This is a genomic window from Salinimicrobium sp. 3283s (assembly GCF_039602225.1).
GTDB lineage: Bacteria > Bacteroidota > Bacteroidia > Flavobacteriales > Flavobacteriaceae > Salinimicrobium > Salinimicrobium profundisediminis.
Genome location: NZ_CP143631.1, coordinates 807401 through 922743, shown reverse-complemented (window position 1 = coordinate 922743; position 115343 = coordinate 807401). Strand labels below are relative to the sequence as shown.

General features: G+C 42.3%; 99 protein-coding genes and 1 tRNA gene (2 of these 100 running past the window's edge). 75 read left to right on the top strand and 25 right to left on the bottom strand.

From position 1 onward, the window contains the following. Together VS868_RS03975 and VS868_RS03970 are read left to right on the top strand one after the other, a co-directional pair. Positions 1-893, top strand: the 3' portion of a protein-coding gene (locus VS868_RS03975; RefSeq protein WP_345599281.1) for an SDR family oxidoreductase. It extends 4 nt beyond the left edge of the window; 893 of the gene's 897 nt are visible here — the last part of the coding sequence; its start codon lies off the left edge, out of view; its stop codon occupies positions 891-893. A gap of 36 nt (positions 894-929) precedes the next feature. Next, a complete protein-coding gene (locus VS868_RS03970; RefSeq protein WP_266070513.1) occupies positions 930-1529 on the top strand; it encodes a phosphatase PAP2 family protein in 600 nt (199 codons plus the stop codon). A 144-nt stretch (positions 1530-1673) separates the two neighbouring features. On the opposite strand, the gene metK is transcribed toward VS868_RS03970, so the two are convergent. Continuing rightward, entirely contained in the window at positions 1674-2933 is a 1260-nt protein-coding gene (gene metK, locus VS868_RS03965; RefSeq protein WP_266069306.1) for a methionine adenosyltransferase, read from the bottom strand. Between the two features lie 1306 nt (positions 2934-4239). On the opposite strand from metK, the gene VS868_RS03960 reads away from it, so the two are divergent. The 14 genes from VS868_RS03960 (at position 4240) to VS868_RS03895 (ending at position 17300) form a co-directional block, all read left to right on the top strand. Further along, positions 4240-5544: an O-acetylhomoserine aminocarboxypropyltransferase/cysteine synthase family protein gene (locus VS868_RS03960; RefSeq protein WP_266069305.1), complete on the top strand. Its 1305-nt coding sequence runs from the start codon at positions 4240-4242 to the stop codon at positions 5542-5544. Between the two features lie 54 nt (positions 5545-5598). After that, positions 5599-6612, top strand: coding sequence for an alpha/beta fold hydrolase (locus VS868_RS03955; RefSeq protein WP_266069303.1), 1014 nt, complete (start codon positions 5599-5601; stop codon positions 6610-6612). Beyond that, positions 6575-7645 carry an aspartate kinase gene (locus VS868_RS03950; RefSeq protein ID WP_266069302.1) on the top strand — a complete coding sequence of 357 codons (1071 nt, stop codon included), beginning with the start codon at positions 6575-6577 and terminating at the stop codon, positions 7643-7645. Before VS868_RS03955 ends, VS868_RS03950 begins: the two co-directional genes overlap by 38 nt. Before the next feature lie 8 nt (positions 7646-7653). Beyond that, the gene (locus tag VS868_RS03945) at positions 7654-8823 is read left to right on the top strand and encodes an aminotransferase class I/II-fold pyridoxal phosphate-dependent enzyme (protein ID WP_266069301.1); all 1170 of its coding nucleotides are present in this window, start codon (positions 7654-7656) and stop codon (positions 8821-8823) included. 80 nt (positions 8824-8903) lie between these two features. Continuing rightward, positions 8904-9317: an Rrf2 family transcriptional regulator gene (locus tag VS868_RS03940; protein WP_266069310.1), complete on the top strand. Its 414-nt coding sequence runs from the start codon at positions 8904-8906 to the stop codon at positions 9315-9317. A 121-nt stretch (positions 9318-9438) separates the two neighbouring features. Next, positions 9439-9690 carry a DUF2061 domain-containing protein gene (locus VS868_RS03935; protein ID WP_266069300.1) on the top strand — a complete coding sequence of 84 codons (252 nt, stop codon included), beginning with the start codon at positions 9439-9441 and terminating at the stop codon, positions 9688-9690. Positions 9691-9692: 2 nt separating this feature from the next. Beyond that, complete coding sequence (locus VS868_RS03930; RefSeq protein WP_345599280.1) at positions 9693-10322, top strand: phosphoadenosine phosphosulfate reductase family protein; 630 nt, start codon at positions 9693-9695, stop codon at positions 10320-10322. A 30-nt stretch (positions 10323-10352) separates the two neighbouring features. Continuing rightward, positions 10353-12446: a HEPN domain-containing protein gene (locus tag VS868_RS03925; RefSeq protein WP_345599279.1), complete on the top strand. Its 2094-nt coding sequence runs from the start codon at positions 10353-10355 to the stop codon at positions 12444-12446. Then, positions 12439-13224, top strand: coding sequence for a uroporphyrinogen-III C-methyltransferase (gene cobA / locus VS868_RS03920; RefSeq protein ID WP_266069297.1), 786 nt, complete (start codon positions 12439-12441; stop codon positions 13222-13224). Before VS868_RS03925 ends, cobA begins: the two co-directional genes overlap by 8 nt. Positions 13225-13235: 11 nt before the next feature. Then, complete coding sequence (locus VS868_RS03915) at positions 13236-13829, top strand: bifunctional precorrin-2 dehydrogenase/sirohydrochlorin ferrochelatase (RefSeq protein ID WP_266069296.1); 594 nt, start codon at positions 13236-13238, stop codon at positions 13827-13829. Continuing rightward, positions 13822-14883, top strand: a complete 1062-nt coding sequence (locus VS868_RS03910; RefSeq protein WP_345599278.1) for an NAD(P)/FAD-dependent oxidoreductase — start codon at positions 13822-13824, stop codon at positions 14881-14883. Before VS868_RS03915 ends, VS868_RS03910 begins: the two co-directional genes overlap by 8 nt. A gap of 117 nt (positions 14884-15000) precedes the next feature. Next, positions 15001-15426 carry an OsmC family protein gene (locus VS868_RS03905; RefSeq protein WP_266069294.1) on the top strand — a complete coding sequence of 142 codons (426 nt, stop codon included), beginning with the start codon at positions 15001-15003 and terminating at the stop codon, positions 15424-15426. A gap of 18 nt (positions 15427-15444) precedes the next feature. Further along, positions 15445-16533: an acyloxyacyl hydrolase gene (locus VS868_RS03900; RefSeq protein ID WP_345599277.1), complete on the top strand. Its 1089-nt coding sequence runs from the start codon at positions 15445-15447 to the stop codon at positions 16531-16533. Next, the gene (locus VS868_RS03895) at positions 16530-17300 is read left to right on the top strand and encodes a head GIN domain-containing protein (RefSeq protein ID WP_266069292.1); all 771 of its coding nucleotides are present in this window, start codon (positions 16530-16532) and stop codon (positions 17298-17300) included. The genes VS868_RS03900 and VS868_RS03895 overlap by 4 nt, the downstream gene beginning before the upstream one ends. Before the next feature lie 224 nt (positions 17301-17524). Here VS868_RS03895 and gldA read toward each other — a convergent pair whose 3' ends face one another. Continuing rightward, a complete protein-coding gene (gene gldA / locus VS868_RS03890; RefSeq protein WP_345599276.1) occupies positions 17525-18424 on the bottom strand; it encodes a gliding motility-associated ABC transporter ATP-binding subunit GldA in 900 nt (299 codons plus the stop codon). Positions 18425-18728: 304 nt separating this feature from the next. Between gldA and VS868_RS03885 the strand changes: the two genes are divergently transcribed. The 21 genes from VS868_RS03885 (at position 18729) to bglX (ending at position 46833) form a co-directional block, all read left to right on the top strand. After that, complete coding sequence (locus VS868_RS03885; RefSeq protein WP_345599275.1) at positions 18729-19556, top strand: prephenate dehydratase; 828 nt, start codon at positions 18729-18731, stop codon at positions 19554-19556. Further along, positions 19553-20701: an aminotransferase class I/II-fold pyridoxal phosphate-dependent enzyme gene (locus VS868_RS03880; RefSeq protein WP_345599274.1), complete on the top strand. Its 1149-nt coding sequence runs from the start codon at positions 19553-19555 to the stop codon at positions 20699-20701. The genes VS868_RS03885 and VS868_RS03880 overlap by 4 nt, the downstream gene beginning before the upstream one ends. Then, positions 20698-21546: a prephenate dehydrogenase gene (locus tag VS868_RS03875; RefSeq protein WP_345599273.1), complete on the top strand. Its 849-nt coding sequence runs from the start codon at positions 20698-20700 to the stop codon at positions 21544-21546. The genes VS868_RS03880 and VS868_RS03875 overlap by 4 nt, the downstream gene beginning before the upstream one ends. A gap of 7 nt (positions 21547-21553) precedes the next feature. Next, on the top strand, positions 21554-22636 hold the full coding sequence (locus VS868_RS03870) for a bifunctional 3-deoxy-7-phosphoheptulonate synthase/chorismate mutase type II (protein ID WP_345599272.1): 1083 nt from the start codon (positions 21554-21556) through the stop codon (positions 22634-22636). 160 nt (positions 22637-22796) lie between these two features. Continuing rightward, on the top strand, positions 22797-23753 hold the full coding sequence (gene rsgA, locus VS868_RS03865; protein ID WP_345599271.1) for a ribosome small subunit-dependent GTPase A: 957 nt from the start codon (positions 22797-22799) through the stop codon (positions 23751-23753). Then, the gene (dtd, locus tag VS868_RS03860; protein ID WP_345599270.1) at positions 23750-24202 is read left to right on the top strand and encodes a D-aminoacyl-tRNA deacylase; all 453 of its coding nucleotides are present in this window, start codon (positions 23750-23752) and stop codon (positions 24200-24202) included. The genes rsgA and dtd overlap by 4 nt, the downstream gene beginning before the upstream one ends. 9 nt (positions 24203-24211) lie before the next feature. After that, on the top strand, positions 24212-24538 hold the full coding sequence (locus tag VS868_RS03855; RefSeq protein WP_345599269.1) for a nucleotide pyrophosphohydrolase: 327 nt from the start codon (positions 24212-24214) through the stop codon (positions 24536-24538). Next, positions 24539-24799, top strand: coding sequence for a hypothetical protein (locus tag VS868_RS03850; RefSeq protein ID WP_266069281.1), 261 nt, complete (start codon positions 24539-24541; stop codon positions 24797-24799). Between the two features lie 3 nt (positions 24800-24802). Then, positions 24803-26035 carry a 3-phosphoshikimate 1-carboxyvinyltransferase gene (locus VS868_RS03845; RefSeq protein ID WP_345599268.1) on the top strand — a complete coding sequence of 411 codons (1233 nt, stop codon included), beginning with the start codon at positions 24803-24805 and terminating at the stop codon, positions 26033-26035. Positions 26036-26165: 130 nt separating this feature from the next. Continuing rightward, positions 26166-27215 (top strand): tRNA preQ1(34) S-adenosylmethionine ribosyltransferase-isomerase QueA, encoded by a 1050-nt coding sequence (queA, locus tag VS868_RS03840; protein ID WP_345599818.1) that lies wholly within the window; start codon positions 26166-26168, stop codon positions 27213-27215. A gap of 273 nt (positions 27216-27488) precedes the next feature. Then, a complete protein-coding gene (rlmN, locus tag VS868_RS03835) occupies positions 27489-28544 on the top strand; it encodes a 23S rRNA (adenine(2503)-C(2))-methyltransferase RlmN (RefSeq protein ID WP_266069278.1) in 1056 nt (351 codons plus the stop codon). Positions 28545-28610: 66 nt separating this feature from the next. Beyond that, on the top strand, positions 28611-29588 hold the full coding sequence (locus VS868_RS03830; protein WP_266069276.1) for a polyprenyl synthetase family protein: 978 nt from the start codon (positions 28611-28613) through the stop codon (positions 29586-29588). A gap of 177 nt (positions 29589-29765) precedes the next feature. Further along, positions 29766-32510, top strand: a complete 2745-nt coding sequence (locus VS868_RS03825) for a LuxR C-terminal-related transcriptional regulator (protein WP_345599266.1) — start codon at positions 29766-29768, stop codon at positions 32508-32510. A gap of 219 nt (positions 32511-32729) precedes the next feature. Then, positions 32730-35735: a TonB-dependent receptor gene (locus VS868_RS03820; protein ID WP_345599265.1), complete on the top strand. Its 3006-nt coding sequence runs from the start codon at positions 32730-32732 to the stop codon at positions 35733-35735. Between the two features lie 12 nt (positions 35736-35747). Continuing rightward, positions 35748-37325 carry a RagB/SusD family nutrient uptake outer membrane protein gene (locus tag VS868_RS03815; RefSeq protein ID WP_345599264.1) on the top strand — a complete coding sequence of 526 codons (1578 nt, stop codon included), beginning with the start codon at positions 35748-35750 and terminating at the stop codon, positions 37323-37325. 2 nt (positions 37326-37327) lie between these two features. Next, entirely contained in the window at positions 37328-39040 is a 1713-nt protein-coding gene (locus VS868_RS03810; RefSeq protein ID WP_345599263.1) for a LamG-like jellyroll fold domain-containing protein, read from the top strand. A 74-nt stretch (positions 39041-39114) separates the two neighbouring features. Beyond that, positions 39115-40458 (top strand): glucoamylase family protein, encoded by a 1344-nt coding sequence (locus VS868_RS03805; RefSeq protein ID WP_345599262.1) that lies wholly within the window; start codon positions 39115-39117, stop codon positions 40456-40458. A 27-nt stretch (positions 40459-40485) separates the two neighbouring features. Next, entirely contained in the window at positions 40486-41862 is a 1377-nt protein-coding gene (locus VS868_RS03800) for a glucoamylase family protein (protein WP_345599261.1), read from the top strand. Positions 41863-41913: 51 nt separating this feature from the next. After that, complete coding sequence (locus VS868_RS03795; RefSeq protein WP_266069269.1) at positions 41914-42720, top strand: prolyl oligopeptidase family serine peptidase; 807 nt, start codon at positions 41914-41916, stop codon at positions 42718-42720. Further along, on the top strand, positions 42721-44526 hold the full coding sequence (locus VS868_RS03790) for a family 43 glycosylhydrolase (protein WP_266069268.1): 1806 nt from the start codon (positions 42721-42723) through the stop codon (positions 44524-44526). Positions 44527-44562: 36 nt separating this feature from the next. After that, a complete protein-coding gene (gene bglX, locus VS868_RS03785) occupies positions 44563-46833 on the top strand; it encodes a beta-glucosidase BglX (protein ID WP_345599260.1) in 2271 nt (756 codons plus the stop codon). Positions 46834-47038: 205 nt separating this feature from the next. Here bglX and VS868_RS03780 read toward each other — a convergent pair whose 3' ends face one another. Both VS868_RS03780 and VS868_RS03775 read right to left on the bottom strand, forming a co-directional pair. Then, entirely contained in the window at positions 47039-49633 is a 2595-nt protein-coding gene (locus VS868_RS03780) for a glycoside hydrolase family 2 TIM barrel-domain containing protein (RefSeq protein ID WP_345599259.1), read from the bottom strand. An 18-nt stretch (positions 49634-49651) separates the two neighbouring features. After that, positions 49652-50551, bottom strand: a complete 900-nt coding sequence (locus VS868_RS03775; protein ID WP_345599258.1) for an alpha/beta hydrolase — start codon at positions 50549-50551, stop codon at positions 49652-49654. Positions 50552-50748: 197 nt separating this feature from the next. On the opposite strand from VS868_RS03775, the gene VS868_RS03770 reads away from it, so the two are divergent. From VS868_RS03770 to dnaG, 5 genes are all read left to right on the top strand, one after another. Continuing rightward, positions 50749-51318: an RNA polymerase sigma factor gene (locus tag VS868_RS03770; protein ID WP_345599257.1), complete on the top strand. Its 570-nt coding sequence runs from the start codon at positions 50749-50751 to the stop codon at positions 51316-51318. After that, complete coding sequence (locus tag VS868_RS03765; protein ID WP_345599256.1) at positions 51281-52012, top strand: hypothetical protein; 732 nt, start codon at positions 51281-51283, stop codon at positions 52010-52012. The genes VS868_RS03770 and VS868_RS03765 overlap by 38 nt, the downstream gene beginning before the upstream one ends. 64 nt (positions 52013-52076) lie before the next feature. Further along, positions 52077-53105, top strand: a complete 1029-nt coding sequence (locus VS868_RS03760; RefSeq protein WP_266069262.1) for a hypothetical protein — start codon at positions 52077-52079, stop codon at positions 53103-53105. Positions 53106-53271: 166 nt separating this feature from the next. Then, positions 53272-53511, top strand: a complete 240-nt coding sequence (locus tag VS868_RS03755; protein WP_345599255.1) for a hypothetical protein — start codon at positions 53272-53274, stop codon at positions 53509-53511. Positions 53512-53909: 398 nt separating this feature from the next. After that, complete coding sequence (dnaG, locus tag VS868_RS03750) at positions 53910-55862, top strand: DNA primase (RefSeq protein ID WP_345599254.1); 1953 nt, start codon at positions 53910-53912, stop codon at positions 55860-55862. Here the strand turns inward: dnaG and VS868_RS03745 are convergent. Together VS868_RS03745 and nadE are read right to left on the bottom strand one after the other, a co-directional pair. Next, entirely contained in the window at positions 55855-56493 is a 639-nt protein-coding gene (locus tag VS868_RS03745) for a response regulator transcription factor (protein ID WP_266069259.1), read from the bottom strand. The two genes, dnaG and VS868_RS03745, sit on opposite strands and share 8 nt — an antisense overlap. A gap of 139 nt (positions 56494-56632) precedes the next feature. Then, a complete protein-coding gene (nadE, locus tag VS868_RS03740; protein ID WP_345599253.1) occupies positions 56633-57421 on the bottom strand; it encodes an NAD(+) synthase in 789 nt (262 codons plus the stop codon). Between the two features lie 103 nt (positions 57422-57524). Here nadE and gldB point away from each other — a divergent pair, with 103 nt between their 5' ends. The 3 genes from gldB to VS868_RS03725 all read left to right on the top strand — a co-directional run bounded on the left by gldB (position 57525) and on the right by VS868_RS03725 (position 59438). Continuing rightward, on the top strand, positions 57525-58484 hold the full coding sequence (gene gldB, locus VS868_RS03735) for a gliding motility lipoprotein GldB (RefSeq protein WP_345599252.1): 960 nt from the start codon (positions 57525-57527) through the stop codon (positions 58482-58484). Then, on the top strand, positions 58484-58819 hold the full coding sequence (gldC, locus tag VS868_RS03730) for a gliding motility protein GldC (protein WP_345599251.1): 336 nt from the start codon (positions 58484-58486) through the stop codon (positions 58817-58819). The genes gldB and gldC overlap by 1 nt, the downstream gene beginning before the upstream one ends. Before the next feature lie 271 nt (positions 58820-59090). Next, positions 59091-59438, top strand: coding sequence for a hypothetical protein (locus VS868_RS03725; RefSeq protein WP_345599250.1), 348 nt, complete (start codon positions 59091-59093; stop codon positions 59436-59438). A 195-nt stretch (positions 59439-59633) separates the two neighbouring features. Here the strand turns inward: VS868_RS03725 and VS868_RS03720 are convergent, their stop codons facing one another. The 4 genes from VS868_RS03720 to VS868_RS03705 all read right to left on the bottom strand — a co-directional run bounded on the left by VS868_RS03720 (position 59634) and on the right by VS868_RS03705 (position 61932). Then, positions 59634-59777 (bottom strand): hypothetical protein, encoded by a 144-nt coding sequence (locus VS868_RS03720; protein WP_345599249.1) that lies wholly within the window; start codon positions 59775-59777, stop codon positions 59634-59636. 28 nt (positions 59778-59805) lie between these two features. Continuing rightward, positions 59806-60144, bottom strand: coding sequence for a hypothetical protein (locus tag VS868_RS03715; protein ID WP_345599248.1), 339 nt, complete (start codon positions 60142-60144; stop codon positions 59806-59808). 411 nt (positions 60145-60555) lie between these two features. Beyond that, complete coding sequence (gene yihA / locus VS868_RS03710) at positions 60556-61158, bottom strand: ribosome biogenesis GTP-binding protein YihA/YsxC (protein WP_345599247.1); 603 nt, start codon at positions 61156-61158, stop codon at positions 60556-60558. Positions 61159-61167: 9 nt separating this feature from the next. After that, positions 61168-61932, bottom strand: coding sequence for an alpha/beta hydrolase (locus VS868_RS03705; protein ID WP_266069252.1), 765 nt, complete (start codon positions 61930-61932; stop codon positions 61168-61170). A gap of 286 nt (positions 61933-62218) precedes the next feature. Here VS868_RS03705 and mraZ point away from each other — a divergent pair, with 286 nt between their 5' ends. The 21 genes from mraZ (at position 62219) to VS868_RS03600 (ending at position 85645) form a co-directional block, all read left to right on the top strand. Beyond that, complete coding sequence (gene mraZ / locus VS868_RS03700) at positions 62219-62692, top strand: division/cell wall cluster transcriptional repressor MraZ (RefSeq protein ID WP_266069251.1); 474 nt, start codon at positions 62219-62221, stop codon at positions 62690-62692. Next, on the top strand, positions 62679-63581 hold the full coding sequence (rsmH, locus tag VS868_RS03695) for a 16S rRNA (cytosine(1402)-N(4))-methyltransferase RsmH (protein ID WP_266069250.1): 903 nt from the start codon (positions 62679-62681) through the stop codon (positions 63579-63581). Before mraZ ends, rsmH begins: the two co-directional genes overlap by 14 nt. After that, positions 63578-63895, top strand: a complete 318-nt coding sequence (locus VS868_RS03690; protein WP_266069249.1) for an FtsL-like putative cell division protein — start codon at positions 63578-63580, stop codon at positions 63893-63895. Before rsmH ends, VS868_RS03690 begins: the two co-directional genes overlap by 4 nt. Next, positions 63895-65901 carry a penicillin-binding protein gene (locus VS868_RS03685; RefSeq protein ID WP_345599246.1) on the top strand — a complete coding sequence of 669 codons (2007 nt, stop codon included), beginning with the start codon at positions 63895-63897 and terminating at the stop codon, positions 65899-65901. The genes VS868_RS03690 and VS868_RS03685 overlap by 1 nt, the downstream gene beginning before the upstream one ends. Continuing rightward, a complete protein-coding gene (locus tag VS868_RS03680; protein ID WP_345599245.1) occupies positions 65898-67361 on the top strand; it encodes a UDP-N-acetylmuramoyl-L-alanyl-D-glutamate--2,6-diaminopimelate ligase in 1464 nt (487 codons plus the stop codon). The genes VS868_RS03685 and VS868_RS03680 overlap by 4 nt, the downstream gene beginning before the upstream one ends. A gap of 27 nt (positions 67362-67388) precedes the next feature. Further along, entirely contained in the window at positions 67389-68630 is a 1242-nt protein-coding gene (gene mraY / locus VS868_RS03675) for a phospho-N-acetylmuramoyl-pentapeptide-transferase (RefSeq protein ID WP_266069246.1), read from the top strand. Next, positions 68630-69991, top strand: coding sequence for a UDP-N-acetylmuramoyl-L-alanine--D-glutamate ligase (murD, locus tag VS868_RS03670; protein WP_345599244.1), 1362 nt, complete (start codon positions 68630-68632; stop codon positions 69989-69991). Before mraY ends, murD begins: the two co-directional genes overlap by 1 nt. 25 nt (positions 69992-70016) lie before the next feature. Continuing rightward, positions 70017-71225 carry an FtsW/RodA/SpoVE family cell cycle protein gene (locus tag VS868_RS03665; RefSeq protein WP_345599243.1) on the top strand — a complete coding sequence of 403 codons (1209 nt, stop codon included), beginning with the start codon at positions 70017-70019 and terminating at the stop codon, positions 71223-71225. Continuing rightward, positions 71222-72325, top strand: coding sequence for an undecaprenyldiphospho-muramoylpentapeptide beta-N-acetylglucosaminyltransferase (murG, locus tag VS868_RS03660; protein WP_345599242.1), 1104 nt, complete (start codon positions 71222-71224; stop codon positions 72323-72325). The genes VS868_RS03665 and murG overlap by 4 nt, the downstream gene beginning before the upstream one ends. Beyond that, entirely contained in the window at positions 72326-73681 is a 1356-nt protein-coding gene (gene murC / locus VS868_RS03655; protein WP_345599241.1) for a UDP-N-acetylmuramate--L-alanine ligase, read from the top strand. Continuing rightward, positions 73668-74387 carry a cell division protein FtsQ/DivIB gene (locus tag VS868_RS03650; protein WP_266069241.1) on the top strand — a complete coding sequence of 240 codons (720 nt, stop codon included), beginning with the start codon at positions 73668-73670 and terminating at the stop codon, positions 74385-74387. Before murC ends, VS868_RS03650 begins: the two co-directional genes overlap by 14 nt. A gap of 3 nt (positions 74388-74390) precedes the next feature. Next, positions 74391-75734: a cell division protein FtsA gene (gene ftsA / locus VS868_RS03645; protein ID WP_345599240.1), complete on the top strand. Its 1344-nt coding sequence runs from the start codon at positions 74391-74393 to the stop codon at positions 75732-75734. Positions 75735-75796: 62 nt separating this feature from the next. Continuing rightward, positions 75797-77788 carry a cell division protein FtsZ gene (gene ftsZ / locus VS868_RS03640; protein ID WP_345599239.1) on the top strand — a complete coding sequence of 664 codons (1992 nt, stop codon included), beginning with the start codon at positions 75797-75799 and terminating at the stop codon, positions 77786-77788. Between the two features lie 416 nt (positions 77789-78204). Continuing rightward, a complete protein-coding gene (locus tag VS868_RS03635; RefSeq protein WP_266069238.1) occupies positions 78205-78657 on the top strand; it encodes a GatB/YqeY domain-containing protein in 453 nt (150 codons plus the stop codon). Positions 78658-78803: 146 nt separating this feature from the next. After that, positions 78804-78877 (top strand) — tRNA-Arg (locus VS868_RS03630). Between the two features lie 694 nt (positions 78878-79571). Next, entirely contained in the window at positions 79572-80936 is a 1365-nt protein-coding gene (locus tag VS868_RS03625) for a hypothetical protein (RefSeq protein WP_345599238.1), read from the top strand. Positions 80937-81016: 80 nt separating this feature from the next. Then, on the top strand, positions 81017-81535 hold the full coding sequence (locus tag VS868_RS03620; protein ID WP_345599236.1) for a hypothetical protein: 519 nt from the start codon (positions 81017-81019) through the stop codon (positions 81533-81535). A gap of 1 nt (position 81536) precedes the next feature. Next, entirely contained in the window at positions 81537-82322 is a 786-nt protein-coding gene (locus tag VS868_RS03615) for a CsgE family curli-type amyloid fiber assembly protein (RefSeq protein WP_345599234.1), read from the top strand. A gap of 5 nt (positions 82323-82327) precedes the next feature. Next, entirely contained in the window at positions 82328-82735 is a 408-nt protein-coding gene (locus tag VS868_RS03610) for a curli assembly protein CsgF (protein WP_345599232.1), read from the top strand. A gap of 5 nt (positions 82736-82740) precedes the next feature. Then, complete coding sequence (locus VS868_RS03605; protein ID WP_345599231.1) at positions 82741-84120, top strand: CsgG/HfaB family protein; 1380 nt, start codon at positions 82741-82743, stop codon at positions 84118-84120. A 22-nt stretch (positions 84121-84142) separates the two neighbouring features. Beyond that, positions 84143-85645, top strand: coding sequence for a carboxypeptidase regulatory-like domain-containing protein (locus tag VS868_RS03600; protein ID WP_266069232.1), 1503 nt, complete (start codon positions 84143-84145; stop codon positions 85643-85645). 66 nt (positions 85646-85711) lie between these two features. Here VS868_RS03600 and VS868_RS03595 read toward each other — a convergent pair whose 3' ends face one another. The 13 genes from VS868_RS03595 to VS868_RS03535 all read right to left on the bottom strand — a co-directional run bounded on the left by VS868_RS03595 (position 85712) and on the right by VS868_RS03535 (position 100078). Continuing rightward, a complete protein-coding gene (locus VS868_RS03595) occupies positions 85712-86407 on the bottom strand; it encodes a TrkA family potassium uptake protein (RefSeq protein ID WP_266069231.1) in 696 nt (231 codons plus the stop codon). Between the two features lie 4 nt (positions 86408-86411). Next, positions 86412-88100: a potassium transporter TrkG gene (locus VS868_RS03590; protein WP_345599230.1), complete on the bottom strand. Its 1689-nt coding sequence runs from the start codon at positions 88098-88100 to the stop codon at positions 86412-86414. Positions 88101-88431: 331 nt separating this feature from the next. Continuing rightward, positions 88432-89112: a response regulator gene (locus tag VS868_RS03585; protein ID WP_306419755.1), complete on the bottom strand. Its 681-nt coding sequence runs from the start codon at positions 89110-89112 to the stop codon at positions 88432-88434. Then, entirely contained in the window at positions 89102-90196 is a 1095-nt protein-coding gene (locus VS868_RS03580) for an ATP-binding protein (RefSeq protein WP_345599229.1), read from the bottom strand. The genes VS868_RS03585 and VS868_RS03580 overlap by 11 nt, the downstream gene beginning before the upstream one ends. A gap of 303 nt (positions 90197-90499) precedes the next feature. Next, positions 90500-92488, bottom strand: coding sequence for a S9 family peptidase (locus tag VS868_RS03575; protein ID WP_345599228.1), 1989 nt, complete (start codon positions 92486-92488; stop codon positions 90500-90502). A gap of 173 nt (positions 92489-92661) precedes the next feature. Continuing rightward, a complete protein-coding gene (locus VS868_RS03570) occupies positions 92662-93870 on the bottom strand; it encodes a DUF4126 domain-containing protein (protein WP_345599227.1) in 1209 nt (402 codons plus the stop codon). 172 nt (positions 93871-94042) lie between these two features. After that, entirely contained in the window at positions 94043-95107 is a 1065-nt protein-coding gene (locus tag VS868_RS03565) for a mechanosensitive ion channel domain-containing protein (RefSeq protein WP_345599226.1), read from the bottom strand. Positions 95108-95302: 195 nt separating this feature from the next. Beyond that, positions 95303-95983 carry a DUF2490 domain-containing protein gene (locus tag VS868_RS03560; RefSeq protein WP_345599225.1) on the bottom strand — a complete coding sequence of 227 codons (681 nt, stop codon included), beginning with the start codon at positions 95981-95983 and terminating at the stop codon, positions 95303-95305. 3 nt (positions 95984-95986) lie between these two features. Continuing rightward, complete coding sequence (locus VS868_RS03555) at positions 95987-96712, bottom strand: TVP38/TMEM64 family protein (RefSeq protein WP_345599224.1); 726 nt, start codon at positions 96710-96712, stop codon at positions 95987-95989. A gap of 70 nt (positions 96713-96782) precedes the next feature. Beyond that, the gene (locus VS868_RS03550) at positions 96783-97637 is read right to left on the bottom strand and encodes a hypothetical protein (protein WP_345599222.1); all 855 of its coding nucleotides are present in this window, start codon (positions 97635-97637) and stop codon (positions 96783-96785) included. An 8-nt stretch (positions 97638-97645) separates the two neighbouring features. After that, entirely contained in the window at positions 97646-98092 is a 447-nt protein-coding gene (locus tag VS868_RS03545) for a hypothetical protein (protein WP_345599221.1), read from the bottom strand. 52 nt (positions 98093-98144) lie between these two features. Next, positions 98145-99404 carry a HAMP domain-containing sensor histidine kinase gene (locus tag VS868_RS03540; protein WP_345599220.1) on the bottom strand — a complete coding sequence of 420 codons (1260 nt, stop codon included), beginning with the start codon at positions 99402-99404 and terminating at the stop codon, positions 98145-98147. Then, positions 99401-100078, bottom strand: coding sequence for a response regulator transcription factor (locus VS868_RS03535; protein ID WP_266069220.1), 678 nt, complete (start codon positions 100076-100078; stop codon positions 99401-99403). The genes VS868_RS03540 and VS868_RS03535 overlap by 4 nt, the downstream gene beginning before the upstream one ends. 112 nt (positions 100079-100190) lie before the next feature. Here VS868_RS03535 and VS868_RS03530 point away from each other — a divergent pair, with 112 nt between their 5' ends. The 7 genes from VS868_RS03530 (at position 100191) to VS868_RS03500 (ending at position 107235) form a co-directional block, all read left to right on the top strand. Continuing rightward, entirely contained in the window at positions 100191-100622 is a 432-nt protein-coding gene (locus tag VS868_RS03530; protein WP_345599219.1) for a PepSY-like domain-containing protein, read from the top strand. 295 nt (positions 100623-100917) lie between these two features. Next, positions 100918-101571: a fructose-6-phosphate aldolase gene (gene fsa / locus VS868_RS03525; protein WP_345599218.1), complete on the top strand. Its 654-nt coding sequence runs from the start codon at positions 100918-100920 to the stop codon at positions 101569-101571. A gap of 6 nt (positions 101572-101577) precedes the next feature. After that, positions 101578-102420: a transketolase gene (locus tag VS868_RS03520; protein ID WP_345599217.1), complete on the top strand. Its 843-nt coding sequence runs from the start codon at positions 101578-101580 to the stop codon at positions 102418-102420. A 111-nt stretch (positions 102421-102531) separates the two neighbouring features. Then, entirely contained in the window at positions 102532-103485 is a 954-nt protein-coding gene (locus VS868_RS03515; protein ID WP_345599216.1) for a transketolase family protein, read from the top strand. Between the two features lie 19 nt (positions 103486-103504). Then, positions 103505-105205 carry a glycoside hydrolase family 43 protein gene (locus VS868_RS03510; protein WP_345599215.1) on the top strand — a complete coding sequence of 567 codons (1701 nt, stop codon included), beginning with the start codon at positions 103505-103507 and terminating at the stop codon, positions 105203-105205. A 2-nt stretch (positions 105206-105207) separates the two neighbouring features. After that, the gene (locus tag VS868_RS03505; protein ID WP_345599214.1) at positions 105208-106260 is read left to right on the top strand and encodes an aldose epimerase family protein; all 1053 of its coding nucleotides are present in this window, start codon (positions 105208-105210) and stop codon (positions 106258-106260) included. Between the two features lie 126 nt (positions 106261-106386). Then, positions 106387-107235, top strand: a complete 849-nt coding sequence (locus VS868_RS03500) for an aldo/keto reductase (protein WP_345599213.1) — start codon at positions 106387-106389, stop codon at positions 107233-107235. Positions 107236-107384: 149 nt separating this feature from the next. Here VS868_RS03500 and VS868_RS03495 read toward each other — a convergent pair whose 3' ends face one another. Together VS868_RS03495 and VS868_RS03490 are read right to left on the bottom strand one after the other, a co-directional pair. After that, positions 107385-109385: a sialate O-acetylesterase gene (locus VS868_RS03495; RefSeq protein WP_345599212.1), complete on the bottom strand. Its 2001-nt coding sequence runs from the start codon at positions 109383-109385 to the stop codon at positions 107385-107387. Further along, positions 109336-110457 carry a glycoside hydrolase family 43 protein gene (locus VS868_RS03490; RefSeq protein ID WP_266069211.1) on the bottom strand — a complete coding sequence of 374 codons (1122 nt, stop codon included), beginning with the start codon at positions 110455-110457 and terminating at the stop codon, positions 109336-109338. Before VS868_RS03490 ends, VS868_RS03495 begins: the two co-directional genes overlap by 50 nt. A gap of 285 nt (positions 110458-110742) precedes the next feature. Between VS868_RS03490 and VS868_RS03485 the strand changes: the two genes are divergently transcribed. After that, positions 110743-113814 (top strand): TonB-dependent receptor, encoded by a 3072-nt coding sequence (locus VS868_RS03485; RefSeq protein ID WP_345599211.1) that lies wholly within the window; start codon positions 110743-110745, stop codon positions 113812-113814. 10 nt (positions 113815-113824) lie between these two features. Then, positions 113825-115343 carry the 5' portion of a RagB/SusD family nutrient uptake outer membrane protein gene (locus tag VS868_RS03480; protein WP_266069209.1) on the top strand. 422 nt of this gene lie beyond the right edge of the window, so only the first 1519 of its 1941 coding nucleotides appear in the window; its start codon is at positions 113825-113827; its stop codon lies beyond the right edge, outside the window.

Genomic DNA, 115343 nt, shown 5'->3' with positions numbered 1-115343 from the left:
AAGATGACAATAAAGAAATGAAGCATCCACAAACGAAAGAAGCACAACCTCCTTTTAAAGATCAGGAGCGACAGAAAGACACGCCGGGGAAAGAGGATAAAATGCAGCCCAAAGTAGACCACGGCGAGGATTCTTATGTTGGATCGGGCAAGCTGGAGGGTAAAAATGCTATTATTACCGGCGGCGACTCGGGGATTGGAAGAGCGGTAGCAATTGCTTTTGCAAGAGAAGGAGCTAATGTTCTAATTTCTTACCTCGAAGAAGACGATGATGCAAAAGAAACTGCCAGATGGGTGATAAAGGCCGGGAAAAAGGCAATTTTGGTGCCGGGAGATGTAAGTGAAGAAGAACATTGCAGCAAGATCGTCCAAAAAGCTGTAGATGAGTTTGGACAGGTAGATATACTGGTGAACAATGCAGCCTTTCAAATGGCGAGAGAAAAGATACAGGATATTCCCAGTGAGGAATGGGACAAGACTTTCAAGACCAATATCTATTCAATGTTCTACCTGGTAAAAGCTGCCGAACCTCACATGAAACCAGGCAGTACAATTATTAATACCACTTCTATCAACGCTTATAAACCGCACCCACAACTGCTGGCCTATGCTGCCACTAAAGGGGCTATTCAAAATTTCACAGCCAATCTCGGGCAAATTATGGCGCCAAAAGGAATCAGGGCCAATTGTGTAGCACCGGGGCCGGTGTGGACGCCATTGATCCCGTCTACCATGCCAATGGATGAGGTAGAAACCTTTGGGCAGGATACTCCGCTGGGAAGGCCGGGACAACCGTCTGAATTTGCGGCACCTTTTGTCTTACTGGCATCGGAAGGTTCCAGTTACATGACCGGTTCTACCGTGCAGGTTACGGGAGGAAGGCCCACTATTTAATATACCTTATTTTAGAGTTCATCAATGCAGAGTTTTTTGAAATCAGGATTTAAAGATCAGCACAAGTTTTTCACACAGGTAAAGAAGATCATCTTTCTTTTCCTGTTTGGCCTTGTATTGAGCATACCTTCCAATTTACAGGCACAGCTCATTGAGCCCAACAGCGAGGCAGTAGAAACCAGTGGTGATGTTATTTTGCTGGCTTTGCCGGCAACAGCAGCGCTCACTACCGTGGTGATGAAAGACAGGAAGGGATTTTGGCAATTCACCAAAGGTTTTGCTACCAACCTGGCTGTTACAGCAGGTCTTAAATATGCCATTAATAAGAGGCGCCCGTTTAACAGTGGGGGGCAGGCCTTTCCCTCGGGGCATACGTCAATTACCTTTCAGGCAGCTTCCTTTATTCACAAGAGGTATGGCTTTAAATACAGTATTCCCGGGTATGTGCTGGCCGGTTGGACGGCTTACAGCCGCATCAATGCTACAAGGCATGACGGCTATGATATACTTGCCGGGGCGGTGGTAGGCATTGGGAGCAGTTTTATTTTCACCAGCCCTTACCAACGGGAAAATATGCAGCTCACCTTCTCCAGTGGCAACGATCAATACCTGCTGGGATTTGTGTACAGGTTTTGAAAAAGTGCAAATTCATAAACCTATTTGTAAGATCACATATTACTAAATCCAGATCTTTAGAACTAATAAAAAACCCGGAGCCTTAGCCCCGGGTTTTTTATATTAGGATTTGGATTTTTTGTTATGATGTCTCAAATCTCAAATCTACTCCAATCCAAATGCTTCTTTTACTTTGTCCACATAGTCAAGTGCTTCCCAGGTAAACAGGTCTACTTCTATAGTCTTTTCTCCGTTGTAGGGGCTCTTGAATACTTTTCTTTCTTTTCGCGGCTCTTTTCCGAAGTGACCATAAGCTGAGGTTTCCCTATAAATTGGGTTTCTAAGTCCGAGTCTTTCTTCAATGGCAGCGGGTCTCATATCAAAGATCTGCAGTACTTTTTCTGCAATCTCCCCGTGGCTTATATCCACTTTTTTGGTGCCGTAGGTTTCCACGAATAGAGAAGTGGGTTCTACCACCCCAATGGCATAAGAAACCTGGATCAAAACTTCATCGGCTACTCCTGCAGCCACAAGATTTTTAGCGATATGCCTTGCCGCGTAAGCTGCGGACCGGTCTACTTTACTGGGGTCTTTCCCAGAAAATGCACCTCCGCCGTGAGCTCCTTTTCCGCCGTAAGTATCTACGATGATTTTTCTTCCCGTAAGACCTGTATCTCCGTGAGGTCCGCCAATAACGAACTTTCCGGTAGGGTTTATATGGTATTTGATCTTGTCGTTGAATAGTTTTTGCACATATTCCGGAAGTTGTTTGATCACCCTCGGAATAAGGACCTCAACAATATCTTTCTTTATTTTTTCCAGCATTCGCTGGTCATCATCATCAAATTCGTCGTGTTGGGTAGAGACCACGATAGCCACAATGCGCTGCGGAATGTTGTCATCGCTGTACTCAATAGTAACCTGGCTCTTAGAGTCGGGCCGCAGGTAAGTGAGCTCGTCATTTTCGCGGCGCAATTTTGCCAGCTCGATAAGTATCTTATGTGAAATATCGAGGGCCAGCGGCATGTAGTTGGAAGTTTCTTTAGTGGCGTAACCAAACATCATTCCCTGGTCACCGGCACCCTGTTCGTCTTTGTTTCCGCGGTCAACCCCCTGGCTAATATCCTGGGATTGTTCATGTATCAGGGAGATCACCCCGCAGGAGTCCCCGCTAAATTTATAAGCTCCCTTGGTGTAACCAATATCATTGATCACATCGCGGGCAATAGACTGCACATCAAGGTAAGTGTCACTCTTTACTTCGCCCGCAAGCACCACCTGTCCTGTAGTCACCAGGGTTTCACAGGCAACTTTAGATTCGGGGTCAAAGGCAAGGAAATTATCAAGAAGAGTATCGCTAATCTGGTCAGCAACTTTATCGGGGTGGCCTTCAGAAACACTTTCTGAAGTAAATAAATATGGCATGCTTCTTTATTTTAAGATTTTAATTCAGAAAAAATTTGACAAGAAGCGCTAGAGTAGTTGTCACTGCTTTAGCATTTTAGAGGGTTGCAATCAGTCAAATTTTTCCCTGTGATTTATCATCAGCAAATGTATAAAAATTGTTTTAAATCGGGGCGGCTTTATCTTCGTTATTAAGAATAATTTGGGCGCTCCGGTTCTCCCTGCCGGTCGCACCGTCAGGCTTTCGCGGGTCACTTCCCACAGCCTCCCGGCTTTGGGAGAGCTCCAACAACCGCTCAATCCTTAGCGCGAGGTTACAATTAGCAATGAACAATGATCAATTAACATGAATAGTAAAGATAGATATCTGCGATATACTTTGCGGCCTTAGCGAGAAACCTTAAAATAGTATTTTAATTATTCCTGAATTCGTGGGTGTAACCCTGGTTTGGCAAGAGCTCCAACAGCTGCTCAATCCTTAGCGCGGGTTACAAGTAGCAATGAGCAATGATCAATTAACAGGAATAGTAAAGATAGATATCTGCGATCTCGGCGATATACTTTGCGGCCTTAGCGAGAAACCTGAGACAGCATTAAAATCACTCGTGAATTAGATATCTACGACCTGCAAACCCTTGTCAATCCTCAAAAAATAAAATTAATCACAATTTTATTTGTTCCTTAAAGTTTTCTGTCGTTAACTTTGTGACAGAACAAAACAAGAAATGAACCAGGTAATTTGTAATATGATGTGCATGATGTGGAAAACTTCCGCAGCGCGCTCTATTGCATGATCCTGAAAAGATAAAAATTGCAAAAAGCCGCTGCCACCGCAGCGGCTTTTTTATTTTAGTCGACATTAAAAAAATAAGAGGTCTCAAAAATGGCATTTTTGGAACCCCATTAAAAAACAAGCTGGAAAAGCTAAAACAGAAAAAATGAAAATTTACCCGGCAATAGCAAAAATGATGTGTTGTATGATGATGTGCATGATGTGCGCACCACCAGCTATTGCCAAAAAATGAGGATCTAAGTTAGTTATATATGAGTACTAAAAATCCCTTTGGCAAGCCAGCCAAAGGGATTTTTTCTTTTTAAACAATTAGCAATTAACAATTAGCAATGATCAGTAAAGAAGCACCAAGCACCAAGTACCACAAGTATCAAGTACCAAATTCTAACTTGGGAAAAGTGAAAAGATCTAGAAACATTCGTGAATTCGTGGCTTTTTTAAGCACCAACAGAGAACCGAGAACCGACAACAAACAACAAACCGATTAACAAATAACCAATTACCACTATTCCTTAAACCTTAAACATTTAAAAAATGAGTACACCACAAAAATTTTCGACCAACGCCCTGCATGCAGGACATGACGTAACAGCCAACGGAGGAACCAGGGCAGTGCCTATTTATCAAACCACTTCTTATGTTTTTAAAGATTCAGACCACGCCGCCAACCTTTTCTCTTTGGCAGAACCGGGTTTTATCTACACCCGGTTAAACAACCCGACCAATGATGTTTTGGAGCAAAGACTGGCAGCCCTTGAAGGCGGGATTGCTGCAGTAGTGACAGCTTCGGGAACTGCAGCCATTAGTACCACCCTGCTTACCCTGCTCAAAGCCGGAGATCATATTGTTGCTTCAAGCAGTCTCTACGGCGGAACTTACAACCTGTTAAGTGTAACCCTGCCAAGATTAGGGATCACCACCACTTTTGTAGATCCACAGGATGCAAATAATTTTCAAAAAGCTGTAAAAGAGAATACCCGTGCAGTTTTCGTGGAATCTCTGGGGAACCCGAAACTGGATGTGCTTGATCTTGAGGCGATTTCTAAAGTAGCAAAAGAGCATAAAGTGCCTTTTATTGTTGATAATACGGTAGCGACTTCTGCACTCGTAAAGCCAATTGAACACGGAGCCGACCTGGTGATCCATTCCCTTACAAAATACATTGGCGGCAACGGGACTTCTCTTGGCGGAGTAATTATTGACGCAGGAAAGTTCGACTGGGCCAACGGAAAATTCCCTGAATTCACTGAACCTTCCCCGGGTTATCACGGACTGGTTTATCACGAGGCTCTAAAAGAAGCGGCCTTTATTGCAAAAGTGAGAATTGAAGGTTTACGGGATCTTGGTGCTGCACTGAGTCCGTTTAATGCTTTTCAAATTATTCAGGGGCTGGAAACGCTGGAGATCAGAATCAAAAAGCACAGCGAAAATGCTTTGGCTCTTGCAAAATGGCTTCAGCAAAAAGAAGAAGTTAGTTGGGTGAATTACCCGGGGCTGGAGAGCAGCGAATATTACGAACTGGCGCAAAAATACCTTCCAAAAGGGCAAAGTGGCCTCATTACTTTTGGGGTGAAAGGTGGCTATGAAGCTGCGAAGGTACTGGTTGATGAAACAAAGCTTTTCTCCCTGCTGGCTAATATTGGCGATACAAAATCATTAATTATTCACCCTTCAAGCACCACCCACCAACAGCTCAACGATGAACAGCAGGAATCTACAGGGGTAACAAAGGACCTGGTAAGGCTTTCTGTAGGGCTTGAAGATCTCGAAGATCTTAAAGCTGATCTAGAACAGGCGCTGGCACAAATATCTAAAAAGAAGGAAACTAAAACGGCATAAACACTCTGTGGGCAGCCGGGAAATCTTTCCTCTGTTCCAGATAAACGAGAATCTATGTTACAGGAAATAACATTTCCCCATTTTAAAAATTCCGCAGGAAGCTTTCAGGAGATCCATGTGTTTTATCGCTTTTTTGGAAGGGAACCGGGAACAGCCCCCGTGGTGCTGGTGAATCATGCGCTAACCGGTAACGTAAATGTGACGGGAGAGAATGGCTGGTGGAATGAGCTTATAGGGCCGGGCAAGTGCATTGACACCCAAAAATTCACCATCCTCTCCATCAATGTTCCCGGCAATGGAGCCAGCGAAAACAGGGAGCATTTGCTGCACAATTACACCGAATTTACTTTGGATGATGTTGCACGCATATTTGCTGAGGTTCTGGATAAACTAAACATCAACGAGCTGTTTGCGGCCATTGGCGGCTCTATAGGTGGGGCTTTGGCCTGGCACCTGGCGGTGTTAAGGCCAAATCTTATAAAGAACCTAATTCCTATCGCTACCGATCTTAAGGCTACAGACTGGGTGCTGGGGCAGTGCAAGGTGCAGGACCAGATTCTCAACAATTCGGCAGATCCCATTCACGATGCCCGGATGCATGCCATGACTTTTTATAGAACGCCGGCATCTTTTTCGGCAAAATTCCGAAGAAAAAGGAATGAGCTTAATGCGCAGTTTGAAGTCGCTAACTGGCTGAGCCATCACGGCAGGAAGCTGGAACAAAGATATGAGCTGGCAGCGTACAAGCTCATGAATCACCTGCTTACCACTATCGATATTTCGGGAGGGAACGATAAACCTTCAGCGGCAGCAAAAAACATCAGCGGGAATATTTACCTGATAGGAATTGATTCCGACTTGTTTTTTCTTCCGGAGGAAATAAGGGAAACATACGAGGAGCTTTCCGAAGAGAAAAAGAATGTACACTATAGCGAGATTAAATCAATTCACGGGCACGATGCGTTTCTTATTGAATACGAGCAGCTGTCACAAATTCTAAAACCTATTTTTAAACAAAATGTCACTCATAATGAAGAAAATAAATATAGTCCTGTTTGGAACCGGTAACGTAGGGAGTAAACTGGTAGATCAATTGCTTGAAGCCCGCGAATCACTGCGCCAAAAAGAGGGGGTGGAGCTCAACCTGCCGGTTATAGCAAACTCTACCAGGGCATATTTTCAAAAGGAGAACCAGCAGCCCTCCTGGGAAGCCGATCTTAATACATTAGGTGTTTCGTACAAACTTGAGGACATTCTTGAATATGTAAAAAAGCAGGGTTATGAAAACCTTATTGCTGTAGATGCAACGGCGAGTGAGGAGTTTGTAGATAAGTATTTTCATCTTATTGAGGCCGGTTTTCATATAGTGGCAGCCAATAAAGTAGCGAATACCCGCTCGTCTAAATTCTACGGAAGCTTAAGGCAAAAGTTGCAGGAGCACAACAGGTTTTTCTTTTATGAGACCAATGTGGGCGCCGGTTTGCCAATTGTGGAAACGCTTCGCAACTTTCACAGGTCTAACGAGCGGGTGACAAGGGTGAGAGGTGTATTTTCGGGTTCTCTTAGTTACATTTTCAACACCTATTGTGAGGAAGACAAAGCTTTTTCTGAAATTCTTGCTGAAGCCGGCGAAAAAGGATTCACAGAGCCCGATCCGCGGGTAGACCTTTCGGGTAAAGATGTGGCCAGAAAGTTACTCATCCTTGGAAGAGAGCTGGGGCTGGAAAAGGAGTTTGAAGAAATAACCATTCAGGATCTGGTGCCGGCACATCTCAATGGGGAATCCAGCTTGAAGAATTTTCAGGAAAAGAAGGAAGAGTTGAATCCGTTTTTTCTCAACCTGAAGCAGAACCTCGAACAGGATGAGGTGATAAGGCATGTAGGAGAGCTGGATGTCACCCGGGGCACCCTTGAGGTGAAGCTGGTAAAAGAGAAGAAAGCTTCTGCCTTTGGGGCGCTTAAACACGCCGATTCTTCTTTTGAGATCTACGCCGAATCTTACGGGGAACGGCCACTGGTAATACAGGGAGCCGGTGCCGGGGCAGCAGTAACGGCACGCGGAGTGGTTTCGGATATTCTTCAATTAGCAGAAAAATTATAGAACAGGCTATGTCACATTTTGAAACAACAGCAATACGAACTCAACTGGACCGGACTCCGTATCAGGAGCATTCTTCGCCACTTTTTCTCACTTCGAGTTATATTTTTGAAGATGCCGAAGAAATGAGGGCTGCTTTTGCTGAAGAAAAAGAACGCAATATTTACAGTAGGTTTAGCAACCCGAATACTTCAGAATTTGCTGAAAAAGTGGCACTTTTGGAAGGTGCAGAGGCAGGTTTTGCTTTTGCCACGGGCATGTCGGCTGTATATTCGACACTTGCAACGCTACTAAACAGTGGCGACCATATAGTTTCGGCAAGGTCAATCTTCGGGTCTACTCACAGCCTGTTCACTAAATATTTTCCGAAGTGGAACATATCGCACAGCTATTTTAATGTCAATGAAGAAGATAAGATTGAAAGTCTTATAAAACCGGAAACAAAGATCCTATTTGCCGAATCCCCCACAAACCCCGGAGTGGATATTCTGGATCTTGAAAACCTGGGAAGAATAGCCAAAAAGCACAACCTGCTGCTCATTATAGACAACTGTTTTGCCACGCCTTACCTTCAAAACCCGATTAAGTTTGGAGCTGATTTGGTGATACATTCGGCCACCAAATTAATCGACGGGCAGGGCAGGGTACTTGGCGGTGTGACTGTTGGGCGGGAAGATTTGATTCGGGAAATTTACCTGTTCTCCCGCAATACAGGTCCGGCTTTGTCCCCGTTTAATGCGTGGATTTTGTCTAAAAGTCTGGAGACCCTGCCGGTAAGACTGGACAGGCATTGTGATAATGCCCTCAAAATAGCTGAACTTTTAGAAAAAGAGGCCAATGCAGAAAATGTGAAATATCCATTTTTGAGATCTCATCCTAAACATGAGGTGGCGAAGAGGCAAATGAAGCAAGGGGGAAATATCATTTCTTTTGAAATAAAGGGCGGACTTGAAGCAGGGAGGAAGTTCATTGATAACTTACAACTCTGCTCCAGGTCGGCCAATCTGGGAGACACCCGGACCATTGTCACCCATCCTGCATCAACAACGCACGGAAGACTCACAGAAGAAGAAAGACTGGAAGCGGGAATTACTCCGGGGCTGGTAAGGATATCGGTAGGGCTGGAGCATGTAGAGGATATTTTTGAGGATATCCAAAGAGCATTAAATTTTGAAGCATAGAGATAATGAATGTAATTCAGCATCAACCGGAAATCGCGATTTGGCAGCATAGAAAGAAGATAAATAATTATCTTCGCCCTATGCTTTCAAAAAAGACGAAATACGGGATAAAGGCGCTGACTTACATTGCAAGGCAGCCCTCGAAAAAGCCTGTACAAACTGCAGAGATTGCCGAAAGTGAGAATATTTCCCATAAATTTTTGGAAAGTATTTTAGTGCAACTGCGCAAAGCTGGATTTTTGGGGGCTAAAAAAGGGAAGGGAGGAGGATATTACCTCATTAAGGATCCTGCTGAAATCCCCATGACCACGATAATAAGAATCCTTGAAGGACCTATTGCAATGGTGCCCTGCGTGAGTCTCAACTACTATGAGAAATGCGATGATTGCAAAGACGAGGTGACCTGCTCTGTGCACCAGCTTATGATACAGGTGCGGGACAGTACCTTGAAGGTGCTGGGCAATAATACCCTTGCAGATATTACAAAACAATAACAGGTACGGGTTAATTAAAATGTAAATAATTGGCAGCAACAGCCGAATTAGAAAAATATTTTATTTTCTTTGTCTATTAACCTACTATTCCGATAGGGTAATAGGATTAAAAATAATGATTATGATATTAGATCAGGTGTTCTCCAGGAGAAGTGAAAAGAAAGCCAAGACTTCAGAAAAGCCGGTACGGAGCATAGCTAAAGCAATAAGCTGGAGGATAATAGGAACCCTTGATACCATACTTGTATCCTGGTTATTAACCGGGGAGATTAAGACTGCACTGGCAATAGGAACAGTAGAAGTGATCACTAAGATGCTGCTCTACTTTGGACATGAAAGAATATGGAACAAGATCAACTTTGGAAAGGAATAGATATGAAAAAATTTACACAAGACGAGCTTGATACTTTTAACAGGCACCTGCAGGGAATTCCTCCCGCAGAGGTCATACAATGGGTAATTGATAATTGTCACCGGCCCGTGGTCACCACTAATTTCAGACCATATGAAGCTGCGATCCTGCACGCCTGTACAAATATTCTGCCTGCCATAAAAGTGATTTGGTGTGATACAGGATATAACACCCCCCAAACCTACAGGCATGCCAAAGAAGTGATTGATAAGTTAGATCTTAATGTGAAGCTGTATATGCCTTTGCAAACAGCAGCCTACCGGGATGCCATTTTTGAAGGGATACCCCAGGTAGACGATCCCAATCATGTCGAGTTTACCCGGCAGGTAAAACTTGAGCCTTTCCAACGTGCCATGCAGGAGCATGAGCCAGATGTTTGGTTTACAAACCTGCGGAAAGGACAAACTGCTTTTCGTGACAGCATTGGCATTTTGAGTTACAGCAAAGATGGAATCTTAAAAGTGAGTCCGTTTTACCACTGGAGTGATGAAAAGCTGGACAAATATCTTGTTGAAAATAACCTGCCCAACGAATTCAGGTATTTTGATCCTACCAAAGTGCTAACCAACAGGGAATGTGGACTTCACGCTTAACCGCCTGATATAATTTTTAAAAAACAGAAGATGCAAAGTTTTAGAACCGAAATAGAAAATCCCATTGTACAACAGGACATTATTGATCTTGAAAAAAAGATCAGGTTGTTCAGGGAAGGAAAGGCAGATGAAGAGAAGTTCAGGAGTCTCAGGTTAGCGCGTGGGGTTTACGGGCAACGCCAGGCAGGGGTGCAAATGGTGCGTATAAAATTGCCTTTTGGGAAGGTGACTTCTCAGCAGTTGCAACGTATCGCCGATGTTTCTGATGAATATTCAACCGGAAGATTGCATATTACCACCCGGCAGGATATCCAGATACATCATGTAAGTCTTGACCGCACTCCCGAGTTATGGGCGCAGCTGGAAAAAGATGACATTACCCTTCGCGAAGCCTGTGGGAATACGGTGCGTAACATCACGGCCTCTCCCACCGCAGGAATTGATGTAAAGGAACCATTTGATGTTTCTCCCTATGCACATGCTGCATTTCAGTTTTTTCTACGGAATCCCATCTGCCAGGAAATGGGAAGAAAGTTCAAGATCTCTTTTTCGGCTTCAGAAGAAGATACAGCCCTGAGCTATATCCACGACCTTGGATTTATAGCTAAAATCAAAGATGGACAACGCGGATTCAAGGTGATGCTCGGCGGCGGACTCGGTTCGCAGCCGCGACATGCCGATGAACTTTTCGACTTTCTGGAAGCAGAAAAGATCATTCCGCTTATTGAAGGAGTATTGAGAGTGTTTGATCGTCACGGCGAGCGAGCGAAAAGGATGAAAGCCAGAATGAAATATCTTATAAAAGATATAGGAAAAGAAGCCTTTATGGAACTTGTGGAAGAACAGCAGACGGCTCTTTCCAAAGAAGCTGTGAGCTTTGATCTCGAAGCTTTTAAAACTGAACCGGGCCTTCCAAAAGTTGAAATCCCTGAAGTAAATATTCAGGATCGAAAAGCATACGAAGAGTGGAAGAATACTAACGTGTCCGCTCAAAAACAGCAGGGATTATATGCTGTTGGAGTGAGAGTGCCGCTCGGAGATTTTTACACTGGTGCTGCAAGAAAGCTGGCCGATCTTATTAGAGATTACGCAGGTAATGAATTGAGGTTCACGCTAAGACAGGATATTTTAATTCGTCATGTAAGGGAGGAACTGCTGCCTTTCTTTTACACTGCTCTAAAAGAATTGGGTCTCGCTGAAGCAGGATATAATAAAACCGTTGATATCACCGCCTGCCCCGGAACAGATACTTGTAATTTGGGAATTGCCAGCAGCACAGGCATTGCAGATGTATTGGAAGATGTTTTGAAAGAAGAATATCCGCAGTTCGTGAATGGCCGCGATATCACCATCAAGATAAGCGGATGTATGAATTCCTGCGGGCAGCACAATATGGCCGAGATAGGTTTCCAGGGAATGTCTATTAAAGTGGGGAAAGCAGTGGCCCCGGCCTTGCAGGTGTTGCTCGGAGGCGGCACGCTTGGTAACGGGGAAGGCAGGTTTGCAGATAAAGTAATTAAGGTGCCCAGTAAACGTGGGCCACAGGCTCTGAGATTGCTGCTGAATGATTTTGAAACAAATGCAACTGCCGATGAGAAGTTTGTGAATTATTATGACAGGCAGGGTAAGACCTATTTCTATGACCTGCTCAAAGACCTTTCTGATACCAGTACCATAAGTGAGGAAGATTTTGTGGACTGGGGGCATACGCAGCCATACATTCAGGCAGTTGGCGTAGGGGAATGCGCGGGAGTGGTCATCGATCTAATTGCCACCCTGCTTTTTGAAAGTGAGGAAAAAATTGACAATGCCAGGAGTGCTTTTGAAAGAAAAAACTGGGCAGACAGTATTTACCATTCCTATTCTTCTTTGGTCAATTCAGCGAAAGCTTTGTTGTTGTCAGAGAACCTTGCAGCTAACACCCAGGCGGGAATTATAGCACAATTTGATGAGTTTTTTGTGGAAACCGGGAAAATTGAACTTTCAACTTCTTTCAGGGAATTTGTGTATCAAATGAATGAGCACGAACCTACAGAAGAATTCGCCAAAAAATATTTAGAAGATGCGCAGCTATTCCTTAAGCGGGTAGATGCTTATAGAACAAAGGAGGTGCAAAATGTATAATGAACCAAAATTAAGCGTAGTAGGTGCTGGTCCGGGAGACCCCGAATTGATTACCGTTAAAGCTGTGAATACTTTGAAAGCAGCCAATGTGGTATTATACGATGCCCTTATCAACAGAGAATTACTGGATTATGCACCCCAGGCTGAACATATTTTTGTGGGGAAGCGAAACGGTAGTCACCACTATTCTCAGGATGAAATTAATGATCTGATAGTCAAATATGCCCGGGAACGAGGCCATGTTGTCCGGCTTAAAGGTGGTGATCCTTTCATCTTTGGACGCGGATCTGAAGAAATTGATTACGCCCGAAGTAAAGGTCTTGATACAGCAGTCGTTTCAGGGGTTACCTCGTCTATTGCTGTACCTGCCAATTTGGGAATTCCGCTGACTAAAAGAGGAATTTCAGAAAGCTTTTGGGTGATCACAGGAACAACCACTCAGCGTAAACTTTCAGAAGATGTCCGGCTGGCGGCTCAATCTACCGCAACCGTAGTCATTCTTATGGGGATGGGGAAACTCAATGAGATTGTTGACATTTTTACTCACTTCGGAAAAGAAAATACTCCGGTGGGGATCATTCAGAATGGTACTACCGTGAATGAAAGATCAGGTTTCGGCAACATCAAAAATATTGAAAAGGTGGTTTCTGATAAAAAGCTTTCTTCCCCGGCAATTATTGTCATAGGAGAGGTAGTAAACGAAAGAACATCTTTGAAAGCCGTTCTTAAAAATGTTATTGAAGAGAAGCAATATATAAATTCCCCCTTTGTGGGCTAGGGGGCTGGATTATGGAAGAAAGAAACGAGTTGTACCCGGTATTTTTAAAGGTTAATAAGCTGAATATCCTCATTGTTGGTGGCGGAAATGTGGGGCATGAAAAACTGCATTTTTTACTGAAGTCCAGTCCCAATGCTAATGTTGAGGTGGTGGCAAAAGAGTTCCTTCCGGAAACTGAATCCCTCGCCAAAAAACATGGTTTAAAGATCACCAAAAGCAGGTACAAAAAGAAACAGCTTAAAAAGCGGCACGTGGTAATAGCTGCAACAAACGATGAGAAACTAAACAAAAGAATTTACACCCACGCCAAGAAGAGGTTTTTGCTGGCCAATATTGCAGATACTCCTCATTTGTGTGATTTCTACATGGGCGGGATCGTCAATAAAGGCCACGTGAAAATTGCTATTTCAACCAACGGAAAATCCCCCACCACAGCAAAGCGCCTGCGGCAGTTTTTTGAAGAGGTGATCCCCGAAAATATCAATCAGATGGTTGAGAATTTAAATGAGTACCGCTCGACCATCAAGGGAGATTTTGATGAGAAAGTAAACCAGATGAACAAAATAACCGAATCCTTAAAAGCAAAAAAAGTAAGTAATGATTAAGACAGATATCCTCATCATAGGAGCCGGACCCACCGGATTGTTCACCGTATTCGAAGCGGGACTTTTAAAGCTAAAAACTCATTTAATAGATGCTTTGCCGCAGCCTGGAGGGCAGTGCTCAGAAATTTATCCAAAGAAGCCTATTTACGATATTCCGGCTTTTCCTGAGATATTTGCAGGGGACCTGGTGAATAACCTCATGGAACAGATCAGGCCTTTTAGTCCGGGCTTCACCCTAGGCGAACGTGCCGAAACTATCGAAAAGCTGGAGGATGACACTTTTGTGGTGACCACAAATAAAGGTACTCAGCATAATGCTCCGGTAGTCGCTATTGCCGGTGGTCTGGGTTCTTTTGAGCCCCGTAAGCCGCCAATTCCAAATATTACAGATTTTGAGGATAGAGGGGTGGCTTACTTTATAAAAGATCCTGAAGTGTACCGCGACAAAAGAGTGGTTATCGCCGGGGGAGGGGATTCCGCTTTAGACTGGGCAATTTACCTGGCCGATGTCGCTGCTGAAGTTGCTCTTGTTCACAGGAGAAATGAATTCAGAGGCGCACTTGATTCGGTAGAACGTCTTTCTGAACTTGCCAAACTGGGAAAAGTTGAATTAATTACCAATGCTGAAGTCGTAGGACTTAGAGGCGAAGGAGATTTGGAACAGGTGGTGATTAGACATAACGATACTGCCCGTGGGGAGGAGCTGAAGCCTGTAGATAATTTCATCCCGTTATTCGGACTTTCCCCAAAGTTGGGCCCTATGGCGAACTGGGGACTGGAAATAGAGAAAAATGCCATAAAGGTGGATAATTCCTATGATTACCAGACCAACATTCCGGGGATCTATGCCATTGGAGACGTCAACACCTACAAAGGAAAGCTGAAGCTGATCCTTTCCGGATTCCACGAGGCTGCCATTATGTGTCAGAGTGCCTACCAGCGCATCAGCCCTAATAAAAAGTATGTATTAAAGTATACCACAGTTGGCGGGGTGCAGGGATTCGACGGCACCAAAAAAGAAGCCAAGCGGGAAGTGGTACAGAGTATTGGATAAATCTATTTTAATTTACTTCCATTGTTGTATTTCATTTTACTCCCTTCCCCTTGGGAAGGGTTGGCGGTGGAATTAAAGAAAAGTTTTTTCCTAACTTTGTGCAAATCCCACTGATAAATGAAAATCCATCTTAAGAGACTCAACGAGAATTACCATTTTGAAACTAAAAATGAACGTGGAGATGTAGTACATCTCGACAATAAGAGCGAACCGAATCCGCAGGGCGCGAGTCCTATGGAATTACTGCTTATGGGCATTGCCGGTTGCAGCAGTATCGACATTGTAATGATCCTTAAAAAGCAGCAACTGGAGATGACCAATCTCGAGATGGATGTAGAAGGATTCAGAGTCGATGGGGCTATACCAAACGTGTTCACGAGAATTCATTTAAAGATTATTATTGACGGAGATATTCCCGAAAATAAAGCAAAAAGAGCAGTAGATCTTTCTTTGGAAAAATATTGCTCGGTGGCCAAAATGCTCGAAAAAACAGCCGAGATCACTACAGAAGTTATTCTGAACGGTTCGCCGGTCAATAAATAATAGTCGCACCGGCCGCTCATGCGAAAATTATTGCTTCTCGTTTTCCTGTTTGCTGCGAATGCTTTTTCCCAGGAGAAACATTATTCGGTAGAGGCAAATTATTTCTACGGAAGCATTTGGGAACACAATCCCAATATTTCTCATTTGATTACTGGGCATCCTTATGGGGTGCTCCTGCATTTTAACCGCAAGACCTATGGAGAAGAGGCCTGGGAAAGTCGCTATAACTACCCTAATGTTGGTTTTTCCCTCTCCTATCAGGATCTCAAAAATGAGCATTTAGGAGAGAATTTCGGAGCTTATGCGCACCTTGGATTTTATTTTCTTAATCGCCACCTTTTACTAAAAGTCGGGCAGGGTCTGGCCGTAACTACAAATCCTTATCATCCCGATAAAAATTACCGCAACAACGCCTATGGCTCCAGGCTTCTTAGCTCCACTATTTTTACCGGGAACCTGCAGTTCGAAAATATCATCGGCGGCCTGGGATTCCAAACCGGCCTCTCTCTCATTCACTATTCCAATGCCGATTTTAAATCGCCAAACAGTTCAACCAATACGCTGGCTCTAAGCATGGGTCTCAATTACGATTTGAACCATGATCTGGAAAGAACATACATTCCTAAGGATCCAAAAATGCCATTTTCGGCGCCCTTTCGGTACAACTTTGTTTTACGCAGCGGGGTGAATACTACAGGTGTAATAGGCTCAGAATCCTACCCTTTTTTAACGCTTTCGGCTTATGCAGATAAGGCTTTGAACCATAAGAGTACCCTGCAGGCAGGAGCAGAAATATTCCTTTCCCGGGCCATGGAGGAGTATATTTACTATTATTCGGTCGCTTTTCCACTGGTTGGCACCACGGGTGATGAAGATGCAAAGCGCGTGGGGATCTTTGCGGGGCATCAACTCACTTTTCGAAAACTTTCCCTCATCACCCATCTTGGGTACTACGTTTACTATCCTTATGATAAGTATGTAGACAGGGTGTACAACAGGATAGGTTTGCAAAGGGAGATCTGGAAAGACATTTTTGGATCTGTAACAGTGCGCTCTCACGGGGCAAATGCCGAAGCGGTCGAATTCTCAATAGGTTATCGCTTATGAAACAGCTGCTGAAAAAATCTCTTCCGATTTTGCCATTTTTGAGCCTGATGCTTTTTATGGCTTGCAATACTGAAGATGCTCCCGATTGTTTTCAAACCGCCGGAAGTATGATCGAAAAAGAATTTCAGGTTGAGCCTTTTGAAGAGCTTATAGTGTATGAGGATATTGAGCTTTTTATCGAGCAGGGAGAAGAACATAAAGTTGTAGTGCAAACAGGGGAAAACCTGATGAACGAAATTTCTGCTGAAGTAATCGATGGCCGACTTATTCTTCGGAATGGCAACGGCTGTAATTTTGTGCGGGATTATAATCTTACTTCCATTTATGTGACGGTGCCCAACCTCACATGGCTTCAAAATGCCGGGAACAGGATGATAAGAAGTGTGGGGGAATTGCATTTTCCAGACATTTGGCTGCGCAGCCTTAACCAGGAAGATGCAAAAGGAGTGTACACAGTGGGGGATTTTGACCTGCATCTGGTTTCAGATTATGTGCGGGTAACGGGAGATGATTTTTCCAATTTTTTCCTTCGCGGCGAAACCAATTATCTCAACCTGTATATCGCCAACGGCGATGGCAGGGTAGAGGCACAGGAACTAACTGCCGGAACTATAGAGATTCAGCACCGGGGAACAAATAAGTTGTTTGTTAATCCGCAGCAGGTGTTGAAAGGGGAAATAAGAAGTACCGGTGATGTTATTTCAGTAAACCGCCCGCCAGTGGTGGAGATAGAAAGTTTTTATACCGGAAAGTTGATTTTCAAATAATATTTGGGGCGGTGACAAACCTCACAGGTTTCTAAAACCTTTGAGGTTTAGTTCCTTCAATCAGCACGGAACACAGATCTGCGCTATCTGTTTCGCTGGCACAGATTTGCAATCTGTGCCGGGTTATCATCAAACCTGCAAGGTCTTTTTTGACCTTGTAGGTTTATATCGCAAAAAAAAGACTTACAAGGTTTTGAAAACCTTGCAGGTCGGGTAGAAAAACTCTACTTCTTCAGCGTTAATTCCGAAAATAAATTCTCCAGGTTCTTGTTCTTCCGGTTAAGTTGTAAGGTCTTCAATCCGTTGTCATGTGCAAAATCGAAGACGGTGGGTCGCATGTCTTTTTCGGTGTCGAAATAAAGTTCGTAAACGAATCCGCCGGTGTTCCTGAGGTTCATAAGGTGAGGGAGGCGGTTTAGGGCAACTTCTTCGATGCGGTAATCGAATTCCACCTCAATGATCTGTACCTGTTCGTCGCGCAGCTCCTCCAATCTTTTATCGGCTACAATTTTTCCGTGGTTGATAATGATCACGCGCTCACATAAAGCTTCTACTTCGCGCATGATGTGGGTGGAGAGAAAGATGGTTTTTTCCTTTCCAATTGTCTTGATCAATTCCCGAATCTCTACCAGTTGATTGGGATCGAGGCCGGTGGTGGGTTCGTCGAGGATAAGTACATTGGGGTTGTGCAGAAGTGCCGTTGCGAGACCCACCCGCTGCCGGTAACCTTTTGAGAGCTGCTCGATCTTTTTATTAGCTTCGGGGAGAAGTCCGGTTTGTAAAATCACCTTTTCAATGCGGCTTTTTGGCACCTTATATATAAGAGCATTAAATTCCAGATACTCCCGCACATACATATCGGTATAAAGGGAGTTGTGTTCGGGTAAATATCCTGTGCTTTTTTGTGCCTGCAGCAAATCTTCTTCAAGGGCAAAGCCGTTTACAGTGGCTTCTCCCGAAGAAGGTTGTAAATAACCGGTAAGGATCTTCATAAGTGTAGACTTTCCTGCACCATTGGGGCCTAAGAACCCCACAATTTCCCCTTTTTGGATGGAAAAGGAAATTTCATCGAGGGCTTTTTGTTCTCCGTAGTACTTAGAGACCTTGTTTACCAGTATTGACATAACAGCTTTTTTTCAAAAGTAAATCATCTTTTTTATAAGGCAGAAAATTATTCAGAAGAATTCAAATGAGGTTAAAATTAGCGAAATCGTTCTCGTGATTTTTTTAGGAAAAAACATTGTTTTTTGAAAATATATGCTACATTAGCTTTTCACAACAAGGAAAATGAACAATTTATTTATCTGGAACGCCTGGTATTACTTTTATTTCTATTTCAGAGATAAGATCGGGAGTGCCGTATAATTAACCAATATTATAACTGAAATCCCGATGTAAACATCGGGATTTTTTTTTGCCAAAAAGTATATGCAGGAAAAAATAGCCATACAGGGAATAAAAGGATCTTTTCACCACCAGGTAGCCAGAGAGTATTTTGGAAAGGAAGTGCCGGTAGACGAATGCCAGTCATTTAGAGAAGTTGTAGATAGTTTATTGACAAACCGCTCTGTTAGCGCAGTAATGGCGATAGAGAATTCTACAGCGGGTACCATTCTCCCTAATTACGCCCTTATTGATGATAACAATCTACAAATTAAGGGCGAGCATTACATTCCAATCTTTATGAACCTTATGGTGCTGCCGGGGCAAAAGATCACCGATATTAAAAAGGTGTGTTCTCACCCAATGGCCCTCCTGCAATGTCAAAGCTTTTTTAAAGATCATCCGCACATAGAACTTATTGAAGATACCGATACAGCCGAGGTTGCCAAAAGAATAAGAGAGCAAAAGCTTACCGGTGTTGCAGCTGTGGCCAGTAAAGCCGCTGCAAATATCTATGATCTTGAAATTTTGCAGGAAGGCATACAAACCATGAAGAGCAATTCTACCAGGTTCCTTGTGCTTTCCTCTAAGAATGCAGCTCCTGTGGTTACAGGCGCAAATAAAGCTTCATTAAAATTTGTCCTGGAAAACAAAAGAGGAAGCCTGGTAAGCGTGCTCAATATTCTGCGGGATTTTGATCTTGATATGACCAAGATACAAAGCATACCGGTGATAGATGTACCATGGAAATATGCATTCTTTATTGATGTGCTTTTCCAGGACGAAGAGGAACTGGAGAAAGTTTTAAAGATACTTTCAGAATTGACTGAAGAATTAAAGGTGTTAGGAATTTATAAAAACGGCTTATTATGATCGCACAGGCTAACAGACTAGACCATGTAGAAGAATACTACTTCTCAACAAAGCTAAAGGAAGTAAGGGCGCTACAGGATTCGGGACAACCCATCATAAATCTCGGCGTAGGAAGCCCAGATCTACAGCCGCCACCGCAGGTGATGACGGCCCTGCACCAGGCGCTGCTCAATCCGTCGGCGCACCAGTACCAGCCGTACCGGGGAACCAATGATTTCAGGAAAGCCATAGCAGAGTTCTACCAGAATTTCTATAGTGTGGCCCTTGACCATGAAACTGAGATCCTTCCTTTAATGGGGAGCAAAGAGGGTATTACCCATATTTCCATGGCGTTTTTAAATGAAGGGGATGAGGTGCTGGTGCCAAACCCGGGCTATCCTACCTATGCTTCTGTTAGCCGGCTTGTTGGAGCGAATACAATTCTGTATAACCTCAATGAAGAAACCGGCTGGTTGCCCGATTTTGAAGAGCTTGAAAAAAGGGATTTGAGCAAGGTAAAACTGATGTGGGTAAATTATCCTAACATGCCCACCGGGGCAGTGGCAAAAAAAGAGCTTTTTGAGCAACTTTACAGGTTTGGAAAAAAGCACAGCATCCTTATTGTGAACGATAACCCCTACAGCTTTATCCTCAATGAAGAACCTCAAAGTATCCTTAAGTACTGTGAAGATATGGAAGGCATACTCGAGTTAAATTCCCTAAGCAAGAGCTTCAATATGTCGGGCTGGCGCATCGGGATGTTGTGCGGAAGTGAAAAACACATCAACACTGTACTCAAAGTAAAAACGAATATGGACAGTGGCATGTTCTTTCCCCTGCAGGCGGGAGCGGCAATGGCACTGAGGCTTTCCCCGGAATGGTTCAGCGAGCAGAATAAGATTTACCAGCGGAGAAAGGAAGAAATCGAAAAACTCGCTACAGCTTTAAAATGCAGTTTTTCTGAAGATCAGGCCGGGATGTTCCTGTGGTGCAAAGTCCCGCAGGGAAACACTTCAGAAGGATTTGTAGAACATCTGCTGAAGAAATACCACATCTTCGCAGCCCCCGGATTCATTTTTGGAAGTCAGGGAGAAGGCTACATCCGGTTTTCTTTATGCGCTTCCGAAGAAAATATTATTAAAGCCTGTAATAGATTGACGGCATGAAGGTTCACATTATAGGTCTGGGTTTAATTGGCGGCTCTTTTGCACTGGGGCTTAAAAAGGCTTTCCCTGAAGTGGAGATCTCGGGCAGTGATGCCAGTGAGGCACACCTGCTAAAGGCCCAGGAGCTTAAACTTATTGACTGCGCGGCAACTTTAGAAGAAGCGAAAGATGCAGATGTAGTGATTATTGCAGTGCCGGTTGACGTGGCCAAAAAGGTAGCTCTTGAGGTTTTAGATGGCGTGGGAAGTAACACGCTCATTTTTGATGCTGGTTCAACCAAGGCAGGCTTATGTGAAGCAATAGCAGCACACCCAAATAGAAGGAATTTCCTTGCAGCCCACCCCATTGCCGGAACAGAATTCTCTGGCCCCGAAGCGGCTTTAGAAACCCTTTTTCTTCAAAAGACCAACATTATTTGTGAGGTGGAAAAAACGGCTTTTAAGCTTCAGGAGAGAGCCCTGGAGATCTTTCAGAAGTTGGGTATGCGTATAAGATATATGGACCCTGCCTCGCATGACAGGCATATCGCCTATGTTTCTCACCTTTCTCACATCAGTTCTTTTATGTTGGGAAAAACCGTACTTCAGAAGGAACAGAACGAAAAAGACATTTTTGACCTGGCAGGCAGCGGATTTGCTTCTACGGTGCGGCTGGCAAAAAGTTCACCCGCCATGTGGACACCCATATTTCAGCAGAACAAGAACAATATTCTCGAGACACTCGAAGAGTATATCAATAATCTCTCAGACTTCAGAGAACTTCTCAAAAATGACAATTTTCAGGAGGTTTTTAGAGAGATGGAAAGAACCAACCATATTAAAACAATTTTGAACGGAATAAACTGATTAACTAATGGAAAACAAGAAAGAACTCAGAACCTGGTTAGACAAATTTGGATTAGATCATCCGCTGGTAATTGCAGGGCCATGCAGCGCTGAAACCGAAGAACAGGTGCTTAAGATTGCGCACCAGCTAAAGGATACAGATGCGACAGTATTAAGAGCCGGAATTTGGAAACCACGTACCCGCCCCGGAAATTTTGAAGGAGTAGGTGCTCTTGGCCTCAAATGGCTGCAAAAAGCAAAGCAGGAAACCGGTATGCTTACTACTACCGAAGTTGCGAGCCCACATCATGTAGATCTTGCGCTTGAGCATGATATCGATATTCTGTGGATTGGTGCAAGGACTACCGTTTCCCCTTTTATTGTTCAGGATATTGCCGATGCGCTCAAAGGAACCGATAAGGTGGTGCTCGTGAAAAACCCCGTAAACCCCGATTTGTCGTTATGGTTGGGAGCGGTTGAAAGATTCTACTCCTGCGATATTAAAAACCTGGGGGTGATTCACCGCGGATTCTCTGCCTATGAAAAAACCAAATACAGGAATAACCCCGAGTGGCAGATTGCCATTGAACTTCAGAATAAATTCCCCGATTTGCCGTTAATCCTCGATCCGTCGCACATCGCCGGTAGAAGGGATATCATTTTCGATCTCTCCCAAACCGCGCTTGACCTTAATTATGACGGACTAATCGTGGAGACGCATTTTGACCCCGATAATGCATGGAGTGACGCAAAACAGCAAATCACGCCTGCCACTTTGGTACAGATCATGAAAGATCTTAAAATTCGGAAAGAAGTTTCTGAAAGTGAAGAGTTTCAGAAGAAACTGCACAACTTGAGAGCCCAGATCGATGTGACCGATAACCAATTGATTGAATTGCTTTCCAAAAGAATGAAAATTTCCGATGAAATTGGAAGGGTGAAGAAATCTCAGAACGTTTCTGTGCTTCAAACTAAAAGGTGGAACGAGATCCTTGGGAAAATGGTTCTTGAAGGGGAACAGCACGGGCTAAGCGAAGAATTTATTTTGCGTTTGTTCAAAGCGGTGCACCAGGAATCTATTAACCACCAGGAAAAGATCATGAAACAATAGGTTAGAGCTGGTAATAATGAGTAGTTAGTTTCCGGTTTGAAATTCTAATCTAATTTTTTCTTGTTAATTTGTTGTGGTAAAAAATCTCCTTCAAAAATGCCATTTTTGGACCATCATTCAGAAGAAAATTTTTGGAGGAGCTATTTTTGAAAAGCACTAAATGAAAGGAACTGTTTATAAATCTACCGGAAGCTGGTACCATGTAAAAGCCGATGACGGCCGATTTTTCGATTGTAGGATCAAAGGAAAATTCAGGATCAAAGGCATAAAAAGCACCAACCCTGTTGCGGTGGGAGACCGGGTGGAGTTTAAGTTGGAAAATAATGGCGAAGAGGAGCAAAACGGGGTAATTACAGATATTGCAGTGCGCGAGAATTACATCATCCGTAAATCGGTTAACCTTTCAAAGCAAACCCACATTATAGCTTCAAACATTGACCAGGCTTTTTTGCTGGTCACGCTGAACAATCCGCCCACTTTTACCACTTTTATAGACCGTTTTCTTGTTACTGCGGAAGCTTACCACATCAAAGCCATTTTGTTGTTCAACAAAATAGATTCTTATAAACCTGAAGAACTTGATGAGGTGAAATATTTAGCGGCCATGTACAGGCAAATTGGCTATCAATGTATAGGGATTTCGGCCAAAACCGGGAAAAATGTAGAGCAGGTAAAGGAGCTCATGAAAGATAAAACCAGCATGATCTCCGGTCACAGTGGTACGGGAAAATCGACTTTGATCAATGCCATTGAACCAAAACTCGATCTAAAAACTACCGAAATTTCTGAACAGCACCGGCAGGGGCAACATACCACTACTTTTGCCGAAATGTTTGATCTCGATTTTGGGGCGCGCATCATCGACACCCCCGGAATAAAAGGTTTTGGAGTGGTAGACATGGAAAAAGAGGAATTGGGAGATTATTTTCCCGAATTCTTTGCCCGCAAACAGGATTGTAAATTTTACAACTGTCTGCACCTGGAAGAACCAAAGTGTGCGGTAAAAGATGCATTAGATGCCGGGGAGATCCCATGGTCCCGTTATAAAAGTTATTTACAAATCTTAAAAGGCGAAGACGAACAAAACTATCGTTTTGATAATCATCAGCAGGAATGAGAGCAGTAATACAAAGAGTTTCTGAGGCATCGGTGACCATAGAAGGTGTCAAAAATGCCGAAATTGGAAAAGGTTTATTGGTACTTATTGGAATAGAGGATGAAGATAACAGTCAGGATATTGCCTGGCTGTGTAAGAAGATAGTGAACATGCGCATTTTTAATGATGCCAATGACGTAATGAATGATTCGTTACTTGACGTAAATGGCGACGCAATTGTGGTGAGCCAGTTTACGCTTTACGCCAGCACTAAAAAGGGCAACAGGCCCAGTTACATTAAAGCCGCCAAACCCGATGTGGCCATTCCGCTCTATGAAGAATTTGTGTCTGCTTTTGAAAAAGAGCTGGGAAAGAAAATTGGGACTGGAAAGTTTGGAGCCGATATGAAAGTGAGCCTTCTTAATGACGGGCCGGTAACTATAATAATTGATTCAAAGAATAAAAGTTAAAATAACATCATGAACATTGAAAATGCACAGAAGGCTGTAGATGCCTGGATAAAGGAGCATGGGGTGAGGTACTTTAATGAGCTCACCAACATGGCCCAGCTTACCGAAGAAGTAGGGGAGGTTGCCCGTATCATTGCACGAAGGTATGGGGAGCAAAGTGAAAAAGAAAGTGACAGGGCAAAAGACCTTGGCGAAGAGTTGGCCGATGTGGTTTTTGTAGTGCTTTGTTTGGCAAACCAAACAGGAATAAACCTGCAGGAGGCATTTGATAAAAAACTGGACCTTAAAACCCAACGTGACAAAAACCGTCACAAGAACAATGAAAAATTAAAGTAAATGCGCATTTTTGAAGATGTAAAAAATCCAGATTACTGGGTAAAGGTGCTACAACTGGGTACCATTTTTTTTGTGATATTTGTTGGGCTTTCACTAATTATCTCCCATTTTAGACAAATTATTTCAGGGGAATTTGCCCTGATCTATGAAGATGAATTCGCCAATGGCAAATGGGTAGAATATTTCCTGATAAAGGCTGTAATAAGTCTGGTATACGCAATGTACATGACGAGCAGGCGTAAAAATTTTAAAAGAGAGTAAATTATGCATCTGCACCTATCTACACAAAACCGCGAACTTTCGGGAAAGATTGCTGTTACCGGTTCAAAAAGTGAATCGAACAGGTTATTGATCCTCCAGGCACTATATCCTAACCTTGAAATTGAAAACTTATCTAATAGTGACGATACCAAAGTACTTCAAAAAGCGCTGGGGTCTAAAAATGAGGTAATTGATATTCACCATGCAGGCACTGCGATGCGATTTTTAACCGCATACTTTGTTTCCAAAGAAGGGAGGGAAGTACTGCTTACAGGAAGCCAGCGCATGCAGGAACGGCCTATAGCGATACTGGTAGATGCACTTCGGGAATTGGGAGCAGAAATTACTTATGAAAAAAACGAGGACTTTCCTCCTTTGAGGATAAAAGGAAAAAAACTCCTGAAGAATGAGGTGAAAGTGCAGGCCAATATTAGCAGCCAGTATATTTCGGCATTAATGCTGATAGCACCATCCCTGCATAAAGGCTTGAAAATTTATCTTGAAGGGAAAGTGACCTCTGTACCGTATATTAAAATGACCCTGCAACTCCTGAAGCAGTGCGGGATAAACGGTTCCTTTGAAAACAATGTGATTTTTATTGAACCCGTCTCCCAAATATCTCAAAAACAAATCATAGTGGAGTCTGACTGGAGCTCGGCTTCCTATTTTTACAGCATGGCTGCGATTTCAGGTTCTTCTGAAATTAATCTTACTTCCTATCGCGAGAACAGTCTGCAGGGAGATCGAAGTACGGCAGATATCTACCAAAAATTAGGTGTCAAAACGACATTTTTGGAAGGTGAGTTAAAACTGGAGAAGACTGAAGTTGAGCTGCCTGAAATTCTTCAATTGGATTTAGCCAACAGCCCAGATCTTGCGCAAACAGTGGCCGTCACCTGCTTTGGCCTTGGGATTGGAGCTCAGCTCACAGGCCTTCATACCCTTAGGATCAAAGAAACTGACAGGCTTCAGGCGTTGAAGAACGAAATCGAAAAACTGGGAGGCAAGGTGGAGATCACAGAAGATACTTTGCAACTTTCAGCTTCCGAAGAGATCAATCCAAATATTGCGATAGACACTTATAATGACCATCGTATGGCGCTTGCATTCGCGCCCCTGGCATTAAAAGTTCCTATTGTTATTAATGATGCCGGGGTGGTGAGTAAGTCATTTCCGGAGTTTTGGGAGAACCTTCAGCAGCTAAAGTTTTCCGTAAAAGAATCAGTTAAAGAGTAGAAAATTCTTAAAAGGTGGGGACGTATGGCCCCGTCAATTAACAGATTTCTTAAATAAACCGGCATTTACTTGACAACCCCTATCCCGAGGTTGTATATTTGCAGCTTCTTAAAATCTATCTTATATGGGAATGAAATTATCGCACTTCAATTTTGACCTTCCGCCCGAACTACTTGCAGAATATCCTGCCGAGAACAGGGATGAAGCCAGGTTAATGGTTTTGAACAGGAAAGAGCAAACAATTGAGCATAAACAATTTAAGGATCTTATCGATTATTTTGAGCCGCAAGACGTGATGGTGTTAAACAACACCAAGGTTTTTCCTGCACGTCTATTTGGTAATAAAGAGAAGACCGGTGCCCGGATTGAAGTGTTTTTGTTGAGAGAATTAAATGCTGAGACCCGCCTGTGGGACGTGCTGGTAGATCCTGCCAGGAAGATTAGGATTGGTAATAAACTATATTTTGGGGAAGATGAAAGTCTTGTGGCCGAAGTTATTGATAATACAACATCTCGTGGAAGAACACTGCGTTTTCTCTACGACGGTTCTTACGAGGAATTCAGAAATAAACTGACAGAACTCGGTGAAACTCCGCTTCCAAAATACATTAAAAGAGAAGTACAACCCGAAGATAAAGACCGTTACCAGACCATCTATGCAAAGACCGAAGGTGCTGTTGCGGCCCCTACTGCCGGCCTTCACTTCTCAAAGCATCTTTTGAAGAGGTTGGAGATCAAGGGAATTGATTTTGCTGAAGTTACCCTTCACGTTGGTTTAGGAACTTTTAGTCCGGTTGAGGTGGAAGATCTTTCCAAGCACAAAATGGACAACGAAGAAGCTTATATTGAAGGGCCTGCAGTGAACACCATTAACAAAGCGATCCAGGAAAAACGCAAAGTTTGTGCGGTAGGAACTACGGTAATGCGTTCTTTGGAAAGTTCGGTTTCTTCAAACAGAACCCTGAATGAATTCCAGGGCTGGACAAATAAATTTATTTTTCCTCCTTACGATTTTAGTATTGCAAACTGTATGATCACCAACTTCCATACACCAAAATCTACTTTATTGATGATGGTTTCTGCTTTTGCAGGGCACGATTTTATGAAGAAGGCTTATGCTGAAGCTGTGAAAGAAAAATACAAATTCTACACTTACGGAGACGCTATGTTGATCCTATAGTTTAGAGTGTTCAGTGCTCAATATAAAGTGGGCAGTTGCTTCTAAAGAAATATAACCAAACCTCACAGGTTTTAAAAACCTGTGAGGTTTTTTATTTAACATGCTGACCTGCCTATCGGCAGCAGATTTGTTAGAGTATCCAGATAGAATTTTCAGAAAAATTTTGATTCCGGAATTTTAGTGCAGAATTAAATTCTGGCTAACTTATTGATCCTCAAAAATGACATTTTCGAGAGATATTATAAATCCCATTTACTTTAGTACTTTTGCAGCGTGAAAGACAAGAAGAAAGACATACGGGCATTGACCAAAGAACAACTTCAGCAATTCTTTGTTTCTCAGGGAGATAAATCCTTCCGCGGAACTCAGGTTTATGAGTGGCTTTGGGGTAAAGGAGCCCATTCTTTTGAAGATATGACCAATATCTCAAAGGATACGCGTCAAATGCTGAATGAAAACTTCGTCATCAACCATATTCGGGTAGACCAGATGCAGCGAAGCAGTGACGGGACAATCAAAAACGCTGTAAAATTACATGATGATCTCACGGTAGAATCGGTTTTAATTCCAACTCCCTCAAGAACTACTGCTTGTGTTTCTTCGCAGGTAGGCTGTAGCCTGGATTGTAAATTTTGTGCGACCGCCAAACTTAAGCGCATGCGCAACCTGAATCCTGATGAAATTTATGATCAGGTAGTGGCAATAGACAATGAGAGCAGGCTGTATTTTGATAAGCCCCTCTCAAATATTGTGTTTATGGGTATGGGAGAACCCCTCATGAACTATAATAACGTGCTAAAGGCCATTGAAATGATCACTTCTCCCGAAGGATTGGGGATGTCACCAAAACGTATTACCGTTTCTACTTCAGGGGTGCCAAAAATGATAAAAAGAATGGCCGATGAAGAAGTGAAATTTAAACTAGCTGTTTCCCTTCATTCAGCAATAGATGAAGTGAGAACTTCTATTATGCCATTTAATGCCACCTTTCCTTTAAATGATCTTAGGGAAGCGCTTGAATACTGGTATGCTAAAACAAAAAGCAGAATTACCTACGAATATGTGGTTTGGAAAGATATTAACGACAGCAGGAGGGATGTAGAAGCCCTGGTAAGGTTTTGTAAGTATGTACCGTGCAAAGTCAACCTCATTGAATATAACCCTATAGGCGATGATCATTTTAAACAGGCTCCCGAATCAACAACTAACCTGTATGTAAGAGAGCTGGAGCGCAATGGTATCACCTGTACCGTGCGCCGTTCGCGCGGAAAAGATATCGATGCTGCCTGTGGTCAACTTGCCAATAAGTCTAAAGAAGTTGCAGTTTAGAGATCCAAAAATGGCTTTTTTGGAAGGTGCTGAAAAATTATTCTTTTAACTATCTTAGCAGCCCTAATGAAGGTAATTTCTAAAATAAAGCTGCCGGTAGAGAAGGAGATGGAACTTTTTGAAAAGAAGTTCACTCAGTCGATGTCTTCAAAAGTGGCCTTGCTAAACCGGATCACGCACTTTATTGTAAACCGAAAGGGCAAACAAATGCGCCCTATGTTCGTTTTTCTCGTGGCCAAAATGGTTGCAGATGGGAAGGTGAACGAACGCACCTACAGGGGGGCTTCGGTAATTGAATTGATCCATACTGCTACTCTTGTTCACGATGATGTTGTAGATGATTCCAACCGCCGTCGTGGCTTCTTTTCCATCAATGCACTCTGGAAGAATAAAATTGCTGTTCTGGTAGGAGATTATCTGCTTTCAAAAGGTCTTTTACTGTCTATAGATAACAATGATTTTGATCTTCTTAAGATCATCTCGGTTGCTGTAAGGGAAATGAGCGAAGGGGAACTGCTACAAATAGAAAAAGCCCGACGCCTCGATATCACTGAAGAGATCTACTACGAAATCATTAGGCAAAAGACAGCCACCTTAATTGCGGCCTGTTGTAGCCTTGGAGCTGCCTCTGTTCAACCCGATTCTAAAGAGGTAGAAAGGATGAGGCATTTTGGGGAGCTTATAGGAATGGCTTTTCAAATAAAAGATGACCTGTTCGATTACGGCAATGAACGTATAGGCAAACCCACAGGGATAGACATTAAAGAGCAAAAAATGACGCTGCCATTGATACATGTCTTAAATAAGATTTCTGCAAAAGAAAAAGCCTGGGTCATCAACTCGGTGAAAAACCATAATAAGGATGCGAAACGGGTAAGAGAAGTCATTGATTTTGTAAAAGAAAAAGGAGGTCTTGAATACGCTGTTTCAAAAATGCAGGCATTTCAACAAGAAGCATTGACTATGCTCGAAGAATATCCTCCTTCTCCATATAAGGATTCTCTCATCCTTATGGTAAACTACGTTATTGAACGTAAAAAGTAACTTCCAGGTTTTCTAAAACCTTTTTAAATCTCTCCATCATTTCTTTTTTGTTCAGGTAGAAGTGCGAAATACACTTCCATTTTTCAGTGGATTGGTTCTGATATACCAGAAGGAAAAAAATTGTACTTTTATGCATTAAAAGTACTTGCACATTACTTGCTCAAATATTTTTTTGCTATGGAAATATTTCGATTCAATATATTGGTAATCATTATTTTATCATTTACATCTACTACAGCACAGGAGCTTTCTCCACCTATACATAACTACTCTTCTTTTAGTTATAAGGCGGCCAGCCAGAATTGGGATATTGCACTTGATGAAAGCGGGGTGATTTATGTCGCGAACAACCAGGGCCTCTTATCTTTTGACGGGCAGCGATGGGAATTATTTGATCTCGAGAACCGGGCGGTTATAAGATCTGTGCTTCCTCATAAAGGAAAGATCTACACAGGTTCTTACCGGGAATTTGGGTACTGGGAAAGAGATACCAGGGGTGATATGTGTTATACTTCCCTTATTCCCCTTTTGGGCGAATATGAACTGCAGAGTGAGGAGTTCTGGGAAATTATTGCACATAAAGATGCTATTTATTTTAGGTCTTTTGGAGCAGTTTATCGTTATGAAAATGATAAAATCACTCCTGTGCAAAGGGTGAACGTCAATCAAATGGAGATCTATAAGGACAGGCTTGTGGTGGCGACAGGAGATTCCGGGCTCTTTTACTTAAATAACAACGGTGAAATGGAGCCGTTGCCCAACCAGGAAGTTCTAAAAGATGGGGTTATAAGAGAACTTATTGTGCATGGGGATGAATTGTTAATTGGCTTAAAGGACGATATCTTTCTTTTTGACGGTGAGCATATTCGAAGGCTGGTTGATAAAGGACTTCAGGAGGAACTTCAGCAGTATGAGCTCAACCATGTATTATCTCTTTCTTCAGGGGAAATTCTAATTGGAACACTTAAAAATGGCATTATTCAGTTTAATGAAGACACCGGTGAAATCTTCTCGTATAACAGGTGGGACGGCCTTCAAAATAACACTGTTCTTGCCATGGCCCAAAATATAGGTAAAATCTGGTTGGGGCTTGATAATGGAATTGATGTGGTTGATATATATTCTCCTTTTAGGTTCTTTACCGATGAAAGTGGAGAATTGGGTTCTGTATATGATTTAAATTTTAAGGGTGACGATCTTTATCTCGCCAGTAATACCGGCGTTTTCAGGATGAATGATGAGAAGATAGAATTACTGGAGGGGGCCGAAGGTCATTCCTGGAATCTGGAGGTTCACGGCGGGGTGATGTACAGTAACCATAACAACGGAACTTTTAAAATTGTAAATGACCGTTTTGTGCCTATCGACAGGCGTACAGGAAGTTTCCAAATCTTAAAGAATGGTAATAAAAGATTTTTCATAGGAAGTTACACGGGAATAGATCTTTTTAATGAAAATACCGGAGAAGTGCAGCGCCTTAAGGGAATAGACTTTCCTGTAAAGCAGATGCTGCTAGAGAATAATTCTACCCTCTGGGTGACAGATTCTTATGAAGGTATCTACAGGGTAGGCCTAAACAGTGAAGGCGACAGTATTACTTCTGTAAAGAAAATAAGCGCGTCAACCGGTGTAGGGAAGCAGGAAGCTGAACTGTACAGGGTAAATGGGCAAATTGTTGCTTTTACTAGTGGAGAGTGGTACCACTATAATCCCTTTACGCAAAACCTCGAATTATTATCTGAATGGCAGGAATATGAAGGCAAAAGGCTTTTAGGACAGGATGGTAAATATTTCTGGTTCATGGATTCCGAAAAGAATCTTTTAACCGTCACAAATTTTAAGGATGATAAGATCCTGGTAACGGCAGGGATGTTAAACAAGCGTACCGTAAAGAAAAATGAGCGGCTCATAAAGCTGAACGATTCCATTTACTACATCACCCTCCACGACGGTTTTGCCAGGCTTAATCTTAATGAGTTAAAGGATTTTAGTTCCCGGGAATTTTTGAGTACACCGGTAGTGCAGAAGCTGTACGACGGGACTAATTACTATGACCTTAATATTATTCCTCATATTCCCTCCAAACAGGCAAGGGAGGTGACCATTCTTACCGGTTTACCGGTTTCGGATGCTGTGGGAATGGAATACGAACTCGTGGGGAATAATACGGCTGCCGTGCGAGGGGAAGTGCAGGAAGGAAAGATTCAGTTTCAGAATTTACCATACGACCAGTATGAGCTGAGGTTAACAGCCGTGGGATCTCAGCAAAAAGCTTCGGCATTTAGTGCTTTTAGGTTTGTGGTAGACCCTCCATGGTATTTAAAAGATTATATGAAGGTGTTGTACCTCCTGTCTTTGTTGATGCTGGTTGTGCTCATCTACTATATAAATAAGCTGAAACTTCAGAAACATAGAAAGATACTAAAGGTCAGGTATCAAAAGGAGCATGAAGAGAGAATGCACAAGCTTGAGAAGGAGCAGCTTATTAATGAAATAAACATGAAGCGCAAAGAGCTGGCAAATTCTACCGTGATCGCTGCAAAGAAGAATGAAGTTCTTATGCAGATACAGGGGGAATTGAATAAAGACAAAGCAAAATTTTCAAATCAGTACAGGCTCAAACACATTATGAATAAGATAAATAATGCCGTACAGAATGATGATGAGTGGAAAGTCTTTGAAACTAATTTTAATGAGCTACATGAAGATTTCTTCAGAGATTTACTTAGTAAATTCCCAAACTTAAGTAATAGAGATCTTAAACTTTGTGCCTACCTCAAGATGAATCTCACTTCAAAAGAAATTGCACCTTTAATGGGGATAAGTGTTAGGGGAGTTGAGGTACACAGGTACAGGCTTAGAAAGAAAATTAATGTAGATACTTCAGAAAACCTCACGAACTGGTTAATTGCCAACTTTTAGAAGGTTAAATAGCCTGCAAAAAGTCCAAAAACCACTACATCATTACTACATCATACTATAATTTTTTGATTTGAATATTACTTCATCACGCTCGTAAGCTGCTTAAAAACAGTACCTTTATGAGTATTTGCCTTTGATGTAGCAATTGTGTACTATAACGTTTTCGGGTAGCGGGGTTGTAATGTACTTTCATGTCAAATTTTGTAAACGGTTTACCCTATGAAAATTAGATTATTACTCACATTTGTAGCTCTCCTGTTCTGCGGAATAGGCTTTGCTCAACAACCAAAAACTATTTCGGGAACCATTGTTGGTGCCGATGGTATGCCTTTACCGGGTGCGGAGGTGAAGGTGATTGGGAAGAATATTTTTGACATTACCGACTTCGACGGGAATTTTGTTCTCGAAGGAGTGGTTGAAGGTGATACCTTCAGAGTTACTTTCCTGGGATTTAAACCTCAGGAATTACCAGTAGTTGGAGCTAATGACTACCAGATTACTTTAGAGGAAGACGCTGCTGCCCTAGACGAGGTAGTGGTAGTTGGTTATGGTACCCAGAGAAAAGCCGATCTTACCGGTTCTATTGTTACTATTGAGTCTGAAGAGATAGAAAAGACGCCAACTTCAAACGTCATGCAGTCATTACAGGGAAAAGTGGCAGGGGTGCAAATCACTTCTGTAGGATCTCCGGGTAATTCGCCTAACGTGCGGGTGAGAGGTTTAGGTACTTACACAAGTGGTACTAATGTTCTTTATGTGGTTGATGGTGCCCTTTATGACAACATTGACTTTTTAAGTACAAAAGACATCAAATCTATCAACGTTTTAAAAGATGCATCTTCTTCAGCCATTTACGGGGTGAGAGCTGCAAACGGGGTGATTATTGTAGAAACCAAATCTGGTCGTATAAACCAGAAGCCCCAGTTTGAATATGATGGTTATACCGGGGTGCAGAGGGCTCAGGATGTGGTTAAAATGGCTAATGCCGAACAGTTTACCACTATGGTGTACGAGTCAGGCTCACAAGCCGATATCCAGTTCGTTCTTAATGCCATGCAACGCTTTGGGCGCAGCAGGGTTAACCCCAATGTTCCCGATGTGAATACCGACTGGTATGATGAGATTTTGAGAGAAGGCCTTATTCAAAGTCACAGTATTGGCGTTTCGGGTGGGGGAGATAACGTAACCTATTCGGTTGGTGCTAACTACTTTGCACAGGAAGGTATCCTCGACATGAAGAATGAGTATGAAAGATTCAATATTCGTTCTAAGATGGATGTTGATATTACCGACAGGTTTAAAACCAGCGTGAACATGGTCTTTAGTAATGCAACCCAGTTTCAGCCCGATAATGCGGCCTGGTTTAATGCATATTTCGCGGTGCCCATCCTTCCGGTTATTGACCCTCTTAACACGGCAGCTTCGCCTGTGAGATATGCCAATGCCCAGCTTTTGGGTTACAGGAATACCCAAAACCCGCTTCCAATCACCAAATTCAATGAAGATCGTCTAAAGATCAGGAAGTTGTTGGCTACTATGGATTTTCAATATGAGATTATTGAAGATAAGCTGGATATAAAGACCACTTACAGTCATAACTTCTCGGCTTTAGAAGAGCGTTATGTGAACCTTCCATATACCCTGGGGAACAACTATGAGGTTCAATCTTCAATAAAGAGGGAAAACAACTCTTTCTCCAACCAGTACTGGGATAATGTTTTAACCTATAAAGATCATATTGGTGACCACAGGTTTACAGCTATGGTAGGTACTTCTTTTAGAGATGAGGCTGTAAATGAACTTGAAGTAACCGGAGAAAGAATCAGGGGTATAGGCCTGGAGTCGAGCTGGTACTTAGATTTTGCCGATCCCGAGTCTTTCAATAATAACGTGAAAGAAATAGGAAAAAGATATTACGGGATGTCCTATTTTGGAAGGGTTTCCTACAGCTTTATGGACAGGTACCTGCTTTATGGAACCTTCAGGGCCGACGGATCTTCCAAATTTACACTAGATCCATGGGGTTATTTCCCTTCAGTTGGTTTAGGTTGGGTAATTTCCGAAGAAAATTTTATGGATAATGTAGGCGTAATTGATTTCCTGAAATTACGTGCTGCCTGGGGTAAACTTGGTAATGACAATGTTGCTGCCAGTGCCGGTTCTAATACTATTGATGTGGTTTCTGCACCTTTTGGCGATAACCCGCGCACAGGGATTGTCTCTACCAGCGTTTTTTCAAATAACACCTGGGAGGTCATAGAAGAACTTAACTTTGGGGTTGATCTTGAAGTTCTGGAAAACAGGTTGTCTCTTACTGCCGATTATTACATCAGGGATACCGAAAATGCCATTCTTCCGGTTTATATTCCTATTGTAGACCAAAGCATTGAGAGGAATTCTGGAGTAATCAGAAACCAGGGTCTTGAATTCAGTGGTAACTACTTCGGAAACATTGGAGAAGATTTTGAATTTTCTATAGGAGCAAACTTCACCACCCTTAAAAATGAAGCTACCCAAATTGAAGATGATAGAGGGTACATTGATTCCGGATCGGCAGAATTCCGTCAAAGAACTATTGAAGGCGGTCCTCTTTTTGGATTCTATGGCTATGAAAGAGTGGGGGTTTATCAAAACCAGGCGCAAATCGATGCAGATCCTATTGCAGTAAGTAATAACCTTGTTCCCGGAGATCTTATATACAGAGATCAAAACAACGACGGCATGATTACCGATGAAGACAGGGTGGTATTAGGATCATTCCTGCCCGATTTCACTTACGGAGGAAATATTGCAATGAACTACAAAGCTTTAGATTTTTCCATGAGCTTTTATGGACAGGCCGGGAATAAAATCCTTAACCGAAGAAGAGGGGAAATTATTTTTACCAATGATACCAATATGGATGCCGATCTTGCCATTAACAGGTGGCATGGGGAAGGCACAAGTAATAATTATCCTTCTGCTGCCGGAATGCGCAAGGCATGGAACCAGCGCCTAAGTGATTTTTGGGTTGAGGATGGAGATTTCTTCAGAATTCAAACCATACAACTGGGCTATACTGTAGAACAGGAAGATTTACCGTGGATGCGGGTATATGTTACTGCTGAAAGGCCTTTCTCTTTCTTCGACTATAACGGATTTACTCCTGAAGTGCCCGATGGTGTAGATAGACAAACCTATCCGGTGCCATCAATCTATACAGTGGGAATAAATGTTAAATTTTAATTGACAGACGAAATGAAAACTTCAAAAAATATATTTATCCGTCTTTCTGTACTGGTTTTGGCACTGGCAGTAAGCTCCTGTTCCGATAAACTCGATACACAGGAAGGTCAGCTCAATACAGGAGACATTGATTATACCGATGCCAGCCAAATGATAGACCCTCTAATTGGTGCCTATTATGAAATTAGCAGTCTTGGCTGGGAAGAACCTTTGCTATTGGGGGTTCGTGGTGATGATGTGAATTCTGGAGGGTTGGGTGACCAGCCCCTTTATACCGAAACCGATCTTTTCAATTACAATAAAGATTTCTGGATGTACAACCAGGTATGGAATTCTCATTACAATGACATCATCAACATGAATACTGCCATCTTGCAGATCGAGAATTTCATGGAATACGCCGATGAAGCAGATTTTGCCCGTGGCGAGCAGTACATAGCTGAAATAAAAGTGATAAGAGCATGGCTTCATTTCAATCTTGCCAGGAACTGGGAAGATATTTTCATCATTACTTCAAATCAACCTGAAGCCGAACTGGAGCAGGGAGTAGCGACAAAAGATGAAGTGATGCAGTTTATCTCCAATGAAATGGATGAAGTGATACCGCTTCTTCCAGATGCAAGACCAAATCAACGCACAGACCTGCCGGGAGGAATTACCCGTTACACCGCTTATGCTATGAAAGCCCTTTCTGAACAGGAACTTCAGAATTACCAGGGCGTGGCCGATGCTACAGGTGCTATTATAAATTCAGGCTTGTTTTCTCTTTACCCCGATTTTTATCAGCTGTTTAAGAAGCCGGGAGAATTGAGCAACGAAAGTTTACTTGAGTTCCAATATTCAGATTATGGATCTGAGTCGGGAGAGGCTTTTTACCACCTTTATGCGCCTTTCGGTCCACAAAACTGGGATCCTGCGAGAGACAACGCCGAGGCTGGATGGGGATTCTATGAGCCAAGCAACAAGTTCATTGGCTTCATGATTGACAGGAATGAAACCGTACGTCTTGAAACCAGCGTGTTATTCACTCCTGAAGGGATCGCAGAACTTCAGGCAGAGGGTTATACCATCCCTGCGTTTGTTAGCAATGTGACTCCTTCCGATGATGTGATCAACAATTATGTAAGAGCAAATTTTGCCAGTGGTAAACATTACCTGCCCTCTGTGCAACTTACCGATGGGCGTAATAACTACGGGGCCGGTAAGAACTTTATCGTGATAAGATATGCCGAGATCCTGCTTATGTATGCCGAAGCAGTGACAAGAGGTGCCAGTGCTACAGCAATTCCTGCCGATGAGGCCGTAAACCTGGTGAGGGAACGTGCCGATATGCCGGCACTATCAGGGGTGACTACTGAACAGGTGCTCGATGAAAAATTTGCCGAACTTGCTATGGAATGGGGAATAAGGTATTACGATATGATTCGTCTTGACAAATACCAGGAACTAAGCTACGATGGCAGAACATTCACCGCCGCCGATGAGTACCTGCCTTACCCACAGGCACAGGTTGACGCCTTACCTTTAGAAGCTACCAACGTAGATACTAATACGGCACTTAATGATGTATTATCAACTTTAAACAGGTAAAAATGAAAAATTTAAATATCAGAATTTTTGGCTTTCTTGCCTTCTTGTTTATCCTGGCAGGTTGTGAGCGCGAAGGGATTGATCCTATCACAAAGGTAGAACCAGGGCAGGATGAAGGAGCTCCACAAGTCAATATAAAATACCCCCAGCAGGGAACCGTGATCAAAGAAGCTTCAGAGCTTTCTAATATTACCATAGATCTTGCGGTTGAAGATGACATAGAGATTCAGGAGATCGTGGTTCTTGTAGATGGGCAGGAGGTAGAAACCTTCACCGAATTTACCGATTACCGTATAGCACTCAAAAAGGTCACTTTTGAAGGGCTTTCAATGGGTGAACATACTGTCACCGTGAGGGCTACAGATATTGAAGGTAAAGAGACCGTACAAACCACAACCTTCAGCAAAGAACCTCCATATACGCCTGTTTTTGAAAACGAGATATTCTACATGGCTTTTGATAAAAGCTTTATGGAGCTTATAGAGCTGGAAGAGCCCACTCAGGTTGGAGACCCGGGGTTTTCAGATGAAGCCAAAGAAGGAACAGGCTCCTATGAGGGGACTGTAGATTCTTACCTCACTATACCTCTTGCTGAATTAGAAGATGAGTTCACTCTTGCTTTTTGGTACAAGATCGATCCCAGCACCGAGAGAGCGGGAATTTTAACAGCGACCGATGACAGTGATAGAAATCAGGGCTTCAGGTTATTTAGAGAACCTGCTGGCGCCGATGCCCAGGTAGTGAAATTAAATGTAGGTACCGGTGAGAGTGATATCTGGAACGATGGCGGTACTATTTCTACCGTAGAACCCGAATGGACGCACATTACCGTTACGGTTTCCCCAACAGGAACAGCAATTTATTTTAATGGCGTACTCGTAAGAGCTACTACGGTTGATAATGTTGCTATAGATTGGACAGGTGTTGAAAACCTTGTGATAGGCTCAGGGCTCAACTTCAGTGATTGGGGCCATAAATCAGATACAAGTCTTATCGATGAGCTAAGGATCTTTAATGAGGCAATGACTGCGGAAGAAGTAAGCCTGATGGTGAACCCTCCTTCCGAAGATATATCTCTTTATCTGCCTTTCGATGGAAATTATAACGAACAGGTCTCCGGCCGAAGCATTAATGTGGTTGGGTCTCCTCAGTTTACGCAGGATGCTAAAGAAGGAAGTGAAGCTTTAAAAGGAGCCGATGGAGCTTATCTAACCTTCCCTTCTCAAAATCTTTTAGACGAAGAATTTAGTGCCACTTTTTGGTACAAGGTCAATGCCAGCCCAGATCGTGCGGGTATAATTTCCATTAGTGCCGTAAATCCTGAAGGGGCCAATAAAAATAACCTCACCAAAGGCTTTCAGTTATTTAGGGAAGCATCTGGCGACAGTCAGCGAATAAAAGCAAGTGTGGGTACAGGAGACGGAAATAGCTGGAATGACGGCGGATTAATAGATCCGGCTGCCGGTGAATGGGTGCATATTGGATTTGTGATCACCGAAAATAAGAGCAGGATCTACATCAATGGGGAACTTGCAACCGAAGCTCCCGTTACCGGAGGGGTTGACTGGACCGGTGCCGATCTTGTTTCGGTAATGTCTGGTGCTCCACGTTTTGTGGAATGGAACCACCTTTCCGATCAAAGTGCTATAGACGACCTGCGTTTCTACCGGGTTGCGCTAACAGAAGAGGAAATTGAAGCCGATATGAATAATTGATCATAAGCTTTGACACTCCTCAAAAATGCCATTTTTGAGGAGTGTTTTTCTAAATATTTACAAACTCCTACTAAATGAAAAGTCTTCTAAAATACTTTTCCCTGCTGAATATTGTCGTGCTTTTCCTTGCATGTTCAGATGATTCGGGACCGGGATATCAGGAACCCTACATTCCTGACCCTGGTAACGGCGAAGAACCGGTACCACAATTGAGCGATGAAGAACTGCTGGACCTGGTGCAGGAGCGCACTTTCAATTATTTTTGGGATTTTGCCGAACCCAACAGCGGCATGGCCCGCGAAAGGTCTCAAAATGATGCCTATGGCGGCGATGCTCCGCATATAGTCACCACCGGGGGCACAGGTTTTGGTCTGGCATCATTTCCCACGGCTGTAGAACGCGGCTGGATTAGTGAAGCTGAAGCTTTGGATCGATTGGACAGGATCTTGTCCTTTTTAGAAGAAGTCCCTATTTATCACGGGGCATTCTCTCACTGGTACATGGGGAATACCGCAAAAACAAGACCTTTTAGTAATCTTGATAACGGCGGTGATCTTGTGGAAACGGCATTTTTGATGCAGGGACTTCTGATCAACCGTGAATATTTCGACGACGCCCAAATTGATGAGCGAATTACCACTTTGTGGGAAAATGTAGAGTGGGACTGGTACACAAACGGGCAGAATGTGCTTTACTGGCACTGGTCGCCTTCTTATAAATTTGAGATTGGCCTTCCCATTAAAGGCTGGAACGAATCTTTAATTGTTTACGTTTTAGCCGCATCATCGCCAACACATCCAATTTCTTCGGAAGTTTACACCAATGGCTGGGCCTCAAACGGAGGGATCCTTACCAACAGGAACCATTACGGCCTAAACCTGCCCCTGGGGCCATCTTACGGCGGACCGCTATTTTTCAGCCACTATTCCTTCATTGGTTTAGATCCGCGTAACCTGGAAGATCAGTACGCCAATTACTGGCAGCAAAATACCAATCATACATTGATCAACTATGAATACGCGGTCCGTAATCCGAAGAATTTTGAAGGCTATGGCGAGAATTCCTGGGGCCTTACAGCTTCCGATAATCACCAGGGCTACGCCGCGCACAGCCCTACAAACGATTTAGGAGTCATTACGCCAACTGCGGCTTTGTCTTCTTTTCCCTATACACCGGAAAAATCTATGGCTGCGCTGCGGCATTTTTATGAAGATTTGAATGATGAACTCTGGGGCGAATATGGATTTTATGACGCTTTTTCTGAAGAACACAACTGGTTTTCTAACGGGTACCTGGCCATAGATCAAGGACCAATAGTAGCCATGATCGAAAATTACCGCACCGGGCTCCCGTGGAGGCTTTTTATGGCGAATGAAGAAATTAAGGCGGGACTTGATAAACTAGGATTTAGCTACTAGATCACATTAAATTACAAAAACAATTAAATGCTGAAACAATATTCTGTACTGGCTATTTTACTACTACTTTTAGGTGTGGGCTGCAAAGAAGGCCAGACAAAGGAGCAGGAGTTTGCAGCTGATAAATCTCAGCAAAAAAGTCTGTCAAAAGAGGCACTTTTGGATACCGTGCAAAAGCAAACCCTTAAATATTTCTGGGATTATGCCGAACCCAACAGCGGCATGGCCCGCGAGCGCTTTCACCCCGATGGCAATTACCCGCGCAATGATTCGCATGTGGTGACTACCGGCGGTTCAGGCTTTGGGCTCATGGCTATAGTGGCAGGAATGGAAAGGAATTTCATCCCTCGGGATTCTGCCGTTACCCGACTAAATAAGATTGCCGATTTTCTTGACAAAACTCCGAGGTTCCATGGCGCATGGCCGCATTGGATCAACGGGGAGACCGGCGACACCCAGGCCTTCGGGAAAAAAGATAATGGTGGTGATATTGTGGAAACTTCCTTTCTCGCGCAGGGATTTATTGTGGTAAGAGAGTATCTCAAAAATGGCACTGAAGCAGAACAGACCGTAGCCAAAAAGTACGACGACCTCTGGAAAGGCATCGAATGGAATTGGTACACCAATAACAAGAACGGGATCTACTGGCACTGGTCGCCTGTGTATGAATGGGAGATGGATTTTATGATAGAAGGTTATAATGAATGTTTGATCACCTATATCATGGCGGCTTCGTCACCAGGCCACGCAATTGAACCTGCAGCCTATCACGAGGGCTGGGCCAGGGGCGGTGAAATTGTTTCTGAAGAAGAAGCTTATGGTTTGCCGCTAATTCTGAAGCACAACACTTCCGGAAATAGGGGTGGTCCCCTTTTCTGGGCACATTATTCCTACCTTGGGTTAAATCCGAAAGGGCTTAGCGACCGGTATGCCAATTACTGGGATGTGAATGTAAACCACAGCCTCATCAATTTTGAATATGCCCTGGAAAATCCGAAAGATTTTGAAACTTACAGCAAGAATTCCTGGGGCCTTACCGCCAGCTACACCCGAAATGAAGACGATGGTATAGGATATTCCGCACACTCACCCGATGATGACCGTGGCGTGGTTTCGCCAACTGCGGCCATTAGTTCACTCCCTTACACCCCAGAGAAATCTTTGGATGCCATGAGGTATTTTTATGAAGATTTGCATGAGTTATTGTGGGGACCTGCAGGATTTTATGACGCCTACAGCCTTGAGGGTGAAGATTGGGTGGCACCTTATTACCTTGCAATAGACCAGGGGCCGCAGGTGGTTATGATTGAGAATTATCGGTCTGGACTTATTTGGGATCTTTTTATGCAGGCTCCCGAAATACAGGAAGGATTGAAAAAACTGGATTTTACCATCCAAAAATGACATTTTTAGAACAGGTTTTTTTATTATCTGTCAGCTTTAAATATTACAATTATGAAAAATAACATTTCCCTTAATTTTCTTCTGTTCGCAGGCTTTTTTATGCTTATTTCAGCTTCAGGAATGGCCCAGGAGCGGTCAGAGTTTCAAAAAAAGCAGTTTATTCAGCAAAACGATACTTTAAACTATCGCATTCTCTTTCCGAAGAACTTTTCCGAAGAAAAAGAGTATCCGTTAGTGCTTTTTTTACACGGCGCGGGAGAAAGGGGAAGCGATAATGAAGCGCAACTCGTGCACGGGAGCGATTTATTCCTGAAAGAGGCAAACCGGGAAGATTTTCCGGCTGTGGTTATTTTTCCGCAGGCCCCAAAAGAAGATTATTGGGCAAAAGTGGAGGTTGAGCGAAATAAAACTCCTTTGGAATTTAATTTTAAGAACGAGGAGGAGCCTACCAAAGCCCTACATTTGGTGATGGCTCTTCTGAATTCTGTTACTTCGGAAGATTATATCAATAAAGACCGGATTTATGTGGGCGGACTTTCAATGGGAGGAATGGGGACCTACGAGATCCTTTCCAGAATGCCCGAAACCTTTGCCGCGGCTTTTGCTATTTGTGGCGGCGCAGATCCCGGCATCGTTAAAAAATATCCTGAAGGATTTAATATCTGGATCTTTCACGGCGAACAGGACAATGTAGTTCCTGCCGAACTTTCAAAGACCATGGCCCGCGAGATCAACACGGCCGGCGGTAATGCAAAACTGTCCCTTTATCCAAATGATAACCACAACAGCTGGGATTCGGCTTTTTCTGAACCTTATCTTCTGCCCTGGTTATTTTCTCATCAAAAAATGATTAGATAAATGAAAGGGTTCACCCACATTACCACAGCAGTAGCCGTATTCTTCAGCTTCTTTGCGCACTCGCAGGAAGAAGTACCTAAAACCTATATCAATCCGCTGGATATTGACTACTCCTATATGGTTTATAATTCCAGCAAGAATATTTCTTATCGTTCGGGTGCAGATCCTGCGGTAATTGAATTCCGAGGGGAATATTACATGTTTGTCACCCGCTCCTTTGGTTACTGGCATTCAAAAGACCTGGTTAACTGGGAATTCATTAAACCAAAACAGTGGTTTTTTGAAGGCTCCAATGCGCCCACCGCTTTTAATTACAAAGATTCGCTGGTGTATTTCGCCGGAGATCCTGCGGGCTACGGAAGTATTTTATATACCGATGATCCAAAAAGTGGAAACTGGACGCCCACGGCTTCCATTACCAGTAATATCCAGGATTCCGAATTGTTCATAGATGATGACGGCAAGGCCTATCTCTACTGGGGTTCCTCAAATGTTTACCCGCTTAAGGTGAAGATGTTAGATAAAGATGATCGTTTTCTTGAAACCGGTGTTGAAAAAGAATTGATCAACCTGGTTGAAGAAGAGCACGGCTGGGAGCGATTTGGTGAAAATAATTTCCATCCAACTTTAAAGGAAGGCTATATGGAAGGTGCTTCCATGACAAAACACAACGGCAAATATTACCTGCAGTATGCTGCGCCGGGCACCCAATTCAATGTATATGCCGATGCAGCTTACGTTGGTGAAACCCCACTGGGCCCCTTCAAATACATGAAGAACAACCCCTACAGTTTTAAGCCCGGTGGGTTCGCCAATGGTGCCGGTCACGGGATTACAGTAAAACAAACCAATGGACAGTACTGGCATTTTGCAACTATGGCCCTGGCTTCAAATTCTCACTGGGAGCGGCGGCTGGCCATGTGGCCAACTTACTTTGATGATGAAGGTTTGATGTATACCAACACCAGCTATGGAGATTATCCATTACATGCGCCTAGTCATCCTACTAAAGCAGGCCAGCATACCGGCTGGATGTTGCTTTCTTACAATGGGAAAGCGACAGTTTCCTCTTCGCAAATGCAAATTCGGAAGAGCACCTCTACCGATGGCGATTTTGATATCACCGAAATGCCGCTCGAAAAGAACAGCGACGGAGAGATCATCTCTAAAGTGCTTACAGATGAAAGCCCTAAATCTTTCTGGGTTGCTGAAGCCAATGATGAGGAACAATGGGTGGAGATAGAAATGCTGGCTCCCGGAAATATTTACGCTTTTCAGCTGAATTTTCATGATGAAGACTCAGGCATTTATACCCGTACCGAAGGCTTAAGACATAGGTTTACCCTTGAAGTTTCAGAAAATGGAAAAGACTGGAAAACAGTCGTAGATAGAAGTAATAGCTATATAGATGCGCCAAACGCTTACCTGCCGCTAAATGAGCCTGTAAAGGCAAAATACGTGCGCTATAACAACATAGAAGTTCCGGGGAACAATCTGGCTCTTTCTGAAATCAGGGTGTTTGGAAAAGGATTGGGTAAGAAACCGGCAAAAGTCAAATGTTTTACTATAAACCGCCAGGAAGACCGAAGAGATGCTGCCTTTAAGTGGGGGCCGGTGAAAGGTGCCCAGGGTTACACTATTCGCTGGGGAATAGCGCCCGATAAATTATACCAGTCGTGGTTGATTTACGGTGAAAACGAACATTTTATGCGGAATCTTGATAAGGGTACCACGTATTACTTCAGTATTGAAGCATTTAATGAGAACGGGATTTCAGAAAAAACTGAGATCCGGGAAGTAAAGTAAGAATAGACAATTTAATAATTTTTAAAGAATATAAGAATGAGAAAAATTAATCTTTCAGTCGCATTTTTGTTTTTTATGGGACTTTCATATCTCCAGGCACAGGAAAGAATTCCGCAGGTGGAGGCCCTCCTTGAGAAAATGACTTTAGAAGAAAAAATAGGGCAGCTCAACCTGCTCACTCCCGGTGGCGGAGTAGCTACAGGATCTGTAGTGAGTGAAGATGTTGAAGCCAAGATCAAGGCCGGTCAGGTAGGTGGTGTATTTGGAGTGTCGAGTCCAGAGAGGGTGCGCCAGGCCCAGGAAATTGCAGTTAAAAACTCGCGCCTGGGAATTCCGCTGCTTATCGGGTCAGATGTTATTCATGGTTACAAAACAACTTTTCCTACTCCGCTGGGGCTTTCTTCCAGCTGGGATATGGAGTTGATAAAAGAAACAGCCAAAGTAGCTGCTAAAGAAGCTACTGCTGATGGGATCAACTGGAACTTTTCTCCTATGGTAGATATTTCCCGCGATCCAAGATGGGGCCGTGTAGCCGAAGGTGCCGGTGAAGATGCATATTTAGGTTCTCAAATTGCGATTGCTATGGTAGAAGGTTACCAGCAGGATGATCTTACGCAACCTCAAACCATGATGGCAACCGTTAAACACCTTGCGCTGTATGGCGCTCCCGAAGGGGGTCGCGATTATAACCGCGTAGACATGAGCCGCACCAAGATGTTCAATGAATACCTGCCGCCTTACAAAGCTGCTGTAGATGCCGGCGTGGGTAGTGTAATGACTTCTTTTAACGATATTGACGGAGTGCCGGCAAGCGGGAACAAATGGCTGCTTACCGACCTGCTTCGCGAAAGATGGGGCTTTGACGGATTTGTAGTTTCAGATTATACTTCGGTAAACGAGATGATCGCCCACGGAATGGGAGACCTTCAGGATGTATCGGCAATGGCTTTAAAAGCAGGTTTGGATATGGACATGGTTGGCGAAGGATTCTTAACAACCCTGAAAAAATCTGTAGATGAAGGAAGGGTTTCCGAAGAAGAGATCACTACTGCCGCCCGTCGTATCCTTGAAGCCAAGCATAAATTAGGTTTACTTGATGATCCTTACAGATATTCAGATGCAAGCAGGCCCGAAAAAGATATTTTGACGGCAGGGAACAGGCAGCTGGCACGTCTTGCAGCAACCCAGTCTTTTGTTTTACTGAAAGATCACAACCAGGTACTACCGGTGTCAAAAAAGGCAAAAATCGCACTCATTGGTCCGTTGGCCGATGATCAAACAAATATGCTTGGAACCTGGGCTCCAACCGGAGACTTCAAACTTTCGGTTCCCGTACTTGAAGGTTTTAAAAATGTAGCGCCAAAGGCGAAAATCACTTATGCTAAAGGTGCGAACATCACCAACGATACGGCTTATGCGAAAAAAGTAAATGTATTTGGCCCCAAAGTAGAGATTTCCAATCGCTCTCCCGAAAAATTGCTTCAGGAAGCCTTAAAAGTTGCCAAAGCTGCCGATGTAATTGTAGCTGTGGTGGGAGAAGCCAGCGAAATGAGTGGGGAAGCGGCCAGCCGTACCAACATTCAGATTCCGGAGAGCCAAAAAAGGCTAATTAGAGAACTTGTTGCTACCGGAAAGCCTGTTGCCCTTGTGCTTATGAGCGGTCGCCCCCTTGATATTTCCGAAGAAATGGAGATGCCCCTAAGCATCCTGCAGGTTTGGCACCCGGGTGTGGAAGCAGGAAACGCTATTGCCGATGTGGTTTTTGGAGATGTAAACCCTTCAGGAAAACTAACGATGAGCTGGCCTAGAAACGTAGGGCAAATCCCTGTGTATTACGGGGAAAGAATTACCGGAAGACCTGCTGCTTCAGAAGAATTTGAAAAGTTTAAATCGAATTATCTCGATGTGGTCAATTCCCCGCTGTTGCCGTTTGGTTACGGGTTGAGCTACACCAGTTTTGAGTACGGTAAAAGTAAAGCCAGCAGCGAAAATTTGCGTGCAGACGAAGAAATTATCATTAGCACCACCGTGACCAACACCGGGAAAAAAGTAGGTAAAGAAGTTGTACAGCTTTATATTCACGACAAAGTGAGAAGCCTTACCCCTCCAAAAAAGCAACTTATTGCTTTCAAAAAGATCGAGCTGAAACCGGGAGAATCTATGACTGTTGAATTTCCGGTCACTGTAGAAGACCTAAAGTTTTACAACGGGTCTTTGGAATATGTATATGAACCGGGAGAATTTGACTTCTTTGTGGCAGGTAGCTCTAACAGTGATTTTGACGGCACTTTTACCGTGGTAGAATAATACCAATGAATTAAATTTACAGAGCCCTGTTGCTGCGGAAGCGGAACAGGGCTTTTTTTTAGCGGCAACCCGTGCAGGTCATTTTGAAACCTAATTTTAAACTGAAGCTTATGAAAACTGTAAATGAAAGTAGCTTAGCTTCCAAAAAAGGTATTTAAAATGCCATTTTTGGAAGCCGGGTTTTAAAATTGATTCAAACATTCAGTTATAATTTTTCCAGTTTAATTCCAGAAAGCAGCGATTTTCCTGCATTTTCAGAAAATTCGATCGCAATCCCTTTTTCTGTCTTCACCGTATAAGAAATTTCTACAGCGCGAATTCGGCCGTAATCGCGTGCCAGGTTAAGGTCTTCAGAAACAATTTTTCCGTTAACCTTCACATCAAAACTCCGCACTCCTTCCGGTTTCTTTTCTTCGGAAGTGTTGAGGTTGTAAATGTTCTCTTCGGAAGCATTGAACTCGGGTTCTGCAAACAATAAGGTGACTCTGTAGGTACCTGCTTCTACATCGAATTTATAGGCTTCAATGCTTTCGCGCATGGTTTGGAACAGCGGATCGTTCCCGGTTCCCTGAATATCTGAAGCCGTGCCCTGGAACTTGGCAGCCGATTTTTGGTATACCTCACCGCCCACATAACCAAAGCCGCCCGGTTCATACTGCTGGTCGCTCATCCAGATTTCTTTTGTTACAGGGTCTTTGTAGTTCACATGTGTGCCCACGTTGATGGTCAAATCTTGAGTTTTGAGTTTTTTCAGCAGGTCTTTTCTGGGGAGCACATGGATGGTTCTGGAATGGGAGATGTCGCCTGTGGTGGCAGTGAGCCGGTGAGTTCCTTCAGGAAGTTTTAGGTCGAAAAATGAGATTCCGTCGGTTACTTCCGAAGAAATTTTAAGGCTGTCATTGATGTTTAGGTCCACTTTTTCAGCATTCGAAAATACCGTAATGCTGATTTGGTGGTTTTCGCTCTTCGGAAATTTTTGTTCATAATTCTCACCGGCAATATAGATCATGGATTCATCGACCAGTCTCGCCTGGTAGTAATAGTAAATATCTTTTTTACTGCGGTCAAAATTCAGCAGGCCTTTTTGGTTGATGTACGGAATGGCGTCCTGCCTGAAAGACGAACCAAAATCGGCGAAATTCCAGGCCGCCATTCCTACTACATAATCGCGGGCAAGCACCTGGTTGATGTAGCTGCGGTGTAATTTTAACTGATAGGCTTCACTGTAATCCCAGGGTTTTGGATCTTCTGTCTGGATACGCACATCGCCGCCCGGCCCGTATTCCGAAATGATAAGTGGCCGGTTTGGATAGCGTTCGTGCTGCTCATCAAGAAATTTCCCGAAGTTTTCAAGTCCCGGTGAATACCAGCCAAAATAAAGGTTCCAGCCAATTACATCGGGGATATCGGCAATCCCCGAAGTATTATAGAGCTCATTTTCGTGCAGGGCCATCACGCTTAGCCGGTGAGGATCGAGATTTTTGGTGAGCTTTTCAAGCTTTTTGGCCAGGGCTACAGAAGTTTCAATTTTATCTTCTTTTTCGCTTTCCGTCATCTCGTTGTTGAAAACCAGCCTGATAAAGATCTCGTTCATATAACCCCAGAAGATCACCGAAGGGTGGTTGAAAAACTGCTGAATCTGCTCCTTCTGCATTTGCAGGGCCACGTTGTGATACTCGTCTGTCGCGGTAACATCATTGATTACCGGCACTTCAGACCACACGATAAGCCCCAGCTCGTCACAGATCCTGTAAACTTCGGGGTCTTGTGGGTAATGAGCAGTTCGCACAAAATTCGCCCCCATTTCTTTGATCAGCCTGTAATCGCTCTTGTGAATGGTGTTGGGAAGCGCATTTCCCAGTCCTTGTAGATCCTGATGTCGGTTTGCACCAATAAGTTTGATAGTTTTTCCATTCAGGTAAAAGCCTTTTTCGGGATCGGCTTCAAACCAGCGAAATCCGAATTTAGAGCTGAATTCATCCAGCTTTTCTGAAGGATTTCCGCTCGCTAAACTGATCTCAAAGCTGTAAAGCTGCGGATCTTGGGGAGACCATAGGGCGGGGTTTTTTACTGAGGTTTCAAAAATGACATTTTTTGACTCCTTTGCTTTTAGCCTGATTTTTTTAGTGAGTGTTTTTAATTTTTTAGCATTGGGATCCAATATTTCTAATGCCACAGTGGCATTTCTGAAAGCTTCACCGTCATTTACCACTCTGGCTTCTACCTGTACCAGGGCTTTTTCTTCTGAAACTTGGGGCGTACGAACCAAAATATTTCCTGCAGCGGCATTTTCCAGTTCAAAGTGGAGTTTATCGATGATAATTAGTTCAAGATCACGATAAATTCCGCCGTAAAAATTGAAATCGGCATCCAGCGGCGGAATATTGGTGTCGTGGCTGTTGTCAACAACTATTTTCAGCTCATTTTCGGAAGCCAACTTCAATTCTTCAGAAATATCAATGACAAATCCGGTGTAGCCGCCAATGTGTTTTCCGGCAGAAGTACCGTTTACAAAAACTTCGGTCACCTGGTTGCTACCTTCAAACTTCAGAAACACCTGTTTATTTTGCCATTTTTGAGGGGCAAAGAGGGTCTTTTTATAGGTGCCTTTTCCGCGGAAATATTCCTTTCCGTCTTTAAAAGCATCTTCGGCATTCCAGGTATGGGGGATATTCACAATTTTCTCAGGCTGAACTTCCGAAGAAAAACGCCAGGCCGAATTAAGGCTTTGCACCTGTCGCTGGGCGATTGCCCTGCCCAAAAATGTGAAAAAGCAAAAAAGATAGGTGAAGATTTTCATTTTAAGGCTTTTTAAATGTTAGCGCCAAACTTCCATTTGTAGCTGTTCGTTGTTGAGAAACACCCGCTGAAAGAAATCAAAAACGTTGTCCAGCTCGTTAAAGGGCATCCCCGAATGCTCGTGTTTGCCGCCTTCAAAGCTGTACAACAGGTAGGAGGTGTTGAGGTCTTTCAGTTTTTGAACGATGGTTTTTGAGCCGTCCAGCATCAGGTAACCGGGCGCACCAGGTTCGCAAAGATGGTGCGGTGCAGTGGCGTAGGGCACAAGATTGTCTTTAGTGCCGTGAAAAAATACTCCGGGAACAGCATTTTTTGAGGTAAGGTAGCGGGCATCAACAACGGCGCCGGCCAGGGAGAAAACCCCGTCAAAATCTATATCCTGATATTTATTCGGTTCGCTGAACATAAGCTGGGGGTTGTAAACCGCATTTAAAACAGCTTCGGCACCGGCACTGCTGCCGCCCACAATGATCTGTTGGGGGTCTATGCGGTATTTATCTGCGTTTGTTACCAGAAATTGCACGGCATCCATAAAATCTTCAGCAGCCTTTTGAAAGGTTTCTATTTTTCCGGAAGCTTCATAATCACAGCCAAAAGACTGGTCTTTTCGGGTGAGGCGGTAAGAGATTTGCACCGCCACATAGCCTTTGCGGGCCGCTTGTTGCGAAAACTTTACCAGATCTTCATGGGTGCGGGAGCCGCCAGAGAATCCGCCGCCATGCATAAAAACGATCAAAGGCCTCGAGCGGGCGGTATCATTTTTTGGGGTATAAATATCCAGTTTCAAAGCTTCACCATCTTTTGTGGCGTAAGTTTCGGTAATGGCGGGATCAACTTCAAAAATGTTGTCTAAAAATCGTTCCTGAGCGGGGCAGAGGCAGTAAATAAAGAGGAAGCAAAAGCTTAAAAAATAGCGCATATTGTAGGGATGTTAAAAGCCTCTAAGATAAGTTTTTTCCCAGTTTTTATTGGGCTGAGGCCTGCGGATTTCCCTTTTTTGAGAAGATTTGAATGAAGCTGCCACAGCTTATTTTTAAAAAAATCTAAACCCTCAGGCAACCTTTTGTAACTTTCACTCGTCTATGTTAATAGAAGGCCTTTTGAAAAGCTAAGCAGGTGAAAGTAATTCAACTCTTTAAGAACGATGCTCTTTTGATAAAACGTGCAGCCGCGGGAAACCGGCAGGCGCAGCGAAAGATCTATGAGAAACATTCGGCGAAGATGTTAAGCATTTGCAGGCAGTACGTGAAAGACCTGCATCATGCCGAAGAAGTGATGCTCAACGGCTTTTTCAAGGTGTTTACGCACCTGAAAGATTTTAGGGATGAAGGCAGCTTTGAAGGCTGGATGCGGCAAATCATGGTACGGGAATCTATCTCTTTTCTTCGTACCGATAAACGCAGCATGTTTGCTGAAGATGAGGTGCCCGAAAATGTAGATTTTTCGTACTGCTTTACTTCGGAATTCAATGCAGCGCACATCCAGGAGGTGATTGACGGTTTGCCCGAAGGTTATAAAATGGTGTTTTTGATGTATGCTGTTGAAGGTTATAAGCACCATGAAATAGCAAAAATGCTGAACATCACAGAAGGAACTTCTAAGTCACAGCTATTTAAAGCCCGAAAAATGCTTCAGGAAAAGCTGGAACATGAAAACACGACAGAATATGGAACCGGAAAGATTTGAAAATAACGTAAAAAAGCTGCTTGAAAGCCGGGAGATCCAGCCATCGGCCGCCGGCTGGGGAAAGCTGGAAGAGCGCCTGGAGCAAGGAAGAAAAAAACCGACTTACCTGCTGTGGATAACCGCAGTTGCAGCCGTTGCTGCCTTGTTTTTTGTGCTGGGCACTTTCTTTGATTCGCCTTTTACTTCGGAAGCGCCACAGGTAGTTGAGGAAAATTCTGCACTGCCTGTACTGCAGGAAAAGACCTCAGAACCCAAAGTGATTCAGATAGCTGCTTCTGAAGAAAACGAAAAATTAGAAGAGGAAGAAAAACCTTCCGCAGAAAGACCTGTCAAAAATGCCATTTTTGAGGCCCCTGTAGCCAGTGTTTCTGAAGCAGAAAACGAGGTAGCTTCGGGGAATTTTTCCGAAGCAACCGAAGAAAAAAAGCCGCTAAAAGAAATCCATTCCGACGAAGATAATGTGGAAGTTGCCGTAAATGAAAACCGTGCTGCAGTGAGTGATAATGAGGTAGAAGCCCTGTTATTGCTGGCAACGGCCGAATTAAAAGCTGACACCATCTTTACCGTAAATTCTAAAGATTTGCTTTACCAGGTAGAATACGAGCTGGAGCAGTCTTTTAGGCAAAAGGTCTTTGAGGTGGTAAAAGAAGGCATTTCACGAGCTAAAACGGCAGTGGCCAATCGCGATTTTTAATCTCAAATAATTCATCAATCAATCAATTAACGGGCTTTTAAAAATGCCTATAAAAACCAGAACCATGAAAAAAAATATCTTTTTAATGTTCCTCATCTTTTGTTCGGTAGTTGTGAATCCTGCTGTTGCGCAGGAAAAAACAAATCCTGAAAAGATCGAACAATTGGAAAAGCAAAAGGAGCAGATCATCAATGAAGAGAAAGAAGCTCTTAAAAAAGAAGTGGAGGCCATAAACCGTCGCGCCGAAGCAAAGGAAATTGACTGGGAAGAAGCGGAAAAACTTAAAAGTGAAGCTGCCCGTAAACACGCAATGAATATTCAAAACCGGGTGGCTATTATTGATAATCAAATCGCGCTGCTCACAAGAGAAGAGACAACCGATGAATGGACGTGGGAAGATGCAGATGATGAGGAGGATGAGCATGATGACAACTGGTTTGACAAGAGCCGGTACAGCCGCACCTCTACCCACCTCATTATGGCGGTTGGGTTTAATAATGCTTTGAGCGATGGGCAGTCGGTCAATGATTCAGACTTCAAAGTAGGAGGCAGCCGTTTCTTTGAAATTGGGATGGCATGGAGAACAAGGGTGTTCGAAAAATCGAATTTTATGAGGCTTAGGTACGGATTTTCATTTCAGTTTAATGGCTTGAAACCTACAGATAACCGGTATTTTGTTGAAGACGAAGGCGTGACTGCGCTTGAAGAATTTCCGCTGAAGTTAGACAAATCGAAGTTTAGGATGGATAACCTTGTTTTTCCGGTACACTTTGAATTTGGTCCGTCGAAGAAGGTGGAATCTTCAAGAAGTGTTTGGTTCTCTACCCGAAATCAATTTAAAATAGGACTTGGGGGGTATGCCGGAATAAACCTGGGAGAACGTCAAAAACTGAAGTATGAAGAAGATGGAGAGAAGGTAAAGGAGAAGCTTAAAGGAGATTACAATACGAATGATTTTATCTACGGACTCAGTGGTTACATGGGCTTTGGGGGAACATCACTGTACGTGAAATACGATCTCAACCCAATATTTAAAGATCAGGCTACAGATCTACATAATGTTTCTGTGGGACTTAGATTTGACGTGAATTAGAATTAGCCACCGGTTATAATTTGATTAAGGACATCTTCGGGTGTCCTTTTTTTTGAGATTATTACAGCATGTTTTTTGCTATATTTAAGATGATATACTAAAAATATCAATTACTGCTTTCACGAGAAAATAAAGAAAATTAAAATTTGCTTTAAAAATTAAAAGGATGGAGATGAATAAAATGGAAATAAGGGAGAAATTGATTGCAGAAATAAAGCAAGTTGAGAACGTGAAGTTACTGAAAGTGCTTTATAACATGCTAACTGGAGAGGTGATTGAAAAGGATTATGTTCTAAATGAGGCACAGATTTCAGCTATAAATGAAGCAAGAGAGCAATACAGAGGAGGAGAATTTTTTACAAATGAAGAAGTAGATCGGGGAACTGAAGAATGGCTAAAAGAATAGTCTGGTCACGTCGTGCCAAAGATGATAGAAGGAAAATTCTGGAATACTGGCATCAAAGGACAAATCAAAAGTTTATAGTAAAAAGCTTTTCAGGTTATTTCAATTGGCTGTTCTCCAGATAAGGGAAAATCCAACAATGGGAAAACCTACCTCCCTAAAGAGTGTTCGAATGTATATTATTAAAGATTACCTGATGTTTTATGAAATATTAGAAAGTCATATCCTCATCCTCACAATTTGGGACAGCCGGCAAAATCCTGTTAAATTGAAGTTGTAAGGATCATTAGAAGAGAATTTATGTAAGGCCCACAAGAGAACCAGGCAAGCATTTTCAATAACCAAATTCCTTTCTGGTTTTTATATATACCTTACATTTGCCAAAATTTCCGCAGTAAAAATTGATCTCAAAAAACACCATAGATAAAGTTTTTGAAGCTTCCCGGGTAGAGGAGGTGCTTGGTGATTTTGTGACACTTAAGAAATCGGGTAGTAACTATAAGGGATTGAGCCCTTTTAGTGAGGAACGCACGCCCAGCTTTATGGTTTCCCCGGTGAAGCAGATATGGAAAGATTTTTCCAGCGGCAAAGGAGGCAATGTCGTGGCTTTCCTGATGGAACACGAACATTTTACTTATCCTGAAGCCATAAAGTACCTCGCCAGGAAGTACAATATTGAGGTGGAGGAGACCGAGCAGAGCCAGGAACAAAAGGAGCAGGCCGATGAACGGGAAAGCATGTACCTGGTTTCTGAATTTGCTGCAAAGTATTTTCAGAATAACCTGCTTAAAACCGAACTCGGCAAGGCAATTGGCCTAAGCTACTTCAGGGAACGCGGATTTACCGATGAAACCATTGCAAAATTTGGATTGGGTTACTGTCTTGATGACTGGAACGCTTTTACCAACGAAGCTCTTGGCAAAGGTTATAAGCTGGAATACCTCGAGAAAACCGGGTTAACTATAGTTAAAGAAGATAAGCAGTTTGACAGATTTAAAGGTCGGGTAATGTTCCCCATTCAGTCAATGTCGGGCAGGGTGTTGGGTTTTGGAGGGAGAATTCTTACAAATGACAAAAAAGCTGCGAAATATCTCAATAGTCCCGAGAGTGAGATCTACCATAAAAGCAAGGTGCTTTACGGGATTTACCACGCTAAACAAGCAATTGCAAAAGAGGATAATTGCTATTTGGTTGAAGGGTATACCGATGTGATACAGTTTAATCAGGCGGGTATTGAGAACGTAGTTTCCTCTTCGGGAACGGCTTTGACTCCGGAGCAGATTAGGCTTATAAACAGGCTCACCAAGAATATCACCGTACTTTTTGACAGTGATGCTGCCGGGCAGCGTGCTTCCATTCGGGGGATTGATCTTATCCTGGAGCAGGGCATGAACGTGAAGGTGTGTGCTTTTCCGGAAGGGGAAGACCCCGATAGTTTTGCAAAGAAGAATTCCGAAGAAGATGTAAGGTTATACCTGGAGCAAAATTCCAAGGATTTCATCAATTATAAGGCTTCCCTGTTAATGGAGGAAGCTAAGAACGACCCGGTAAAGAAAGCTTCGCTCATACGGGATATGGTGAGCAGTATCTCAAAGATCCCCGATAATATTCAGCAGGAAGTTTATGTGCAGGAGACTTCACGCATCATGGACATTTCTGAAGATGTTTTGTTTACCACTTTAGCTCAACTGGCCGGAAAACCAGCGGCTAAAACAGCTCCAAAGAAGACAAAGCAGTTTGAAGTGGTGAGGGATGAACCGGGGCCCCAGGTGAAAGTAGATGAGCTGTATGTGCTGGAGCGAACCATTATTAGTCTTCTGCTGCATTACGGTATGATGGAAGAAGATTTTGAAGACCTGGTGGTGAAGGTAGATGACAAGGGTGAAATTTCACTGGAGCCCGAAATGATGACGGCAAAGGTTTATGAAAAGATCTTTCTTGATCTACAGGAAGATGAGGTGGCTTTTGCCAACGAACATTTCCAGAAGATCTATCAACTGGTGATCAAGAAATACAATGAGGAGCAGGAATTTTCTATAGATACTTTTATAAATGAACTCACTCCCGAAAATGCTTCGGAAGTAACCAGTATCTTAATGGATGAAGAGCAGTATGTGCTTCACGACTGGGAAAGGATGGAGATTTTTGTGAAGGGTAAAAAAGCGGAAATTGGTCGTCTTGTAAATGAAACTATCCTTTCTTTGAGAAGGTTTTTGGTCAATAAGAAGATAAACGAACTTAACCGGACAATAAAAGAAGTTCCTCCCGAAGAGTCTACGGGTGTCTTACAGGATATCATGGATTACATAACTCTTAAAAAGGTACTTTCGGGCAAGTTAAACCGGGTTATGTAGGTCTTATCTGTAACAGGCGCGCCTGGTTAATAAGATCGGCAAGGTTATCTACCCTTAATTTTTTAAGCAGCCTGGTCTTATAGGTGCTCACCGTTTTTTCATTAATATCCAGGGCTTCGGCTATATCTTTATTCCTTTTTCCGGTAGAAAGAAGGTTGAGTACTTCGATCTCACGGGTTGAGAGTTTTTTATAGCGGGAAACAATGTTGTTGGATCTGGTAGTGCCGGAGTTGATCTTTTCACTAATCTCCTTGTTGAGGTAAATACCTCCCCGTGCCACCTGGTGCACTGCTTCACGAAGCACATCTGTAGATGCCGTTTTTGAGAGGTAAGCGGAGGCACCTGCCTTGATGGAGTTCAAAGCATACATTTCTTCGGGATGACAGCTAAGGATGAGGATCTTGGTACCCGGATTTTCAGATTTTATTGTCCGCAGAGCGGTAATCCCGTTAATTTCGGGCAGGTCAATTTCCAGGATAAGTACATCGGGCGTTTTGCTTTTTAAGGCCTTAAAAAGGTCCCGGCCATTGGTAACTTTTCCCACTACTTCATATACACCTTCCTTCTCTAGCAGAGAAGATATCCCCATTCGTGTTATGGGATGGTGGTCTGCAATTAGAATTTTAATCATTGTTCGAATTTTAGCACAAGAAATTCCATGGGCTATCCCATCGCAATCTGCTGATTATTAGTTTTAATCGTAAAGTCAGGGGGAGAATGAAATTTACTGCCTTATTTACTCGAAAAATAATTTTTTCGATAAACTGCAATTATTTCAGGTCAAGAGGAATGGTGCATACCGGGATAGGTTCCATTTTGTGTTTATTGGCATTATGCCTGGACTTATAGATGCGAAAAACTTCCTGCTGGCGTCCCATGAAATCGGCTTCGGTCTTACCTTTTTCAGCTTCTTTCATAGCCCATTCGAGTTCGTCGTAGCTGGCACCAATCTGGTCTTCATCGCTTCTGCTGTCTCCAAAAAGTCCGTCGGTGGGTGCCGCGATCACAATGCTGTCTATCACATCCAGTTCTCTGGCAATTTCGTAGACTTCACTTTTCATAAGATCGGCAATGGGAGATAGGTCTACGCCGCCGTCACCGTATTTGGTGAAGAATCCCACGCCAAAATCTTCAACCTTATTGCCCGTTCCTGCTACCAGGTAGTTGTGCAAACCTGCGAAGTAATAAAGGCTGGTCATGCGTAGTCTTGCCCGCACGTTGGCCATAGAAAGATGTAACTTTGGGCTTTCTTCTGCCTGGGGTACAGATTGTGAAAATACATCAAAGGTTTGGGTAAGGTCTACCTGTACATCGGTTACGTTGGCAAATTGCTTTTTCAAATTGGCAATATGTTCCTGTGCTCTGGTCACCTGGTCTTGCGACTGGTGGATAGGAAGCTCTACGCACAGCGTTCTCAATCCCGTTTTTGCGCAAAGTGTAGAAACCACTGCCGAATCTACCCCGCCACTTATTCCAACAACAAAACCATTCATCTTTGCCTGAGAAGCATATTCTTTTAACCAGTTTACAATATGGTCAATTACCTGTTTAGTTTTCATAAGTGTTGGTCAGTTTCTTTTGGAGGTATATCTTTGTTAACAAATATAGTTCTTCAGTTAATTATCTGGAAATAGCTTGCGTTAAACCATTCTTAATTTGCCTATGTTCAAAAAAAGCCTTTTTTACTGCCTGTTTGCCAGCCTTTTATCTTGCGCCGAAAACGACAGTAAGGAGAAGGAAATTACGGCTATTCCCATTGATCTTGAGCTGAAAAGATTCGATCAGCGCTTTGCAAATGCAACGGCTGACAGTCTTCCGGCACTCAAAAAGGAATTTTCATTCCTTTTTCCGCGACAGTATCCCGACATTCTTTGGGTGCAAAAAATGGAGGACACCATACAACTGGAGCTCAATGAAGCCGTGGCTACACAATTCCCCGATCTCAGGGAGACAGAAGATGAACTGGAGCAGCTTTTTCAGCATATAAAATACTATTTCCCGCAGCGCAACATTCCGAAGGTAATTACCCTCACTTCTGATGTTGACTATCGCAACCAGGTGGTGTGGGCAGATTCCTTGCTGCTGGTAGCGCTTGATACTTACCTGGGGATGGATCACCCGCTGTACACAGGGGTGCAGGATTACATAAAAAAGGAGATGCAGAAAGATCAAATTGCTGTTGATGCGGCCGGGGCTTTTGCTCAAACCGTAGTGCCGGGGCCGTCTTCACGCAGTTTTCTTGCGCACATGGTTTACTACGGAAAAATGCTCTACCTGAAAGATATTTTATTGCCGTTTAAAACCGATGCTGAAAAAATGACCTATCTGCCTGAAGAATTCTCGTGGGCCCAGGCGAATGAAGACCAGATATGGAGGTATTTTGTAGAACGGGAACTGCTGTATTCGTCAGATTCCGATCTGCAGACCCGATTCTTGTACCCCGCACCTTTCTCAAAATTCTTCCTGGAACTCGATGCTGAGGCACCGCCCAGGTTGGGACAATTTTTAGGCTGGCAAATAGTGCAACAATTCATGGAAAAAAATGACGTTTCTGTTAAGGAGATGATAGAAACAGATGCCGAAACAATATTCAAAAAATCAAAATACAAACCCCGAAAGTAATGGCTATAGCAAAAAAATCAAACATCAATATTAAAGTATCTCTAGACGAAAACCGCGTACCCGAAGAACTCCACTGGAGTGCCGAAGACGGGGGAGTAGAAAACAAAGAGGCCAAGGCCATGCTGCTTTCTATGTGGGATGCCGAACAAAAAGAGACGCTAAAAATCGACCTGTGGACCAAAGAAATGCCGCTTGACGATATGAAGATGTTCTTTCACCAGACTATGGTTACTATGAGCGACACCTTCTACAGGGCTACACAAGATGAAAAAATGCGCGATACCATGAAAGACTTCTGCGATTTCTTCGCTGAAAAAATGGAAATTAAGAAGTGATTTTTAGTGATCAGTAATCAGTTTTTAGGAATCAAGTAGGCAGTAATCAGAATTTTTGAAAAGAGATCATCTGTGCATCTGCCGCTGAAAAATTTCCCTTCAAAAGTGACATTTTCAGAACATTATTCAGAAAATGGTTTTTACAGTTTGGTCTTAGCATTTCAGAAGGGACGAGTATTTGAAAAAGAATCATCTGTGCATCTGTGGCAATTTCTCAATTATCAATGAGCAATTAACAATCAGCAATAAAGAGAAAAAGTATTGGGACAGAGTGAAAAGGAAACTGATAAAAACTATTCGTGAATTAGTGGCCGAAAAGTCACCCTTCAAAAATGACATTTTCAGAACCTTTTTCAGGAAGAATGGGCTAATAAGTTTTGTTGAGCATTTCAGAGTAAGCGGGTTCTTCAGAAGGAATTATTCGTCTATTCGTGGCCGAAAAGTCACCCTTCAAAAATGGTATTTTCAGAACCCTTTTCAGAAAAAACAGATTAATACTTTTGGTCGGGTAGATCAGAGTAAGCGGGTTCTTCAGAAGAAATTATTCGTGCATTCGTGGCAGAAAAGTCACCCTTCAAAAATGCCATTTTCAGAACCTTTTTCAGAAAAAACAGAATAATACTTTTGGTCGGGTAGATCAGAGTAAGCAGGTTCTTCAGAAGAAATTATTCGTGCATCTGTGGCAGAAAAGTCACCCTTCAAAAAGGCATTTTCAGAACCTTTTTCAGAAAAAACAGACTAAAACTTTTGATCGGGTAGATCAGAGTAATCAGGTTGTTCAGAAGAGATCATTTGTGCATTCGTGGCCGAAAAGTCACCCTTCAGAAATGCCATTTTCAGAACCCTTTTCAGAAAAAACAGAGTAATACTTTTGGTCGGGTAGATCAGAGTAAGCAGGTTCTTCAGAAGAAATTATTCGTGCATTCGTGGCCGAAAAGTCACCCTTCAAAAATGACATTTTCAGAACCCTTTTCAGAAAAAACAGACTAACACTTTTGATCGGGTAGATCAGAGTAAACAGGTTGTTCAGAAGAAATTATTCGTGCATTCGTGGCCGAAAAGTCACCCTTCAAAAAGGGCAGTTTCAGAACATTATTCGGAAAATGGTCCTTACAGTTTGGTCTTAGCATTTCAGAAGGAGCGAGAATAAGAAAAGAAATTATCTGTGCATCTGTGGCTAAATTCTTTCCAAAAGTGACACTTTCAGAACCCTTTTCAGAAAAAACAGAATAATACTTTTGGTCGGGTAGATCAGAGTAAGCAGGTTTTTCATAAGAAATTATTCGTGAATTCGTGGCAGAAAAGTCACCCTTTAAAAATGCCATTTTCAGAACCGTTTCAGAAAAAACAGACTAATACTTTTGGTCGGGTAGATCAGAGTAAGCAGGTTGTTCAGGTCGGGTAGATCAGAGTAAGCAGGTTTTTCATAAGAAATTATTCGTGAATTCGTGGCAGAAAAGTCACCCTTTAAAAATGCCATTTTCAGAACCGTTTCAGAAAAAACAGACTAATACTTTTGGTCGGGTAGATCAGAGTAAACAGGTTGTTCAGAAGAAATTATTCGTGCATTCGTGGCCGAAAAGTCACCCTCCAAAAATGCCATTTTCAGAACTCTTTTCAGAAAAAACAGACTAAAACTTTTGATCGGGTAGATCAGAGTAAGCAGGTTTTTCAGAAGAAATTATTCGTGCATTCGTGGCAGAAACTTACCCTTCAAAAAGGGCACTTTTGAGTACTTATTTCTGAAGATTGTCGTTGATGTTCTGGATGTACCCCAAAACTTCTTCGCTTCCCAGGCCGTTTGCCGAGGAGGTCACGAAGTATTGCGGCATTTCTTCCCAAACCTGCAGCATTTCTTCCTGGTAATTTTGAATGTTGCGCTCCAGGGCTTTGGGTTTTAGTTTATCGGCTTTGGTAAAGATGATGCAGAAGGGAATTTGGTGCTCGCCCATCCAGGTCATGAACTCCATGTCTATAGCCTGTGGTTTATGGCGGCTGTCTATGAGTACAAAAGCGCAAAGCATTTGCTCGCGTTTCTCAAAATACTGCGTGATAAACTTCTGAAAGGTTTTTTTAGCCGATTTTGATACGCGGGCATATCCATAACCTGGTAAATCTACCAGAAACCAGCTCTGGTTGATCAGGAAATGGTTGATAAGCTGCGTTTTTCCCGGCCTGCCTGAAGTCTTTGCGAGATCTTTTCTATTGGTTAAAGCATTGATGAGGGAAGATTTCCCAACATTACTGCGGCCAATAAAAGCATATTCGGGCAGCTTACTTTCCGGGCATTTGGAAACATCGGAATTGCTGATCACAAATTCGGCCGATTTGATCTTCATAAGGTAGTTTTAGTATTTTCGGGTAGTGAACCACCTAAAGAGGATCTCGTTGAAGGCATCGGGATGTTCCATCATGGCTGCATGGCCACATTTTTCTATCCAGTAAAGGTCTGAATCGGGTAGCAGGCGATGAAAATCTTCGGCGACTTCGGGAGGAGTAACATTGTCATTGCGGCCCCAAATAATGCAGGTGGGAGTTTGCATTTTTGGAAGGTCTTTAGACATATTATGGCGAATGGCACTCTTGGCAATGGCCAAAGTTTTGATTAGTTTATTACGGTCGTTTACCGTTTCAAAAACGTCATCAACAATTTCTTTGGTTGCTACTTTTGGATCGTAGAACACATTTTCGGCTTTTTTCCTGATGTACTCGTAATCTCCCCTTTTTGGGTAGCTTTCGCCCATTGCACTCTCGTAGAGGCCAGAACTTCCGGTAATTACCAGTGCTTTTATAGATTCAGGATAAAGTTTGGTACAGAGTAATGCGATATGCCCGCCAAGGGAATTTCCCAAAAGAACGACTTGAGAATAATTCTTGTGATCGATAAATTCCTTCAGGTACTTGGCAAAGGTTGCAACACTCGTCTTTAAGAGGGATAATTCGTACAGGGGTAACTTCAGCAGAATAACTTTATATCCCTGTTTCGGGAAAAAATCAAGGACACCTTCAAAGTTGCTCAACCCTCCCATTAAACCGTGGAGAATTATAATTGGTGTTCCTTCACCTTCCTCCACATAACTAAATTTTCCTTCTTCCCTTAGATTATTTTCCATTGATGCCTTTGCTGTTAGCTTCGCAAATATAATGATTTCCCTACAAGTATATCGATTTTGCAGAAGCTGCCATAATTTTCAATGGTCCAATTTTCACATTTTTCCCGGTTAACCCCTAAAAAAAATCAAAAATTTTTTAACAAATTCTTCATACAACTAAAACTGCTTCAAGTAGTTGGTTTAACAGGTGCTTAAGTGGGCAGAAGGGGAAAATTTATCAACAATGTGGTAAAAAGTGGTAAAATGTGGTTTAAAATTCAATATATTTGAATCATAAACTGGAGGAGTGGTAAATCTCATTGGTACATACGAATGCAAAGTAGATGCGAAGGGCCGTTTGATGGTCCCTGCGCCTATGAAAAAGCAGCTTGTACCTATCATTCAGGACGGTTTTGTGCTTAAACGTTCCCTTTTTGGAAACTGTTTGGAGCTTTATCCCATGCAACGCTGGACCGAGGTAATGCAGGAGGTAGGGAAGCTTAACAGGTTCGTCAAAGAGAATATGGATTTTATAAGAAAATTTACGGCAGGTGTTAAAATTGTAGAAGTGGATACCAACGGGCGGCTTCTCATTCCAAAAGACCTTATTCGCATTGCGGGGATCAATAAAGAAGTGGTGATCACTTCTCCAATTGATACTATAGAAATTTGGGATAAGGACGAGTATGAGAAGGCTATAGATACGCCGCCTGAAGAATTTGCGGAACTCGCCGAACGTGTAATGGGTAATAAAAGTGTAGAAGGAAATGGCTTATCATAATCCTGTATTGCTTAAGGAGAGTGTAGATGGTTTGAATATTCAGCCTTCGGGAGTTTATGTAGACGTTACTTTTGGTGGCGGCGGACATTCCCGCGAGATCCTTAAAAGATTGGGTCCGCAGGGAAAGCTTTTTGCTTTTGATCAGGATCAGGATGCTTTGGCGAATAAGATTGAAGACGAAAGATTTACGCTTATCAACGAGAACTTCAGGTTTATAAAGCGGTTTCTGCGATTCTATAATGTGAAGAAAGTAGATGGTATTCTGGGGGATTTTGGAGTTTCCTCTCATCAGTTTGACGTAGCCGAACGCGGATTTTCTACGCGCTTTGAGTCAAATCTCGATATGAGAATGAACCAGAACAGTACGCTTAGTGCCTTTGATGTGGTTAATAACTATGAAGAAAAGGAGCTGCAGGCAGTGCTCTTTAATTATGGAGAATTAAGAAGTGCGCCAAAAATAGCCCGTACAATAATCTCTGCCCGTAAGGAGGGGGAGATCGTAACCAGTGAAAGATTGAAAGAGATATTGCATCCTTTTTTGCCTGTGGGGCGCGAGCATAAAGTGCTGGCCCAGGTTTACCAGGCTATAAGGATAGAGGTGAACCAGGAGATAGAGGTGCTTAAAGAATTTTTGCTTCAAACAGAGACTTTGCTGAATCCCGGAGGAAGGTTGAGTCTTATAAGTTACCATTCTTTGGAAGACAGGCTGGTAAAAAGATACATAAGAAGCGGCATGTTTGAAGGGGAGCCGGAAAAAGATTTCTACGGAAATATTTCAGTTCCGTTTCAAAAAGTGGGAAAAATGATAGTGCCTTCTTCCGAAGAAATTAAGGAGAACAACAGGGCGCGAAGTGCAAGATTGAGAATAGCTGAAAGAATAGCGGAATGAAAGAGAGCTTATATAACATCCTGAAAGGGAAATTTCTTATTAGTAACGACGCCTTTAATAATTGGCGTTTTATACTTTTTTGTACCGTGCTGGCCATTTTTATGATTGGCAGCTCTCACAGTGCAGAGCAAAAAGTACACGAGATCGCTAGGCTTAATGATGAGGTGCTGGAGTTGAGAACAGCTTTTCTTGACGGCAGGTCTAACCTCATGAAGCTTAAAATGGAATCAACAATTACAGGGAGAATGGCGCAAAAGGGAATTAAACCTTCCGATGTGCCGCCTACCAAGATTATAGTTAAAGAAAAAGAGTAATGGCGACTACCGAGAAGCACATACTTTACCGCATCTATGTTGTGGCAGGTTTTATGTTCCTGCTCGCTGTTGCTGTGGGATTTAAGCTTCTCAATATACAAATCGTTGAGGGGGATAATTACCGGAAGATGGCTGAACAGCGCACTTACCGGAATTTTGTTATTCCTGCAAACCGCGGTAATCTCTATGATGTAAACGGCAATTTACTGGCTACGTCTATTCCCAAGTATGACATTAGGTTTGATGCGGTTACTGTTTCAGATAAGAACTTTCAGGAGAATGTAGGTCCCCTGGCCGAAGAATTAGCTAAAATGTTTGGGGAATCTTCTTCGCGCTGGGCGAGAAAACTGCGTTCGGCAAGGGCTAATAAACACCGGTATTTGCTTATTGCACGCAACCTTGGGTATTCAGAATATATTAAGGTAAAGAATTTCCCCATGTTTAAACTGGGTTCAAACCGGGGAGGAATTATTGTGGAACAGAGAACAGTGCGGGAGCATCCTTTAGGGAAAATGGCCGAACGAACTGTAGGCTATGAACGGCAGGACGACAGCGGTTACTATACTCGTGTAGGCCTTGAAGGCGCTTTTGGACCTTACCTTAGAGGTAAGGAAGGCAGGCGCCTTAAGCAGCGTATCGCAAAAGGCCAGTGGAAGCCTATAAGCGACAATAATGAAGTGGAACCAAAAGATGGTTATGACCTTATTTCTACCATAGATGTTAAAATTCAGGATATCGCCCATCACGCTTTACTGAAGCAGCTCGAAAAATATGAAGCCGATCACGGTTCTGTAGTGGTAATGGAAACCGAAACCGGCGAGATCAAAGCTATTTCAAACCTGGGGCGTACTTCTAAAGGCAGTTATTTTGAGAAGCTGAACTACGCAGTAGGGGAAGCTCATGAGCCGGGCTCTACCTTTAAGCTGATGTCTATGATCGTGGCTTTGGAAGATAAGGTGATTGATACCAGCACCGTGGTAGATACAGAGAAAGGGCAGATGATCATTTACCGAAGAAGAGTACGCGACTCCAAGCACGGCGGTTACGGGAAAATTTCGGCAGGGAAGGCCTTCGAGGTTTCTTCGAATGTGGGGATCGTGAAACTTATTTATGAAAATTATAAAGACCAGCCCGGGAAGTTTGTAGACAAACTAAAAGCCATGCATCTTGATGAAGGTCTTGGCCTTGCAATTAAAGGAGAAGGTACGCCTTATATCCCTACGCCCGGAGACAAGACCTGGAGTGGTTTATCCCTGCCATGGATGGCTTATGGATATGGAAGTATACAAATCACCCCACTACAAACCCTCACTTTTTACAATGCCATAGCTAACGGTGGTGAAATGGTGAAGCCACGCTTTATTAAAGAAGTAAAGGAGTGGGATAAAACCATTGAGAAGTTTGAGAAGAAGGTGATAGACCCTCAAATATGCAGCCCCGAAACAGTGGCTAAAGTAACCGATTTGCTTAAAAATGTGGTGGAAAGAGGTACCGGAAAGAGTCTTTACGATCCTAATTTTTCTATGGCAGGTAAAACGGGAACTGCACAAACAGAGTACTGGAAAGAAGGCTGGGCGCAAGATCCGCAGTATATTTCATCATTTGTCGGGTTCTTTCCGGTAGAAAATCCGAAGTATTCGTGCATTGTGGTGATTCATAAGCCTAACAATAAAACCGGGTACTACGGAGCCGATGTTAGCGGACCTGTTTTTAAAAGGATTGCCCAAAAGATCTTTACTGATACGCCCGTGCTCGATGAGTTTGAAACGCTGGAGGTGGTTGATCCTGCTATTGAGAAGAATTACGAAAAGTATTTTGCCACCGCCAGGAACTCGGGGAAAGTAATGCCCGACCTAAGAGGAATGCCCGCTATGGATGCGGTTTCTCTTTTGGAGAACCTGGGGGTGAAATTTGAATTATCCGGAAACGGAGAGGTGAGTCAGCAATCGGTTAAACCCGGAGCAAGCATTGCTGAAGGCCTCACCATAAAATTAAAATTGAGTTGATTTATTTAAAAGACATATTATACAGGGTTTCTCTTGAGGCAGTGGTTGGGAACACCAACATTGCTGTAAACGACATTCATTTTGATTCCCGAAAAGTGGGTTTCAATGATGTTTTTGTGGCAATACGCGGAACGCAAACCGATGGACATGCCTATGTAGAGAAAGCAGTAGAGCAAGGAGCGCTGGCTGTGATTTGTGAAGAAATGCCAGAGAACGTGATCAACGGGATTACTTATGTGAAGGTTAAGAATTCTCAGGAAGCCCTTGCGTTTATGGCCGATAATTTCTACGGGAATCCATCAGAAAATCTGAAGCTGTTGGGGGTTACCGGTACTAACGGTAAGACTACTGTTGCTTCTCTCCTGTATCAATTGTTTACAAAAGCGGGCTTTAAAGTTGGATTGCTTTCTACGGTAAATGTCATGGTGGGAGAAGAGAAATTTCCTGCTACCCATACCACCCCAGATTCCCTAACCATCAATTCATATCTGCAAAAAATGAATGAGGCCGGTGTGGAGTTCTGTTTTATGGAAGTAAGTTCTCATGGCATCGCACAACACCGTACTACCGGTTTGAAGTTTGCCGGTGGAATTTTTACAAACCTCACCCACGAGCATCTCGATTACCACAAGACTTTTGCCGAATACAGGGATGTCAAAAAGGCCTTTTTTGACCAGCTTCCTGCTTCAGCCTTTGCTTTGACCAATGGAGATGATAAGAATGGAAGGGTGATGCTTCAGAATACAAAAGCGAAGAAATATACTTATGCCCTAAAGTCGGTAGCCGATTATAAGGCTCAAATCCTTGAAAATGGTTTCGGCGGAATGCTGCTGAAGATCAATGAGCAGGAGGTTTGGACCAAATTGATTGGAAACTTCAATGCCTATAATATTCTTGCTATTTACGCAGCTTCAGAATTACTTGGATTAACCACCCTCGAAAGCCTGAAGTACATCAGTGAGCTCAATGCCGTTAGCGGTCGTTTTCAGTATCATATTTCCGAAGGGAAGATCACTGCTATTGTAGATTACGCTCATACGCCCGATGCCTTGCAGAATGTGCTTGACACCATTAACAGCATCAGGACAAAAAATGAAGAATTAATTACTGTTGTGGGCTGCGGTGGAGATCGTGACCGCTCAAAAAGGCCAAAAATGGGGCATATTGCCTCGGCATTGAGTACGAAAGTGGTTTTTACGAGCGATAATCCGCGTACCGAAGACCCCGATAAGATCATCGAAGAAGTGGAGGCAGGAGTAGAGCCACAGCACTTTAAAAAAGTAATGTCGGTCACCAACAGGTTACAGGCCATAAAGACTGCCTGCCAGCTGGCAAACAGGAATGACATCATTTTAATTGCCGGGAAGGGTCATGAAACCTATCAGGAGATCAATGGCGTGAGGAAAGATTTTGATGATTTCAAGATTGTAAGTGAATATTTAAACGAGTTAAAAAAATAATTTCTCCAGGAGAAGAAGCAAAAGATTATGTTATACCATCTGTTCGAATATCTTGAAGATGCCTATACCTTTCCCGGGGAGAGACTTTACCAGTATATCTCCTTTAGATCGGCTGTGGCCATAATTCTGTCTTTAGGGATATCGACCATATACGGAAAAAGGATCATCAATTTCCTTCAGAAGAAACAGATAGGCGAGAGCGTAAGGGACCTGGGGCTGGCAGGTCAAAGCCAGAAAGCCGGTACGCCAACCATGGGTGGGATCATCATCATTATTTCCACGCTCATACCTGTGCTGCTGGTGGCCAAGCTGGACAATATTTACGTCATCCTTTTAATTGTAACTACCCTCTGGATGGGTACCATTGGGTTTCTGGATGATTATATTAAGACCTTCCGTAAAGACAAAGCGGGGCTAAAAGGTATATTTAAGGTAGTAGGCCAAGTAGGGCTTGGTGTGATAGTAGGTGCGACCATTTACTTTCATCCCGATATTACCATAAATGAAAATCCGCAGTTGCCTGGAAATACAGAGGCGGTGGAACTGATCTCTTCAGCTGAAAATCCTGTCACTACTTCTGTGGAAGAAAAATCGACCAAGACCACTATTCCGTTCGTGAAGAACAACGAGTTTGATTACGCCAGCCTTATTACCTGGATTAATCCTGAATACGCTAAATATGCCTGGTTGATCTTTATCCCAATTGTGATTTTCATTGTAACGGCCGTATCAAACGGTGCCAATCTCACCGATGGGATTGACGGACTTGCAGCAGGAACTTCGGCCATTATTGTTCTCGCCCTGGGTATTTTTGCATGGGTTTCGGGGAACATTATTTTCTCCGATTATCTTAACGTGATGTACATCCCCAGAACAGGGGAAATGACAATATATATTTCGGCTTTTGCAGGAGCTTTGGTAGGATTCCTTTGGTACAATACTTTTCCGGCCCAGGTCTTTATGGGAGATACGGGAAGTTTGACCATTGGAGGGATTATCGCAGTAATAGCCCTGGCCACAAGAAAAGAACTACTTATTCCTATACTTTGCGGGGTGTTTTTAATTGAAAACCTCTCGGTAGTAATGCAGGTGGGATGGTTTAAATATACCCGAAAGAAGTACGGCGAAGGCAGGAGGATCTTCCTCATGTCACCTTTGCATCATCATTTTCAAAAAGCCGGATTTCATGAAAGTAAAATTGTTGTGAGGTTCTGGATCATTGGGATCTTCCTGGCGATTGTCACCATTGTAACCCTAAAAATTCGATAATGTCTAAAGGAGCTAAAAACTTAGAACGAAATCTACTGGTCATTCTTGGCGCAGGCGAGAGCGGTGTGGGTACGGCAATCCTGGGCAAGAAGGAGGGTTTCCAGATATTTGTTTCAGATAAAGGGAAAATTAAAGACAACTTTAAAGCCCAGCTAGACGAGCATGAGATTGAATGGGAAGAAGAGCAGCATTCAAAAGAAAAGATATTTGAAGCTCATTTAGTAATGAAAAGTCCGGGGATACCTGACGATGCCCCCCTCGTCAGCCGGCTTAGAGGAAAAGGAATTCCCGTAATTTCTGAAATTGAATTTGCCTACACCTATACCAGCGCAGTTTTAGTGGGGATTACAGGAAGTAATGGCAAAACCACAACTACAAAACTCACCCACCATCTTTTAAAGAATGGCGGTCTTAATGTAGGAATGGCAGGTAACGTTGGGCAGAGTTTTGCCAAACAGGTGGCAGAAACCGATGCCGATCACTACGTGCTTGAACTAAGCAGCTTTCAGCTTGACGGGATAGAAGATTTTAAGCCGCACATAGCGGTATTAACCAATATAACACCAGATCATCTGGACCGTTACCGGCATGACTTTAACCAGTACATAGCCAGTAAATTCAGAATTGTAAAGAATCAGACAGAAAAAGACTATTTCATCTATGACGCAGACGATCCTGTGATCATGAAGTGGCTCCAGGAAAACCCGATACTATCTCAAAAATTGCCTTTTTCCCTTCGGGAGGAACTGGAAAAAGGAGCTTTTATAAAAGATGAACAACTTATTATTCGTACAGATAATTCAGAAATGACCATGTCAACATCCAAATTAACCATAGAGGGAAAACATAATGCCAAGAATGCGATGGCAGCAGCAACAGTTGCGCAATTACTACGCATTAGAAAAGAGACCATAAGACAGAGCATGGAGAGTTTTCAAGGGGTAGAACACCGGCTTGAAAAAGTGCTTAAAATAAATAGTGTACAATATATTAACGATTCTAAAGCTACTAACGTAAATGCTACTTACTACGCACTTGAAAGTATGGAATCTGAAACTATCTGGATTGTTGGAGGTGTAGATAAAGGCAATGAATATGCCGAGCTGTTACCTTTGGTGAATGAGAAAGTTAAAGCTATTGTATGCCTGGGGATCAATAACGAGCCCATAATAAATGCATTTGGGAACTGTGTGGACACTATTCTGGAAACCAGGTCTATGGAAGATGCTGTACAGCAGGCATACAAATTGGCAGAAAAAGGAGATGCGGTACTGCTTTCACCGGCCTGTGCAAGTTTTGATCTATTTGAAAACTATGAAGACAGGGGAAGGCAATTTAAAGAAGCCGTTAGGAATTTATAAAAACTAAAGTGTCAAAAAGGGGATAATGACAGGATTTTTTTCAAGGGTAAAAGGAGATAAAACTATCTGGGCTGCGGCTGCACTGCTGGCGATTTTTTCGTTTCTGCCGGTGTACAGTGCAAGTAGCAACCTGGCTTACCTTTACGGTGACGGCAGCACGCTGCCTTACCTGGTGAGCCATTTTATCCATTTATTCCTTGGGTTTGTCATTATGTTCTTTGTGCACAAAGTGCCTTACCACTATTTTGTAGGCCTCTCAATCATTACGCTTCCGCTCTTAATTCTCCTGTTGCTGTTCACAGTATCACAGGGAGTGGTAATAGACGGTGCCAACGCCAGCCGGTGGATTAATATTCCTATTCTTAATAAGACTTTTCAGCCTTCCACGCTAGCTTCGGTTGTATTGTTGACCTACGTAGCCAAGTATATGGCAAGGGTCAAGGATAAGACATACACTTTCAAACAAACTATTCTTCCGCTTTGGTTGCCCGTGGCTGTTGTGATGGGGCTCATTTTGCCCGCCAACTTTTCCACAACCGCTATACTATTTCTCATGGTGCTGCTGGTCACCTTTATTGGAGGGTATCCGTGGAAGTATCTTTTGGGCATCATAGGCGTGGGGGTTGTTATGCTGGGTATCTTTATTTTAACTGCCAAGGCTTTTCCCGGGCTGTTCCCCAACCGGGTAGATACCTGGATAAGCCGCGTGGAAAGTTTTACTAATGATGAGGTCACTGAAGCCGATTATCAAATTGAAAAAGCCAAAATAGCTATTGCAAGTGGAGGAGTGACCGGCCAGGGAATAGGAAAAAGCGTACAACGAAATTTTCTTCCGCAGTCATCTTCAGACTTTATTTACGCCATTATCGTTGAAGAGATGGGGTTGATTGGTGGAATAGGAGTGATGTTTGCATATCTCCTGCTCTTTTTTAGAATAATTATTGTGGCTACAAAAGCCAATACTGTATTTGGGAAATTACTGGTAATAGGGGTAGGCCTGCCCATAGTTTTTCAGGCGCTGGTCAATATGGCCGTTGCCGTAGAATTATTTCCAGTGACGGGGCAAACCCTGCCGCTCATAAGTAGCGGGGGTTCTTCTATCTGGATGACCTGCCTTGCACTTGGGATGGTATTAAGTGTAAGCGCCAAGCGGGAAGAGGAGCTGGAACAAATAGAACAGGAAACCAAAGCGGATGAAGACAATCCGTTGGAAATATTAAGTGAGGCAATATGAAAAATCAATTGAGAGTGATCATATCGGGTGGAGGAACGGGAGGACATATATTTCCGGCAATTTCTATTGCCAATGAACTCAGGTTGCGATACCCTTCCTGCGAGATCCTTTTTGTTGGGGCGCAGGATAAAATGGAAATGCAAAAAGTACCCGAGGCCGGTTATGAAATCGAGGGTCTTTGGATAAGCGGTTTACAGCGACGTATTACCGCCAAAAACCTGCTATTCCCGGTGAAACTTGTAAAGAGCCTGTGGAGGTCTCGCGATATTATTAAAAATTTTAAACCTAATGTGGTTATTGGAACTGGCGGTTTTGCCAGTGGCCCTTTACTGCAAATGGCAAATAGGGAGAATATCCCCACCTTGATACAGGAGCAGAATTCCTATCCGGGGATCACCAATAAACTTCTTGCAAAAGGAGCCAACACCATTTGCACCGCATATCCAGATATGGGCAGGTTTTTTCCTGAAGAAAAGATCGTGCTTACCGGAAATCCTGTGCGCCAGGATTTGCTGAAGGTTGACGAAAAGAGGAAAGAGGCTCAGGATTTCTTCGGAATTGATCCCTCAAGGAAGACGGTGCTCGTTCTGGGAGGAAGCCTTGGTGCAAGAAAGATAAATCAACTGGTAGAAGACAACCTGAAGGAATTTGAAAAACACAACCTGCAGGTATTGTGGCAAACCGGAACTTTATATTTTGAAGATTACAGCAAATATGCAGAACTCGAAAACATCCAGACTTTTGCCTTTTTAAAGAGGATGGACCTGGCCTATGCCGCGGCAGATGTGATCATCTCACGAGCAGGTGCCGGTACGGTGTCTGAGCTGTGTATTGTTGGAAAACCGGTGGTCTTTATTCCGTCACCAAACGTGGCCGAAGACCATCAGACAAAGAACGCAATGGCAGTAGCCGAAAAAGATGCTGCAGTGATCCTTTCTGAAAGTCACCTGGAACAGGGGTTCAGGTCAATCTTCTTTCCATTGGTACAATCTGATGAAAAGATGCGTAATCTCGGGAAGAACATCAAGAAGCTGGAAAAGCCGAATGCAACTGCAAATATTGTAAATGAAGTTGAAAAATTATTGACAACCTGGCCATAAATGGGGCACTACGATAACATACAAAACATCTATTTTATAGGCATCGGCGGGATCGGGATGAGTGCTCTTGCCCGGTATTTTAGTGCCCGGGGTAAAAATGTTTCAGGGTTCGATAAAACTGAAACTCAGCTTACCCGCGAACTTCAAAAAGAGGGTATAGAGGTGATCACTTCCCCTAAAGTAGAAGATCTTCCAGATGCCATTTTAGAAGATAAGCAATCGCTTATCGTTTATACGCCGGCAATTCCGCTAGATCATGCGCAATATCTGCACTTCGCAGCCGATGGTTATACTATGGAGAAACGCGCTGCTGTACTGGGGAACCTCACAAAAGGGCATTTTACCCTTGCTGTTGCCGGAACTCATGGAAAAACCACTACCAGCAGTATGCTGGCCCATTTACTCAAGGTAACAGGCAGCTCAATAACGGCATTTTTGGGAGGTATAGCCGAGAATTATCACTCCAACCTCATTCTGGACGGAGACAAGGCCATGGTAGTGGAAGCCGACGAGTTTGACAGGTCATTTTTGAAGCTTGCACCCAATATTGCGGCAATTACCTCAATGGATGCCGACCATCTTGACATTTATGGGGAAGATTCTCAAATAAAAGAGTCTTTTAATGCATTTGCAGCCCTGGTACCCAAAGACGGGAAGCTGTTTTACGCTAACGGGCTGCCTCTAAAAGGAACATCTGTAGGCGTAAACGACGATGCAGATATAGCTGCCGTGAACATAGGTGTCAAAAATGGCAGTTATCACTTCGATTTAAGAACAAAAGAAAAAACCTATACAGGTTTTGAATTGAGCCTTCCGGGGAAACATAATTTACAGAATGCAGTTACAGCTTTGGCTATGGCAATGGAATACGGTGCCCCCCCCGAGTTCCTTGCCACGGCTTTGGCTTCTTTTAAAGGCGTACAACGGCGTTTTTCGTACCGAATTAAGCGTGACGACCTGGTGTTGATTGATGATTATGCCCATCACCCGGCAGAAATTGCTGCAGTGCACCAGGCGGTGCAGGAAATGCATCCGGGGAAACGTGTTTTGGCAGTATTTCAGCCACACCTCTTCAGTCGTACAAGAGACTTTGCTGAAGACTTTGCAAACAGCTTAAATCTCTTTGATGAGCTGCTGCTGATGAATATTTATCCGGCGAGGGAAAAGCCAATTGATGGAATTTCTTCAGAATGGCTTCTGAAGATGATCAAAAATGATAAAAAAGAACTGGTTCAAAAGGAGGATCTTTCCGAAGTAATTAGAGCTAAAAAAGCTGAGGTAGTGGTGCTTATGGGAGCCGGTGATATAGGGGAAGAAGTAGAGAAAATACGTAAAGAACTGAGTGGTGAAAATTAATTGGAATTACATAAAAACATTCTTGCTCATTGGCGTAGTGTTCTTTTTATTTGCATTCGCCGAAAAGCGCAATCATGCGCGGGTTCTTTCCGAAGTTAATCTGCATTTTACGAACAGCGAAAATCTGTATCTCACTGAAGAAGCGGTTAATAAATTGTTAATACAAAATGAGGTGAGACCCAGAAGTATAGGTAAAGAAACTTTAGATTTGAGTAGGGTCGAAACTTTACTGGAATCGCATGATATGGTTGAGAATGCTGAAGTGTTCCTCACTGTTGACGGAAAGATGGGGGCAGAGATCACCCAAAGGCAGCCTTTGGCCAGGGTAATGGCCAGTGCGCCGTTCTACCTGGACAGGCAGGGGTTGATGATGCCACTGTCACAGTACCATTCGGCAAGGGTGCCCCTGGTGACCGGGGTGAAGGAGGAGCAGCTGGAAGAATTGCATCCGCTTATGGCCTTTATAAATGCCGATGAGTTTCTTACCCAACACGTGACGGGTATTAACCGCCAGCCAAACGGGAAGTACGAGATACATTTAAGGCGGCTTGATTTTGAGGTGGTTTTTGGCGAAGTGAAAGACATTGAATTGAAGTTTAAAAATTTTAAAGCTTTTTATCAAAAGGCACTTAAGGATAAAAAGCTTGACGCATATAAAAAAGTGGATCTACAATTTGGTAATCAGGTTGTATGCACTAAAAAGTAAGGTATGGAACAGAACGACATCGCAGTAGGATTAGACATTGGTACTACTAAGATTGTAGCAATGATAGGCCGTAAGAATGATTACGGTAAAATGGAGATCATTGGTATAGGCAAGGCAAAAAGCCTGGGGGTTCATCGTGGAGTTGTAAATAACATTACCCAAACTATACAATCTATACAGCAGGCCATACAGGAGGCAGAGGCCGATAGCGGCATGAAGATAAAAGATGTGGTGGTGGGCATTGCCGGCCAGCACATTCGCAGTTTACAACACAGCGATTATATTACGCGCCCTAACCCCGATGAAGTGATAGACGCCTCGGATATTGAAACTTTATGTAACCAGGTGCACAAGCTGGTTATGCTTCCGGGAGAGGAGATTATTCACGTGCTTCCGCAGGAATTTAAAGTTGACGGGCAGGCGGAGATCAAGGAACCTATTGGAATGTATGGCGGAAGGCTGGAAGCTAACTTTCATGTAGTAGTTGGCCAGGTATCCTCGATAAGGAACGTGGGCAGGTGTGTGAAAAGTTCGGGACTGGAGCTTTCGGCAGTTACTTTAGAACCGTTGGCATCTGCAAATGCTGTTTTAAGTCAGGAAGAAAAAGAAGCCGGTGTGGCTTTAGTCGATATAGGAGGTGGAACTACAGATTTAGCCATCTTTAAAGACGGAATAATCAGGCACACCGCTGTAATCCCTTTTGGTGGCGGAGTAATTACCGAAGATATCAAAGAAGGTTGCTCTATCATTGAAAAGCAGGCAGAGCTGCTGAAAGTGAAATTTGGTTCGGCCTGGCCGGGTGAAAATAAAGATAACGAGATTGTTTCTATCCCTGGCTTGAGAGGCAGGGAACCAAAAGAGATCACTTTAAAGAACCTTTCCAAGATCATACATGCACGGGTTGTGGAGATCATTGAACAGGTTTACCTGGAGATCAAGAACTACGGTCACGAAGAGCAGAAGAAAAAACTTATCGCCGGGATTGTACTAACTGGGGGCGGTGCCCAGTTAAAACATATAAAACAGCTGGTAGAGTACATTACCGGTATGGACACGAGAATAGGCTATCCAAACGAGCACCTGGCAGGGGATAGTGACAGTGAGACTACAAGTCCTGTTTTTGCCACTGCAGTTGGTTTGGTATTGAACAGCCTCGAGATTAACAGCAGGCACCATGTAAATGAAGAAGAGGAGCAGGAAGAAGTAGCCTCTGGAGCTACGCCTACAGCAGTGCCGCAAGAGGAGCCAGAAGAGCGGGAAGAGCCGGTTACCATAAGCCAGCCCCGCAGAACAATATTTGAAAAATGGTTTGAAAAATTCAAGGATTTTTTAGACAACGCCGAGTAGATCGGCGAAGAAATAACTATGGAAAAGAATAAAAGAAGTAGAAAACCAGTAAAAAAGAATTTATGAGCAGCACAGAATTCGGAAACATCACATTCGATCTCCCCAAGAATCAATCGAACGTCATAAAAGTTATTGGTGTAGGTGGAGGCGGTAGCAACGCGATAAACCACATGTTTCAGCAGGGAATAAAAGGGGTTGATTTTGTCATTTGTAATACAGATGCACAGGCCCTTGAAAATAGCCCTGTTCCAAACAAGATCCAGTTGGGAGTAAGAGAAACAGAAGGCCTTGGTGCAGGTGCCGATCCTGAAGTCGGTCGCAAAGCAGCAGAGGAAAGTTTTGACGAGATAAGAGCCCTTTTGGATACCAACACAAAAATGGTATTTATCACGGCAGGAATGGGCGGTGGTACAGGAACAGGTGCTGCGCCAATCATTGCCAAACAGGCAAAAGATATGGGGATACTTACGGTGGGGATCGTAACCAGTCCTTTTTTGTTTGAAGGAAAGACCAGAAACGAGCAGGCACAACTGGGAGTAGAAAACCTGCGAAGTCATGTTGACTCGTTGATCGTGATCAACAATAATAAACTAAGGGAAGTATATGGAAATCTCGGATTCAAAGCAGGATTCTCTAAGGCCGATGAAGTCTTGGCCACAGCTTCTCGAGGAATAGCCGAAGTAATTACGCATCACTATACCCAAAACATTGACTTGCGGGATGCTAAGACCGTTCTTAGCAATAGTGGAACTGCCATTATGGGATCTGCACAGGCTTCAGGTGGAAACCGTGCACAGGATGCTATCTCGAAGGCATTAGATTCGCCGCTGCTTAACGATAATAAAATTACAGGTGCCAAAAATGTGCTGCTGCTTATCATTTCCGGTTCCGAAGAAATTACTATTGATGAAATTGGGGAGATTTCAGATCATATTCAGGCAGAAGCCGGGCACAGTGCCAACATCATCATGGGTGTTGGTGAAGATGAAAATCTTGATGATGCCATTTCTGTAACCATCATTGCTACGGGTTTCGACATTGAGCAACAAAATGATATTGTAAATACCGAAACCAAGAAGATCATTCACACTCTTGAAGATGAGCAAAGGGCAGAGCACGAGCTTTCTCCAAAGAAAACATCTTCAGTTTACGACGGGCCTGCACCGGCACCAGAAGAAGAAAATAAGATAGTTCACACCCTATCACTAGATGATGAAGATATAGATGGAGAGCCCGAAGCTAACCATCCTTCAAATGCTGTAAGGGATATGCATGTGGAGTACGAAGAAGTTCAGCCTGAAGAAGAACCTGAATTTATTATTACTGACAGCGTAAGGGATGTAGAGGTTTCGGAACCTGAGGTTGTTGAGCCAGAGCCGCAGGAGCAACAGTTTATGTTTACTTTTGACATGCCTAAGAACAATGCTTCAGAAGAAAGAAATGAGCCTAAGGCGCAACAGGAACAACCTGCGCCAGGAGAGCATAAAGAACCTGCTAAGGAACAACGTATAATTCATACGCTTTCTGAAGATACTGAAGCAAAAAATTCCGTAAAGAATGAAAGTGCGATACAGGCAAAGACTGAAAATGGGGTGACACGATATTCGCTACAGGATTACATGCAGGTGGAAGAAATGCTGAAGAGCTCTCAGCCTGTGCAGAAGAGCAGGCCCCAGCCACAACCTGAGCCAAAACTTAAGAGTCAGCCAGCACCGGTGCAGCCTCCTGTTTCAAAAGGAAATCCTGCACCCGAAGAAAATAAGGAGACGTCCGAAGATGACGTAGATCCTTTTAATATTCCTATCAATGAGAATTTGATAAAAAGATCGGCCGAGAGAAGAGCCAAGATGAAGGAGTTCAATTATAAGTTCAGGAATAACGTAAGTAAGGTTGACGAGTATGAAAGACAACCTGCATACAAAAGACAGGGTATAGACCTTGACCACACCGAGCCCGGAGAGGGAAAGTTGTCACGCACTACTTTAGGAAGCGGCAATGATGATGAGTTGAGATTTAGGACAAATAATTCCTTTTTACATGACAATGTAGATTAAGAAATTTCCTTAATAAATGAGAACCCGAAACGGCAATACCGGCTTCGGGTTTTTTATTTGCTGCAAGTTAATTTTTGGTTTTGATGTCTGCTCTTTAACCTACCAAATTAGAAATGCAGGAATGAAAGTGAGATTAACGAACGCATTTCTGATTATTCCTGCATAGTTTCACCCACAAGCACACCTGACAGATTCCAGTGGTTAAAGCCCGAACCCTCTATGGAACCCTGATCAATGATGAACTGGAGCGTATGGGAGCCTTTTTTAAAATCTTCAAGTGGAATAATATAAGGAGAGGTTATAGTGGCAGGGTAAAAACCAAGGGCTTATACAGAACGAAAGGTTTTTTTATTTCAGAAGAGTTTGCACTGCCCGATTTCCTTATCTTCGCATAACGAATAAAAAATCCAAATACAATGAGTTTACAGGACAAGGTCATGGCCGAAATGAAAGATGCCATGCGAGCAAAAGACAGCAATAAACTAGAAGCTTTAAGAGCGGTTAAAAGTGCTATTTTACTTGCTCGCACAGATGCTTCGGGCAAAGATGGATTGAGTGAAGATGAAGAATTAAAGCTCTTACAGCGCCTCGTAAAACAGCGCAAGGAAAGTGCGGCTATATATAAGGAGCAGGGAAGGGAAGATCTAGCTCAACCCGAATTGGACCAGGCGGCTGTTATAGAAGGTTTCCTTCCGGAACAAATGAGTGAACAGGAAATTGAGGTAGAGGTGGATAAGATCATATCTGAATCTGGTGCCAATGGCATGCAGGATATGGGTAAAGTAATGGGAATGGCTTCAAAAGAACTTGCAGGAAGGGCCGATGGTAAAACCATATCGGCAATAGTAAAGAAGAAGCTGGCAAATTAGAAGGGAGATTTTAGAATTCTGAAGTTAGAAATATGCAATTAAATACCTTTCAAAAATTGCATTTTTGACACCTTTAATTCAGATGGAAAGAGCGTAAATTTCTTGCTACAGTTTAAAGAATTTATGTAAATTGCGCCTTCTTATAAGGCCCCGTGGCGCAACTGAATAGCGCATCAGATTTCGGCTCTGAGGGTTGGGGGTTTGAATCCCTCCGGGGTCACTTTTAAATATTGTAAAAGCCTGTAGATGAATTCTACAGGCTTTTTTTATGTTGTTCTCTCTTATACAGATTAACAAATCAAATGTAGAGATGTCGATTCTTCTTCAAAAGTTATATTGTGCTGATAAATAGCTGTTTATATTTTTAATAGTTCTTTTTGATATAACTTCTTAAAATTTATAAAATTGACTTGCTGCTTCTCCTGTGTGAGGAATAATAAATTTCACTTTGGTATGATGATAACTGAGGATTTTTTCAATAAAAGTGTGGAAATCAGCCTCTTTTTGTGGAATAAGATATTAATAACCTTATATATTTGTAAGTTTTTTCCTCATAACAAATTACGCTTTCCTCTTTAACATAAGTTTAACTTTTTAAGATATTCTTGGGAGAATGGTTGTTTTGAATTGAAACTACCTAGAAGTAGGTATTGTAGTTCATCGATTCGTCGATCAGACTGTTGGCAGGGAATTCATTTTAAGTAAATTAGCATAGTGAAAGAGATAAAGATTAAAAAAATACTTCTTTCAGGGGAATTCAATTTTTGAGTTCCAATCATTTCCCCCTTTTATTATTAGATGCTGTATTGATGGTGCCGAAAATGTCTTTGCCCCAAACAAGGATGTGTAAACTAAATTTTTAACCTTAAATTACTTTTATTATGAAAAAAGTTATGTTAAGCGCAGCAGCGCTAATGATTGGGGCAATTGGATTTGCCCAGGTATCAGGGTCACAGAATGCCACACCTGTAGCCAATCAAAACCCTGGAGGAGCGCCATTGGCAAACACTACAGAAACAGACCAGTATGGCAATGATCAACGTTTGGAAGTGACTCAGGTGGGAGTGTTGAACTCAGCTAAAGTTTTTCAAGCAGACGCGCTAGGTCCCGATAACAACGAAGCCCGCATTACACAAGAGGGGCCTAATCTTCCTACATGGTGGGGCCCTTATAGTATGGCTTATAATAACGAGGCAGAAGCTAACCAGAAAGGATGGAACAATGAATCTTCTATTAATCAAAAAGGATGGGTAAATGATGCGCGTACAGAGCAGGGTACTCAAGGAATTTACAGTACTCGTAACAAAATTTTAGTACAGCAAGGTGTAAACAACCCAGTACAAAATCTATCATTTGGCAACTTTGCATATGGAGTTCAGAATGGTTCTTACAACCAGTCTTTAATTCAGCAAAATGATGATAATAATGACGCCTGGACAAATCAAACCGGGAATTATAACAAGGTCCAGGTAACTCAGTCTTCTGATCCAGATCCTGGAGATGCAAATGAAGGTCAACTTGCCAGAGCTATTCAACAGGGAGATGCAAACAAAGGTTTAATTGTGCAGGATGGAGAAGGTGCTCGTAACGAGGCTTATTTAAATCAGTTCGGAGATCGAAATAAGTCTTTCCAATATCAGTTTGCAACTTCAGATGATGCCGGAGAAGGTAATACTGCAACAGTTAACCAGGGATACTACTCTTATGATGCTGAGGCTTACCAGTCTCAGGTGGGTGAAGAGAATACGGCTACTATGAACCAATATGGTGGTAACTATTATGCTTCAAATCATGGGGAACAAATTCAATCAGGTGATGGTAACACTGCTAATATGACACAAAACTATTCTGGATCTGGTTTTGGGCAAGATGATAACTATGGTAGACAATATCAGGATGGTGATGATAATGATGCTACACTGGGTCAGACAGGAGAAGGAAATAAAGCTCTTCAAGTTCAGGATGGTAATGACAATTATGTATGGTCTCTGCAAAATGGCAATGACAATAAATTGAATACTCACCAAATAGGAAGCGACAACTATGCTATCACTGCACAATGGGGAAATGATAACTCAGGGCTGGTTGTACAATATGATGGTCAAAGTGCTAATATGTTCCAGTCAGGTAATGGAAACTCTGCCAATATCTTTCAGGCAGGACCGTTTGGTGGAGCTTTAATAGGTTGTGGTTTTGATAATCCAATGGATATTCCTAACCCTACTCCTGTGCCAGACATCACTATCAGTGATCCTTGTGCAACAGGAAACTGTAACTAATAATTGTGTTTTATATGTAAACAGAAGGAAAAACATTCCTTCTGTTTACTTTTTTCATAAAATTTGATAAATTTATTATTATGAGAGTTCATGTTTTTATAAAAATGATTTTGTCCTGCTTTCTGCTGTCTATGAGCTCTGGAGTTTTAGCGCAGACTTACATTAATGAAGAAGAAGTCGATCAGAAGGTACTGGAGGCCAATTTAAATGGTTTGATAGGCGGGATATCTATAACTCAACCTAATTTTAGTACGGTACAGGGAAATGCCGTAGCTTTAAAACAAATAGGGGAGTATAATCAAGCTGAGATTCGAACTCAAACAACTTCAAGTGAAATTACACTAACTCAGAATGGCAGGTATAATTATACTAAACTTGATTATATAGCTAATACAGCTATAGCTAAGCTTCTTCAGGAAGGTGATAATAATCAAATTAGGGATTATGTGAACGATGCAGGAACAAATATCTCACTTGAACTTGAGCAAAGGGGTGACGACAAGGTTTTTGAGAGAAATGGGGCTAACGATCTTACCCAATCCTTAAAGTTCATACAAACCGATGCCACGCCTTCACTAATAATTAGAAGCTATAATTAATATGAGAATTAGGAAAACAAATATTGTAAAGATGTTTATAGTGTCTGTGGCGCTTCTTCTTTCCGGTAGTTGTTTTTCGCAGTTTTACAATAAAGAGATTGTAGCTAAAATTAAAGTAGAAGACAGAGGTGAATTTTTAAATTTTAGTGCAACTGCCGAGAATGTGACTCCTGCGGGACATAATTTAAGGTATGATTTCACGCTCTTCAAAAAGGATGGGGCTGGAAACGTTACGAAATCCAACCAGGGAAACCGCTTCTATTTAGAGCCAAATCAAAAAGTTATTCTTTCCTCAACACAAGTCAACAGGAGTGATGAAGGGGGAATTATTCTTCTTCTTATGATTTACGATCAGGATGATAAACCAGTTGGGAAAGACAGGCTGGAGTTTAAAATAACAGAAGAATCTATTCAGGAGATAAAGGAACAGGAAAAGCAGGTAATAGCGCTTCCAAAAGATCAGGCCAAACCACAGGACGGAGTAATTATTAACGGCCTTGTGATAGAAAATACAATTACTAAGGCAGGACGCGACTTTTACCGTTATTTTTATTCAGAATACTATAATCGGGAAATTGTGAGTCCCCAGAATATTGAAATTGAAGAAGTGCCGGGAAGGGGTAGAATGACGCGTATTTCTGTGAATGTGGGAGATCAACTTGTGATGCGGTTCTTTGCCCAACCTAAAAAAGAATACCTCAAGCAAATGGCCAACGTAACACTGGCTCGTGTATTAGCTCAAATACAGAGACTGGAACAGCAGGCCAATAATTTTAAACACTATTAAATTTGATGAAAAAATTACTTTTACTCAGCTGTTTATTTTTTTTCGGCTTAAACGTTCAATGTCAACAACTCACTTATCAACCTACCAATCCTGCGTTTGGGGGTAATTATCTTAACTATAGTTGGATGTTGGCGTCTGCTACCGCGCAAAATCAATTAAAAGCTCCCGGAAATCAGGCTCAACAGGAATCTGAACTCGACAGGTTAGGAAAAGATATAAACCGACAGATCCTAACACAAATTTCACGATCCCTCTTACGGGAACAGTTAGACGGGTTTCAGTTTGATGAGGAAGGAACCTTTACTTATGGATCTTTAAGCATCGAAATATATGAAACCCTGGAGGGGTTGGTAATAAATATTTTAGACACCTCGACGGGGGAAGAATCACAAATAGTTATCCCAAATAATTAAGCTTTATGAACAAGACCTACCAGGTAGTGCTATTTTTTGCAATTAGCACTCTAAGCTCTTGCGGGGCATACTTCAATCAACCATTTATTAATGATCCGGCCCGACCGGGGGAGAAATCTACAAATTCCCATCTTTTAACCAGCTTGCCTCCGGCTAATGATCCTGTTGAAGTAGCTGTCTATAACTTTAGTGACCAAACGGGGCAATACAAAGCCGTAGAAAATGGCTCTACTTTTAGTACAGCCGTAACCCAGGGCGCGACTACTATTTTAATCAAAGCTCTGGAAGATTCCGGATGGTTTATTCCTATTGAGAGAGAGAATTTAAGTAACCTTTCTACCGAAAGAAATATTATAAGAAATACCAAGCAGGAATATATTAAAAACCTGAATCCTAATGAACCACCTTTACCAGCTTTACTTTATGCAGGTCTTATTCTTGAAGGAGGTATCATTTCCTATGATACAAACATTCTTACCGGTGGAATAGGAGCAAGATATTTTGGTCTGGGAGGTTCAGCTAAATACAGGCAGGATAGAATTACAGTTTACTTAAGAGCTGTTTCAACAAATACAGGAGAAATCCTCAAAACTGTATATGTTTCAAAGACCATACTTTCTCAAGGCCTGGATGGTAGTTTCTTTAGATTTGTGAAGTTCCAGAGATTGCTTGAAGCAGAAACAGGAATAACTCAGAACGAGCCAGTACAATTAGCAGTACAGGACGCAATAGAAAAAGCTGTAAGAGATCTTATTCTTGAAGGGGTTAAAGATCGCTTGTGGGCTGCCCAGGGAGGTAGGGAGGTAAACCAGCAACTGGTAGATAATTACGTGGCCGAAAAAAAGGCAGAGGAAGACATGGGCTTGTATGACAGGTTACTTATTGAAGATGTGCCAGAGAATAACTTAAGTTTTTCAGGTGGTTTATCTTTAATGGATGGCGACTATTCAAATAAAGAACCTGGTTATTTTGCACGGATTGGGTATCAAAAAAGGCTTTTTCCGAACCTAAGTATAGGTGGAAATTTAAATTACATCAGCCTCGATAATGGCAGGCAATTTAAAGGAGAGTTTGCGGGAGTAGATATTAATGCGAGATTTAACTTTTTGCCAAAAGATGATTTTGCTCCTTTTGTATACGGAGGCCCCGGATTTCTTATGGAGCTGGGGAATCCGGATCTAGCCACTGATGAGGAGAACCTTGAATCCAACTTTTTTAAATTTCAATATGGGGGCGGATTGCGATACTTATTTAATTCCAGGTTGGGTGCACAAATTTTTGCTGAACATAATCTTATTACAAATGATAAGCTGGATAATTTTGTCCATGGAAAAAGAGATGATCACTACTTCAATTTTGGTTTAGGCCTAAATATTTACTTTTAATTGATTTGAACTTGTAGAACTTATGAAGACATTCTTAAAATATATTACAATTGCAGGTTTATTCTTCCTAATAGGTTGTTCTGAAGATACAGTCGGGGAATCTTTAACAGGTGGTATATCTGGGAAAGTAGTTGAACGTACTAGTAATGAACCTCTCGAAAATGTCAAAATTACGACCAGCCCTGCTTCAAGTACAGTCTTTACAGATGAAAATGGAGAATTTGTTATTGAAGATGTTCTTGTTGATCAATATTCTGTCAAGGCTGAAGTTGAAGATTACACTACTGCTTTTGAGGCAGTTACGGTAACCGAAGGTGCTACTTCAAATGTAGCTTTCGAATTATTGAAATCGGGTGCAAATAATAAACAACCATCCACGCCACAACTGCTTTCTCCCGAAGATAATGCTGAAGAAGTTGACATGACCGCAGAATTTGTGTGGAACTCCTCAGACCCTGAAGATGATGAATTGACTTACGAGCTGGAGTTGTGGAACAACGTGAATGATGAAGTGTTGACATATTCAAATATTAAAGATACTACCTATACCGTGGAAGGCCTTAATTCTGGCTACAGGTATTTTTGGCAGGTAAAAGTTTCTGATAGTATAAACGACCCAGTTCTAAGTTCATTGTATTCCTTTAAAACCAGAAATGTACCTGAAAGCAGGGTCCTGTTTACACGCCTTATCAATGGTAATAATGTGATCTTTTCCCGGAATTCTGAAGGAGAGGAGTTTCGTTTAACTTCATCAGATCAAAACAGCTTTAGACCTCGTAAGAATAATTCCGTGAATAAAATTGCCTTTTTAAGGGTTGTTAACGGGCAGACCCATCTATTTACCATGAATCCCGATGGTTCTCAACAAAAACGTATCACTTCAAATATTCCGGTGAATGGTTTTAATTTAAACCTTATTGATTTCTCCTGGTCCGATGATGGAGCAGCACTGGTCTATCCAAATTTTGGAAAGCTCTACAAGATAAACTCTGTGGGGGGAGGTACCACTTTAATATATGAAACACAAAATGGCGATTTTATAACAGAAGTAGATGTAAGTGAAGATAATGGAACGATAGCCTTGATTACCAACAACAGTAATGGCTATGATGCAGATCTATTTACTATTAATTTCGAAGGGGAAATTCAGGAGATGATCTTGAATAATGTTGAAGGGGCTCTGGGAGGTTTGGATCTTTCTTTGCAGGGGAATAAGTTACTATATACCTATGACAGTTCAGGTTATAGAAACGATTCCTACCGGAGACTTGATTCAGACTTGTTTATATATGATTTTTCCACCAGGCAATTTCAAAATCTTTCAGTAGAAAAACCCGATGGAACTAATGACCTTGATCCAAGATTTTCTCCTAATGAAGCTGAAGTGATTTTTGTAAATACCTCAAACGATGATTTATCACCCAAAGATATATACACCATGCCTGTAAATACTGGTAGTAGTACAGGGGATGATGACGATAGGGAGGTGCTTATAGAAAACGCGGCTATGCCAGATTGGGAATAATAGAGTAAATAAAATGCTTTAAACAGGAATGCCGGGAACACAGAGTTTCCGGCCTTACTGTTTTTATTAGTACTTTTCCTGGTCTTTAAGTAATTTTTTCAAATTCTTATTGTGTCCGTAGAGCACCATGATATCGTGTTTGTGCAAAACAGTTTTTGCCGAAGCTACTCCCTGTACATTCGAGACATCCCGGTTTGTTCCTATCTCGTTCTTCTCTCGGGTGATTTTGATTGTAGTTAGAACAATAATATCATATTTTCTCTTAAGGCCTATTTCCTCGAGAGTTCTTCCATCAAATTCGGCAGGGATCTCAGTTTCTATAATACTGTAGTCGCGGTTGACTTCAAATGAATCTACCACCCCATGTAGATTGAGTTTTTTTGCCCACCTTTCAGCGGTTTCTTCTTCGGGGTGTATGATTTCATCTACGCCCATAGCTTCGAGCACCATTTCCTGAAGCGGGGAGACTGCCCTGCTTATTAATCTTTTCACACGTAATTGCTTCATCAAGGCAGTAGCCATGATATTTGAACCTTTATCTTCACCAATTCCTACAATTACAATATCAGTATCACTAAGGGGTAGACTCGAGACTGCAGTAATATCTGTAGAGTCCAGATTAACAGCATGAGTGATCTTGTCTTTAATAGCTTCAACCTTGCTCATGTTCATGTCTACACCAATTACCTCATTGCCCATTTTGGTAAGCTTTTCGGCAAGGGAGGCTCCAAAATTTCCCAATCCAACTATTATATACTTCATAAGTTTAGTTCATTAGTATATCCTCCTGCGGATATTTATAATTTAGATATTTCACCCTTCTTAAAAGGGCAATTAAGATGGTTAACATACTCACCCGCCCAATAAACATGGTAGCAATTATTACCATTTTTGAGGCCTCGCTCAACTGCGAGGTTATTCCAATGCTTAAACCCACAGTACTGTACGCCGAGAAACATTCAAAGGCAATGCTTAACAGCGTTTTTTCCTGATCAAAAGATGCAATTAAAAAAATGGCTGTTCCTATGACCAAAAGGGAAAGGGAAATAATAGCAAAAGCCCGTCTTATAGATATGTCCGATATCTGCCTTCTAAAAACTTCTACTCTGTCCTTGCCTCTTGCAAGGCTCATAAAATTGAGCGTAGCAAGAGCAAAAGTGCTGGTTTTGATTCCACCTCCTGTAGAACTTGGAGATGCCCCTATCCACATGAGAATAAGAATGATCATGAGTGTAGAGAAGTTGAGAGCAGTCATGTCCACCGAATTAAATCCGGCTGTTCTTGGAGTAGCGGCTCCAAAAAAAGAAACTACCAGTTTGCCAAATCCCGAATGTTCCTCGAGGGTGTTATCATATTCAAAAAAGTAAAATAAAACAGTTCCTGCCACCAGCAATATTGAAGTAGTGACAAGAACGATGCGGGTATTAATATTAATTACCCAGGGAACGTAAACAGAGTTAGCCGGGTGTTGAATTTTGACGTACTGGTTCTTGAAATAATAGGTAAAGTATTTATACAAATTAAAAAGAATAGGAAATCCTATTCCTCCTAAAATGAACAGTGTAACAATTACTAGCTGGAGCGAGTAATTGAATTTAAATTCAGGTTCATACAAGCTGTTCTCCAGTGTTGAGAATCCGGCGTTACAAAAAGCTGAAATACTGTGAAATATCGAAAAGAAAACCTGATCTACAAATCCCTTTACAGTGTTTGGATCTAGATTTATAAAAACCAGTAGCGCTCCAATAGCTTCAATAGCCAGGGTGAGCAGAACAATTTTTTTTAGGACACTAAAAACCTCCCCGATCTTTTCAGAATTTGTCATATCCTTCAGCATGATCTGGTGCTCATACGAGCTTTTTCCGCGGAAAAAATAGGAGAAATAACTTGCAAAGGTCATAATGCCCAGGCCCCCGAACTGGATTAGGATAAGAATAATGGTTTGCCCCAGGCTGGTGAAATAGGTGCCGGTGTCAACTACAATCAAACCTGTTACACATACTGCACTCGTAGCTGTAAAAAGAGCGTCTACGGCCGAAATTCCTTCATAGGTAGCTTTGGGGAGCATTAAGAGTAAAGTCCCCAGGAATATCATACCCAGGAAACTTGCCATGAACAGCTGCGCCGGGTTGAGTAACTTTCGGTTGAAGTTTATACTTATAGCCGAAAACTCTCTAATAAAATAAATGAACAGGGCAAGATATAACCAGCCCATGTTATTGAAGAACTCCAGGAAGGGAAGAAGCCTTAGGGAAAGATCGAACTTCACAAAGATCAGGAAAATGTTTAGCAAGAAGATTGCGCCATCAAAAAAGCGAACCTTTAGAGGAAATTTCTTTCGTGAAATTCCATACCTCACCAGAATTGTTGTACTTCCAATGAGCAGGGCTACCAGATAAAAATCGGTAAGATAAAGCTCTGTTTCAGATCTATGGGTGAAACCCAGGTCAAACACAATTAAGCAGACAGTGAAGAGACTTAGCGCGAAAGAGGACTTCTTTAAAATTCCGAGTCTTCTTTCAATTTTATCCCGTTTTTGAAGGTTTGAAAAATTCAAATCTAACGTGTTAGGTTTTTTCGGCTTTGACGGATTAACCCGTTAATGTCACCAGTTGTACCGCCTTGAAAATCGACATTAACCAGGGTCACCAGTGGTATATGAAAAATGTTGCTCTTACTATTCGAATATGCCGGGGTTCTGTTGTCCATAAAAGACAACAAAGGTAAATTGGATATTATAAGGAGAGTGTAAAGATTGGGGGATAGGTATAAAGATTTTATAAAGATTATAAAAACCTGTAGCCTACGCCACTTTCGGTGATAAAGTGTTTTGGGAGATTGGGGTTCTTTTCAAGTTTTTTTCGCAATTGTGCTATAAATACCCGCAAATACTGCGTTTCGGTTTGTGCTCCAGGTCCCCAAATACTTTTTAGCAGGTACTGGTGAGTAAGTACCCGGCCCTGGTTTTTTGCCAGTAGCGTTAAAAGATTGTATTCGGTAGAAGTAAGTTTTACCATCTCCCGTTCTTTATAAACATTTCGTGTAGTCAAATCAATTTCCAAATCGTCGGCACAAATTTTCTGTTGCAGTTCAACATTTTGGTTAAGTCGCAAAGAAGACCTTATTCTCGCTAAGAGTTCACCCGTTCTAAAAGGCTTGGTAAGATAGTCTGTCGCACCATTATCCAGGGCTTTAACAATATCTTCTTCTGAATCTAGCACAGAAAGAATGATCACAGGTTTTTCGTACCAATTCCTTAGATCCTGTAAAATTTCATGACCGCTCCTGTCGGGAAGGCCAAGGTCCAAAATGATAAGTCCTGGAGAATGATTGGCAGCCAGATGCAAACCTTCCATTCCATCTGCTGCCTGTATGACTTTGTAATCGTTACTTTCAAGAATAATTTTAAGCAGCTTTCGTATTTGCGGCTCATCATCAATAATCAGGATTTCGCTTTTATTCATCATGCCTCGTTGTTAATCTCGAAGTTTCAGCAGGTATTGTAATGGTGAATTTTGCACCGCCCGAAGGTAAATTTTCCAGTTTTATTGTTCCGTTATGCGCCTTTGTAAAACCTTTTGCAATAGAGAGCCCTAATCCTGTTCCTCCCGTTGCGGTCTTTGGAAGCCTGTAAAACTTCTCGAACACCTGCTCCAGTTTATCTTCGGGAAATCCGAGGCCATTATCACAAATTTTAATGATTAAATGTCCACCTTCAAAAGTAACTGAAATATTTATTACAGAGCCGGCAGGGGTGTACTCCAGTGCATTGTGAACAATATTGTGTACCACCTGTTCAATTAGTGGGCCGTCAATCCTGAATAAAGAAATTTCTTCGGAAGCTAACAGGTTAATTTCATGAGTGTCTTTCAGGTTATTGAGCATTACGGTGTGAATTATGTCCTGAATGTCGTACCAGTCCAGCTGAAGCCTGAAAATGTCCGATTCCAGGCGGCTCATGCTTAGAAGGTTGTTCACCTGCCTGTGAAGCCTGTTGCCGGCTACGTCTATTTCGCTGTACAATTCGGTTTTACTGTCTTCCGAAATTTCGCCGGAATTCATTTTCAGAGTATCTACAGCGCCAATAATTGTTGCGATGGGAGTCTTCAATTCATGCGATAAAGAATTTAGCATGGTGCTGTAAAGCTGTAGCGTCTTTTCTTTTTCTTTTCGCTGTCTTGCCACAGCTTCAACCTTTCTTATTCTGGATGTAAATACGCCATTCATCACCGCAATAACAAAATACATAAGAAAGAGCAGGGCGTCTTCGGGAGTGGTAATGCTGAAGGTAGATCGGGGCTGAATAAAGAGAAAATTCCAAATTAATGCACTCACAACAGCTACGATCACTATGGGAAAGGTCTCCAGGAACATTGCGAGTACCGAAACCGCCAAAAGTAAAATAAGAGCTACAACATGATAACCAATGATGTTGATAAATAAAAAGCAGACCAGGGAAACAAGGAAAATGCACCCCAGGCCAATAATGTACTGCAGGGTTCTATTACTCTCTATTTTCTTCACAAGCTCCACGGGCACAATTTTATCCAAAGATAAAGATGCCTTTTGAGTTAAGTTGGTAATTTCAAATTTATGTGATGTGGGAGGCGGCTTTTGAAATAATCAAAACCGGGTATTTAACAGGTTGATATTACTGAAGCGGCTATATAAAAAGAGGCTGACTAAAAAGTACATTTTAGACAGCCTCTTTTATGGTTGAAAAAACCGGAAGTAAAGGGAAGCTTCAAGTCAAAAACATTTGCTGAAAATGCCATTTTTGACATATTTTTCAGCATAAAGCTTCTGGATTTTAGCAGGTTCTTCTTATTTCACAATTTCCAGTGTTCTTGATCTCTATTTCTCAGACAGATCCAGTTGTGTGTCAGGCATCTCGTTGCCTTTCTCTTTCAGAAATGTCTCAAACCAACGCATCATTCTTAGGTTGAAGTCATACCTCGCGGTAGCTTTTCGGTTTCCATGACCTTCTCCGGGGTAAAGTACAAGCCTTACGGGAGTGTCGGTCCTGGTCTTGATGTGGCGGTACAGCTCATAAGACTGCCCCGGGTCTACACGTGTATCTTCTTTCCCGTGCAGGATCAAAAGAGGGGTGTCGGCCTGGTCTGCATAAAAGATAGGACTGCGTTCTAAAAAGAACTGGTAGTCATCCCAAATCCTTTTTCGGCTATGCACTAAAAACATCTCTTCCGGAATGTCACTGGTGCCCCACTTTGAAATATTGTTACTTATTCCTACCGACATTACGCCTGCAGCAAACCTGTCGGTATGACGGGTAGACATCCAGGCCGTAGCGTATCCACCGTACGATCCGCCGGTGACGCCAACTCTGTCTCCATCTACATTTTTATTTTCAATGAGGTAATCTATTCCATCAATAATATCATCAAATTCTTTTCCGCCTGGGTCTCCCTGGCTGGAAATGGCAAAATCTACTCCGCGGCCGGTACTTCCTCTGTAGTTAGGATAAAATACTGCATAGCCCTCACCGGCACCTACCTGCCCCGGCATGCTGTAATTGGTAAGCCAGCCATTGTCATAATGAGCTTCGGGCCCACCGTGAACCACAGTGATCAAAGGATTTTTTTCAGAATTATTTACAGGATGAATAAGAATGCCCTGTATTTTCAAACCATCAGAGGCGCGGTAAGTAATAACCTCCTGCGCTCCAAATGTTTCATCTTTTAACCACGGATTTGAATCAGTAAGTTTTTTGGCATCAGAATCCCCTTTTTTCAAAAGAAAGAGTTCTCCGGGGTGTTGAGCAGTATTTCCAACAAAAGCTATCTCATTTTTCTCATTTTGTGAAAAGGTGGTGATATTTACGTTGTTGTCACTGTAAACCTTCTTCATTATACCGTCTAGTTTTAGCGTACCAATGCTGCTGTAAACGTCTTCACTGGCAAGAAAACCAAGGGTTTTATTGTCGATCCAGTGCAGGTCGTGAAACATGCCTTCAAAATCCTGTTGCAGGATCTGCGGAGTGCCGCCTGTAGCGTCAACAACAAAAATTCGCCCATCAATTGGATCGTTCTCGTCCTTTCCGGCAATAAATGCGATTTTTTCTGAATTCGGGCTCCATTTGAGTCCGCCCAATTTTGCCTTATGGGTAACTTCTGAAGAGACTTTTAGCGTTTGCGGATTTACTATATAGATCTTTTGGCTTGTGTAAAAATCGTCTACCAGCGAAGACGGAGCTGCACTAACGGCCAGCTGCTTTCCGTCGGGGCTCCATTGTGCTCCGGTTACATTTCCTTCTACTTCCAATTTATTTGGGCTGCCCCCGGTTACATCGGCTACAAAAGCAGAAGAATTAGTGAGATTGGTTTCGTATATCTCGGGTTGATAAGGTAGTTTTGATTCTGTATCATCTTCCGAAACCCGGGATGTAAAAACCAGTTTTTGTCCCTGTGGATGCCAGTCGTATGATGAAATAGAAGATTCAAATTCAAAGATCTTTTGTGGTGTTCCACCTCCAACCGGGATCTCGTAAAGGGAAGTGGCAGAATCCCCTTTTTGACGGGTCAAAAAAGTAATGCTGTTCTGCCCAGGCCTGTATCTCAAATTAGAAGTGCTGTATTCTGTCACCAAAGGTGTAGAAGTTTCCGATTTTACGTCGTAAACATACAAATGTGTGCTGGCTGCTGCGTTCTTTAGAAGAGGATCTTCGGGAACAACTTTTTGGTAGATGATTTTGTCGCCATTTGGAGCCATAACCGCATTTGTGACGTATTCCAGTTTGGCTACATCCTCTGGGGTAAGCACATTTTGCTGGGCAATCATGCCATGGGTGATGAGAAATAAGAGTATCGTAAGAGTTCTTTGCATGAGAATAAATGATTAAAATTTAAGTCAGTTTCTTAAGTTCATAATATACTTCAAAATAGAGATTGAAGCAAATGTTTCCTTCGGAAACAGACAGGGTTTGTTAGGGTGTCAAAAATGGCATTTTGAATCTGGATTTTCCTGAACCAGTCCAGGGTATTTCTGAAGTAAGTATTTTATCTCTTCCTTAGCTCCTCGCACTTTCTGAAGTTCTCCCAACAAAACGCCGTTTCCAGATGAAGTATCTCAAGATGATGTAAACCGGTGCGGCAATGAACCCCAGGGCAATTCCGAAGATAAAAAAACAGCAAAGTGAGAAACTTGATCCAGAGTTTTGTGAAAAAAGATTTGCCTTTTGGAATATACCTTCTGTATGGGGAGAATAAATAAACATTTGCGAGCACTGCGCTTACCACAAAACCGATAATGGGAATAAATCCCAGGAGAAAGGAAAGCCCCGTGAGCTTATAGAACCTTTTATCCTGATATTTGATGTATTCTCCCGGAGTTGGAGAATCGAACAGGGTGGAACCACAGCTCTCGCATTCCTGAAAAAGTTTGATGCTGTTCAATTTGTTGCCACAATCTGGGCATTTGCGATGGGAAGCAAGGTGGAGCCGATGTTTTTCAAGGTTGGAGACCAGGTCCTCTTTTCGCTGACCAAAAATACCAATTTTGTGCACCTTAGGCTGCGGCGTTTTGCAGTTGTAGCACTTTACAGCAAAAGGCAGGTTCATTTCTCCGCAATTAGGACAGGGGTGTTTTTGTTTTTCAAGTTTGCGCTCGGTTCTTTTCTTCACAAAAATGAACAGCACTATGGCTGCCACATAAATTACGACCATGACCAGGCCGAGCCAGATAAGCAGTAAAAATCCGAAGAGCACCAGGCTGTCTTCCAGCAAGCTGCTTATGCGGCTTAGATAGAAATTGTCATCTTCATCAATATCTTCCAAAAATGTGATAAAATCGCGTCTTAATCCGGCAAGCCAGTAAACTGAAAGACTTCCGAAAAGTAAAAGGATCCACAGGGGATCAAATGCTGCCCACTGCACTTCTTCAAGCACTTCTACAGAAGATTCGTCCAGTAAATTGAGGTTAATGATAAAAAAGATGAGAGGTTTAAGGTATGTTTCAGCATCTTTTATAAAATTTCTTATTTCGGTGCTTTTATCTCCTACGATCTCAAGCAGACTTAATCCTCCTAAAGTAAATAGAACCCAATCTTTGGTGATATAGGCATCTTGTGCAGGCGCTACGATATCGCCCATGCCGGGAAAGTATTCGGGATATCTTAGAAAAAGTGCAGCAAGAAATGCCGGGAGGAAAGTCCTCATGGAGAACAACGGGATCATTCCCAGAATACTGACGATTTGAACAAAGGTCATAAAGACAGGTTTAGAAGAGAAAAGATAAAGAAAATTTTGTGCAGGAGGAGGGAAGGAGAAAAACGGAAGGTAATTTAATAGGAAAAGCTGTTTCCTTGACGGTCTGAATGTGCATTAAGAGCTCTCATAACTAAGGTGTCAAAAATGCCATTTTTGAAAGGTATTTTTCCGGTTATCTTTTCGTATTGGGAAAAATTACTTTCTCCGGATGCCGTTTTAACTCCTTCATGATATGTGTGAACAGCAGGGATTTAGTGGGGCCCGAATGCTTTGGCTGCACCAGGAACCTCACGGTCACTTCAATCCACGTATTGGTATGGGCATTGAAGATTACTGAAGGTCTCTCTTTGATTTCCAGTTCCTGGATCATAGAATCTGCAAGAATTTTTTTCAGCCTATTAACCCGTCTCATCATTGCTTTTCCTATTTCATCTTCGGCGATATTGGTCACTACGCGCGATATAAAATCGAAATCACTATCGTAGGAAACATAAAATTTAACCTCATTCCATATAAACGGGAATAGTGGCCAGGAGTAATTGACCACGTATTCGCTAAAAATTTTGGAATTAGCATATTTAATTATCCTTCCGCTGGGGTGATCGCCAGAGAGATAATCACCTCTAAATTCCCACAGCGTTGTGTCAAAATAACCCACATTCATCACATCACCATACACATTGCCGATTTTTATCCTGTCACCAACTTCATAAGGTTTCCGAAGAAGAAGGTAAACCCAGCCAAACAGGCTTGTTAACGGATTTTGTAAAGCCAAACCCAGAATCAATGATACAACTCCAAAAGAGACTAAGGTAGCGTACCAATTGGAAAAGACCAGCGAGATGACCACCAGGGTGATAAGTGCAAAGCTTATAAAATTGATAAGGCTTTTAAAATTGTAGGCGCTCGCCCTGTCATCTACTTTTCTGTTTACAATTTTTCTTAGAAGACTATTCAGAAATAATACAGCAGTGACCAGAATGGTACCTAAGATCAATTTTTTCACCAAAGGAAAATACTTTTCAGAAATTGGCAGGTAACCTGCTTCAAGCAGGAAGTTAAGGAGGCCTGCTACAACGACTATCAGGATGGTGTACCCAATTAGGAGGAAGATTTCCTTCCGCTGACCGGGAGTTTTTTTTGTTGGCTTATCAGTTTCAGAAAGAGCTTTTTGCACCTTCTCATCTTCAAGAATTTCTTCTATCTCTTTTTCTTCGGTTTCTTTGTCTACCTTCATTTCCGGATCTTTTTACTGCGGAATCAAAAAGGTACAGATAGATCAAAATGTCCCCTGAAAAAATATGACCGCTATACTAATGTAAGCATAGCTGTTAAAGTGAAGAAATGATCGTGAAAGTTTAGTATTTCTATAGGATTTCGTTTTTATAAAAGATCGAAGCAGAATAACTTAGGTATACTTAATCGCCGGAAATTAAAGTGAGAGCGATAATCCTGTGGCAATAAAGAATTCATGGGCCAGGTTTCTTGCATAATCTTCCATTCTGTATTCCAGGGTAAGACCAAGATCCAGGTTGTTGAAAGAGCTGTTTTCAATCCCGATGGAGAACCGCTGTTCTGCTTCAGGTTTTTCATGAACAGTAACCGCATAAATGGCTTCTGTAGCGGCTTCAAAAGAGAAAATATTATTTAGGGGGCGTGAAAATTCCAATTTATAACGCGCCCTGTGGCTAACTTTTTCCCTGAACCGCTGCTCCAGCCTAAACCGGTGAGATAAGGCTGAATTAAGAGGCTTTAGCTCCAGTTGTTCAATAATTCGGAATTCATTCCTTTCATCAGCATCAAAGAGTTCTTTAAAGCGGTACCTCAAGCCCAGGCTTAACACAGTAGCTTCCTGAAGCTTGTAGTTAGTAAAATAATTCAGTTCCACATGCTGGTGTGCATAGCCTGATGTCTTTTCCCCATCGGCCCGCTCCTGCAGCAACCCGCGGTTTCCGAAGCCCGCTTCCATAGACCATCTCTCCTGTACAGGAATAGACACTTCAAATTCATTTTCATACAACCAGGATTGAGGATCTTGCGCATACATCAGGTTTAATCCTGAAAAAAAGAAAAGGACAAGAGCGATTATTCTGCTTCCACTTAGTGTTTTCATAGCTTAGGCGTGGGATTTACTTGTGGAATTTCTTTTTCTTTTGTCCCAGTAAACATATAAACCAAACAGGATTAAACTGATAATTGAACCATATAATAATCCCGATATTAGAGCATCGGTACTTTTACCAATAATGGCAATAAAAAGGGTGAGGGGTGCAATCCCTACCATAGTGGCCCCAATAAATTTCCAATACCCCATTTTGAGAATACCTGCTACAAAGCTAATGGCATCATTGGAAAGAAATGGGTTGAGACGCGTTACGATCACGGCCCAAAATCCGTAATCATCAATAAAGTCGCTTATCTTTTTTTCATTTTTTTGCCCTATGAGTTTTTCCACGATCACAGGACCAAAGTACCTGCCAATAAAATAACCTACAGACGAGGCCGAAAATACCGAAACAAGTATAATTGCGCTTCCCCAAATAGGGCCGTAAGCTAAAACGGAAACTACCATCAAAGCAATAGTAGGAATCACCAGGAGAAACATTTGGGCGATCATCGTTAAGACCAAAACCACCGGGCCAAACCAGCCAAAATTCCCCACCCAGGCCTTTATCCTCTCGTTATCGTCGCTGGTAAGTACATTCCAGGCTTCAGAAAGCCAGGACTGCACGCCCGGAATGAAAAAATAAGCAAGAACAACAGATATTACGATAGCAGCCGAAATGTAAAGCGGTAATTTACTCTGCTTTACCGATGAAGTTTCAATTGATTGGTTTTCCATAGTGTTTGGGAGGCTTATTTCATTAAAGACTCTGGTCGTCCTGTTTTACAGGAAGGTTACCATTAGTCTATTATTTGTTTTTGTGGTTAAGGGAAATTTGAAGAATATTGGCAGGAGCATCTTCCGCTTCATTTGAGATATAAAGATCTCCGTCGGAACTAAATGTCAGCCCTTCAGGATTGCCGAAATCCCGTGGCTGGAACATGAACAGTTTTTTTGGAGTACCGTTTTTTTCGGTGATTAGAAGCTTGGGCCTGGTGCCGTCAAGAATATAATATTCGCCCGTTTTGGGGTGTAGCCCAATCTCTCCTGGTGAGAATTTTTCCTTCAGCTTTGTCTTTACCGTCTTAAAAACAGGATCTGAAAGCTGAAGCATAAATAACGGATCTTTACCTGAATCTTTTTTGTGCAGGTCGAACACGTAAACACCTTTTTGTTCATCAAAGTCTTTACCTTCTTTTACGGCCAGTAGAAGGCGATTATTTTCGGGATCGGCACACAAACCTTCCAGGTTAATTTTGCTGAAATTATTGGCTTCGGTCACATGCTTCTGCACCTGCGGATTTTTTCCTGTAAAATCTTTGACTTCAAAAAGCACCCCGTCACTTCGCAGTACATAAGCGTCGTCTTTGACCACGGCTATACCCTCATAATCCCCACCATTGCCAAATGAGGTTTGCCCTTCTATTTCTGAAGTTTTAAGATTATAAATGAAGATAATACCATCTTCATCCTGCACACAGGCTACACGGTTATTTCCAATCCATGCTATGCCTGAAATTTCATTGAGAACTTCGGGCAGCTCCCACTTCTGAAGTATTTTGTAATTTTCTTCATTGTATTCTCCCGAAGGTTTTTCTTTAAAAGAGAAATAACCAACGCCCGCAACGGCCAGTACCAGTATTCCAAAAATGATCTTTTTCATGACTTTTTTTATTTCCAGTAATTCAGGTTAGTATCTATTTTACCCGCAGCGGTGAGCACAATCTCTTCATCTATAAAAAACCTGCTCACTTCTACCTGGTAGTGAATTTCTTCGCCAATTTTTACCAGTTCGGGATCTTCTATTTTCTTTTGTCCATAGGTCTTTCTCAGGGTTTTTTGCACCCCAGCGGGAAGGTCTTTCCATTCAATCTCTCTTTTCTCTTTAACAATATTGCCCGAGGGATTAACCACCGCTGATCCCTCCTCTTCATCTATTTCAAATTCTACCTCATAATTTTCATCCAGCTGGATGAATTTTGCATCTGCAGCATCAGGGTACTGGGTCCAGAATGCATTGCGAACTACCGACGGCACTTTCGCATACGGATAGTCGTCGTTGTCGCATGACAGCAAAAAAATGCTCAACAGTAGTAAGAAGAGACTTCTTAGATTCACTTTTATTCTTTTCAACTAAATTGAGGAAGGAAACTGGAAAGAATTGGGAACTTTAAAAGATTATGGTAAAAATGTGGTTTTGAGAGGTATAGTTATAGGTAAGATCCATGTTCATTTTTTCGACTATAGCTTTTGAAATTGCCAGGCCGAGTCCGGTGGAGTCTTCTTTTTCACCTCCTTTAAACCTGCTGAAGATCTTGCTCTTTTCGAGAGGAGCGCTCCCCGGATTTATAAATTTTATTCCTTTTGCAGAGATCTTTACTTCAACTGCAGTTCCGGAAGGGGTGTGAAAAATGGAATTTTTGAGGAGGTTTGAAACCAGGATTCCGGCCAGGTCTTTATTTCCGGTGTGTTCAATATGAGCTTCTTCAGTCAAGGATATTTTTACTTGCTGGTGTTCTGCAAAATCTTCAAATTCTGTTATAATTTGTTTTACCAGGTCATTCCAGGCGATGTTTTCTTTGGCTTCAAACTGTCTGTTTTCAATCCGCGAAAGTAATAACAACGACCTGTTGAGGCGGGTAAGCCTTTCCAGGCTGTGTAGCACAGTTCCCAGTTCTTCCATTTGTGCAGGAGGCAGATTGGCATTTTCGGCCATTAATTCGAGCTTATTGATGCTTATAGCCAATGGCGTTTGCAACTCATGCGAGGCATTTTCAATAAATTCTTTCTGACTCTTGTAACTTTCTACAGATTTTTTCAGAAGTCGATCTACTCTTTCATTGAGTAACTTGAATTCTTCAATTTTAGTGGTTTCAAATTTGATCTTGCTGTCTTTTTCTATGCTGAATTTTTCAAGTTGGTGGAGCAGCTTGTAAAATGGCTTCCAGGCTTTCTTCTGAAGTACATTATTCAGCACAAGAATGGTGAGGATCAAGCCCAGGTAGAGCCAGATCAAAGAAAAGAACAGCTCTTTCCGAAGGTCATCTTCTTCGACCATCGAAGTGACTACCTTGATTTTGTAGTATTGCCCGTTCTGCTGAAAAACACTTTCTAAAAGCCGTACAGGTTCATATTCGTCTTCATTTTCCATGAACATGAGCGTGTCGCGGTATGCATCAGTAAAACTGCGGCTGTGTTGAGGTGTGGTGGAGGTGATGATATAATTTCCATCTTCAAAAGCATTTTTTGAAAGTATGGAAGGGTCTTCTTTAGCCTGCCTTATTATCAGCATTTTTTGATTGTCGAGCCCGTCATCCATGCTGTCGTAGATCTCGTCAAGTATTTCAAAATAAAAAATTAGGGCCCACAGCCCCAGCAAAAAAATGAGGATAACGGCAAAGTAGGTGGTGGTGTAGTTGAGCAGTTTCATGGAACCAGGAGCTTATAACCTATTCCGTAGACTGCTTTGATCTCAATTTCGGCATTTTTGTCACATAGCTTCTTCCGCAGATTTTTGATTTGGGAATAGATAAAGTCAAAATTATCGGTCTGGTCAATATAATCGCCCCAAACGTGCTCGGCCAGAGCCGATTTGCTTACCAGTCGGTTTTGGTTGGTGCAAAGATAGAACAGCACATCAAACTCTTTTCTGTTTAATTCCAGGCTTTCTCCATCAACGCTCACCTGGTGGTTATTGATGTTTATGGTAACGTTGGCAATTTCAAGCAGGTTGTTACCTTCCATTTTTCGCCGTCGCAGCACAGCTTTGACCCTGGCATTGAGCTCGGCCATGTGAAAAGGTTTGGGCAGGTAATCATCGGCCCCCAGTTCGAGACCATGCACTTTATCATCTATAGAATCTTTAGCCGAAACAATAATGACCGAATCACTATAACCTTTTTCTTTGAGGGTTTTGAGGATTTCAAGGCCGTTACCATCGGGCAGACCAATGTCAAGGAGAATACAATCGTAATCGTAAACTCCTATTTTAGACATAGCTTCCTTATAAGTAGCTACAGGCTCAACGAGAAAATTTTCTTTCTCAAGAGTGGCCTGCATATTCTGCCTCATATCTTTTTCGTCTTCTATAATCAGGATCTTCATAGTTTCAAAAGTAGCCATGAAATTGGGAAAGATTTAGGATTACGAAAATTAGTCTTTCCTAATTTCTTCCAGTTTTAGGTACTTGTTTTGTGTCAAATTAAAAAAACAAGTTATGAAAAAAGTAGTTGTATCAGCGTTTTGCGCGCTATTCTCAATTGGAATGTATGCCCAGTCAAATACAGGAAACCTGCCCGGTACTGCACAAGACTATGTCAATCAGCATTTTTCCTCAGTTTCTGTGGTGAAAGTTGATGAGAACAGTAACTGGCAAATATGGGAAGATGACAAGTATGAAGTAGTGCTTTCTAATGGCCTAAAACTGGATTTTGATGAAAACGGAAATATTGTTGAAATCGACAGTGCAAATCGAGAGGCTATTCCTGCTTCTGCGTTGCCTGCCAAGATTGTAACTTATCTAAGTGCTAATCATGCAAATGCCCAGGTAGTAGGTTGGGAAAAAGATGACAATGAGCAGGAAATCGAACTTTCTGATGGTACAGAAGTAGAATTTGATGCCGAAGGAAACTTTAGAAAGTTAGATTAATAAGCAGAGTTTAGAAAAGCTTACCAGGGCTGCCCATTTCGGGCAGCCTTTTTTTTTGTCCCCGTTGTTTCTGAAGTAACCGGAATAATTGACATAGATTTTCATGCAGAACGAATAACAATCCATATTTGAAGATCTTTCTTTCTGAGAAATTGAAGTTTGCAGACTTACATATTCTCTCAGGAATCTTTTCCTAAAGAGATCATAAATGTCATTAAATTTTTTTATATTGCCTTATAGTAAAAATGACAACAAGTAGGTTATCATTGATTTTGAATTTTAAGAAAACTTAGATATGAAATTTTTTATTGACACTGCCAACCTCGATCAGATAAGGGAGGCACAGGAACTGGGAGTTCTGGATGGAGTAACCACAAATCCTTCTTTAATGGCTAAAGAGGGCATAAGAGGAAGAGATAATATTCTGAAACACTATGTAGATATTTGCGAAATCGTAGATGGTGATGTTTCTGCAGAAGTTATCGCCACCACCTTTGACGAAATTGTAAAGGAAGGGGAAAAACTGGCAGAATTGCATCCCCAAATCGTTGTGAAAGTCCCTATGATCAAAGAGGGCATTAAGGCAATCAAATATTTTTCAGATAAAGGAATACGCACTAACTGCACCTTAGTTTTTTCAGCAGGGCAGGCTTTACTGGCTGCAAAAGCAGGAGCAACCTATGTATCACCATTTTTGGGAAGGCTCGATGATATTTCTACCGATGGGCTGCAGTTAATTGCAGAAATTCGTCAGATCTATGATAATTATGGATTTGAAACACAAATCCTTGCGGCTTCCATAAGACATACCATGCATGTGGTTAATTGCGCTAAAATTGGGGCAGATGTAATGACAGGGCCTCTTTCTTCAATAGACGGACTTTTAAAACACCCTCTTACCGATAGCGGACTGGCCAAGTTCCTGGAGGATGCAAAATCTTTTAATTAAACGGTTATGGATATAAAACAACTTGAAAACTTTGCGACACAGGTACGTCGCGATATTTTACGTCAGGTACATAAAGTAGATTCTGGTCATCCCGGAGGATCATTGGGATGCACAGAATTTTTTACTGCACTTTATCAGGAAGTGATGCAACACAATCCTGAATTTAATATGGATGGAATTGGAGAGGATCTTTTCTTTCTGTCTAATGGGCATATTTCCCCGGTTTTCTATAGCGTACTTGCCAGAAGCGGATACTTTCCTGTAGAAGAATTGAATACCTTCAGGCTTATCAATTCCAGGCTGCAAGGCCATCCTACAACTCATGAAGGTTTACCGGGAATTAGAGTTGCGTCTGGATCATTGGGACAGGGAATGTCTGTAGCCATTGGTGCTGCGCAGGCAAAAAAGCTAAATAAAGATTCTCATTTAGTGTTTACGCTTCACGGAGATGGAGAACTGCAGGAAGGCCAAAACTGGGAAGCTATTATGTATGCTGCCGGCAATAAAGTGGATAATTTAATTTCTACAATAGACCTTAACGGGCAACAGATAGACGGAAGTACAGATAATGTTCTGCCTATGGGAAATCTAAGGGCAAAGTTTGAGGCCTTTGGATGGGATGTACTTGAAATCGAAAACGGGAATGATCTAAAGCAGGTGATCAACGGTCTAAATGAGGCTAAAGCCCGCACAGGAAAGGGTAAACCTGTTTGTATCCTGATGCATTCTGAAATGGGACACGGTGTAGATTTCATGATGCATACACATGCGTGGCACGGGAAAGCACCAAATGATGAGCAATTGGAGAAAGCTCTTGCTCAAAATCCGGAAACTTTAGGAGATTATTAGCCCCACCCAACCATCCCAAATGGGGAGGAGCTTACTTGAACAAAAAATGAAAATTATTATTAATTAAATACACGCCCATCTCCCCTCCTTTGGAGGGGTCGGGGAAGGCTTATGAAAAAATATACAGATACAGGAAAAAAAGATACCCGCTCCGGATTTGGAGATGGGCTCACTGAACTGGGACGTAAAAATCCAAATGTAGTTGCTCTTTGTGCAGATTTGGTAGGATCTTTAAAAATGCAGGATTTCATAGACGAGAATCCTGAACGCTTTTTTCAGGTGGGAATTGCCGAGGCCAATATGATTGGTATCGCTGCCGGTCTTACCATTGGAGGAAAGATCCCGTTTGCCGGAACCTTTGCCAACTTTGCCACAGGACGGGTTTATGACCAGATAAGACAAAGTGTTGCCTATTCAGATAAAAATGTGAAAATCTGTGCATCGCATTCAGGGGTTACCCTTGGGGAAGATGGGGCTACTCACCAGATCCTTGAAGATATTGGTCTTATGAAGATGCTTCCGGGAATGACGGTGATCAATACCTGCGACTACAATCAAACTAAAGCAGCAACCCTTGCCATTGCAGAGCACCAGGGCCCTGTGTATTTACGCTTCGGAAGGCCAAAAGTGGCTAATTTCACACCGGCCGATGAAGAGTTTCAGATAGGAAAAGCAGTCCATTTACTGGAAGGGAACGATGTAACCATTATTGCCACAGGCCATTTGGTTTGGGAAGCAATTCAGGCTGCAGAACAACTTGCAGAAAAAGGCATAAGTGCTGAGGTGATAAATATTCACACCATAAAACCTCTTGATGAAGAAGCCGTGCTTGCCTCGGTGAAAAAAACAGGATGTGTAGTGACTGCCGAAGAACACAACTACCTGGGCGGCCTGGGTGAGAGCATTGCCCGTACTTTGGTGAAAAATCATCCTGCACCTCAGGAATTTGTGGCAACTAATGACACTTTTGGAGAAAGTGGAACTCCTGAACAGCTTTTGGAGAAATACGGGTTAAATGCTGAAGCCATTGTAAAAGCTTCTGAGAAGGTAATTAGTAGAAAATAAAGAAATAACGCTGTACTTCATGAAAAATATTCTTCGACTAAGGTTTCAAAAATGGCTTTTTACAGGCCTCTTTATTTTAGGTTCATTCTTTATGGTGGGCGCCCAGGAGACATTTCAGAATCCAATTCTGGCAGGCTGGTATCCCGATCCCGCAATTACCGATGATGGTAACGGAAATTTCTACATGGTGCATTCCACCTTCGCTTTTTACCCGGGAATCCCGGTTTTCCACAGTACAGATCTTGTAAACTGGAAGCAGATAGGCAATGTAATTGACCGGCCAGATCAAATTGACCTGGAAGGCTTTGGAACTTCCCGCGCTATTTTCGCACCCGATATTAGCTATGATAATGGAATCTTTTACCTCACCTGTACAGTTGTGGACGGTAAAGGAAACTTTGTAATGACTGCCGAAGATCCCGAAGGTCCATGGAGTGATCCCGTGTGGCTTCCTGAAGTTCTCGGGATCGATCCCGGGTTGTTCTTTGACGAAGAAAAATCTTATATAGTTTACAACAGCGATCCGCCAAATAATGAGTTTTTATACGATGGACACCGCACTATACGCATGATGGAATTTGATAAAGAAATCCTGAAAACTGTAGGAGAAAATCGGATTCTGGTGAACGGCGGAGTCGATATTTCTACCAAGCCGGTTTGGGCTGAAGGTCCCAGGATCTACAAATTGAATGGCTATTATTACCTAATGACTGCCGAAGGTGGTACTGCGGTAAACCATTCAGAAATGATCTACAGGAACAGGAATATTGACGATGAATTTATTCCTTATAAAGAAAATCCTATCCTTACGCAGCGACATCTGGATCCAGACAGGCCAAATCCAATAACTTCAGCGGGACATGCCGATATTGTGCAGCACCCAAATGGTGACTGGTATGGAGTTTTTCTTGCAGTTCGCCCTTATGAAGGTGATTATTATAACACCGGAAGAGAGACTTTTATGACCCCTGTAAAATGGGAAAATGACTGGCCAGTTTTTGACCTGGGAGGTGAGGAGATCAAATATGAATATCCGCTTCCTGAAGGCGTGACTTTAAATAAAGATCTTTTTCAGCTGAATGGTGATTTTGAGTTTAAAAATGATTTTGATGAGAAGGAACTGGCATTTCACTGGTTATTTCTTCGGAATCCAAAAGAAAAATGGTACGACTTAAACGAGCGGGATGGTTACCTGGTAATGAAGACAAGGCCCGAAACGGTTTCGGGTACTTCTAACCCGAGTTTTATATCACATCGCCAGCAACATTTAACTGGTGAGGCGGCAGTATCATTAGAATTTGAAACTAAAAAAACCAACGAGAAAGCCGGGTTGATAGCATTTCAGAATGAATCCCACTTTTATTTTATAGCTAAATCTTATGAAGGAAATTCCCCTGTAGTGCAGCTTTATAAAGGAAATAAGGGCGGAGAAGAATTACTTGCGAGCAAGAAACTTTCTTCTTCAGCCAAAGAGATCGATTTTAAAGTGGAATTTGATGAAGATCTATACAAGTTCTTTTACAAAACCGGATCGGAATGGGAAAACCTTGGCGGCGAACTGGAGGGAAAATATTTGAGTACCAGAGCGGCAGGCGGATTTGTAGGTGCTAATCTTGGGATGTACACTACTTCCAATGGGGAAGCATCTGAAAATAAGGCTGCTTTCGACTGGTTTAAATATTCAGGAAATGATGAGGTTTATCAAAAGAAGCAAGAGTAAGAATGCATAGAGAAAAATACGGGGTTACTGCACAGGGGGAACAGGTAGACCAGTTTACCCTTCGAAATGAACTGGGAATAGAAGTGAAGATCATTACTTATGGTGGTCGTATTACTTCTTTAAAAGTACCCGATAAAAACGACAATTTTGAAGATGTGGTTTTGGGCTTTGATTCTCTGGAGCAATACCTGGAAGAAAATCCCTTTTTTGGAGCCCTTATCGGGCGTTATGGCAACAGGATCGCCAAAGGGAAATTCTCCCTTGACGGGCAGGAATACACGCTCGCACAAAATAATGGAGAAAATCATTTACACGGCGGGGACAAAGGATTTGATAAGGTGGTTTGGAAGGTGAAAGAGTTTTTAGACCCCAATAGCCTGGTGCTATCCTACATTAGTGAACATATGGAAGAGGGATATCCGGGGCGACTGGAGACCGAAGTGACCTATACCCTTACTGAAGATAATTCTTTAAATGTGGAATATAAAGCCACTACCGACAGGAGAACTATAGTGAACCTTACCCAGCACGCCTATTTCAATTTGTCTGGTGACTTTACCAACAGCATATTGAATCATCAAGTTCAAGTCAATGCAGATGATTTTGTGCCGGTAGATGAAAATCTCATTCCTGTCGGGGAAATTGCGCCAGTGGCAGGAAGCCCTTTTGATTTTAGTAAACCTAAAGCAATTGGGGAGGAAATTAATGCGGCGCATGAGCAACTGAAACGAGGTAACGGCTATGACCATACCTGGGTGATCAACAACCCGGTGGGCGGACTGTGTTTCGCAGCTTCGGCACTTCACCCCGAGTCGGGAAGGCTGTTAAAGGTATACACTACCGAACCCGGAATGCAGCTCTATACCGGAAACTTCCTTGACGGCACTTTGCCACTTCAGTATGGTAAAGGATTTTATGAAAAGAGAAGTGGATTTTGCTTTGAAACACAACATTATCCCGATTCCCCAAACCAGGAGAATTTCCCGTCAGTAGTACTGGAACCAGGAGAGATCTATTCCAGTAAAACTAGTTTTAGATTTTCAGTAAAAGCATAAGCTGGCGTATAGATCTTCAGCTAAATTTTTTGAAGTATTTAATTATTGAGGGAAAGAAGTTTCAGAAAAGAGATCCAAAAATGCCATTTTTGAGTACTATTAATTTTACGGCGTAAAAGAGATACTATGAATATTGGAAATATTAACGGAACTACCACCTTACACAATGGCGTTGCTATGCCGGTCCTTGGACTTGGGGTTTATAAAGCCAAAGAAGGCAGGGAAGTCATTGAGTCTATACATCATGCGCTAGACGCCGGGTACAGGCATATAGATACGGCATCTTTTTACGAGAACGAAAGTGGGGTAGGGGAAGCTATTAAAAGTTCGAAAATCCCCCGGGAAGAGATCTTTGTCACCACCAAGGTGTGGAATGATGATCAGGGTTTTGAAGAAACGCTTAAAGCTTTTGACAAATCTCTGGAGAAGCTGGGACTCGATTACATTGATCTTTATCTGATACACTGGCCGGTGCCGGGAAAATATGTTGAAACCTGGAAAGCCCTGGAAAAGTTGTATTCTGAAGGAAAAGTGAAAGCTATAGGTGTTTCAAACTTTCTGGAACATCAACTGAAGGACATTTTGAATGATTGCAGCATAAAGCCTATGGTTCTGCAAAATGAATTCCACCCCAGGCTGGTACAGCAGTCATTGATCGATTTTTGCAAACGGAGCCAAATCCAATATGAAGCCTGGTCGCCTTTAATGAGAGGAGAAGTCTTTAAAAATCCTCTCCTGAAGGAGCTTGCTAAAAAATATGGAAAGACTGTTGCGCAACTGGTTATACGTTGGGACCTTCAGAAAGGAGTGGTAACCATTCCAAAAAGTGTTCACAGAAACCGCATTTTTGAGAACGCAGATGTTTTTGATTTCGAGATTTCTGAAGAAGATATGCGGCAAATAGATGCCTTAGACCGGGAAGAACGAACAGGAGCACACCCCGATGACTTCATGGACCACTTCAGAAATAGTTAAAGGGTTTTCCTAAAGTTGTATTTCATAGGGAGCAAATCCGACCTTATTGCCTTTTAAATACAGGCCTAATTCATTTCTAAAACACAAGACCATCATTGAGAAACAGGATTCTCTAATGATGGTCTTGTAATTTTGAGGATTGCTATAACTTATTGAGCAAACTCCCAGTCATCGGTTCTAAAAGGAGATGCAGGTAAACCATCTTTATTGTAGAGGTTTGCACCTTCCGGGTTATCTGCCCAGGCGTAACGGACTGCTACGGGATCTTTAATTTCGGGGTGATATACCACGACCTTATCTCCCCTGATTTCAGCCTGTGCCCACTTGAATTCCCGGTCTTTTCCGGCAATGGAAAAATAGGACAGGGATTTGCCATTTTTGGATACCAGGCCATCTCCTACATTTTCAAAAGAGATCACTATAGAATCTCCTTCTTTTGAAAAGGACTTATATAAAGGACCTGCAGGAACTATATCTTCCCCATAAGCCACCTTTTTTGCCGCTCTTGCCAGTCTCTCTCCCACATCTTTTTTATTTAATGGGTGGATGTCATTTGCTTCTCCCACATCTATGGCAACAGCCATTCCGGTGTGAGGTACAGTCAGGGTTTTTAACTGGGCATCTCTTAATCTCGCCCATTGACTATCTGCCGGTTGATCTTTGGTCCCCATGAAGTTGGCGAGTTGAACATAAAGGAAAGGTAGATCTGGCTCATTCCATTTGTTTCTCCAGTCTTTAATGAGCGTAGTCATAAGAGCCTGATATTCTCCCGGGGTATCTGCATTGGATTCTCCCTGGTACCAAATCACCCCTTTTATGGAATAATCAATTAAAGGATTGATCATGGCATTGTACAGCCCAAGAGGTTTCCACCTGATGAAGGTTTGCCCTTGTAAACGTGGCATTTCAGCCCCAAGTTTAAACTTCCAGGTGCCGGTAAGGTCTATCTCTTCTTCTGCTGTAATGAGTTTGTATTCTTTTTCTTCTACAAAACCTCCACGTCCCCCTTCATTTATAATACGGATGCTAATTGTGTTCTCTCCGGCTTTTAATACGCCCTCTGGAATTTCATAACGTCGTGGTGGATATTGATAGGTGGTATTGCCCACAAATTTTCCATTTACAAATACTGAATCTGCATCTACGATACGTCCTAATATGAGTTTAGCCGCTCCTTGAGCCTGGTCTTCCTTAAGATCAACTGTCTTTCTAAACCATACAACCCCATTTTTTGGCCCAAGATCTGTTTCGGCCCAATAACCGGGAATATCCATAGTTTTCCAGGAAGAGTCGTCGAGATTCGCCGCTTTCCAGTTCTCTTTAAGGCCTACATCCTTCTTTTGGGTTTCGCTGTACCAATTTCTTATACGGGTTTGATCGGCAGTTGCAATGCTATCTCGTAGATCTTCACTTTGGAACCTGATAGCTTCCCTGTAATGCTCAGGAAATTGTTTTAGTGCATCTTCACTTATCCAGGCTTCCGCAGGAGATCCTCCAAGTGCCGAGTTAATTATGCCAATGGGTACATTATATTCTTCATAAAGGTCTTTGGCAAAGAAATAACCTACTGCAGATAATTTTTCAATAGTGTTTGAAGCAACCGGGATCCATTCCCCACCTTCAATATCTTCTTTGGCTTCATTGAAATTATAGGTTTTAGGGACTTCAAAATAGCGGATGGCCTCATTGGATGCTGTTGCAATTTCCTCTGGGTATAAAGGTGCAACGCGAGACATTGGGAGCTCCATATTTGATTGTCCTGAGGCAAGCCATACATCCCCAATATAAATATCTTTTAGCTGGATTGTGTTGCTGCCTTTGATTTTCATTTCAAAAGGGCCTCCGGCTTTTAGATCGTCTAGTGAAATTGACCATTTCCCTTCGGAATCTGCAACTGTTTCGTATTCTTTGCCCAGGAATAAAATTGAAATGGGCTCCTGTTTAGAAGCCCATCCCCATATTTTTACTTCACTATTTCGCTGAAGAACCATCCCATCATTAATAAGCCTGGGTAATTTTACCTGCCCAAAAACTGTAATGGAACAACTGCTGAAAATTAACAGCGCAAGAAAAGTTCTGAAAAATGCCATTTTTGGAAGGTTACTCTGCATTTTCATTGGCATAAGCGCTGATGGTTTCAATGCTTCCATCTTCATTATGTTTTAATTCTGCTACCTTCATACTTCTTAAGTAAGTCTTTCCGCCAGAAAGAGAACTGTCGTGATAGAACAAATACCATTTACCATTATATTCTACAATGGAGTGGTGGTTTGTCCATCCCAATACAGGCTCAAGGACCACACCCTGATAAGTGAAGGGGCCATAAGGGCTATCTCCTGTTGCATAAGCAATGTTATGAGTGTCTCCGGTTGAATAGGAGAAATAGTAGGTGTCATTATATTTATGAACCCATGCTGCTTCAAAGAATCTCCTTTCATTATCACCTGTGGTAAGTGGGTTACCTTCTTTATCAAGGATCTGTACATCACGTAGTTCTTCAGCAAATCCAAGCATATCATCACTCATACGGGCAATTTTTGGCATAAGAGCAGGTTCGTCATCTGCAGGATACACATCTTCTTCTCCCTGGTATTCATTATTGCGGTAGCGTTGTAGCTGTCCTCCCCAAATTCCACCAACATACATATAATAGGCTCCGTCAGTATCTTTATAAACTGCAGGATCTATACTATAGCTGTTTGCAATAGGTTCATCTTGTGGTTCAAACGGGCCGGCAGGGGAATCCCCAACAGCAACACCAATTCTAAAGATGTCATTTTCGTCTTTTGCAGGGAAATAGAGGTAGTATTTACCATCTTTTTCAGCAGCGTCTGGTGCCCACATTTGTCGGGAAGCCCATTTTACATCTTCCACATCTAACACTTTACCGTGATCTGTAACTTCGCCACCTACACTATCCATAGAATAAACGTGGTAGTCTTTCATGTTGAAATGAGCACCCGTATCATCTTCAGGTATTCCTGAATCCCAGTCATGGGAAGGATAAACATATATTTTGCCTTCGAATACGTGTGCAGAGGGATCGGCAGTATAATTATCTTTTACCAGTGGTTCTGAAGCAAATTCAGGAATGGTGTCATTGGTTTCCTCATTAATTTCTTCAACCTGCTGATTGTTATTTTCATTCTTACATCCCGTAAGTAATAAAACTGTGAATAGCGGATAAGCCAGTTTCTTGATTGTGGATAAATGTCTTTGCATTAGGAAAAATTTACTGTTTAATTAAAATTTTTTGTTAAAGAAGCTTTATGCTAAAATAACAAAATAAAATCAATCGTATTCGTAAATTTTGAAGTTTATCAATTATCTGGTAAACAGATAATTGAATTTTTATAGGCGGGCATTATGACAGCGTGAAAGAAATTTAACTTATTTTTTACGCAACCGATTGCGTAAATTGATAAAATACGTATATTTATCCTTATGAAAGCTTAACAGCTAATTAACCAATATAATCGTTCTTAATTTTTTTTAAACTATGACAACATGAAGGAAGTATTACTATTAAAAGGAAAACGTTCCTGGAAAAGTCTATTACTAATATTAACAGTAATGATGACTTGTGCCGCAACCGCTCAAAACATAACGGTTTCGGGAACAGTAACAGATGAAGTAGGGCCTTTACCCGGGGTTACTGTTCTGCTTCAGGGAACCTCCCGGGGTGTAACAACCGACTTTGATGGAGAATATGTGATAGAGGATGTGCCATCTAACGGAGTGCTGGTGTATTCATATGTTGGGTTCGCTACTCAAATGGTCAATATTAATGGCCGCAACGAAATCGATATAGTTCTGCAGGAAGATACAGAAGCCCTGGAAGAGGTAGTTGTAATTGGATATGGAACTCAGCGTAGAGAGGCAGTAACCGGTTCTGTTTCCTCAATTGGCGGGGAAGAATTAAGAGACATCCCTTCTGCTAATATTTCTGAAGCTTTACAGGGGAGACTTCCCGGGGTAGAGCTTGCGCAAACTTCTTCCCAGCCTGGTGCTCCACAGCAAATTCGTATTCGGGGAACACGTTCATTAACTGCCAGCAATGATCCATTGATCGTGCTTAACGGTGTGCCTTTTGCAGGATCTCTAAATGACATAAACCCTAATGATATTCAAAGTATGGATATCCTTAAAGATGCTTCGGCAACAGCGATTTATGGATCCAGGGGTGCTAACGGGGTTGTGATCATTACAACTAATACCGGGAGACAGGGGCAGGCTGCGCAATTTAGCTATGATGCTTTTTATGGTGTGAAGACGGTGTTTGGGGAATATCATATGATGAGTGGGCCTGAGTTGGTAGCCCTGCGTGAAGCTGCTAACCAATATGAAAATGGTGCAGATGAGATGGATGATGTAAATACCGACTGGCAGGACCTTATGTATGAAAACAGTCTTATTACCAATCATAACCTTGGTGTTTCTGGAGGTACAGAAAGCGGAAGCTATAATGCCAGTCTTGGTTACACTAAAGATGCAGCTGTTCTACCCGAACAGTACTTTGAGCGAATATCTTTTAATGGAACTCTTAGCCAGGAGATTGGAGATTACATAAAGGTTGGGTTTAGTACCAACAATAATTATTCGGTAAGAAACGGAATGAACTTGGGGATCTATGATGTTTTGGCTGCTTCCCCAATTGCCAGTCCATATAATGAAGATGGCTCTTTAAAAAGAGTAATAAGCCTGGCTGCAGATGATATGTGGGTACGTACCAGAAAAAGCATTGAAAACCTTGGCGATTCCTGGATAGATCAATCCAGAGAATTTGGAACCTTCAATAACTTTTTTGGAGAGCTTGAAATTCCTGGTGTTGAAGGGTTGAAATACAGAATTAACCTGGGTCTTAATTACAGGAGTACGCATGGTGGAAGCTATACCGGAGAAGGAGTTTTTAGTGTTTCAGAAAGTACACTTTCAAACGCTTCTATTAATAATTCCATTACTACCCGTTACTTAGTGGAAAATTTAGTGACCTATGACCGTACTTTTAACGATAGTCACAGAATAAACGTAGTAGGTCTATATTCTACAGAAGAAACTAAATTTAATAGTTCTAGTATTGCTGCCCTTGGAATTCCTACAGATCAGTTTCAGTTCTATAATTTAGGTCAGGCAACAGATGAGATCATTATAGATCCTGCTAATCAGGGCTACTACCGAAGCGGTTTAATGTCCTATATGGGTAGGATAATGTACGAGTATGAGAACAAGTACATGTTGTCTGCTACATTGCGTTCAGACGGTTCTTCCAGGCTTGCTGAAGGTCATAAATGGCATACATATCCCGCAGTTTCTGTTGGTTGGAATCTTGGCAACGAAGCATTTATGGAAAATGTGGAATGGATGAACTCTCTTAAGATTCGTGCGGGTTATGGAGAAACTTCAAACCAGGCGGTAGATCCTTATTCCACTTTAGGGCTATTGGCCACAAGACCATATAATTTTGGACCCGATAATTATGCAGTGGGATATTATGTTTCTCAGCTTCCCAACCCTGAACTGGGATGGGAATACTCTACAACGTATAACTTTGGAGTAGACTTTTCATTACTTAATTATAGACTTACGGGTACTGCAGAATACTATATTACAAACACCAATGACATCCTTTACAATGTAGTACTTCCGGGTACTTCTGGGGTAGGAAGTTATACTGCCAACATTGGTGAGACCCAAAACAAGGGATTTGAACTTTCTCTTAATGGGGTAATTTTCGATAACCCCGATGGCTTTAGCTGGGAGGCAGGCCTTAACCTGTATTCTAATGAGAATGAGCTTGTGGCCCTTGCTTCAGGAACTTCTCAGGATGTAAGTAATAACTGGTTTGAAGGTCATCCTATTAATGTGATCTATGACTATGAGCGTATTGGGCTTTGGCAGGAAGATGATCCTTATCTGGATATATTGGAACCAGGAGGAAATGTTGGGATGATCAAGGTAAGGTATACCGGGGAATATGATGCCAATGGTGTACCGGTGAGGCAAATTGGTCCAGATGATAGAAAGGTAATTGATGTAAACCCCGATTTTCAGGGAGGTTTCAATACTCGTCTCGCCTACAAAAATTTCGATTTTACTGCAGTAGGTGCATTCCAGTCTGGAGGTGTACTTATTAGTACCCTGTATGGATCTTCAGGTTATTTGAATATGCTTAATGGTCGTCGCGGTAATGTGGATGTTGATTACTGGACACCAGAAAATACAGGAGCCAGGTATCCAAAACCGGGAGGAGTAACCAGTGGTGATAACCCAAAATATGGTTCTACACTGGGATATTTTGATGCTTCATATTTGAAGATACGTACTCTTACGCTGGGATATAATTTTGATAAAGAAACAATAGGTGATCTTGGATTTAAGGATCTTAGACTTTATGGTACTGTTCAGAATGCTTTTGTACTATTTTCACCTTATTATGATGAATCGGGAATGGATCCGGTGACCAACTCTTATGGAGATCAGAATTCAGCGGTAGCAGGTTACCCAAGCAGGCTTCTTACCATTGGGACAAACACTCCCGCTACGAGGAATTACCTATTAGGTGTGAACTTAACTTTTTAAAAAAATTATTATGAAAAATATTCGTTTAAAAACTTCTGTTATAACCACTCTTGTGTTGGCTATGCTTCTGGTTTCCTGTTCAGAAGATATTCTTGAAGAGACGCCAAGAAGCACTTATGAACCAGGTTTCTTTAAAACTGAAACCGGAGTGTTGGGAGGGTTGACCTCTATGTATGCTCATTTGAGATATATTTATGGACAGGCATATTACTATAATACTACTTTAACGGGTACAGATGAAGTAACTTATGCCCAGAGTGCAGATCAAAACTTCCTGGTAATGGATCTTTCGGGACAGGGGAATATTACTCCTGAAGATAGCCGGGCCGATGCAATTTGGAATATATCCTTTTCAAATATCAACACTGCTAACGGGGTCATCGAAAATGCCGAGGCAGTAGGAATATCTGATGAACTTACGGCCGAGGCAAGATTCTTTAGAGGGTTTGATTACTTTTTGCTGGTCCAGACCTTTGGAGGTGTGCCGTTAGACCTTGGAGCTGGAGAACTTACTTTCAATACCAACCCTACGAGAACATCTACAAGAAATACAGTTCCCGAAGTTTATACCAGGGCTATATTTCCCGATCTTCTTGGCGCAGTTGAAAACCTTCCTGAATTTCCCAGAGTTACCGGCGGAGCAACTAAAACTGTTGCCAGGTTGTATTTAGCTAAAGCTTATTTAACTTATGGATGGTGGTTAGAGAATCCAAATAATATTCCTACCTATCCCGAAACCAGCCGCACAGATCCCGACGGTCATGATGCGCAGTGGTATTTCCAGCAAGCTTATGACGTTGCAACAACAGCGATCAATAATCCCGGACCTTTTGGGCTTCAGCCTACCTACTATGACGTAAATAATGCTGAGAACGACAGGAATAGTGAGATCTTACTTTATGCAGATCATACTGAAACCAGTGAGTATTATAACGGAGCCAGTCTAACCTATAGTGGTGGTGGCGCTCCCGAAAATTTTGCTGGTTGGATGATGACTTGGAACTATACCGTTATTCGCAGCGCAAAAGACCCTAACTGGAGTGAAACCGTGAGTTCGGTACAAAGAGAAGATTCTCAGGATCTTGGTCGTCCATGGACCAGGATGGCACCAACTATTGGCGCTATTACTCAAACTTTTGCAGATAAAACCCAGGACTCCCGCTATGATGGAACTTTTACCACAACCTATCGTGGAAACTGGCCAAAAGGTGGGGTAGAGCAGGATGTGTTATATAATGCCAATGGACTTCCGGTGGAACCGGGAGACGCAATCCTGACTTTCCTGGACGAGCAGCCTGATGCTGCAATTGATTATCCTGATGGACAGGGAAAAAGTAACATTGGTGCAGGTGTGTTGCCGGGAAGATCAGATTTTGTTATAGGCCCGCAGGATATTAGTAGAAGAACCTATCCTGGACTATGGAAATTAGGTCCATACCGCACTAATACAGGAGATGGTCTTGGTCAACCAAATGCTGCCAGTACCAGGCCTTTTAACATCGCTAAATTCTCTGAACTATATTTTATTG

Bases quoted from the DNA above. Each gene is read 5' to 3' on its own strand.
- VS868_RS03760 (WP_266069262.1), top strand. From the start codon at position 52,077: ATGAAAAAAAATATCTTTTTAATGTTCCTCATCTTTTGTTCGGTAGTT.
- VS868_RS03585 (WP_306419755.1), bottom strand. From the start codon at position 89,112: ATGATGAATAAAAGCGAAATCCTGATTATTGATGATGAGCCGCAAATA.
- VS868_RS03625 (WP_345599238.1), top strand. From the start codon at position 79,572: ATGATTGGGGCAATTGGATTTGCCCAGGTATCAGGGTCACAGAATGCC.
- VS868_RS03810 (WP_345599263.1), top strand. From the start codon at position 37,328: ATGAAAAATTTAAATATCAGAATTTTTGGCTTTCTTGCCTTCTTGTTT.
- VS868_RS03800 (WP_345599261.1), top strand. From the start codon at position 40,486: ATGCTGAAACAATATTCTGTACTGGCTATTTTACTACTACTTTTAGGT.
- VS868_RS03745 (WP_266069259.1), bottom strand. From the start codon at position 56,493: ATGATTAAAATTCTAATTGCAGACCACCATCCCATAACACGAATGGGG.
- VS868_RS03540 (WP_345599220.1), bottom strand. From the start codon at position 99,404: ATGAAACTGCTCAACTACACCACCACCTACTTTGCCGTTATCCTCATT.
- VS868_RS03520 (WP_345599217.1), top strand. From the start codon at position 101,578: ATGGATATAAAACAACTTGAAAACTTTGCGACACAGGTACGTCGCGAT.
- VS868_RS03900 (WP_345599277.1), top strand. From the start codon at position 15,445: ATGCGAAAATTATTGCTTCTCGTTTTCCTGTTTGCTGCGAATGCTTTT.
- VS868_RS03635 (WP_266069238.1), top strand. From the start codon at position 78,205: ATGAGTTTACAGGACAAGGTCATGGCCGAAATGAAAGATGCCATGCGA.
- VS868_RS03910 (WP_345599278.1), top strand. From the start codon at position 13,822: ATGATTAAGACAGATATCCTCATCATAGGAGCCGGACCCACCGGATTG.
- rsmH (WP_266069250.1), top strand. From the start codon at position 62,679: ATGGCTTATCATAATCCTGTATTGCTTAAGGAGAGTGTAGATGGTTTG.
- VS868_RS03780 (WP_345599259.1), bottom strand. From the start codon at position 49,633: ATGAAAATCTTCACCTATCTTTTTTGCTTTTTCACATTTTTGGGCAGG.
- VS868_RS03895 (WP_266069292.1), top strand. From the start codon at position 16,530: ATGAAACAGCTGCTGAAAAAATCTCTTCCGATTTTGCCATTTTTGAGC.
- gldB (WP_345599252.1), top strand. From the start codon at position 57,525: ATGTTCAAAAAAAGCCTTTTTTACTGCCTGTTTGCCAGCCTTTTATCT.
- VS868_RS03845 (WP_345599268.1), top strand. From the start codon at position 24,803: ATGCATCTGCACCTATCTACACAAAACCGCGAACTTTCGGGAAAGATT.
- mraY (WP_266069246.1), top strand. From the start codon at position 67,389: ATGTTATACCATCTGTTCGAATATCTTGAAGATGCCTATACCTTTCCC.
- VS868_RS03565 (WP_345599226.1), bottom strand. From the start codon at position 95,107: ATGAAGGTAGACAAAGAAACCGAAGAAAAAGAGATAGAAGAAATTCTT.
- fsa (WP_345599218.1), top strand. From the start codon at position 100,918: ATGAAATTTTTTATTGACACTGCCAACCTCGATCAGATAAGGGAGGCA.
- metK (WP_266069306.1), bottom strand. From the start codon at position 2,933: ATGCCATATTTATTTACTTCAGAAAGTGTTTCTGAAGGCCACCCCGAT.
- nadE (WP_345599253.1), bottom strand. From the start codon at position 57,421: ATGAAAACTAAACAGGTAATTGACCATATTGTAAACTGGTTAAAAGAA.
- VS868_RS03795 (WP_266069269.1), top strand. From the start codon at position 41,914: ATGAAAAATAACATTTCCCTTAATTTTCTTCTGTTCGCAGGCTTTTTT.
- VS868_RS03715 (WP_345599248.1), bottom strand. From the start codon at position 60,144: ATGGCATTTTTAAAGGGTGACTTTTCTGCCACGAATTCACGAATAATT.
- VS868_RS03815 (WP_345599264.1), top strand. From the start codon at position 35,748: ATGAAAACTTCAAAAAATATATTTATCCGTCTTTCTGTACTGGTTTTG.
- VS868_RS03930 (WP_345599280.1), top strand. From the start codon at position 9,693: ATGAAAAAATTTACACAAGACGAGCTTGATACTTTTAACAGGCACCTG.
- yihA (WP_345599247.1), bottom strand. From the start codon at position 61,158: ATGAAGATCAAATCGGCCGAATTTGTGATCAGCAATTCCGATGTTTCC.
- VS868_RS03510 (WP_345599215.1), top strand. From the start codon at position 103,505: ATGAAAAATATTCTTCGACTAAGGTTTCAAAAATGGCTTTTTACAGGC.
- VS868_RS03945 (WP_266069301.1), top strand. From the start codon at position 7,654: ATGTCACATTTTGAAACAACAGCAATACGAACTCAACTGGACCGGACT.
- queA (WP_345599818.1), top strand. From the start codon at position 26,166: ATGAAATTATCGCACTTCAATTTTGACCTTCCGCCCGAACTACTTGCA.
- VS868_RS03875 (WP_345599273.1), top strand. From the start codon at position 20,698: ATGAAGGTTCACATTATAGGTCTGGGTTTAATTGGCGGCTCTTTTGCA.
- murC (WP_345599241.1), top strand. From the start codon at position 72,326: ATGGGGCACTACGATAACATACAAAACATCTATTTTATAGGCATCGGC.
- VS868_RS03605 (WP_345599231.1), top strand. From the start codon at position 82,741: ATGAACAAGACCTACCAGGTAGTGCTATTTTTTGCAATTAGCACTCTA.
- gldC (WP_345599251.1), top strand. From the start codon at position 58,484: ATGGCTATAGCAAAAAAATCAAACATCAATATTAAAGTATCTCTAGAC.
- VS868_RS03485 (WP_345599211.1), top strand. From the start codon at position 110,743: ATGAAGGAAGTATTACTATTAAAAGGAAAACGTTCCTGGAAAAGTCTA.
- VS868_RS03850 (WP_266069281.1), top strand. From the start codon at position 24,539: ATGCGCATTTTTGAAGATGTAAAAAATCCAGATTACTGGGTAAAGGTG.
- VS868_RS03960 (WP_266069305.1), top strand. From the start codon at position 4,240: ATGAGTACACCACAAAAATTTTCGACCAACGCCCTGCATGCAGGACAT.
- rsgA (WP_345599271.1), top strand. From the start codon at position 22,797: ATGAAAGGAACTGTTTATAAATCTACCGGAAGCTGGTACCATGTAAAA.
- VS868_RS03505 (WP_345599214.1), top strand. From the start codon at position 105,208: ATGCATAGAGAAAAATACGGGGTTACTGCACAGGGGGAACAGGTAGAC.
- VS868_RS03805 (WP_345599262.1), top strand. From the start codon at position 39,115: ATGAAAAGTCTTCTAAAATACTTTTCCCTGCTGAATATTGTCGTGCTT.
- VS868_RS03765 (WP_345599256.1), top strand. From the start codon at position 51,281: ATGAAAACACGACAGAATATGGAACCGGAAAGATTTGAAAATAACGTA.
- VS868_RS03535 (WP_266069220.1), bottom strand. From the start codon at position 100,078: ATGAAGATCCTGATTATAGAAGACGAAAAAGATATGAGGCAGAATATG.
- VS868_RS03600 (WP_266069232.1), top strand. From the start codon at position 84,143: ATGAAGACATTCTTAAAATATATTACAATTGCAGGTTTATTCTTCCTA.
- VS868_RS03615 (WP_345599234.1), top strand. From the start codon at position 81,537: ATGAGAATTAGGAAAACAAATATTGTAAAGATGTTTATAGTGTCTGTG.
- VS868_RS03905 (WP_266069294.1), top strand. From the start codon at position 15,001: ATGAAAATCCATCTTAAGAGACTCAACGAGAATTACCATTTTGAAACT.
- cobA (WP_266069297.1), top strand. From the start codon at position 12,439: ATGTATAATGAACCAAAATTAAGCGTAGTAGGTGCTGGTCCGGGAGAC.
- VS868_RS03775 (WP_345599258.1), bottom strand. From the start codon at position 50,551: ATGCGCTATTTTTTAAGCTTTTGCTTCCTCTTTATTTACTGCCTCTGC.
- VS868_RS03955 (WP_266069303.1), top strand. From the start codon at position 5,599: ATGTTACAGGAAATAACATTTCCCCATTTTAAAAATTCCGCAGGAAGC.
- gldA (WP_345599276.1), bottom strand. From the start codon at position 18,424: ATGTCAATACTGGTAAACAAGGTCTCTAAGTACTACGGAGAACAAAAA.
- ftsA (WP_345599240.1), top strand. From the start codon at position 74,391: ATGGAACAGAACGACATCGCAGTAGGATTAGACATTGGTACTACTAAG.
- murG (WP_345599242.1), top strand. From the start codon at position 71,222: ATGAAAAATCAATTGAGAGTGATCATATCGGGTGGAGGAACGGGAGGA.
- VS868_RS03690 (WP_266069249.1), top strand. From the start codon at position 63,578: ATGAAAGAGAGCTTATATAACATCCTGAAAGGGAAATTTCTTATTAGT.
- VS868_RS03935 (WP_266069300.1), top strand. From the start codon at position 9,439: ATGATATTAGATCAGGTGTTCTCCAGGAGAAGTGAAAAGAAAGCCAAG.
- VS868_RS03950 (WP_266069302.1), top strand. From the start codon at position 6,575: ATGAAGAAAATAAATATAGTCCTGTTTGGAACCGGTAACGTAGGGAGT.
- VS868_RS03560 (WP_345599225.1), bottom strand. From the start codon at position 95,983: ATGAAAACACTAAGTGGAAGCAGAATAATCGCTCTTGTCCTTTTCTTT.
- VS868_RS03665 (WP_345599243.1), top strand. From the start codon at position 70,017: ATGACAGGATTTTTTTCAAGGGTAAAAGGAGATAAAACTATCTGGGCT.
- VS868_RS03595 (WP_266069231.1), bottom strand. From the start codon at position 86,407: ATGAAGTATATAATAGTTGGATTGGGAAATTTTGGAGCCTCCCTTGCC.
- VS868_RS03620 (WP_345599236.1), top strand. From the start codon at position 81,017: ATGAGAGTTCATGTTTTTATAAAAATGATTTTGTCCTGCTTTCTGCTG.
- VS868_RS03515 (WP_345599216.1), top strand. From the start codon at position 102,532: ATGAAAAAATATACAGATACAGGAAAAAAAGATACCCGCTCCGGATTT.
- VS868_RS03720 (WP_345599249.1), bottom strand. From the start codon at position 59,777: ATGTCATTTTTGAAGGGTGACTTTTCGGCCACGAATGCACGAATAATT.
- VS868_RS03830 (WP_266069276.1), top strand. From the start codon at position 28,611: ATGAAGGTAATTTCTAAAATAAAGCTGCCGGTAGAGAAGGAGATGGAA.
- VS868_RS03880 (WP_345599274.1), top strand. From the start codon at position 19,553: ATGATCGCACAGGCTAACAGACTAGACCATGTAGAAGAATACTACTTC.
- VS868_RS03790 (WP_266069268.1), top strand. From the start codon at position 42,721: ATGAAAGGGTTCACCCACATTACCACAGCAGTAGCCGTATTCTTCAGC.
- VS868_RS03495 (WP_345599212.1), bottom strand. From the start codon at position 109,385: ATGGAAGCATTGAAACCATCAGCGCTTATGCCAATGAAAATGCAGAGT.
- VS868_RS03915 (WP_266069296.1), top strand. From the start codon at position 13,236: ATGGAAGAAAGAAACGAGTTGTACCCGGTATTTTTAAAGGTTAATAAG.
- VS868_RS03530 (WP_345599219.1), top strand. From the start codon at position 100,191: ATGAAAAAAGTAGTTGTATCAGCGTTTTGCGCGCTATTCTCAATTGGA.
- VS868_RS03575 (WP_345599228.1), bottom strand. From the start codon at position 92,488: ATGCAAAGAACTCTTACGATACTCTTATTTCTCATCACCCATGGCATG.
- VS868_RS03685 (WP_345599246.1), top strand. From the start codon at position 63,895: ATGGCGACTACCGAGAAGCACATACTTTACCGCATCTATGTTGTGGCA.
- murD (WP_345599244.1), top strand. From the start codon at position 68,630: ATGTCTAAAGGAGCTAAAAACTTAGAACGAAATCTACTGGTCATTCTT.
- ftsZ (WP_345599239.1), top strand. From the start codon at position 75,797: ATGAGCAGCACAGAATTCGGAAACATCACATTCGATCTCCCCAAGAAT.
- VS868_RS03870 (WP_345599272.1), top strand. From the start codon at position 21,554: ATGGAAAACAAGAAAGAACTCAGAACCTGGTTAGACAAATTTGGATTA.
- VS868_RS03755 (WP_345599255.1), top strand. From the start codon at position 53,272: ATGGAGATGAATAAAATGGAAATAAGGGAGAAATTGATTGCAGAAATA.
- VS868_RS03940 (WP_266069310.1), top strand. From the start codon at position 8,904: ATGCTTTCAAAAAAGACGAAATACGGGATAAAGGCGCTGACTTACATT.
- bglX (WP_345599260.1), top strand. From the start codon at position 44,563: ATGAGAAAAATTAATCTTTCAGTCGCATTTTTGTTTTTTATGGGACTT.
- VS868_RS03825 (WP_345599266.1), top strand. From the start codon at position 29,766: ATGGAAATATTTCGATTCAATATATTGGTAATCATTATTTTATCATTT.
- VS868_RS03490 (WP_266069211.1), bottom strand. From the start codon at position 110,457: ATGCAAAGACATTTATCCACAATCAAGAAACTGGCTTATCCGCTATTC.
- VS868_RS03925 (WP_345599279.1), top strand. From the start codon at position 10,353: ATGCAAAGTTTTAGAACCGAAATAGAAAATCCCATTGTACAACAGGAC.
- VS868_RS03885 (WP_345599275.1), top strand. From the start codon at position 18,729: ATGCAGGAAAAAATAGCCATACAGGGAATAAAAGGATCTTTTCACCAC.
- VS868_RS03550 (WP_345599222.1), bottom strand. From the start codon at position 97,637: ATGAAAAAGATCATTTTTGGAATACTGGTACTGGCCGTTGCGGGCGTT.
- VS868_RS03610 (WP_345599232.1), top strand. From the start codon at position 82,328: ATGAAAAAATTACTTTTACTCAGCTGTTTATTTTTTTTCGGCTTAAAC.
- VS868_RS03555 (WP_345599224.1), bottom strand. From the start codon at position 96,712: ATGGAAAACCAATCAATTGAAACTTCATCGGTAAAGCAGAGTAAATTA.
- VS868_RS03705 (WP_266069252.1), bottom strand. From the start codon at position 61,932: ATGGAAAATAATCTAAGGGAAGAAGGAAAATTTAGTTATGTGGAGGAA.
- VS868_RS03855 (WP_345599269.1), top strand. From the start codon at position 24,212: ATGAACATTGAAAATGCACAGAAGGCTGTAGATGCCTGGATAAAGGAG.
- VS868_RS03500 (WP_345599213.1), top strand. From the start codon at position 106,387: ATGAATATTGGAAATATTAACGGAACTACCACCTTACACAATGGCGTT.
- dtd (WP_345599270.1), top strand. From the start codon at position 23,750: ATGAGAGCAGTAATACAAAGAGTTTCTGAGGCATCGGTGACCATAGAA.
- VS868_RS03570 (WP_345599227.1), bottom strand. From the start codon at position 93,870: ATGACCTTTGTTCAAATCGTCAGTATTCTGGGAATGATCCCGTTGTTC.
- VS868_RS03820 (WP_345599265.1), top strand. From the start codon at position 32,730: ATGAAAATTAGATTATTACTCACATTTGTAGCTCTCCTGTTCTGCGGA.